Genomic DNA, 106,299 nt, shown 5'->3' with positions numbered 1-106,299 from the left:
GTTTTACCGTGGTCAACGTGGCCGATTGTACCAACGTTTACGTGCGGTTTTACGCGTTCAAACTTTTCTTTTGCCATCTTAAAAAATTCCTAATAAAGAAATTAAAGCCTGACTCACTATTGAGCCAGACAAGCTAAAATTATATAACAGCGCGAGCTGAAATTATTGTATCTGCAACATTTTTAGATGCTTCAGCGTACTTCACAAACTCCATAGAGTATGAGGCACGGCCCTGTGTTGCAGATCGTAAAGCAGTCGCATAACCAAACATTTCAGAAAGAGGAACTTGCGCATTAATTTGCTTAAGTCCACCTAATGCATCTTCCATGCCTTCGATTATGCCGCGGCGACGGTTTAAGTCGCCAACTACATCACCCATATTTGAATCAGGAGTGAGTACTTCAACCTTCATTACTGGCTCTAAAAGTACAGGGTCAGCTTTACGCGCCCCATCTCTCATTGCCAGTGAACCTGCTATTTTAAATGCCATTTCATTCGAATCTACATCATGGAATGAACCATCATATAAAGTCGCTTTAACGCCAAGTAATGGGTAGCCTGCAAGTACACCTTGAGACATTTGCTCTTGGATACCTTTGTCTACCGCAGGAACGAACTCTTTAGGAACAGAACCACCTACGGTTTCGTTAACGAACTCGTAGATTGGTGACTCATCATCCGTAATGTCCATCGGTTCAAGTTTAAGCCAAACGTGACCATATTGACCACGACCACCTGACTGACGTATAAACTTCCCTTCAACCTTAACAGTTGAACGAATAGCTTCTCGGTATGAGACCTGCGGCTTACCAACGTTACATTCAACACTGAATTCACGTTTCATACGGTCGACGATGATATCTAGGTGAAGCTCACCCATGCCAGAGATTATAACCTGGCCTGATTCTTCGTCAGTTTGTACGCGAAAAGAAGGGTCTTCAGCAGCTAGTTTACCTAGCGCGATACCCATCTTATCTTGGTCAGCTATAGTGCGAGGCTCAACCGCAATAGAGATTACTGGTTCAGGGAATTCCATACGCTCAAGCGTAATAATAGAATTCGGATCACACAGTGTTTCACCTGTTGTTACGTCTTTAAGACCAATAGCTGCCGCGATGTCGCCTGCGAAAACTTCTTTGATCTCTTCACGAGAGTTTGAATGCATCTGTACGATACGGCCAAGTCGCTCACGCTTACTTTTTACTGGATTATATACCGTGTCACCCTGTTTAACAGTACCAGAGTAAACACGGAAAAAGGTCAAGGTCCCAACAAACGGGTCTGTTGCAATCTTAAAAGCGAGTGCAGCAAACGGCGCTTTATCATTAGCCGGACGTTCTTCCTCAGTACCATTTTCTAGAATACCTTGGATTTGTTTCACTTGCTCTGGTGACGGCATATACTCAACAACGCCATCAAGCACAGCTTGAACGCCTTTGTTTTTAAATGCGCTCCCACAAGTAACTGGAACAATCTCATTCGCTAATGTTCGTTGGCGTAAAGCATTTTTAATTTCTGCTTCACTTAACTCTTCACCTTCTAAGTATTTATCCATTAGTTCTTCTGTTGCTTCGGCAGCGCTTTCAACTAAGTGAGAGCGCCATTCTTCAGCTAATTCCAGAAGTTCTGCCGGTATTGCCTCATAAGAGAAAGTCATACCCTGGTCCGCTTCGTTCCAGTTAATCACTTTCATTTTTATAAGGTCAATAACACCTTTAAAGTCGTCCTCAGCGCCTACAGGCAACTGAATTGGAACAGGCGTTGCTCCAAGACGAGATTTCACCTGGCTAACCACAGCTAAGAAGTCAGCGCCCGTGCGATCCATTTTATTTACGAAGATCATTCTCGGAACTTCGTATTTGTTCGCTTGACGCCAAACTGTTTCAGTTTGCGGCTGTACACCAGATGAAGCACAAAGAACAACTACCGCACCATCAAGTACACGTAAAGAACGCTCTACTTCAATAGTGAAATCTACGTGTCCTGGAGTATCAATAATATTGATACGATGGGCGTCAAATTGAGCGTCCATCCCTTTCCAAAAACACGTTGTTGCAGCAGAAGTGATTGTGATACCACGCTCTTGTTCCTGCTCCATCCAATCCATAGTTGCAGCGCCATCATGTACTTCACCGATCTTATGAGAAAGACCTGTGTAGAACAGAACACGTTCTGTTGTGGTGGTTTTGCCTGCATCTACGTGAGCAACAATACCTATATTACGATAGCGCTCAAGTGGAGTTGTACGTGCCATATGATCCTCTTAAAGGTTAAAGACAGATTACCAACGGTAATGAGCGAATGCTTTATTCGCTTCAGCCATACGGTGAACGTCTTCACGTTTCTTAACCGCAGTGCCTTTATTATCAGAAGCGTCAACGATTTCTTGAGCTAAACGTAAGCCCATAGATTTTTCGCCACGCTTACGTGCAGCGTCTACTAACCAACGCATACCTAATGCGTTACGACGAACTGGACGTACTTCAACTGGTACTTGATAAGTTGAACCACCAACACGGCGAGATTTAACTTCTACCTGTGGGCGAATGTTATCAAGTGCAGTTTCAAAGATTTCTAGGTGCGACTTGCCTGATTTCTCAGCAGCCACGTCTAGCGCACCATAAACAATTTTTTCAGCAGTAGATTTCTTGCCGTCTAACATCACGATGTTAACGAATTTAGCAAGAAGTTCCGATCCGAACTTAGGATCTGGAAGAATTTTACGTTGACCGATTACGCGTCTTCTAGGCATTTTGTATCTCCGGTTTATTCAGGTTTGCTCTTTCGAGTCAATCACCCAAAACAATAATTATAAATATTTAGTGCTTGGCCTTACTAACGGAAAACAATTAGCCTTTAGGGCGTTTTGCACCGTATTTAGAACGAGCTTGACGACGATCGCTAACGCCTGCACAGTCAAGTGCACCACGAACAGTGTGAAAACGCACACCTGGTAAATCTTTAACACGACCACCACGGATTAGGATTACACTATGCTCTTGAAGGTTATGACCTTCACCGCCAATGTATGAAGTTACTTCGAAACCGTTAGTTAAACGTACACGTGCTACTTTACGTAACGCCGAGTTAGGTTTCTTAGGTGTAGTTGTATATACGCGAGTACATACACCGCGCTTTTGCGGACACGCTTTTAGTGCAGCTGAGTTACTTTTCGTAACCTTGCTACGGCGTGGCTTACGCACTAGCTGGTTAATAGTTGCCATTTAAATAGCTCCTGAAATTAAAATTACTACTGAAAAAAATAAAAAATCCGCCCTTTATTTACGAGCCTGCATTGAGCACACAAGTAAATGGGTGGCGGAATTTTAATGAGCAAAGTTTAACCTGTCAACCTAAACTAACCGTAAGACAGCATATAACTGCCTCACGATCACTTAATCTATTGATTAAGAACAGTTTATTGATTTCCAGACAAATCAGCATTTAGAGCGTCTGTAAGTGCTTGAGTTGCCTCTTCTGCACTTACTGTTTGCTCTTCTACTACTACTTTGCTTTGTTTACGGCGAGCCATACGTTCTTGATGATACGCAAAACCGGTACCGGCTGGGATCAAACGACCCACAATTACGTTTTCTTTCAGACCGCGAAGCTCATCGCTCTTACCATTCACTGCCGCATCTGTAAGAACACGTGTTGTCTCTTGGAAAGACGCTGCAGAGATGAAAGATTCTGTTGCTAGTGATGCTTTTGTGATACCCATTAACTGGATTTCAAACTTAGCTGGTATCTTACCTTGTTTTTCAAGGTCACGGTTTGCGATATTAACGCGCGCCACTTCGATTTGTTCACCGGCTAAGAAGTCAGTATCACCACCGTGTATGATGGTACATTTACGAATCATCTGACGGATAATTGTTTCAATGTGCTTGTCATTGATCTTAACGCCTTGCAAACGGTAAACCTCTTGCACTTCGTTAACGATGTAGTTAGCAACATGAGTCACACCACGTAGGCGTAAGATGTCATGCGGCGATTCAGGACCATCGGCGATAACTTCACCTTTAGACACTTGCTCACCTTCAAACACGTTAAGTTGACGCCACTTAGGAATCATTTCTTCGTAATGATCGCCTTCTGCTGGAGTAATAACTAAACGCTTCTTACCTTTGGTCTCTTTACCGAAGCTAATAGTACCAGTTACTTCAGCTAATATAGCTGGTTCTTTTGGCTTACGAGCTTCAAATAAGTCGGCTACGCGTGGTAGACCACCCGTGATATCACGAGTTTTCGAACCTTCTTGCGGAATACGTGCTAACACGTCACCTGGGTTTGCTGTAACGCCGTCAATAACTTCAATCGTCGTGAATGAAGGAAGACGTGTTTCTTGCAGACCGCGCTCTTCATTTTCAATGATAAGCTTTGGTTCTTTCGTATTTACTTTAGCAAGATCTTTAACAACTATACGGGTTAAACCGGTTAGTTCATCAGTCTGCGTTTCTGTATTTGAATCATCGATATCGCTAAACGATACTTTTGATTTATGCTCAAGAACGATTGGGTGACTATGCGGGTCCCAAGTAGCAACGATGTCGTTACCTTGAACTTCAGCATTATCTTGCACTGTTAATACCGCACCGTAAGGTACTTTATAACGCTCTTTTTCACGACCATAGCTATCAATGATAGTGATCTCAGTAGAACGTGAGGTAATAACAATCTTACCATCTGTATTTAATACATATTTAGCGTTGTGCAGTTTTAATGTACCGTTAGTTTTAACTTGTACGTTGTTTTCTGCTGACGCTCTTGATGCTGCACCACCGATGTGGAATGTACGCATCGTAAGCTGTGTACCCGGCTCACCGATTGACTGCGCCGCGATAACACCGACTGATTCACCCGCGTTAATGATATGACCACGTGCAAGGTCACGACCATAACACTTAGCACATACACCAAAGTCGTTATCACATGTGATAACAGAACGTACGCGAACTTCATCCACTGAGTGCTCTTCTAAAAGATCACACAGTTTTTCATCAAGCATGATATTACGTTCAACAAGTACTGTATTAGTACCTGGAATTACAATATCTTCAGCAACAACACGACCTAGAACACGTTCACGAAGTGCTTCTACAACATCACCACCTTCAATAAGCGGTTTCATTGTTAAGCCATCTTCTGTGCCACAGTCATCTTCATTGATTACCAAATCTTGTGCAACGTCTACTAGACGACGCGTTAGGTAACCCGAGTTAGCTGTTTTAAGTGCTGTATCGGCAAGACCTTTACGCGCACCATGCGTTGAGATGAAGTACTGAAGTACGTTTAGACCTTCACGGAAGTTAGCTGTGATTGGCGTCTCGATGATTGAACCATCTGGACGTGCCATTAGACCACGCATACCCGCCAACTGACGAATCTGTGCAGCACTACCACGAGCACCTGAGTCGGCCATCATAAACACTGAGTTAAATGACGGTTGCTCTACTTCTTCACCTTTAGCATTAATAACTGTGTCTTTCGACAAGTTAGACATCATTTCACGTGATAAGTTTTCGTTTACACGTGACCAGATATCGATAACTTTATTGTACTTTTCACCAGCCGTTACAAGACCTGATTGGAATTGTTGGTTGATTTCAGTAACTTCAGCTTCAGCTGATTCAATTATCTGTGCTTTAACCGGTGGGATAACTAAGTCATCAATACCGATAGAAACACCTGACTTCATTGCGTAATGGAAACCGGTGTACATAACTTGGTCAGCAAAGATAACTGTATCTTTAAGACCTAGACGACGGTAACACTCATTCAATAAGCCAGAAATCTGCTTTTTACCTAGCGGCTGGTTGATTGACGCAAACGGCATGCCTTTAGGTAAAATTAGAGACAAAATTGCACGACCAACAGTTGTATCGATAACAGTGATAGTATCTTCTACTACGCCGTCTTCGTTTTTAACTGATTGGCTAATACGTACTTTCACAATAGCGTGAAGGTCTGCATTGCCACTACGGTATGCTTTTTCTGCTTCTTTTGGATCTTTAAATATCGCGCCTTCGCCTTTAGCGTTAATGCGGTCACGAGTCATGTAATAAAGACCCAATACAACATCCTGTGAAGGAACGATGATTGGCTCACCATTCGCAGGAGATAGAATGTTGTTTGTTGACATCATCAATGCACGAGCTTCAAGCTGCGCTTCGATTGTTAACGGTACGTGTACCGCCATTTGGTCACCATCGAAATCGGCGTTGTAAGCCGCACATACTAATGGATGCAAATGAATCGCTTTACCTTCGATAAGCACAGGCTCAAACGCTTGGATACCCAAACGGTGAAGTGTTGGTGCACGGTTAAGTAATACTGGATGTTCACGAATTACTTCGTCAAGTACATCCCATACTTCCGGAACTTCACGTTCAACCATCTTCTTAGCTGCTTTGATTGTCGTAGCCATGCCGCGACGCTCTAATTTGCCATAGATGAATGGTTTAAATAGCTCTAGTGCCATCTTCTTAGGAAGACCACATTGGTGAAGCTTAAGTGTAGGACCAACTGTGATTACAGAACGGCCTGAATAATCTACACGCTTACCAAGTAAGTTCTGACGGAAACGACCTTGCTTACCCTTGATCATATCAGCAAGAGATTTAAGAGGACGCTTGTTAGAACCTGTAATTGCACGACCACGACGACCGTTATCAAGTAGCGCATCTACCGCTTCTTGTAACATACGTTTTTCGTTACGTACAATAATGTCTGGTGCTGCTAAATCTAGTAGACGCTTAAGACGGTTATTACGGTTAATAACACGGCGGTAAAGGTCGTTTAGATCAGATGTCGCAAAACGACCACCGTCTAATGGTACTAATGGGCGTAGATCTGGTGGCAATACTGGAAGTACTGTCATGATCATCCACTCAGGGTTATTACCTGATTGGTGGAACGATTCCATTAACTTAAGACGTTTAGTGATTTTTTTACGCTTAGTTTCAGAGTTAATTGTTGGTAACTCTTCACGCATCTCAGCAATTAATTGAGCAAGATCGAGTTCACGAAGCAAGTCTAAAACTGCTTCAGCACCCATCTTCGCTTCAAACTCATCACCATGCTCTTCTAGTGAATCTAAGTATTCTTCTTCACCTAATAGCTGACCACGCTCAAGCGTTGTCATACCAGGCTCAGTTACTACGAATGATTCGAAGTAAAGAACACGTTCAATATCACGAAGCGTCATATCTAGCATTAAGCCAATACGTGACGGTAATGATTTTAAAAACCATATATGTGCAACTGGGCTCGCAAGGTCGATATGACCCATACGATCGCGTCGCACTTTAGTGAGTGTTACTTCAACGCCACACTTTTCACAGATCACACCACGGTGTTTAAGGCGTTTATATTTACCACATAAACACTCATAATCTTTCACTGGGCCGAAAATACGGGCACAGAATAAGCCATCGCGCTCAGGCTTGAAAGTACGGTAGTTAATAGTCTCAGGTTTCTTTACTTCACCGTATGACCATGAACGAACCATGTCTGGTGAAGCAAGACCAATGCGAATTGCATCGAATTCTTCGGTCTTATTTTGTTGCTTCAGAAACTTAAGTAAGTCTTTCACCTTAGCTCTCCTGTCGGAGTTAATCTTGAGGACGGATAGTCTCGTCCCTACATTCTATTCAGCCGTAACAGATGCTGCAGCGTTAACTGCAGCATCTAATTGGCTTAATTTTCTTCCAACTCGATGTTGATACCCAGTGAGCGGATTTCTTTCAACAATACGTTGAACGATTCTGGCATACCTGGTTCCATTTTATGGTTACCATCAACGATGTTTTTATACATCTTAGTACGACCGTTCACGTCATCCGATTTCACTGTTAGCATTTCTTGTAGAGTGTAAGCAGCACCGTAAGCTTCAAGTGCCCATACTTCCATCTCACCAAAACGCTGGCCACCGAACTGTGCTTTACCACCCAGCGGCTGCTGAGTAACAAGGCTGTAAGAACCAGTAGAACGTGCATGCATCTTATCGTCAACCAAGTGGTTAAGTTTAAGCATGTACATGTAACCAACAGTTACTTGACGTTCAAACTGATCACCAGTACGGCCATCATAAAGTGTAACCTGACCACTACGAGGATAGCCCGCAAGCTCAAGCATGTCTTTGATTTCGTTTTCTTTCGCGCCATCAAATGCAGGAGTAGCTATTGGTAAACCACCTTTTAAGTTTTCAGCTAGACGACGAATTTCGTCATCAGTGAAGCTAGCAATGTCTACAACTTGGCGAGATTCACCAATTTCGTAAGCTTGCTTGATGAATTCACGTAGCTCATGAAGCTCACGTTGTTCTTTCATCATCTCTTCAATACGTTCACCGATACCACGTGCAGCAAGACCCATATGTGTTTCAAGGATCTGACCGATGTTCATACGCGATGGTACACCTAGTGGATTCAATACGATATCTACCGTACGACCTTTGTCATCGTAAGGCATATCTTCTACTGGTACGATAGTCGAGATAACACCTTTGTTACCGTGACGACCCGCCATTTTATCACCCGGTTGGATACGACGTTTAACAGCTAGGTATACTTTAACAATCTTAAGTACGCCTGGTGCTAGGTCATCACCTTGGGTAATTTTACGACGTTTGTTTTCAAACTTCTTATCGTATTCAGCTTTAAGTTCATCGTACTGTGCAGCTAGTTGCTCAAGCTCAGCTTGCTTGTCTTCTTCAGCAAGGCTTTGCGTAAGTACTTTTTCAGCATTTAGAGATGCAAGTTTATCTTCATCAAAACCAGCAGCTATAAGTAGCTTACGTGCACGGTCTAAAACGCCTGCTTCTAAAATACGGAACTCTTCGTTGAAGTCTTTCTTCGCTTCGCGAAGCTGCATGTCTTCAACTTCTAACGCGCGTTTATCTTTTTCAACACCATCACGGGTGAAAACTTGCACGTCAATTACGGTACCAGTTACAGAATTTGGTACACGTAAAGAGCTGTCTTTAACGTCAGACGCTTTTTCGCCGAAGATAGCACGCAGTAGCTTCTCTTCAGGTGTAAGCTGTGTCTCGCCTTTAGGAGTCACTTTACCTACTAGGATATCGCCGCCTTTAACTTCAGCACCAATATATACAACGCCTGATTCATCAAGCTTGCCTAGCGCAGACTCACCCACATTCGGGATATCTGCAGTGATCTCTTCTGGACCTAATTTAGTATCACGGGCAACACACTGTAGTTCTTGAATATGGATAGTCGTTAGACGATCTTCTTCAACTACGCGCTCTGATAACAAGATTGAATCTTCGAAGTTGTAACCGTTCCATGGCATGAATGCCACGCGAAGGTTTTGACCAAGGGCTAAGTCACCTAAGTCAGTCGAAGGACCATCTGCTAACACGTCACCACGAGTAACCGGTTCGCCAACCATACAAGTTGGCTTTTGGTTAATACATGTATTTTGGTTTGAACGTGTGTATTTGGTTAAGTTGTAGATGTCGATGCCCGCTTCACCAGGAATGCGTTCTTCTTCATGTACATTTACAACGATGCGACTTGCGTCAGCATACATTACTTCACCACCACGTTTAGCAACGATAGTTACACCAGAATCTTTCGCTAGTGTTAACTCAATACCAGTACCTACTAACGGCTTATCCGCTTTCAATGTTGGTACTGCTTGACGTTGCATGTTTGAACCCATCAATGCACGGTTAGCATCATCGTGTTCTAGGAACGGGATAAGTGCTGCCGCTACAGAGATCACCTGTTGTGGTGATACATCCATATACTGCTGGTCCATGCGACCCATAAAGGTAGATTCACCTTTGTGACGACATGGGATAAGTTCATCAACAAACTCATTGGTTTCAGTTAAGTTTGAGTTCGCCTGTGCAATAACAAACTGACCTTCTTCAATGGCTGATAAATAATCAACTTCATCAGTTACAACACCGTCTACCACTTTGCGGTAAGGTGTTTCTAAGAAACCGTAGTCATTTGTACGTGCGTACGTAGACAACGAGTTAATTAGACCGATGTTTGGACCCTCAGGAGTCTCGATTGGACATACGCGACCATAGTGAGTTACGTGAACGTCACGTACTTCAAAGCCTGCGCGTTCACGAGTTAGACCGCCCGGACCTAATGCAGAGATACGACGTTTATGCGTAACTTCTGATAGTGGGTTATTTTGGTCCATAAACTGTGATAACTGAGACGAGCCGAAGAACTCTTTAACAGCTGCCGAAATAGGCTTAGCGTTAATAAGATCTTGTGGCATTATCGCGTCAAGGTCACCTAAGCTTAAACGCTCACGTACAGCACGTTCAACACGTACTAGACCAACACGGAATTGGTTCTCAGCCATTTCGCCAACACTACGTATACGACGGTTGCCTAAGTGGTCGATATCATCAACATCGCCTTGACCGTTACGAATAGCAATTAATACTTTCATAACAGACACGATGTCTTCTTTGCTTAATGTGCCAGGGCCTGTGTCTGTATCGTAACCAACACGGCTATTGAACTTCATACGACCTACAGTAGATAAGTCGTAACGTTCTTCAGAGAAGAACAAGTTCTGGAATAAGGCTTCAGCCGCGTCTTTCGTCGGTGGCTCGCCTGGGCGCATCATGCGATAAATTTCTACTAGTGCTTCTAAACGGCTGCTTGCAGAGTCAATGTTCAAAGTATTTGACATGTAAGCACCGCTGTCCACTTCATTGATATATAACGTATCAATTTTAGTGTAACCAGCTTTAACCAATTCAGCCATTAGCTCTAGAGTTAGCTCGTCATTTGCATTTGCAATAACTTCACCAGTTGACTCATCAACATAGTTTTTAGCTACAATACGGCCAATGATGTACTCATGTGGTACTTCTAATTGCTTAATGCCTTTCTTCTCGATGCTCTTGATGTGGCGAGCCGTAACACGACGACCGCTTTCAACAAATACTTCACCGTCTTCGCTCTTGATATCAAAAGCGGCAGTTTCACCACGTAAACGCGAAGGTACAAGTTCCATAAGAACTTTACCGTTCGTTACTTCAAACGTAGTGTTATCGAAGAACATATCTAGGATTTGTTCGCTAGAATACTCTAGTGCACGTAGGATGATAGACGCCGGTAATTTACGACGGCGGTCAATACGTACATATAAGTTATCTTTTGCATCAAATTCGAAGTCTAACCATGAACCACGGTAAGGTATAACGCGTGCGTTATATAATACTTTACCCGATGAATGGGTTTTACCGCGGTCGTTATCAAAGAATACACCAGGGCTACGGTGTAGCTGAGAAACGATAACACGCTCTGTACCATTGATTACAAAAGTACCGGTATCTGTCATGAGCGGAATTTCGCCCATGTAAACTTCTTGCTCTTTAATGTCTTTAACTGTGCCTGGTGCTTCTTTGTCCATAACAACAAGACGCAGTTTCACGCGAAGTGGAGCAGAATAAGTCACACCGCGAATTTGACATTCTTTTACATCGAAAACTGGCTCACCAATACGATAACTTACGTATTGAAGCTCAGAATTTCCCGAGTAGCTTTTAATAGGGAACACAGAACGGAAGGCAGCTTCCAAACCATGATCGCCATCAGCGTCCGGCACTAAGAATTTTTTAAACGATTCTAACTGTGTAGACAGTAAAAAAGGTATATCCAAAACTTGTGGACGTTTACCAAAATCCTTACGGATACGTTTCTTTTCAGAATAAGAGTAAGCCATGGGGTTCCTCAGCTTGCTGATCTTTGACCCGACCTGTTCTTGTAAGAACAGACTTAACTGGCAGCTATGCCAAGATTTTACAACATTTAACTGTTGTTCTAATTAGATCTCACTTTAACACTAGCAAACTATAAAGCGTTGAAAGTAAAGAAAAAATCAGATTTTATTTGAACTAAAAGAGTGCATCACTCTATAGCGCAAAAAGGCCGGTGATTAAATAATCACCAGCCCTTGCCTGATTTCTCAGGCAGCGAACTTAGCAAAAGCTAAATTACTTAACCTCAACTTCAGCACCAGCTTCAGTAAGATCTTTTGCAAGTGCTTCAGCTTCTTCTTTAGATACACCTTCTTTAACAGGTGTAGGAGCAGCTTCAACAAGAGCTTTCGCTTCTTTAAGGCCAAGGCCAGTTGCGCTACGAACAGCTTTGATTGCAGAAACCTTGTTAGCGCCAGCGCCAGTAAGGATTACGTCAAATTCTGTTTTCTCTTCAGCAGCTTCAGCAGCTGGACCAGCTACCATTGCAGCTGCAGCAGTTACGCCGAATTTTTCTTCCATTGCTTCGATAAGAGCAACAACGTCCATTACTGACATTTCAGCAATTGCGTCAAGGATTTGGTCTTTAGATACAGACATTACAAATTTCCTAATAATTAACGGACATTACGTCCAAATAAATTTTACACCGAAAGTGAGATTAAACAGCTTAAAATTAAGCAGCTTGCTCTTCTTTCTGTACACGTACTGCTTCAATTGTTTTACACAATTTGCCAGCAGACGCTTCTTTCATAGCACTCATTAAGCGTGCAACAGCTTCGTCGTATGTAGGTAATGTAGCAAGCATTGCTGCATCAACAACATTTCCTTCAAAAGCGGCCGTTTTAAGCTCGAATTTCTCATTCTTTTTCGCGAAATCTGAAAAGATACGCGCAGCAGCACCTGGGTGCTCTGATGAGAAAGCGATTAAGCTTGGACCAACAAATGAATCAGAAAGACACTCAAAATCTGTTCCTTCAAGAGCACGTTTTGCTAAAGTGTTACGGACAACTTTCATCCAAACACCATTTGCACGAGCTTCTTTACGAAGGGCAGTGATTGCGCCAACTGTTACACCACGAGAATCTGCAACAACTGCAGATAGAGCACCATTGGCTGCTTCGTTGACTTCAGCAACTATTGCTTTTTTGCCTTGAAGATTTAAAGCCATGGGTGTTACTCCTGGTTTAATGGGGATACCGATTATCGGATTCCCCTGTTCTACTCTTCCCTACCAAACAAGGTAGAGATGCTTTTTACGGCGAGAGCCAGAAGGATTAGGAAAAATCTATCTGGGGTCTACACCGTCTACGTAGGTGAATATTAAGGCCTAAGCCACCTACGGTCTTGGACGGAAGCCCAATTTATCGCTTTGCCAAAGGCTTAGCGAAATTATGGACTTCAACCCGAATTCTTTACTTTGCCAATTAATAAATTAATCAACAAAATGGCGCAAAATTATAGTACAAATTTCACGCCATGTAAACACTAATTAAGCTACAACAGTGCTTAAAGTGTTTTGGTCAACAGAAACGCCTGCGCCCATTGTTGTAGAGATAGTTACTTTCTTCAAGTAAACACCTTTAGCTTGAGAAGGCTTAGCCTTCTTAAGTGCAACAATTAGTGACTCAAGGTTTTGTTGTAATTGCTCAGCAGTGAAATCAACCTTACCAATAGTAGTATGGATGATGCCATTTTTGTCATTACGGTAACGTACTTGACCTGCTTTAGCATTTTTAACTGCTTCTGCAACGTTAGGCGTTACAGTACCAGTTTTAGGGTTTGGCATTAGACCACGTGGGCCTAAGATTTGACCTAGTTGACCAACAACACGCATAGCGTCTGGTGATGCAACAACAACGTCAAAGTTCATCTCACCTTTTTTAACTAGCTCAGCAAGATCTTCCATACCTACTAATTCAGCACCGGCTTCTTTTGCAGCTTCTGCATTAGCGCCTTGTGTGAATACAGCAACACGAACGTCACGACCAGTACCGTTAGGTAGTACAGTAGCACCACGAACGTTTTGATCAGATTTACGAGCATCGATACCAAGGTTAACGGCAACGTCAACACTTTCTACGAATTTAGCTGTCGCTAACTCTTTTAAAAGAGCAACTGCTTCATTGATTTCGTAATCTTTTGTTACTTCCACTTTTTCGCGGATAGTACGCATACGTTTAGTTAATTTAGCCATTTCTTAGTCCTCTACGTTCAAGCCCATCGCACGCGCAGAACCTGCGATAGTGCGAACCGCTGCGTCCATATCGGCAGCTGTAAGGTCAGTTCGTTTTGTCTCAACAATTTCTTCAAGTTGAGCACGAGTTACTGTGCCTACTTTATCAGTGTTAGGACGGCCTGAGCCTGACTTAATACCAGCAGCTTTCTTAAGTAAGTAAGCAGCAGGTGGCGTTTTCATGTCGAACGTAAATGAACGGTCACCGTAAACAGAGATCACTACAGGAACTGGAGCGCCTTTTTCGATAGACTCTGTACGTGCGTTAAACGCTTTACAGAATTCCATGATGTTTACACCGTGTTGACCTAGTGCAGGACCTACTGGAGGACTAGGATTAGCCATACCAGCGGCAACTTGTAGCTTGATTAGAGCTTCAACTTTTTTAGCCATTATAAATACCTCATTTGGTGGGTCTCAGCCTTGTGCGCGCGAGGACGCGTACTCTAACGGCTTCCCAGTTTAAAAATTGGTTTCGTACTTTTTGCACAGTAAAAATAAATTTTACCTTAATACAAAAAGGCCGCTGATTATAAGTTAATCAGCGGCCTTTTTCAAGCTTCATGCCAAAATTTAAATAAAAATTAGCGAAGCTTTTTTAATCAATTACTTATCTTGCTCAACTTGACCGAATTCAAGCTCAACTGGCGTAGAACGACCAAAGATAAGTACAGATACTTTTACGCGGCTCTTTTCGTAGTCAACTTCTTCAACTACACCACTGAAATCTGCAAATGGTCCATCAGTAACGCGAACAACTTCACCTGGTTCAAATAATGTAGCAGGTTTAGGTGCTTCAGCATTTTCTTGAAGGCGATTAAGAATGCGTTCTGCTTCTTTAGGACTGATTGGAGCAGGACGATCAGACGTTCCACCAATAAAGCCCATTACACGTTCAGTGCTGTTCACTAAGTGCCAGCTTGCGTCGTTCATATCCATTTGTACTAATACATAACCTGGAAAGAATTTACGCTCAGATTTACGCTTTTGGCCAGCGCGCATCTCAACAACTTCTTCAGTTGGTACTAGTATCTCACCGAAGCTCGATTCAAGACCTTCGATTTTAATGTGTTCAGTTAACGTTTGAGCTACACGCTTTTCGTAACCAGAAAAGGCTTGTACTACATACCAACGTAACTTAATTTCTTTGTTCTCGTTCTCATCCGACATGGGATCAGATCTCCAATCCAGTTAAAAAGCCTACAGCGCGGAATAAAATGCCATCTAATCCCCAAAGGATAAGTGCCATAATCACTGTTGCAACCATTACAATTAATGTCGTGTGGGTAGTTTCTTGGCGCGTTGGCCAAATAACTTTGCGTACTTCAATTCGAGCTTCTTTAGCGAAAGCAAGAAAGTTACGTCCCTTAAATGTTTGCGAGGCAATTGCTAATCCGGCCGCTATTGCAACAACAACGCCGATAGCACGTAGTAGTACAGATTGATCTGCATACATGTGATTACCAACAACTGCGCCTGCAAGTAGCGCGATTGCTACTAACCACTTTACTGACTCCATCGCACTTGATGGTGTTTCTACATTCGTGCTCATAATATTATTACCTTAACTACAGACACAACAACCCTACACTATGGTAAGGTTAATCCATTAAAATCTAAACTTAAAAACAGACTTAATTTAAACCGGTTTTTAATCTCAGACTACTCAAACTACAAGTAAAACTGGCAGGGGCGGAGAGATTCGAACTCCCAACCATCGGTTTTGGAGACCGCTGTTCTACCAATTGGAACTACGCCCCTGCAAAGTGGATGCCTATTATACTTACGCAGTCCATTAACACAAGCCTAAAAGATACCCACATTGGAAAATCTCGGCATTGCATTAAAAAATCAATCTTAACATTGATTAAAAAGCAGTTTATGATTGTCTAAATTATAGGGACTCATAATTAGATAGGAAATCTGTGAAAGCAATAAAAACAATCATAAGATATAAAATTATTAGCTTTTTATTATTATTTCATATTAGCTCTTATGCCCTGCCATTGTACTTAGATACATATACAAATGAACAAGGTTTATCACAAAATTCAATTACATGTAGTACCACTGATGAAAAAGGATTTCATTGGTTTGCTACCCAAGGTGGCTTAAATCGATTTGATGGGTATGAATTTAAGCACTATAAATTCAATCCTTTACACCCTAGTATTTCGGGGAATTGGATTACAGACTGCCTGAATTTAGGAAATGGCCACATTTGGTTTGCTACAACAAGTAATGGCCTCAACTTATTAAATACTGAAACAGGAAGTTTTAGTGTTTTTAACCAGTATTCAGCCCCTCCTATTACAAACGAACGTATTTCATCAATTTCTTCTAATTCGCCACAAATCATTTGGATTGGTCACGATAAAGGGCAACTTACTCGTTTAGATACATACACAGGTACTACCGAATTATTTTCTTATCAGGGCACGAATCACTTAAATGTTGTTTTTAAGGATGTGCTTTTTGATGATAAAAAAAACCTTTGGTTAGCAAGTAGTATCGGGCTGATTAAGTTCGATACACAAACACATCGGTTCGAACATATACCTAATAGCCCTAAACAGCTCTGGCAATTAAAAAAAGCAACAAATAGCAAATTTATTATAGGAGGTAAGACTGGTCTAAGTGTTTTTGACTCAAACACACTCGCATTTTATAACTTTGAGCAACTCAAAAATGTTTGGGTTACAGATATACTTTTTGATGATGAAAAAAAATTATGGGTAAGCACTTATGGTCATGGTCTTTATTACCAAGCTACAGATAATTTATTAAGTAGCGAGTTTCATCAACTTACTCACTCTCCAGATTTAAAACATGGCTTAGCTAACGATCACCTATTGTCACTTTACCAAGACCCTCAAGGCATTATTTGGATTGGTACAGACGGCTATGGGTTACATCGCTATGATAAAAGGCAGACTCAGTTTGGTCATCAAAAACATCAAAGTAATAACCCAGCTTCTATCTCGAATGACTTTGTAAGAGCAATACTCAAAGACAGTAACAACTTACTTTGGGTGGGCACGCGCGACGGACTTAATAAGCAAACTGACACAGGCTTTAAACGCTATAAAACAGATAAAAATAAAGATATAGGCTTAACTAATAACAATATATTTAGTCTTTATGAAGATGCTAATAAACGCGTATGGATAGGTACATACGGAGGTGGTTTACTGCTTTACAAACCAATTAATGATAGCTTTTCGGCTTTTACTGTGCAAAGCCATCAACTCAGTAGTAACCGTATTTATGCAATAGAAGGTGATCTAAGTGGTAATTTATGGCTTGGCAGTAATGAAGGCTTAACACGATTTAATCCCGATACTTTACAGGTTACAAATTTTAAATACAGCGCAGATAAAAATAGCATCTCAAATAATACTGTTTTTAGTGTTACTTATGACAGCGACAACAACGCTATATGGGCAGGAACCCGCGCAGGGTTAAATAAACTTTCTTTACATGATGAAACATTCACTCATTACAAAAGCGATCTTAAAAAGCCTAATAGTTTAACGCACGACATGGTTACATCCTTGCATTTACAAGATAAAAACACTTTATGGGTAGGTACTTTTGGCGGGCTCAATAAGTTAAATATCCAAACAAACAAAGTAATAAACATTACAGAGTTTGATGGTTTACTTAACGATAATATTTTTGCAATTAAACAAGATACCAGTGGTTACTTGTGGCTAAGCAGCAACCAAGGCCTAACCCGTTACGCTCCTCAAACCCAACAAATGCAGCATTTTTTACCCGCAAACGGTATACAGCATCATTCTTTTATTTTAGGCGCTGCTTTTCAAGCAGATGACGGCGAGCTATTTTTTGGTGGTATTAACGGTTTTAATCAATTTGATCCGTTAAAACTGACTCTAGCAACTCAACCCCCAGAACCTGTTATTACAGACTTACTTATTTATAACCAGTCAGTCGCAACGCAGCAATATATAAAAAACAAGACTCAAACGCCTAAGCTTATAAGCTATACAGACAGACTATTTTTTAAAGAAGAAGATGGTGTTATCGGCTTTAAATTTTCTGCTTTAAACGGTGCAGAGCCCCCTTCTCAATACCAATATGCTTACAAGTTAGCTGGGTTAGATAAGCAGTTTTTATACGCAAGCAAAAACCAGAGGCAAGTTAGCTATTCTCAACTTCCCGCTGGAAGCTATCACTTTATTGTAAAAGTTAAAGATCAATACGGTCAATGGAGTGATGATAAAACAATGGTTGCGCTTACAGTTACTCCACCTTGGTGGAAGAACAATGTTGCCTATGTCACTTACATCATTATCGTATTATTTATAATGTGGTTAATTATAACAGCAAGATATAGGGCTAACGTTGCAGAGCAAGCAAACTTAAAAGAGAAAGAACTTAGCAACTTAAAAACTCAACTATTAGATAATGTTAGCCATGAACTTAAAACACCATTAAGCCTAATATTAGCGCCACTTGAGAGTTTACAAGAAAGCCATAAGGATTCAGACACCCAACAAAAATTAGCTATGATTCAACGTAATAGCTATAAGCTATTAGATCAAATAAACCAACTTTTACAGCTCAGCCAGCGCCCAAGCACTGCAGTGAAACACGTCACACCCTATGCTATAAATCCGGTAGTTGAACAATTAATTGAAGATTTCATCCCTTTATTTAAACAAAAAAATATTACGTTCGAGTTTGAAGATCTAACGCAAAAAACTATTCCCATTAAATTAGAGCTAAATCATACAATTTCTATTATCAGTAACTTATTGAGTAACGCCCAAAAATACACTCCAAACACTGGCAAAGTATTACTTCAGCTATTAACTCAAAAACAAACATTAATCATCACAGTCTCAGATACTGGTGTTGGTATAGATAAAGAGCACCTTGAGACCGTTTTTCAACGATTTACACGCATAGATACGAGTAATCAAAGTGGTAGCGGTATTGGCTTAGCGCTGGTGAAGCAGCTAGTTGAACAATATGGAGGAACTATTGAACTTAAAAGTGAATTAAACAAAGGAAGTTGTTTTACTGTTTCACTCCCAACAACTCAAATAGACGAAACCTCTAACCTTACTGCTCTTGCTGTGTCTAAAAACAATAATTTATGTGCAGTAAAAAGTAATAAGATTCTTATTATTGAAGACAACGATGAAATGCGTGATTTAATAACTTCACTATTTATTAGTAGCTTCACGTGTATAAGTACAGCTAACGGAGAGCTAGGTTTAGCTTTATGTAAAAACGAAATGCCTGACTTGGTAATAAGTGATGTAATGATGCCTGTTATGGATGGCTATCAGTTTATTAAAGCACTGCGCAGCGACACGGCTATTAGCCATATTCCGGTGTTATTACTTTCAGCAAAGGCAGATACGCATAGTAAATTAAAGGGCCTAGACTTACTTGCTGATGACTATTTGAGTAAACCTTTTGAGCCGCAGCTGTTACTCAGCCGCGTTCAAGGATTATTAACGATTAGAGAAGTACTTAATCAACATTTAAAACAACAACTACCTGCTTTATCACAAACAGCCCAGCTCGACCCACAAATGGCGCAAAGTAAAGATTATGCATTTACCGAGCGTGTAAAAACAACAGTAAAAGAGCATTACCAAGACGAAGCATTTAGCGTAGAAGAATTTGCAGCAGCGCTCTACCTTAGCCCTCGCGCTTTACAATTAAAAATGAAAGCCTTGTACAACCTAACACCAAGCGATTACATTCGAAATATTCGTTTGGAATTTGCACAAGAGCTTTTAAAAAATAGTGAGCTTGCAATTGGTCTAGTAGCACAGCAAATTGGCTTTAATTCACAAAGCTACTTTGCCCGGTGCTTTAAAGCAAAATATAATATGTCCCCAAAACAGTTTCGTGAACAATCCAGATAAATTTCGCCTGTGTGACTAAATATTTCGCACCAGTACTATTATTAACCTACTGATTTAACTAAATTAACATGAATTTAAATATTAAAGGAAATGCACTGCATTTCCCTTGAGCATATTAATTAAGGACAGTCATATGTTAAAAGCACCACAAAAACTATTATTAACGGCACTATTAACTACCACTCTGAGCGCTTGTCAAAGCACCTCCACAAATGTTACGTCAGGTCAAAATTCACCAGACATAAACACTGTCGCCCAAGAACAATACAATGGGCCTAAAGCTCGTATTGCTGTTGCACGCTTTACCGACAAATCAAACAACTCAAAATGGTGGCGTAAAGAAATAGGCGACGGTATGGCTGATCAATTAACTACGGCACTCGTATCAACAAATCGCTTTATTGTTTTAGAGCGCCAAGCGCTTGATGCTGTTTTATCAGAACAAGACCTAGCAGCCTCAGGTCGCGTTAGTGCATCATCGGGTGCCGCTTATGGTGAGATTGAAGGCGCTGAAATAGTCGTTATTGCAGCGGTAACTGAATTTGATGATGACAGCTCTGGTGCAAGTGTTGGCAGTGGCGGCTTTATGGGCGATGTATTTAGCTCTGTATCAGCTGGTTTTTCAGGTTCTCATATGGCAATTGACCTACGCCTTATCGACACACGCACATCACGAATTTTAGCAGCAACAAGTGTTGAAGGTGGCAGTAAAGATTTTGACTTTACTGGAGCCGCAACCAACTTTGGTGGCGCACTTGTTGGCGGTAATATTAGTGGATGGTCTGATACCCCTAAAGAAAAAGCCCTTCGTGAAGTTATTATTAAAGCGGTTGAGTTTTTAGAAACTAAAATTCCAGATACCTACTATCGCTATAATAGTAACAACACTTTAGCACCGGGTTACACTGCGCCGCCACCAGCTACTAAACGCGCAAAAACAGCCAGCAAGAGCGCTGTAACAGTTGATGTACCAACCCATAGAATGCCACATTATGAAAAAATGGATTTAGCAATGTCGCGCCTAAGCTTGGTATGTTTGGGCTACCTAAGAAACCAGCCTGATTATGAAGAATTTGAAACACAGGATGTTGAGTATGATCGTAAAACAGTTATTGCACTTCGCGAGTACCAACAAGACAAAAAACTAAAGGTAACGGGCTTAGCTGATGAAACAACTAAAAAGTCACTTGATGATAGTGGTTGTATTGCTAAAACGAACAAATCAAGCCTCGAAAGTATAAGCAACATGTTTAAGTTTAATTAATGGCTTTGGCTTGGGTAGCTAATAAAAAGAGCTACCCAAGTACTCACTATCTAGTTAGCGCCTTTAACAAGTGGTACTCCGTTATTACCTACCGGAATATAAACAGTTGTATGATTAGGTGACTCAGCCATTTTTATTTGTGCATTAATAGCTTCATGTTGAATGTAATTAGCTGTTAGTGTTGCGTTAATGATCTTCTGAGCTTGAGCAATCCCTTTGGCTTCTTCAACCCTAATTTCAGCGTCTTTTTTGGCAATCTCTTTTTGTGTTTCTTTTTCCGATAATAGCTGCTGAGCTGCCAATTTTTTCTCAACTGCATTAGCAACAATATCGGGGTAATTAATATTGCCTACTACAACGTTTGCAAGTTTAAACGGCGTTGTCGATAAATAACTTTGCAGGCGCAGAGTCACTTCCTTCGCAATTTTCTCACGATTTGTTTTAAGCTCGCCACTATCGTATTTTTGTACTGTATCGCGCACATACGTTCTGAAAGTTTCACGTACAAAGCGTTTATACCAATTTTCGGCGCCGTACTGCTCTACCACAGTTTTAACAGTGCCACTCTCAATAGCAATAACAGCATGAAAATCAAATTTAATATTTAAATCATCATTCGCTAAAATTCTAAATGTCTCGGTATATGTATTAGGTCGCATATCGATGTTTACCACTTCATTTCGCAGTAACGACATACCGTAATTAGATGGGCCCTTCATTGTACCTTGATAACCACCTTCACCAAATACACGCGGCTTTTCGAATACGTAGCCTTCTTCACCTGCGGGTGTGCTTGGGTTAGTGCATGCAGTTAATCCAAAACCAACGACTCCTACAACCAATGCACCTTTAAATAGGTTATTAAACAATGTTTGTGTCCCGGAGTTTCTTGCTCTCATCATCTTTCCTTTAATTACTTTTTAATATTGTATAAACGTCACTTAACAAGCTTGAAGCACCAAATCTGAATGTATTTGCTTGCAAATAATCATCCCCCATTATTGCGCGCGTAAGCGTTAAATAATCACTAGCATCAGCCACTGTTTTAACACCACCGGCAGCTTTAAAGCCAACACGTTTATCCGAGTTCTTAATGGCTGTTAGCATAATTTTTGTTGATTCAAGGGTCGCATTAATGGCTACTTTACCCGTACTGGTTTTTACAAAATCAGCACCGCCTTCAATTGCAAGCTTCGTGGCTTGTGTTATGAGCGCTTCGGTTTTTAGCTCGCCGCTTTCTATTATTACTTTTAGCTGGGCACGCGACCCACACACTTTTTTACTTTCGCTTACATAGCTAAGTACTGTTTGAACATCGCCCGCTATTAACTTTTTATAAGGAATAACAAGATCAATTTCGTCAGCGCCGCGCTCTATTGCAATAAGTGTTTCGTTAATTACATCACTCAGTGGCGCATCACCCGTTGGAAAGTTAGTGACCGTTGCAACTTTTACGTGGTTAAGCTCACGTGCTGCGAGTGCTATTTTTGCATCATCAACAAAGTCGCTATAAACACATACAGCGGCAGGTGTGCCCAGCATCGGGTTTATACTATCAACAAGCGCTTGAATGCTTTTGGTGGTATCGCTAGTGTTTAAGCTTGTTAAATCCATCAGTGCGACTGCTAATGCGGCATCTTTTTGGTGTTGAGTCATTAGAGCTCCGTTACTTATGTAATACCAATTTTATTAAAAACATAATCATTTTAGCGTATTAAATAACTCACTAACTACGTTAAAAATTATTTATATAGAACAACTATGTATCATAATTTTAGCCTTGTTATTGAGCTATTTTCTTGTCGCTATAATAGATCACTAATTTAATGCAATTGGTATAAGTACAAAATAGAATATGCTTCCATATTAACAAATTAAACCAAACTCGCTATAGCTCATAACCAAACACTATAAGCTGTATATTTTACTTGTAACTCGGCGCAATCCCTTGTTAACTAACTCTTAGGCCTAAAAAGCCCACCTATTATAACTTTTGGTTATATCAACTTGGTTTTAATTATTTTTTACTTATTGATAGCCGCTATATTCTGCTTATCAGAATAAAGCGTTTTCTTATATTTGAATTTGTTTAGGGGTCTTATTAACGTGCAGTATTTACCTATCTTTACCAAACTCGACAACAAACCAGTATTGGTTGTTGGCGGTGGAGAGGTCGCATTACGCAAATGTCGCGCGTTTTTAAAAGCGAGAGCGAGCGTTACTTTAGTAGCACCTTGGTTTTGCGACGAGCTAAAAGAGCATGCACATAATAATGAAGTAACGCTTATTGATGCTTATTTTGAGGAATCACATCTTGATGGCAAAATGCTAGTTATAGCAGCCACTGACCGTGATGACGTAAACAACAATGTATTTGAGCTGGCAAACGCACGAAATGTATTTGTGAATGTGGTTGATGACCAACCTAAGTGTACGTTTATATTCCCATCCATTGTTGACCGCGACCCAATTACAATTGCTATATCAAGTGCGGGCACAGCGCCGGTACTTGCACGTCGCTTACGCGAAAAACTCGAAACCCTTATTCCGCATCATATTGGGCCACTTGCAACACTTGTAGGCGGCTTTAGAGACAAAGTAAAAAAACGCTTTAAACATTTTTCAGACCGCCGCCAATTTTGGGAAGGCGTGTTCGACTCATCTGTCGTGAGTAAAGTACAAACCGGTGACACTCAAGCCGCACAGCAACAACTAGAGCAAATGTTAGATGCCAAAGCCGAGCCTGAAGGCGAAGTATATGTAGTAGGTGCAGGCCCAGGCGATCCAGAGCTTTTAACACTTAAAGCACTGCAACTTATGCAACAAGCCGATGTGGTTGTATACGACTTTTTAGTGTCTGACGAAATTATGGAATTAGTGCGTCGTGATGCTGACCTTATTTGTGTAGGCAAACGTTTAGGCGATCATAGTGTTGTTCAAGACGACACCAACCAAATGCTGGTCGACCTTGCTAAACAAGGCAAAAAAGTGTGCCGCATTAAAGGTGGCGACCCGTTTATTTATGGTCGTGGTGGCGAAGAAGTACAAGTACTGGCTGCTAACAACGTAAATTATCAAATTGTACCGGGTATTACAGCTGCTGCAGGTTGTAGTGCGTATGCGGGTATTCCGCTAACGCATCGTGACCATGCACAAGCCATTCAATTTGTAACGGGTCACTGTAAAAAAGACGGTCAAGAACTTGATTGGCAATCACTGGCAAAAGCAAATCAAACGCTTGCTATTTACATGGGCGTAATTAAATCGCCGCACATACAAAGCGAGCTTTTAAAACATGGCCGTAAAGCCGACACACCTGTTGCCATTATCGAAAACGGTACACGTAAAAATCAGCGTGTAGTAACAGGCCAATTAGGCGAACTTGCCGACTTAATTGAACGCAACAGCATTATATCGCCTGCGCTACTCATTATTGGTGAAGTAGCCGCCCTGCACTCGCAACTAGCGTGGTTTGGGAAAAACGAACAAACAAGCAGCTTTGCACAGCCACTAACAGATGTATCAAATACATAACCGAATTTTAAATTTGTAACTTTTAATCATTTTAGTAGGACGACTAACAATGGCTTTAACTCACCTTCAGCAACTTGAAGCTGAAAGTATCAAAATCATGCGCGAAGTCGCCGCTGAGTTTGAGAACCCAGTAATGCTTTACTCTATTGGTAAAGATTCGTCGGTACTTTTGCACTTAGCGCGTAAAGCATTTTACCCTGCAAAAATTCCGTTTCCGTTATTACACGTAGACACCAATTGGAAGTTTCGTGAAATGATTGAGTTTCGCGACCGTATAGCTAAAGAATACGGTTTTGACCTACTGGTACACAAAAATCCAGAAGGCATTGAAATGGGTGTAGGCCCGTTTACGCATGGCTCGGGTAAACATACCGATATAATGAAAACCCAAGGCTTAAAGCAGGCACTTAACAAATATGGTTTTGATGCTGCATTTGGTGGCGCACGCCGCGACGAAGAAAAGTCACGCGCAAAAGAACGTGTTTACTCGTTCCGCGACAAACACCACCGTTGGGACCCTAAAAACCAACGTCCTGAGCTTTGGAATACTTATAACAGCCAAGTTAATCCGGGCGAAAGCATTCGTGTTTTCCCGTTGTCTAACTGGACTGAGCTTGATATTTGGCAATACATTTACCAAGAAAACATCGACATGGTACCGCTTTACCTAGCAAAAGAGCGCCCTGTTGTTGATCGCGACGGTACTTTAATTATGGTTGACGATGAGCGTATGCCACTTAACGAAGGTGAAGTACCGCAAATGAAATCTGTACGTTTTCGTACATTAGGCTGCTACCCACTTACCGGTGCAGTTGAGTCTACAGCCAGTACTTTAACCGAAATTATTGAAGAAATGCTGCTATCTACGTCATCTGAACGTGAAGGTCGTGTTATCGACCATGATTCAGCCGGCTCAATGGAGAAGAAAAAACGTGAGGGGTATTTTTAATGTCTAGCCAAAATAACGATACATTTAACGAAGTAAAAGAAATAGGCATAGACGCCTACCTAGCACGCCAACAAGACAAAAGCTTATTACGCATGCTTACGTGTGGCAGCGTAGATGACGGTAAATCAACATTGATTGGCCGCCTACTGCACGACAGCCACCAAATTTATGAAGATCAGCTAGCAGCCCTTCATAAAGATAACGAAAAAGTAGGTAATGCAGGTGAAGATCTTGACCTTGCATTATTAGTTGATGGCCTACAAGCTGAGCGCGAGCAAGGCATTACCATTGACGTAGCGTACCGTTACTTTTCAACGGCTAAGCGTAAATTTATTATTGCCGACACACCTGGGCACGAGCAATACACGCGCAACATGGTAACGGGTGCATCAACAAGCGATGTCGCCATTATTTTGGTTGATGCGCGTTACGGCGTACAAGTACAAACTAAGCGCCATAGCTTTATTTGTGACTCGCTGGGCATTAAGCAGTTTGTTGTTGCCGTTAATAAAATGGATATCGTTGATTTTGACGAAACCGTGTATGAAAAAATTAAGGCTGATTACCTTAAATTTGCTGAGCAACTTAACGTATCAAACATTAAGTTTGTGCCTATGTCGGCGCTTAAAGGCGACAACGTAGTAACACGCTCTGCACATACACCGTATTACACCGACAAGCCGCTACTTGAATTACTAGAAGATTCGCCAGCAGCCGAAACAGATACAGGCTTTGAAGCCCGCCTACCAGTGCAATATGTAGTGCGTCCTAACTTAAACTTTCGTGGTTTTCAGGGCACACTTACATCAGGCAAGATACACGTAGGCGATGCAATAAAAGTATTACCGTCGGGCAAAACATCAAGCATTAAAGAAATTGTTACCTTTGATGGCAACCTAGATAGCGCACAAGCGGGCCAAGCAATTACCGTTACCCTAAATAACGAAATTGATATTAGCCGAGGGGATGTAATAGTACCTGCAAATTCAACGGCCGTTGTGACCAACCAGCTGCAAGCTAAAATTGTGTGGATGCATGAGTCGCCATTAGTATTAGGTAAAAGCTATAACCTAAAACTAGGTAGTAAAAACACCTCAGCTATTGTTACAAAAATTGATTACACAATTGATGTAAACACGCTTGAGCACGGCACTAGCGACTCATTACAGTTAAACGAAATTGCAATTGTGACACTTGAACTAACCGAAACTATTTTGGCAGACGAGTACCACAGCAATCACGAAACAGGCTCGTTTATCCTAATTGATCGCTTATCAAACCTAACGGTTGCTGCGGGCATGATTGAACAAGTACTGCAAAGCCAAGCACAGCAAAGTAACTTTAGCGAATTTGAAGTTGAATTTAACACCTTAGTACGCAAGCACTTTCCGCATTGGCAAGCGCTTGATATTTCTAAGTTATAAGTTGACTTTAGCCTGTTAGGAATTTAAAAGCATGGTAGAACAGCTCGTTTTAACAGGCATTATGCTTACCTTAGTCGGGTGCCTTTTTGGCACCCGTATTAATCCAGCATGGTTATTTGTAAGCGCCATTGGCACCAGCTACTTAGCAGGGCTAATCGATCTTGAAAGCATGTTGATTAATTATGCTAACCCGTCGCTTATCACCTTAGTACTATTGGTGTTAGTGTCGACCGCAATAGAAAAAACCACCCTAATTCAAAAGTTAGCGCAATCGCTATCTAAAGGTAGTTTAGTAAAATCGGTAACAAAATTGGGGTTATCAACCGCCTTTTTATCGTCGTTTACTAACAATACCGCCGTTGTTGCATCGCTTATTACAGCGATAAAAGACAACCCTAATCACTCCCCTTCAAAGCTATTATTACCGCTGTCGTACACTGCTATTTTGGGCGGCACTATTACGCTTATTGGTACATCAACCAACTTAATCGTCAATGGCTTTGCAGTAGATGCGGGCATGGAACCACTGGGCTTTTTTGACTTTACCTTAGTGGGTTTAGGCGCGTTAAGCGTAGGCCTAATTACCATTTTAGTGATGCTTAAATACTTACCCGACAACGGTAAAAGCGACCAAGAAGTCGTGCCTTTTTACCTAGAAGGTAAAGTACAAGCAAATTCAAAATTAATAGGCCAAACCGTTGAAGAAAACGGCCTGCGTGATTTAAAAGACTTATTCCTCGCTGAAATTATTCGCGATGGAAGCCGCATTTGCGCAGTCACCCCGCAGCAAATTATTCAAAAAGATGACGTGCTGCTTTTTGTAGGTGACATAAAATCGGTGCCATTACTTACCCGTTTCGACGGCCTAAAAGTAGTGCACGAGAATCATCAAAAAGACATAGAACACTTAGTCGAAGTAGTTGTAAGTCAGTCTTCAAAATTTATTGGCAAAACCGTAAAAGAAGCCCGTTTTAGGGAGCAATTTCATGCTGCTGTTATTGCCATTCGCCGTGGGCACGACCGCTTACAAGGCGGCCTTGGGCAAGTGCAATTACAAGCTGGCGACTCACTAATACTCGCCCCAGGCAAAAACTTTTACACCTTGCCTAATTTAAAGCGCGAATTTGTGTATATTTCAGGATTTGACTTACAAGCTCACCTTGCACCTAAACAATCAAACATTGTGCTACTAAGCTTTGCCGCAGTACTGGGTTTAAGCATTGTTGGCATAGTGCCGCTGGTTAAAGGCTTATTAGTATTACTGATTGGCTTAATGCTCAGTGGCACCATAAAACTTAACGAAGTAAAACGCCGTTTTCCTATCGAGTTACTCGTAGTTGTAGGCAGCGCCATTGGCCTTGCCAAGTTAATGATAGGCACCGGACTTGCCGGGCAAATATCCAGCGCCCTATTTATGGTACTTGGCGACTTTGGCCCGTACGGCGCATTTATTGCCATATTTTTAATGACCGTATTATTTACCGAGCTTATTACTAATAACGCAGCTGCTGCTTTGTCGTTCCCTGTTGCTTACTCGCTCGCAGTTGGTTTTAATGTAGACCCTCTACCGTTTATTATGGCGGTTGCCTTTGGCGCATCAGCCAGCTTTATATCGCCATTTGGGTATCAAACTAATTTAATGGTTTATAGCGCGGGTAACTATCGCTTAAAAGATTACATAGTAATGGGCTTACCCCTTTCTATTATTTATTCAATCACGGTATTAACCTTGATCCCGCTGGTATTTCCGTTTTAATACCAGCGCTCACAGCATAAGAGACTCTCACTATGGATGAAAATATAGTTTGGCATAACTACGCAACGACAAAAGCACAGCGTAGTGAGCAAAAAAAACATAAGCCCGCTATTTTATGGTTTACCGGTTTTTCGGGCTCTGGTAAAAGCACCGTAGCAAACGCACTAGAAGCAGCGCTTAATCAGCAAGGTACGCACACTTACCTGCTAGATGGCGACAACGTCCGCCACGGTTTATGTAAAGACCTAGGCTTTAGCGACGAAGACCGTATTGAAAACATACGCCGCGTAGGCGAAACTGCAAAACTAATGACCGACGCTGGCTTGTTAGTACTTACTGCGTTTATATCGCCTTTTAGAGCAGAGCGCGACATGGTGCGTAACTTAGTAGACGAAGGCGAATTTATCGAAGTATTTATCGATACCCCACTGGATGTATGCGAAAGCCGCGATCCAAAAGGCTTATACAAAAAAGCCCGTGCTGGGGAGATAAAACACTTCACCGGTATCGATTCAAGCTACGAAGTGCCAAACAATCCAGAAATAATTTTAGATACAAGTAAAAACACCCTAGACCAATCGGTTACACAACTGATAACGTATCTAAAACAAAAGCACATAATATAGGTTAACCCCATGAATCAAACCGAACTGCTAGAAGAAACCCTCATCCTTGCCCGCAAAGCAGGCCAAGCGATAATGGGAATTTACGAAAAGGATTTTAACGTTGAGTACAAAGCCGACGAAAGCCCCGTAACCGACGCCGATTTAGCAGCTCATAAACTGATTGTGGCAGGGCTTCAACAGCTCACACCTGATATTCCAATACTCAGTGAAGAAAACGCCGACATAAGCTGGGATGTACGCCAAACGTGGAAAAGCTACTGGTTAGTAGATCCAATCGACGGCACTAAAGAATTTATTAAAAAGAACGGTGAATTTACCGTAAACATCGCCCTAATTAAAAATGGTATTCCTATTTTAGCCGTAGTTGATGCACCTGCCCTTGGCGTATCGTACTTAGCCGCCGAAGCCATTGGCGCGTTTAAAGATAAAGGCGATGAGCGAATCGAGCTTAAAGTTACCACCAAACCTAACAAAGGGTTAATTCGTGTTGTAGGCAGCCGCTCGCACCCATCACCCGATTTAGCCGAATTTGTAAAACGCTTTGACGATGTTGAAATGGTGTCTAAAGGCAGCTCTCTAAAGCTGTGTTTAGTGGCTGAGGGCAGCGCCGATATTTACCCACGCTTAGGTCCAACCTGCGAATGGGATACAGGTGCAGGCCATGCAATTGCCGAAATAGCCGGTGCAAAAGTGACCCAACTTGATGGCAGCCCGCTTATTTATAACACCAAAGACGAGTATTTAAATCCGTATTTTATTGTGAGTGCGATAGAAGAGTAAGGGTAGTTTTGAGTGGTTAGCTATCGGTTGTCAGCAAGACAAGTGATAGCTTGTGTAATAAGTGTAATCTGGAGTTATTCACTAAGCAGGGAGAGTAACGGTTTCTTTTTAAGTAACTAAAACACTTTACCATCGGCCCTTAAAATTGTTTTCACTGGCCCATTCGCTAAACTCACCTATTAGAATAGAAAATCCAGATTCTTCTATTTCTTGAAAAGATTCAGGTTGTTCCCTAGTTACTCCATACTCCATTGCGCGGCGATAGATTTTACGAACTTTTACCAACAATGACTTCAACTCCTCAAAGTCACTCAGTGTTATATGCTCTGCATTAATTCCAATTGATTTAGCAAACCTAGGAAAATAAATATTAACCTCTTCCTTAGTAAAGTTTGGCGCTGAAAATTTCATTTTTGACCAAAACTCAGTTTCAAATTTTTCACAAAAGAAATCTGATATACCAGAAGACAGCATTACATTCGCGTTATATGGAGTAGAGGAACTAAAGATTATTCCGTATATTTTAAAGGAATCTACCTTTACATCAAAAGTCGCAGATATTGAGGTTAGGTATTTGTGGAAATGATCTCGATGATTTAAATAATTAGAAAAGTTATTTTGATTTATACTTTGCTTAATTGTAATCGCTCGTTGTTCTGAACTATGGAACCTACTAACTGTTACACCAAATATCAGACTTCCAGACGCAATCCAGAGAGGTAGTTTAAATATTGAAATAAAATTAGAATACGCTTCCACTGTCCCTGACAGTTTAAGCCCATCAATTAAGGGATACGCAAAGTACAAAGCTAAGATCAATGGGGATATAGTCGCTAACCAAAACAAAAAGTTTTTATGTAAGGCCTTTTCGCCGTTGATGTAAAAGTAATTAAAAAATTTGATAATTTCACCAATCTCTATTTAGTAATGCAAACGCTTGCCTAACCAGCTTCATCAAGCTTTGCTGCTGTGCTTAGTATGTAAAGAGCAGTTATAAACAATATATCGTTCAGTGTTAGGTCTTGTTTTGAGTTTAGGGCGAAAGTCAAAAAAGAATGTACCGACCCTATTCCTTCTACAACCCTTAACGATTTTGCTGGGCGATAAAAGCAAGCGAGTGCTGATTGAATAAGTCAGGGCGCTCTACGTTACAAACATGGCCACATTGGTGAATAGTTTGCAGTACGCTATTTTTATGACGCTTAACCATTTCTTTAACAGGGCCAAGGAACATATGATCTTCCTTACCCATAATGTACAGAATGGGAATATCGATGTCTTTTTCTTTGAAATATTGCATTAAAGGGTTTACGTCCATAGCCAATTTAAACCATTTTATAAACTCTTTTTGGCACAAGCGTTTTGCTTCACGAACAAACAAAAGTCGAGATTCTTTATGACGCTTTTTCGGCATCATAATAAAAGCAAATAAGCGATACAGCCACATATAAGGCAGGAAGTGTTTAAAAGTATTCCCTAAATAAACCAATGTATTACTGCGAGTATTAAAACGAGTAACCGCTCCACCTAGCACCATGCTAGAAACATATTGCGGCGCAATTTCAGCAATATTTCGAATAATAATTGTGCCCAATGAAATGCCAACAAAGTGTGCGCTGGTGATATTGTTATGATCTAACACATCGATAATGTCTTTAGAGACATTATTAAACGAATAATTATTATCAACAAAGTTTTGTACTAAGTTATTCGATTTACCGTGACCACGAAGATCAAGCAACAATACATTATATTCTTTTTTATAAGCCTTAAGCTGACGAAACCAAATTGCCGAACTACCACCTGCGCCATGGACAAATACAACCCATGTTTTACTGGTTTCGTGTGGAAAAATAGTATGGAAAAGAATGTCTTTGCTCATTGCAGTTAGTGGCCTATTTATTTCGTTTGGCATATTCAATTGTAGGAAGTATAACGGAGTTTAGAAAAAATCTCTTATGAAGTTCTGATCAATGCCTTCTACTTAACAGCTTTTGGGAGCAAATTTTGATTTTAAATGAAAACCAATAAAAATGACCTTCCCCTGTTTTTACGTTATGAAAACCGCCTATCTTGGCTTTGCTGCTCGCGTGACGCTATAGGTGTTGGGTTTCGCTGCGCTCTAACCAACCTACTCTAAAATTATAATGTGCTGTTGTCATTTAAGGCTTTTGTTCACTTTTACACCGCTGTTTAGTATTCATGACACTTACCCTGCAATTGAGCCTAATTAATTAGCCTGCAAGCCCCCTCAAAACATGAAATTTTCAGCTAAAAACTATACCCTTCGGCGCAGTTATTATTTAAATAATGGATGAGCACACACACATGACAACATCTCAAGATGCAACACTTTCAAATGCATCGCCAAACACACACACAAGCACAAGTTCAGACTCAAAAACTAAATGGAACCTGCACGATACGCAGTGGACATTAAGTTTATTTGGTACCGCCGTTGGTGCGGGTATTTTATTTTTACCTATTAACATTGGTATTGGCGGTTTTTGGCCGTTAATTATTATGGCGTGTTTAGCGTTCCCAATGACCTTTTTTGCGCACCGTGGATTAGCGCGCTTTGTACTTTCATCAAAAAATAAAGATGCCGACTTTACCGATGTAGTTGAAGAGCACTTTGGTGTGACTGCGGGCCGGTTAATTTCCTTATTGTACTTTTTATCTATATTCCCAATTTTGCTTATTTACGGTGTGGGTTTAACCAATACTGTTGATAGTTTTATGGTTAATCAAATGGGGATGGAATCAGCTTCTCGCGTGCTACTTTCGGGCGTATTAGTTGCAGGTATGATTAGCTTAATGATGGGCGGCGAGCGCTTAATGCTGCGTGCCTTTGCTATTTTAGTGTATCCGCTTGTGGGTATATTGTTCTTTTTATCACTTTATTTAATCCCAAGCTGGCAGATGCCAGATATGACGGTGCCTGAAATGGGCAGCTTTGGTAAAACATTGTGGTTATCGATTCCTATTATTGTGTTTTCGTTTAGCCACGCAGCGGCTATCTCAAGCTTTGTGAATGTGCAACGCGGTCATTACGGCGAACAAGCTACACGTAAGTCTGAGGCGATTTTAAAGCGCACTAGCTTGCTACTTATTACCTTTGTACTGTTATTTGTATTCTCTTGCGTGCTGTCGCTTACAGGCGAACAAATGGCGGCGGCTAAAGCAGCTAACGTGTCGGTTTTATCCTACCTTGCTAATATCACTGATAACTCGTTTATTGCCACACTAGGGCCGCTTGTTGCCTTTATTGCTATTACATCGTCGTTTTTGGGGCACTTCTTAGGTGCACGCGAAAGCTTTACAGGTTTAGTAACTAAACAAACAGGCTTAAGCGCTGGCGTTACCGATAAAATTGGTGTGTTAATCATGTTTTTAGCTATTTGGTTTTGTGCAGTTAAAAACCCAAGTATTTTAGACATGATGGATCAGTTGTCAGGCCCTATCATTGCGATGATTTTATTCATCATGCCAATGATTGCAGTTTATAAAGTACCTGCACTTAATAAATACCGAAATCGCTTTAGCACGCTATTTATATTAGCGATTGGCTCACTTGCTGTATTTGCACTTTTATACAGTATGCTTAAGTAATAAAACTGTTTATACAAAAGCCCGGCTACTTTTTAGCTGGGCTTTTTTGTGTGCGGTTTATCTCAAATTGTTTTTTTATAGTCGCTCTTCAGGCATGTTATAAATTAACTAGCCTAAAAATAAAACAATTATGCACTTTACTAAACAACTCCTACTTTATGTAAGCTTGCTAACTACGCTTGTTTTAAGCCTCTTTGTTAAAGCCGATGACGCTCCCGCTATTTTATCGATGAAAGAGCGCGCTGCGTTTATAGATAAAATAACTGAGCTTAGAGTTAATACCTTAATGCCCTCATTAATGAAGCAGCACAACACTGATATGTGGCTACTTATAAGTCGTGAATATAACGAAGATCCAATATTAAAAACAATGCTGCCTGCAACATGGCTTTCAGCCAGACGCACCACTATTTTGCTATTTGCACTTAATAAACAAGGTGGAGTTGATGCTTACGCTATTGCGCCTTATAAAATAGGTAACGTATTTAAAAAAGGGTGGGATAAACAAACGCAACCAAGCCAGTGGGAAGCACTCAATACACTTATTGAGCAATATAAACCTCGCAACATTGCGCTTAATACTTCTACCGACTGGGCACATGCCGATGGCCTTGTGCTAGGCGATTACAAAACCTTAATGGCTAACTTGCCCGCCGCTTATCACAATAAAATAATTTCTGCCGAGCCACTTGCTGTAAGCTGGTTAGAGCAACGTATCCCCAAAGAAGTAGAGATGTATAAGCACATTGTTGCTATTGCCCACTCTATTATTGCAGAGGGGTTTTCGGGTAAAACAATTACGGTTGGTGAAACAACTAGCGATGACTTGGTATGGTGGTTTAGAGAGCGCGTAAAAGAGCTAAAACTACAAACATGGTTTCATCCAAGTATTGCTATTCAGCGCGCCGATGCGAAGTCGTTCGATCATGAAGAAAGCTTTACCAATGGCTACGATGATAACGTTATACAAGCCGGTGACTTGCTTCATGTAGATTTTGGGATTACTTATTTACGCTTAAATACCGACACGCAGCAGCATGCGTATGTGCTCAAAGAAAACGAAACGAGTGCGCCTAGTTACTTAGTTGAAGCACTAAAAAGCGGTAATAAACTACAAGACATATTTACCAATCAATTTGCGGTAGGTAAAACCGGTAATGAGGTTTTAGCTGCAGCACGAAAAGCCGCTATTGATCAGGGATTAAAACCCACTATTTATACTCATCCTCTTGGCTATCATGGCCACGCTGCTGGCACTACATTAGGTATGTGGGATTCTCAGCAAGGTGTACCGGGAGATGGTGACTATCCGCTACATTTAAATACAGCTTACTCAATTGAGCTTAACAATGCTGTGTTTATAAAACAGTGGAATAAAGAAATAAGAATAATGCTAGAGGAAGATGCTATTTTTGATAAAAGCGGTGTCTGGTATTTAAATGGCCGACAAACACAGCTATTGCTTGTAAAATAAAGCATAAAAAAATGGCGCTCATTGAGCGCCATTTTTAATTTAATTCGTTGCTATTATTCTGTATCTGGCAGGTTACGGCCATAGAATATTTCTTGCATTTCACGGGTCAGCTTTGAGCGAATTTCGTCTTCTTCGCCCTCAGATAAATCTGCCGTAGAAAGGCCGAATAAATACGTGTTTAGATCGGTTTCTTTTAACATCATTTTGGTATGGAACAGGTTTTCTTGATACACGTTCACGTCCATCATTTGGTACGCTTCTTTTGTATCTTCTGTCATGAAGTTTTGAATCGAGCTAATAGCGTGATCAATGTAGTGCTTAACACCGTTTATGTCGCGGGTAAAACCACGAACGCGGTAGTCAATTGTTACTACGTCTGATTCCAGGCTATGAATTAAGAAGTTTAACGCTTTAAGTGGCGAAATAATGCCACAAGTAGACACTTCAATATCAGCACGGAAAGTACAAATACCATCATCTGGGTGAGCTTCTGGGTATGTGTGTACACAAATGTGGCTTTTATCTAGGTGCGCAACAACTGAATCAGGTAATGGGCCTGGTGCTTCGTCAGCATCGTAATTTTGCTGCTCTTCTACTGGTTCTTCTGAAACCAAAATAGTTACACTTGCGCCTTGCGGTTCATAATCTTGGCGCGCTACATTTAAAATGTTAGCACCAATAATATCAACAACTTCACCTAAAATGTCGGTTAGTCTATCTGCACTGTACTGCTCATCGATATATTCAATATATTCTTTACGTTGTTGCTCGGTCTTTGCGTAACAAATATCATAAATACTAAAGCTTAAACTTTTGGTTAAATTGTTAAAACCATGAAGTTTAAGTTTATCGAAGGGTTTGTTCATAATAAACCAACCTATAAATTAGTGGGTTCTGCACCTGCAGAATGAAAAGTTCGCGGATTTTATACGAATTTTCCTCGAGGAAAAAGCGTTATTTTGCTTGTTCTTGCACAACTTCGTGGCTATGCGTAATTTCTACTGTTTTATCAAGCATTAATGCAACCGAGCAATACTTTTCAGCAGAGAGTGAAACGGCGCGTGCAAGGTGCTTTTCAGACACATTATTGCCTTTAACAACAAAGTGTAAGTTGATTTTGGTAAACACGCGAGGGGCTGTTTCGGCGCGCTCTGCACTTAGTTGTACTTGTACATCTGAAAAATCTTGTTTGGCTTTTTTTAAAATACTAACCACATCAACTGATGAACAACAGCCAACTGACATTAAAACCATTTCCATTGGGCTTGGTGCTGCACTATCGCTGCCGCCATCAAACACAACATTGTGGTTAGAATTAGAACGACCAATAAACGTATCGCCTTCAACCCATTTTACATTTGCTTGCATTGTTATATCTCAAAAAATATTTTCTTGATTGTAAGCAAGTTAGCCGTAGTTGCAAATGAAAATGCAACGCAGGACTATAAAATGACTAAGATTGTTGCGTTAAAGCGCTATCAAAGAGGTTTTTTACTAAACCTGCAAATTCGTCTATAAAGGCATGCTGTTCAACCGTGACAGGCTGTGAGGTGATGCTGCTGAGGACTTCTTCTAAATCGTAAACTATGCCATCAACTTCACGTACAATTTGACTACGCTGCTCTGTGTTGAGGTTTGTGTGCTGCTCGCAAATAAGCATCACATTTTGTGCAATAACGTCTTCGATTAATTCCATTACTGTTGGGGCACCTGGTTTTATTTCGCCTGGCTTCTCAAACAATGCTAAATTTTGAGTTAGATACATGATCAAATCATCGTACCCTTGCCTATCTAAAACCATTTTTGTACCACCTTTGTATAATTAATTATTTTTGATTTAAGCAGAAAGCGCTGTTGATTGCTAGCTTTGCGCGTTAGCAATACAAAAAAAGCAGCCGAAGCTGCTTTTATAATAATTAAGTAGTATTACTACTTAATCTATTTTTAAGCCTGGGCTAAGTGTTGCTGGCATCGCTACTTTTTCAAGCTCTACCGAAGCAACTGGGTATGCACAGTAATCAGCTGCATAATACGCGCTTGCTCTGTGGTTGCCCGATGCACCAATACCACCAAACGGTGCTGCGCTAGATGCGCCAGTAATTGGGCGATTCCAGTTAACAATACCTGCACGAATACGACGTAAGAAGTGGTCGTAATCTGCTGCACTATCACTTAATAAACCAGCCGATAAACCAAAGGTTGTATCGTTTGCTTTATCAATGGCTTGGTCAAAGTCGTCAAAGCGGAATACTTTTAAAAGTGGTCCAAAATGCTCTTCATCTGGGAAGTCACTAATATTTGTACACTCAATAATACCTGGTGTTACAAAGCCGGTATTGGCTGTGTGCTCAAGTTCTACTAATACTTGAGCGCCAAGCTCAACAAGCTCGTTTTGCGCTTTAACCATGCCTGCTGCTGCAGCTGATGAGATCATAGAACCCATAAATGGCTGGTCTGCATCGTCATAGTTACCTACTTTAATCGCTTTAGTTGCTGTGATTAAACGCTCCAGTATCACATCGCCTTTGCTACCAGTTGGTAAAAATAGTTTACGTGCACACGTACAACGCTGGCCACTTGAGATAAACGCTGATTGAATAATATCGTGTACAACGGCTTTAGTGTCTTCAACGTCGGTAATAATAAGTGGGTTGTTGCCACCCATTTCTAACGCTAAAATTTTACCCGGTTGACCCGCAAACTGTTCATGTAAAATATGACCAGTGCGCGAAGAACCCGTAAAGAACAAGCCATCAATACCTTTGTGAGCTGCAAGGGCTTTACCCGTTTCTACTTCACCTTGTACAAGGTTAATTACACCTGCTGGTAAACCTGCTTTTTCCCACAGCTTAAGCGTAAGCTCAGCAACTTTAGGAGTCAGTTCAGACGGTTTAAACACAACTGTGTTACCCGCTAAAAGCGCTGGAACAATATGCCCATTAGGTAAGTGACCCGGAAAGTTATACGGACCAAATACAGCTACAACACCATGTGGCTTATGGCGAATCATCGCACGGCCAAGTGGCATTGCGTTTTCTACGTCGCCAGTGCGCTCTAAAAATGCTTTTTCAGAAATAGCAATTTTACCAACCATAGCACCCGCTTCTGTGCGAGTTTCCCACAGTGGCTTACCTGTTTCTTGTGCGATAGTAATAGCGAGCTCTTCGCTGTTTTCTTTTAATTGCGCTGCGAATGCTTTAATTATTTCTAAACGCTCAGTAAAGCTTTTATCAGCCCATGCATAAAACGCTTCGCGCGCTGCATTTACTGCGGTGTCTACTTGCGCCGCAGTTGCCGATGAAGCCTGCCAAATAACGTCGTTATTTGCAGGGTTTACTGAATTAAATTCTGTGCCTTGGCCTTGTGACCACTGACCATTTATAAATTGTGCAGGATGAGTCATATACTTTCTCCTAAATTAAACTGGGGTTGCGCTAACAATATCGCCAGCTTGCAAATGCAGTGCATCTGCTATTTCTTGCGATAAAATAAGGCTTTTAGCTCGATCGTCAAACGACATTGGCGCAACAGTCGCTCTAAAGTCATTAAGCTTTTCGTTAGCTAGTAACACCATGGTGTCGCCAGTCATTTGGCCTATTTCAACTTTAAAGTTATGCGCATTACGAATAGTCGCAATGTTATCTACTTTGGCTTCAACAGTTGGGCCCGCGTCAAAAATATCTACGTAGCCATTAAACGTAAAGCCTTCGCTTTTTAATAATTCAATTGCTGGGCGTGTATTGTCGTGTACCTTACCTATTACAGCTTGCGCATCTTTACTTAGCAAATTTACGTAAATTGGATATTTAGGCATTAGTTCAGCAATGAAAACCTTCTGGCCAATACCTGTTAGGTAATCGGCTGTTGGAAAATCCATTGAGAAAAAATGCTCTTCTAGCCACTGCCAAAAAGGGCTACTGCCGTTTTCGTCAGACACACCGCGCATTTCTGCAATCACTGTTTGTGCAAAACGCTCTTGATGCTGCTTTATAAACATAAAGCGCGCTTTGGAAAGTAGTTTACCGTTACAATTTTTACGATAACCATCTTTTAAAAACAATGTGCAAAGCTCTGTAGCACCTGTGTAGTCGTTACATAGCGTTAGAATATCAACCGCTTTGTATACGTCTAATGTGCGCGAAGAGTGAATCACTTTACTTAAGTGATAATGATAAAATGCATCATCAAGCCCTACTGCCGCTTCAATTGCAGACGTTCCTACAACTTCACCGGTTTCGCTATCTTCAAGAACAAACAGGTAGCCTTCGTCACCAGGTTGTGACGTTTGTTTAGCAAAAGAGCTTACTGAATGGTCGATCTTTTTTTGCAATAGTTCTTCGTTTAATGGCAAAGACGTAAAACCATGCCCTGATTCGTGGGCAATTTTCAGTAATGCTGAATAATCATTTTGCTGGATTGGGCGAAGGATCATCATGAGTCCGCTTGCTCCCTTATAAATAACGGTAAATAGGAATTGCAGGGCAAGCAGTGCTTGCCCTTAATTGGTTGGCTTAAGTCGCTTATGCGTTTACTACGCTTGCTACTGCTTTTTCAAAGCGTGCCATACCTTCGCGAATGTCCGCTTCAGGAATTACTAAAGATGGAGTGAAACGTATTACGTCTGCACCAGCAACTAATGACATAAGGCCTTGCTCAGTACCCGCCACTAAAAACTCTTTTGCACGACCTTTATATTGCTCGTTCACTACTGCACCAATTAATAAACCTTGGCCACGGATTTCGCTAAATACGTTGTATTTTTCGTTAACCGCAGTCAGTAGTTCATTAAATAATGCTGCTTTAGCTTTTACGCCAGCAAGTACTTCTGGGGTATTTACTGTATCAAATGCAGCTTCTGCAACAGCACACGCAAGCGGGTTGCCGCCATAAGTAGAACCATGAGTACCTACTTTAAGATGCTGTGCAATTTCAGTTGTTGTGATCATAGCGCCAATAGGGAAACCGCCGCCAAGTGCTTTAGCTGAAGTTAAAATATCAGGTACTATGTTTAAGCCTTGGTATGCGTATAAATCGCCAGTACGGCCAACACCTGTTTGAACTTCATCAAAAATAAGCAGTGCGTTATGTTTAGTACATAAATCGCGAACGCCTTGAGCAAACTCGTCAGTTGGCGAAACAATACCGCCTTCACCTTGTAGAGGTTCCATCATTACGGCACATGTTTTGTCGCTAATAAGCGCTTCAAAAGCAGCTAGGTCGTTGTAATCACAATGTACAATGTCGCCAGGCTTAGGACCAAAACCATCTGAATAGGCAGCTTGGCCGCCAACAGTTACGGTAAAGAATGTACGACCGTGGAAACCTTTGTTGAACGCGATAATTTGTGATTTTTCTGCGCCAAACTTATCAAGTGCAAAACGACGCGCTAATTTAAGCGCTGCTTCGTTTGCTTCTGCGCCAGAGTTGGCAAAGTAAACTTTTTCAGCAAATGTCGCATCAACCATTTTTTTAGCTAGGCGAAGTGCCGGCTCATTGGTCATTACATTTGATAGATGCCAGATTTTTTCGCCTTGCTCTTTTAATGCGCCTACTAATGCAGGGTGGCAATGGCCAAGACAGTTAACTGCAATACCACCAGCAAAGTCGATAAACTCTCGACCTTCTTGATCCCATACGCGAGAACCTTCGCCTCGAACAGGAATTACGCTTGAAGGTGCGTAGTTAGGAACCATTACGTGATCAAATAATTCGCGATTGACTGTCATTTTATTTCCTCTTAATTGTGAGCAACACAAAACATCAAAATAGGTGTTTGGTTAATATTTGTAACCAACTTTATAGGCAAGATCAGTAACCTGATAATTGCGCAAAATTGCTTTGTGGTTCAATTTTCAGACGCACATTATTTCAGAATTACTTATATCTGTCTCGTTAAAAACTTTCATGTATCCCTTGAAAATAAAGGGCTAAAGATATTATTTCATAGATAGTGAATAACTATTTGCATAACTATTTATGCTTATTTTTAGGCAACTAACCGCATGAGCACCGAGGCGCGGACGCTTTAATCGGCAAATATGCAATATAACAATAGAGTGAGAATGAATGGTTAGTCGCAAAAAAATTAACAAAAAATTCAGATTTTTAGTCAATTTGAATAGCTAAATTGGTAAAATTACTCGATTGGAGGGTTTTTAGTTCCGTTTTAGTGAACTTAAAGTACGAAAACCAGCTTAGAGTTTCGTCAGGCTCAATAAGTTGATGCTCTTTTAAATTAAGATATTGAGAGTAGCAACGTGCCTTTAGCATTACTTGTGTTAACGGCAGTAATGTATCGCCCTTATCTACCCCATTTACTAGCTGCTGCATTACACCTTTAAACGGTAAATATTTAAAAGCCATTTTGTCTATTACTTTGGCGCTTACTTCTATCGACTTATTGCTAAGTAGAGTGGTTAAAAAGAGCGGGTCTGGCTGTAGCTCTAATAATGCGGTGTGTAAATCTTTTTGGTTTTCATTTCGGGCTAACTGCACTTTACGTTGCCATACTTTCTCAAACGTTTTTAAGTACAAACGCACCAATGCAATTCGCCCTACATCTAAAAGCATACCAAGGGTAAATGCATGAACGTCGTTCACATTACTAATTTGTGCAATTTTTTGCGCAGCAATCGCGTTTGCCATCGCGCTGTCGCGTAGCCGGCGTTTTAATAATGAAAATGGCTCGGTGCTATGTGGCATCCAATGACGCGTAGCAAATGTAGGTATAACTAGCTGTAAGTTATCAAGACCAATATAGCGAAGAGCAAGCGATGGTTTATCTACTTTTACAGACGTGTTTTTACTACGCTGATTACGATAGTAGGGTAAGTTAACGAGCGTGACTAACTCTCTACCCAACCAGCCTATATCATTTACCAATGGCTCTAAGCGCCCTACCGATGCCGACTTTACAGCTAATATATCGAGTATATTGGCAATGCCATCTTCAATGCCTATGGTGCTATGAATTACGCCATCTATATCTTCGAGCTGCTTATATATAGCTGTTTCAATTGTTTTGTGTAGTTGCTCACTCGCTTGAGCGCGATACTTATGATGTGCAGTACTGCTTTGCTGGCGTTTATTCTGTGCGGCCACTTCAACCTGAAGCAAAGTACGTTGCTTCATCGGTTCGCCGTAATCTATATCTAATGTATGAATGAAACCAATTTGCTGATGCGCAAAGCTGTGCCCAAGCAATAAGTCATGAGCCCGTTGGCTTAATATTTTGGCAGTACGCTGTTGCGCTTCAAGTTCAGTCATGACATCCATTAATAAAGTATTAAATGCTCTGTGTATTATAACATTAGAAGCGAGTTAAAAAGTTATCAAGCAGTTCTAAGCCTTGATCAGTTAGAATAGCTTCGGGGTGAAACTGCACACCTTCGATTGCTAATTCTTTATGAAGTAATCCCATAATTTCGTCAAACTCGCCTTGCTCAGTCTGAGTCCATGCGGTTACTTCAAGCTCTTTAGGTAGAGTTTGCGCTTTAACCACTAAAGAATGGTAACGACACACTGTTAATGGGTTAGCTAAACCTTTAAACACACCTTTATTAGTGTGAACTATGGGTGATGTTTTACCGTGCATAACTTTTTTAGCACGAATTACATCTCCCCCTAAAGCTTGCGCGATAGTTTGATGCCCCAAGCAAATCCCTAGAATAGGATATTGTCCTTTTAGTTGCTCAACAACATTTAGTGAAATACCCGCTTCATTAGGGGTACATGGCCCAGGCGATAACACGATGTGCTTCGGGTTCAACTGTTTTATTTGTGCAATGCTTAGCTCGTCATTACGTTTCACTAAAACGTCTTGATCTAAACGCTGAAAATATTGCACTAAGTTGTAAGTAAACGAATCGTAGTTATCGATCATTAACAGCATTACACAACAGACCTTATAAATTATTGACCACTACTTCACACAAGTGGTACTAAGCGCTGCATTCTACCACTATTAATTAGCCAACATAAATTAGCAAAAAGCGTTAAAAATTAACTCTTTTTGCTAAAAGCTCTTTAAAGTCTTTAGTGGGTACTGGTTTACTTAACCCGAATTCTGGTTAAGAGATTTATTAACGTATTAAATCATGGTGATATTTAGATTTATTTTCTCTAGCCAGAGATTCCTTGCACCTTGAGCAATAATATCGAGCTATAAGCTTTTCGCGAGTAGTTAATACCCCTATTTAGGCTGTACACCCCAACAATAAATTATTGACCCCTAAAGTACGTGCGTTTATTGATCGCTCTATTAAATACTTTAGTGAAATGCCTTACTGAGCAAAATAAACAGATTGTTTGTGCTGCATCAAATTAGCGGCTCAATGGTTGAATTATATCTATATAAGCCCCAGTGTATTATATGAAAGGCAGTAATTCACTCATACAACTCACTTACTTGTGAGCTCATTTATATCCTATTAAGGAGCGAATATGTTAGGCGAAGACCACTCATTAACTAATGACTTTCCAGAGTACTTAAGGACAATTGCCGAGTTAAATGAAAGCGATACTGAATTTGCAAAAAAAGCAGATAAGTACGACAAGCTAGATAAAGAAATTAGAGTGTTAGAGCTCAAAGATGCGCCCATAAGCGATGAGCAAATGCATCAGCTAAAACATGAACGTACAGAATTAAAAGATTGGCTATACGAGCGCTTGCAGCAAGAGCAGTAATGCAGCTAAAAAAAAGAGCTCACTGACAAGTGAGCTCTCTAGATCAACCATAAGGATTTTTTCTAAAACTTTACAAAGCAACCCACAGATTTCATAAATACAGTACTTGGGTTAATAACATCTTTGCGTTTCTAGCAAGTGCTACCGGTAACACCGGTAAGTAAAACTGTTTTATTTATGTTGCTTTATCCTAACTTTGTTCTCGCTATATTAGCAGCCCCCCTACCGCTGAAATTAGGTCAATAATCGAATCAGTTTATCTAATCAATTGATAAAGCTAAGCCTATGTTAGTTAAAATAAAAGTATGCTATTTAAAGGCAGGCGAGTTTTTAATCTGAATGTTTTTTATGCTTTTATTTGAATTATCCAGCAATCATAACTATTGTTTTTAAATCACCTTAATAGTAGTATTTATCATATAAATACACTTTTCGAGAATAAACATGAAAGTTTTAGTCACTGGCGGCATGGGTTACATAGGTAGTCACACATGTGTTGCATTGCATGAAGCAGGCATTACACCTGTTATTTATGATAACTTGTCTAATGCTAGTTCGCGGGTACTTGACCAACTCGAAAAGATTACTGGCACTCGGTTTGAGTTTATATTGGGTGACATTCAAGACGAGCAACAATTTAAGCTCGCTCTAAAACACACTAAAGCCGAGGCTGTATTTCACTTTGCAGCACTAAAAGCTGTTGGTGAATCAACTGAGCAGCCACTTCGTTATTATCAAAATAATGTGTCGGGCACATTAAGTATGTTACAAAGCATGCAAGAGGCAGACGTTAACCACATTATATTTAGCTCATCAGCTACTGTGTACGGCGAACCCGACTACCTCCCTATTGACGAAAAGCACCCTATACGCGCAACTAACCCTTATGGTTGGACTAAAGTCATGGTTGAACAAGCCATGCAAGACGTATGTAATGCCAACAGTAAATTTATGGGCATCGCACTGCGTTACTTCAATCCTGTAGGTGCACACCCAAGTGGTTTATTAGGTGAGAGTCCTAATGGCATTCCTAATAACTTAATGCCATTTATTGCTCAAACAGCGGTAGGTAAACGCGACGTGGTTAATATTTTTGGTGACGACTATGACACCGAAGATGGCACGGGCGTACGCGACTATATTCACGTTTTAGATTTAGCTAAAGGCCACGTTGCCGCTTTTATGCAGCATAAAACAGATACCGCCTTTCATGCTTATAACCTAGGCACCGGGCAAGGCTATTCAGTGCTCGATATGATCAAAGCATTTAGCGCATCAGCCAATAAAGATATTCCTTATAAAAGTGCACCGCGCCGAGCAGGCGATATTGCCTGTAATTACGCCGATGCTACAAAAGCGCAAAACACACTTAACTGGCACGCAGAACTAACACTTAGCGACATGACCAACGATACATGGCGCTGGCAAACTAATTACCCAAGTGGGTTGGAGAGTTAACATGGCTTTATTAGAAAGTACTCACAGACGTAAAAACCCGCTAACGGGTCGTTGGGTATTAGTTTCACCACATCGTAATAACCGCCCATGGTTAGGCGCAACAGAAGCCGTTAACGAAAACGTATTACCAAAACACGATGAAAGCTGCCCTCTTTGCCCAAGTAATACCCGTGCAAATGGCGACAGTAACCCAGATTATAAATACACACACGTATTTAGAAATGACTTTGGTGCACTCACACCTAATGCCAGCGAGCAATTACAAAGCTTAGAATCAGACAGCGATTTATTTATTGCCGACGAAGCCAGTGGCGAATGCCGCGTAATTTGTTTTTCGCCAGAGCATAATAAAACACTACCAGAGCTTAGCCAAAACGCATTGCACGAAGTAGTAAAAACCTGGAAACAAAATTACACAGAGCTTGCACAGCAGTACGAATGCGTACAAGTTTTTGAAAATAAAGGCGAGATCATGGGTTGTTCGCAACCTCATCCTCACGGCCAAGTATGGGCTCACTCGCATTTATCAACCGAAATTGAAGCCGAAGACAACCAGCAGCTTAGCTATTATAAAAAGCATGGTACAGCCATGCTTGCCGATTACGCGCAAAAAGAGCAAGCAGATAAAACTCGCGTTGTATTCGAAAACGAACATTGGCTTGTTGTTGTTCCATTTTGGGCTGCATGGCCGTTTGAAACAATGCTGGTAACTAAAGATAATATTCAAAACTTTAGCCAGCTGAATGATGCACAAACTGATTCATTAGCCCACGCATTAAAAGTATTAACAACTAAGTACGACAACGTATTTAATTGCAGCTTCCCATACTCAATGGGATGGCATAATGCACCGGCTAACAGAGGCTCTGATGAGCAACATTGGCGTTTGCATGCACACTTTTACCCGCCGCTACTTCGCTCTGCTACTGTTAAAAAACACATGGTAGGCTACGAAATGCTAGGCGAAAGCCAACGCGACTTAAGCGCAGAAACCGCTGCTTCTATTTTAAAAGCAGCCAGTACAACACACTATAAAGATACAGCAGGACACACAGATGAAGCTTAACGAATTCCAACAACAATTTTTGTCACTGTATGGCGCGCCTGCTCAAGGTATTGCAGCAGCACCGGGCCGTGTAAACCTTATTGGCGAATTTACCGACTACAACGACGGTTTTGTTTTACCGTGTTCGTTAGAATTTCGTACCCAAGTAATATTTAAAGAGCGCGACGACAATATTATCACTGTGCATTCTTTAAATTACCCAGGCGAAAAAGACAGCTTTGGTGTTGATGAAGAAATCACTGAAGGCCAATCGCAATGGGGTAACTACATTCGTGCTGTTACTTATGTTCTTAAAAGAGCAGGCTACACACTACGTGGTGCCGACCTACTAATTGACAGCAACTTACCGCAAGGTAGTGGCTTGTCGTCATCGGCCGCTCTAGAAGTTGCTGTAGGCGGCATGTTTAACCATATTGCACAGCTTGGCTTACCGCCAGAGCAAATTGCGCTGTTTGGCCAAGAAGCCGAAAACGACTTTATGCATTGCCAATGCGGAATTATGGATCAGCTTATTTCAGCTAAAGGCGAAAACGGTCATGCGCTATTAATTGATTGTGAAAACCTAGCAACTAAATCAGTTAAGGTTCCTGATGATTTAAATATTGTTATTGTTAATTCAAACTACCCGCGTAAATTAGTTGATAGCGAATACAACCAGCGCCGTATTGACTGCGAACAAGCAGCTGTAAAAATGGGTGTAGAAACACTTCGCCAAGCAACCATGACTGCCCTGCAAGCAGTAAAAGCGACATTAAGCGAAAACGAATATAAACGTGCACACCACGTAATTAGCGAAAACGACCGTGTAATTGCAGCAACTACTGCACTACAAAATAACGATATGGATGCACTTCGTACGCTAATGGCTGCATCGCACCAATCACTTAAACACGACTTTGAAGTAACCGTACCTGCAACCGATGGCCTAGTAGAAATTTGTAAAGAAGCGATGGGCGATCGCGGCGCAGTACGCATGACAGGTGGCGGCTTTGGTGGCGCAATTGTATGTTTATGTCGTGATGCGGAAGTACCTCTTATTAAAGCAGCGGTAGAAAAGCATTACTTTGAGCGCTTTAACTTAAATGCTGATATTTACGTATGTTCAGCGGGCTCAGGATTACAAATTACGTCTTTTTAAATAAAACTAAGGAATAAGCATGGCAAAGGTTAATTGGGGAATTATTGGGTGTGGCAATATAGCTCACACCTTTGCTAAAAGCATTGCGCATTGTAGTGATGCACAGCTTATTGGCGCGGCATCAACGAGTATGCAGCGCGCTAAAGAATTTGCCACAGCGTACAATATTCAAGGCTATGAGAGCTATCAAGCTCTTATGCAGTGCCCAAATATAGATGCCGTATATATTGCTAATACGCACGATCAACACTTTAAAACTATCGCCCGATGCTTAAAACACAATAAGCACGTGCTAAGCGAAAAGCCAATTACCGTTAATGCTAAGCAGTTGCAAAGCCTCACTGAGCTTGCAAAGCAACAAAACTGCTTTTTAATGGAAGGTGTTTGGATGCGGTTTTTACCAGCCATAGTAAAATTACAACAGCTCCTAAGTGAAGGTGTTATTGGTAATGTGCACAGTGTTAATGCCAACTTTAGTTTACCTGGCAGCTTTGCCGACACTCACCGATTAATGAACCCTATAACAGCGGGTGGCGCCCTACTCGATTTAGGTATTTACCCTATTTCGATTGCTGATGTGGTATTTAATAAAGCCCCTGAACACATCAAATCCTTTGTACATAAAAGCACAACCGGTGTTGATGAGCGAAGCACTGCTATAGTTGATTACGGTAACGGGCAATTTGCATCTCTTGCCAGCGCACTGCAGCAAAATGGCTCAACAGAAGCATGTATTAATGGTGAGCTTGGCTATATTCGAATACCTCAGTTTGTAGGTGCAAAAACGCTAGAGCTACACATAAACGACCAAGACCCTCAGTACTTTAAATACAACTTTAGCGACGATGAAAACTTTAAGTTTGAAATTGCACATGTCACGCAGTGTATATTACAAAAACAAACCCAAAGCAGCGTATTACCACTGGGTACTAGCTTACGAGTTATGAACATAATGGATACCTTACGAGCACAATGGCAGCTGCAATATAGCAATGCCGTCGAGTCGGCTGAACTGACTAATTAAAAAATAAAAATACACAACAAGGACACACAATGACACACACACTCAAGGCGCTTTCAAAAGCCATATTACTTGCTACGTGCAGTTTATCTGTCAGTGTAGCTGTTGCTGAATCTAATAAACCAGAGCAGCTATATCCGCCAATCACTAGCGAAGTACTCCCAGAGCTGGCAGCTAAAGGTAGCTACAATGTAGGTGTGCAAACACTTGATTTAATTAACCCTGCGCAATTTGACCCTGCTACCCAAGGCCAAAAAGATCGTCCTTTAAAAGTAGAGGTGTGGTACCCGGCTACAAATACAGCAAAAGCGCCACTTACCAGCTACACAGATGAAACTCGCTCAGGTAAAGAGTTTACTTTGCAAGCCGATGCAATGCGTGATGTCGCCATTAATAATAAAGAGCACTACCCTGTCATTGTGCTTTCGCACGGTTATACCGGTTACCGTACAATTATGTACTACCTTGGCGAGCATTTAGCATCGCACGGTTACATTATTGTTGCACTTGATCATACCGATTCGACCAATGCCGATGTTGATTTTAAAAACGCACCATTCTCTGGCTTTTTTAGCACGCTAATAAATCGTTCACGCGATCAGCAGTTTGTTATTAATTACTTTAATGAGCAAAACAACTTTGCAAGCAAACAGGTAGATAACAAAAGCGCAGGCGTAATTGGTTACTCAATGGGTGGCTATGGTGCTGTAAATACGATAGGTGGCTGTTACGCTTTTAATGAGCAAACTACGGCTATGTTTACGGGTATGAAAGACCCTGCTCAAATTGAAAAAGTACAGCAATTACTAAACAGCTGCGCTGGTGGGCAATACCAAAACCCAAAAGTAGACCCACGTATAAAAGCGATGGTGGCCTTTGCACCATGGGGCGGACAGCACGCTATATTTGATGCCAAAGCAATGGAAAATATTAAAGTACCTTCGCTTTATGTAGCCGGTAACCTAGATGACATATCAGGCTATGAAGGCATTAAAAACCTTTATGAACAAACAGGCAGCAAAGATAAGTACATGCTTACTTACAAAAATGCACGCCATAATATTGCACCACACCCAGCCCCTGCTATTGCACAAAGCAGCAGTGAGCTAGATATAGGGCATTACTACGAGCCTTCGTGGTCTATGCGCACACTAAACGAAATCAACAAACACTTTGTACTTGCCATGATGGATTGCCACATAAAAGGCATAGCCAGCGAGTGTAAATACTTAGATTTACCACAAAACGGCGACCAAGCTGTTGTTGATGGTAAGCCGCTGCCACAGTGGCGCGGGTTTGATAATCGCTTTTCTACAGGTATGGATTGGCAACAAGCTAAACCTCACACCAAGTAATAATAAGCTTTAAGCGGCTGTTTTAATCTATAGCCGCGTACGCCCTTAAAATAATGCAAAAATAAAACGCCTTTTATATAAAAGAGTTACCAACAAATATTAGCGTGTTTATTTTTTAATCTGCTATTTTAAGAAAAAACCATTGCCATTAACTTCGGTTAAAGGCAATCTAGTCATATATAAGATAAGATAAATAACACAAATATCATGTCCAAATACATACTCTCAATTGATCAAGGAACCACAAGCTCTCGGGCCATCTTGTTTACAAAAGATGCAGACGTTTTTGGTACAGCACAACAAGAATTTTCGCAGCATTTTCCACAAAATGGTTGGGTAGAACACGACCCTAACGATATTTGGCAAACAGTGCTTAGCACTAGCCGCGAAGTCTTAACTAAAAACGATGTAAAGCCTGAAGAAATTATTGCCATTGGTATCACCAACCAACGCGAAACCACTTTAGTGTGGAACAAAAAAACAGGCAAAACAATTTATAACGCAATTGTTTGGCAAGACCGTCGCACTAGTGACTATTGCGAAAGCCTAACAACTGATGAGCTTTGCCAAACAATAAGCGAAAAAACAGGCTTATTGCTCGACCCTTATTTTTCGGCCACTAAAATTCGTTGGATTTTAGATAACGTTGAAGGCGCACGCGAACAAGCTCTTGCAGGTGAGCTCTCCTTCGGTACGGTTGACACCTACCTGCTTTGGCAGCTAACAGGCGGCAAAGAGCACCGCACCGATGCAACCAATGCATCGCGCACCATGTTATTTAATATACATACCCAGCAATGGGATCAAGAGCTTTTAGAGTTATTCGATATTCCAGAATCTATGCTTCCAGAAGTAATGGATTCAGCTGACGAGTTTGGCTCAACCAGTGCTGACATTTTTGGTGCGCCAATTCGTGTTTGTGGTATTGCAGGCGATCAGCAAGCTGCGCTTGTTGGTCACGCATGTTTTGAACAAGGCATGGCAAAAAGCACTTACGGTACAGGCTGTTTTTTAATGCTTAATACTGGCGAAAAAGCACTGACCTCAGAAAATCGCTTACTGACCACTGTTGCCTATAGATTAAACGGCAAACCAACTTACGCCATTGAAGGCAGCATATTTATGGCTGGCGCAACGATGCAGTGGATTGTTGAAGGCTTAAAGCTACTTAGCCATGCTGGCGAAAGTGAATCGATGGTTAAAGATGTACCGCTCGATCATGGTGTATTTTTAGTGCCTTCGTTTACGGGTTTAGGTGCTCCTTATTGGGACCCTAATGCACGTGGCGCTATTTTAGGTCTAACACGCGATTCAGGTATTAGCACTATTGTTGCGGCTGCTCTGCAATCAGTTGGTTACCAGACCAAAGATTTACAAAAAGCGATGGAGCGTGATGGTCTTCGCCCAAGTGTGCTTCGTGTAGATGGCGGTATGGTAAAAAATAACTGGGTTATGACCTTCTTATCAAATATTTTAGGCGCAACAGTTGAGCGCCCAACTGTGACCGAAACCACCTCTTTAGGCGTAGCATATTTAGCTGGCTTACAAACAGGTGTGTACGAGTCAACTGAGCAGTTATCTAAAATGTGGACATGCGACCGTCGTTTTGAGCCAACTATGAGCGCCGACGAACGTAACGATTTATATGCAAAATGGCAACACTGCGTTGCTCAAGTATGTTTAACGAATAAAAACTGTCCGGAGTAAGTACTAAGTGGCTAAGCCAATACTTTAGCCACTTCGCCTTTTTAACTTAGCCAATAGCTAGATTTAAAAGGGATGCTTTACTGCTTTAAATTGAAAATGGATCAGCGTCAAAATTAACGAATAAAAAACTGGGTTTTCTATTGTCAAATGAAAACAGCAGCTTTATGATGCTTATGTATTATTTATATTACAAATAAAAAGGTTAGCTCGGTGGAATTAGCAGATAACGAATATGACTTACTAGTCATCGGTGGCGGTGTAAACGGCACTGGAATAGCAGCTGATGCAGCAGGCAGAGGATTAAAAGTACTCTTGTGCGAACAATCAGACCTTGCCTGTGCAACATCTTCAAACAGTTCTAAGCTGATCCACGGTGGTCTGCGCTACCTTGAGCACTACGAATTTAGATTAGTAAAAGAAGCCTTAGCCGAGCGTGAAGTGCTACTTAAAAACGCACCTCATATTATGTGGCCACTTACTTTTAGATTGCCGCATCAAAAGCATCTACGCCCTGCATGGATGATTCGCATTGGTTTGTTTATGTATGACAACCTAGCAAAGCGCGAAACACTAGCGGGTTCTCGAAGCATCAAGTTTGGCGAAAATAGCGTACTAGAACCTTCTATTACCAAAGGTTTTGAATACTCAGATGGCTGGGTTGATGATTCTCGCTTAGTCGTTTTAAACGCCCTAGCAGCACAGCAAAAAGGCGCCGTTATTACCACGCAAACTAAGTGTGTAAATGCCAAACGCGAGCAAGGTAAGTGGCAGGTAACGCTTGAGCAGCAAAAAAGTAAAGCTAAATACAGCATTTCTGCTAAAGGTATTGTTAACGCTGCGGGCCCTTGGGTTGCTAAATTATTTGATGAAGCGCTAGCAGAAAAGTCGCCACAAAATATTCGCCTTGTGAAAGGCAGCCACATTGTGGTGCCGCGCATTCACGATGAGAAGCAAGCTTACATTTTACAAAATAAAGATCAGCGTATTGTATTTGTTATTCCGTTTGAAGATGACTTCTCACTTGTTGGCACAACCGATGTAGAACACACAGGTGAAGCGCAAGACGTTAAAATTAGTGATGAAGAAATCGATTACTTAATTGATATTACTAACAGTTACTTTAAAAACCATATTAAACGCGAAGATATAGTACATACCTTCTCGGGTGTACGCCCATTACTTGATGACGAATCAGTTAATGCACAAGCCGTTACTCGCGATTATAAATTAGAGCTTTCGAGTGACACCAAGCAAACACCACTATTGAGTGTGTTTGGTGGAAAAATTACTACTTATCGTAAACTCGCCGAAGCTGCAGTTAATAAGCTTGAAGAATTTTACCCACAAATGAGCGAAGCGTGGACTAAGCACAGCTCACTCCCTGGTGGCGATTTTAGCTCTGTAGAAGCTCTTAAATCAGAGCTAAAAGCGAAATATGAATGGCTACCTGAAATAACACTTAAACGCTTTGTGCGCACTTACGGTACTCGCGCTAAAATTATACTAGGTAGTGCAACTGGACTGAGTGATTTAGGCCAAGATTTTGGCCATGGTTTATTTGCAGCAGAAGTAAATTACTTGCTAAATGAAGAGTGGGCAGAAAACGCATACAATATTTTATGGCGTCGTAGTAAATTAGGACTACGTTTTAATGAGGCACAAGTTGCTACGCTTAATGATTATATTGAGCAAAGCAAAGCGGCTAAAATTGCTTAATAACCGCTAAAGTAATTGGCTGTTGTAGTCCTAAAAACTTCCCGTGCAACCCCTTTATAATTGATTATTATAGAGGGGTTTATTTTTTTGACTCTAAATTAAATAAATAATTAAAGCCACTTAGCGTGGCAGTTTTAATATCAAACTCAACACACTTAACACCAATTTGCTTAAGTGCTGTGGTAAAACACATATTAAGTTGCTTTGTACCAATCACCACAACTTGTGTATCACTCAATAATTGCCACTCGCTTGCATGGCGAGCTGCTCGTACATCGCTCCCTATTAATACGCCCGACAAATAGGCTTTTGCTTGTACTGGTGTTAGCTCCTTTGAAAGCTGGCGGGTACGCACACTAAAAATACCATGTGCCAAGTTACCGCTATCACTACCTAAAGTTAGCTCGCAGCCTTGCTCAAATGCTTTAAAGTCAAACTCACCTTCTGCGCAGTCGTTAGGAATTAAAACACTTTGATGACATAACAAATCATATAACTCGCCGGTCATGGCTGTTTTAAAGCAAATGATTTCGCCATTATTTATAAGCACCCATTTGGTATGTGTGCCAGGCAAACATAATAATATTTTACCTTGTTGATACTCTGGATTTTGTTTTAAAAACCCTAAAATTTGCAGCTCTTCGCCGCGCATTACATCAAATAAGCTATTTTGCAGCGTACACTTTGTGCCGGGTAACGCTTTAATAGTATGCCCATTGCAATCAAAACTAACCGCAGCATTAAGTAACCCCTCAGGATTAATTGGGCACTCTAAATAAGGCGTTTCGTGCCAGCCAATACTTGAGGTAATTTGCCCGGCAATATAAACGGGTAAACTACCATATTCTTGCTTCCACACCGCAATGGTGTCAATTAAGGTTTGCTCAAAATTTTGATTCGCCTTAACAACTCCTGGGCCATCACGCTGTGCTAGTAATTTAAGTGTTGATTGCACATGTACTTCGCACAAATAAGCACGTAAATGGCTCGTGCCCCAGTCAACAGCAATAAAAAGAGATGAATTAGCCAAGCTTTAAAGCCTCCCACCGTCGATTTTAATACTCTGCCCGGTGATCATACTGCTTTCATCGGCGGCTAAAAAGAGTGCCAAATTAGCAACATCTTCAGGGGTTACTAATTTTTTAAGCGCCATGGCTTCCATCCACTTAACTTGCTCTTCTTCGGTAAACCAACTTGCTAGTTGACGGTCGGTAGCAACCCATCCAGGTAAAATAGCGTTAACGCGAATACCAAACTCGCCGTAATCGCGAGCCAATGCCTTAGTCATACCTATTAGGCCTGCTTTTGCGGTTACATAGCCTGCCATTTGTGGCTGACCCATAATCGCGTTAATAGAGCTAAAGTTAATGATACTGCCGGCTCCATCGCCTTTCATAAAAGACATAGCAACTTGAGAAGCAAAAAATGCAGGGTTTAAGTTTATTTGTAAGCACTGATCCCAATCTTGCACGGTAACGTCTTCGCTCGCTTGGCGGCGGTCGTTCGCTACATTATTAACTAGTACATTAATGGCACCAAAAGCGGCGCATGCATCCACAAGTGATTGCTGAAGTGCATGAGAGTCAGTTACATCAACTTGCCTATACCATAGTTTTGCATTGGGTAAATCACGAATAAGCGATTGCGCTGCCTTATCATCAATATCTATAAATGCTACTTTTGCATTTTGGTTTACAAAGGACTTAACCATTGCTCTGCCGATGCCTGATGCACCACCAGTAATAAAAATAACTTTACCAGAAAGACTATGATATTGAGCGAGGGTGTTCAAATTCAACTCTCCATACAGCGCATTTTCAATTTCATTTAAACTCTTTATAAACTTATACTTACACTATAAAGAGCCAAACTAAGCTGTTATTGCTGTGTTAAAATATTTAGCTAATTAAAAGTTTATATCATATCCTTGAGTACATTAATATGATATATGATATATAATAAAGCAATATATCAACTCGGAATCCTGCGCAATGAAAAGCCAACCCCGTCAAAATTTAACACAACAATTAACCCACGATTTGGGTTTTGCTATTGTGCGTGGTGTTTACCCTGTAAGCGAAGGCCTGCCTTCTGAAGCCGATTTATGTATAAAATATGATGTAAGTCGCAGCGCCACCCGCGAAGCGGTAAAAATGCTCTCAGCTAAAGGATTAATTTCTTCTCGTCCTAAGCAAGGTATTCGTGTATTACCTGAAAGCAGCTGGAACATGTTTGATACCGACGTACTACGTTGGATTTTAAGCAGTAAGCCATCACTGTCATTATTAAAAGAGTTTACTCAAGTACGTGTCGCGCTTGAACCACAAGCGGCCGCGCTTGCTGCACTAAATGCAACTGCAGAACAACTCGCTGAAATTGATAACGCTTTAGCCCGTATGGCTGAAGCAGACGAAGGCTTAGACGATCCACTAGAAGCTGACATTGCTTTTCATACCAGCATATTAGTTGCCAGTAACAATCGCTTTTTTGTGCAGTTAACTGAGTTTATTAGTACAGCCCTTAGAGTAAGTATTCGTTATACAAACCACATTAAAGGTGTACCGGGCGCAGACGTTGCTAAGCACGCTGATATTTTAGAGACCATAAAGTCACGCGACCCTGAACGCGCTAAAAAAGCAGTAGAAACAATTTTAGAAGAAGCACTGCAGTTAATTGAATCTAAATTAGTTTAATGTTAGTTCAACATATTGTATAAATATTGAGTCCATCGAATTTACTCTTTGCAGTATATTTTATGGACTTTTTTATTACCTATAAGGCTTAATACCAATCCGCAATAATACTTAATCATTTTGCGGGGCTAAACGCGTCGCTACCTGCGTTAAAAAATTCTCATTTAAAACAACTAAATAGCGAATTTTTTGCCTAGCTAGCAACACGTTTTTCCGTCCTCAAAATAGATCATTTAATTAAGCGAATTGATATAAATTACAGGCATTAAAAAATCCGATATCAGTCTCCTGATATCGGATTTTTAATTATTTAAATCAGATTAACAACTCTGGTTATTAACTGAGATAAAACGCCTTTTGCAGGCTAGAATTACAATCCTAATTTCTTCTCAAGATAGTGGATGTTAGTACCACCATTTTGGAAGTTTTCATCTGCAAGAATTCTCTTATGCAAAGGAGTATTAGTTTTAATTCCGTCAATTACTAGCTCGTTAAGTGCATTGCGCGCGCGGGCAATAGCTACGTCACGGTTTTCACCGTAAGTAATTAACTTACCAATCATTGAATCATAATGTGGTGGAACCGTGTAGTCAGCGTAAATATGGCTGTCCCAACGAATACCTAAACCACCTGCTGGATGGAAACGTGTAATTTTACCCGGTGACGGGATAAACGTTTCAGGATCTTCAGCATTAATACGACACTCAATAGCATGACCACGAATAACAACGTCGTCTTGAGTGAATGATAACGGCTGACCCGCTGCAATTTTTAACTGCTCTTTCACTAAATCGATACCAGTAACCATTTCAGTTACAGGGTGTTCAACCTGAATACGTGTATTCATTTCGATGAAGTAAAACTCGCCGTTTTCGTATAAAAACTCAAACGTACCTGCACCGCGGTATCCAATTTCGATACATGCACGTGTACAGCGCTCGCCAATGAATTTACGCGTTTCAGCAGTAATTCCTGGTGCTGGCGCTTCTTCAACTACTTTTTGGTGACGACGTTGCATAGAACAATCACGTTCACCTAAATGCACTGCATTACCTTGGCCGTCTGCTAATACTTGGACTTCGATATGGCGTGGATTTTCAAGGAATTTTTCCATGTAAACCATGCTATTACCAAAGAATTGCTTAGCTTCTTGCTGTGTTAATGCAATTGAATCAATAAGTTCAGATTCGCTGCGAACAACACGCATACCACGACCACCACCGCCACCAGCGGCTTTGATGATTACCGGGTAACCGATACGCTTAGCGATTTGCATGTTACGTTCTTTATCATCTGATACCGGACCGTCTGAGCCTGGTACACATGGAACACCTGCTTTACGCATTGCTGCGATAGCAGACACTTTATCACCCATAAGGCGAATAGTGTCGCCACGAGGACCGATAAATACAAAACCACTTTGCTCAACTTGGTCGGCAAAATCAGCATTTTCTGCAAGGAAACCGTAACCAGGATGAATCGCTACAGCGTCAGTTATTTCAGCCGCAGCAATAATGCGCGGAATATCTAAATAACTTTCAGTTGCTGATGGTCTACCAATACAGATGGTTTCATCTGCAAGCAATACATGCTTAAGATCGCGATCTGCCGTTGAATGCACAGCAACCGTTTTGATCCCAAGCTCTTTGCAGGCGCGCAATATACGAAGTGCAATTTCACCTCGGTTTGCAATGACTACTTTATCTAACATTAGAGTTGGCCTTTTAGGTTACGCTATTATTCAATGATGAATAGAGGTTGATCAAATTCTATTGGCTCGCCATTTTCAGCTAAGATAGCTCTTACTGTACCGGCTTTATCTGATTCAATTTGGTTCATCATTTTCATAGCTTCGATAATACAAAGTGTATCGCCAACTTTAACTTGCTGACCAACTTCTACATATGCTGGAGCTTCAGGAGACGCAGCAGAGTAAAAAGAACCAACCATTGGTGATTTAACTTGATGACCCGTAGGCTCAGCTGGTGCTGCTGCTTCAACAGCTACAGGAGCCGCTGCAACTGGTGCTGCTGGCGCTGGTGCATATTGCTGTGGAGCAAATTGTGGGTAACCTGGGCCTGCACTCATGTTGTTACGGTTAATACGTACTGATTCTTCACCTTCAGTGATTTCTAGCTCAGCAATACCTGATTCTTCTACTAATTCGATAAGCTTCTTTATCTTGCGAATATCCATTACACGACCCGCCTGTAAGTTGTTTGTGTGTTAATTTAAATTAAATTGCGCTTTGCAACCGGTTAACAGCGGCGTTTAATGCTGCGTGATAACCCATTGCACCTAATCCACATATTACGCCTTGTGCCACATCAGAAAAATACGAATGATGACGAAAGGCTTCACGTGCGTGCACATTACTTAAGTGCACCTCAAAAAACGGAATATCAACACTCAGCAGTGCATCACGTAATGCGACGCTAGTATGCGTAAATGCAGCTGGATTGATAATTATGTAATCAACCGCTTGCCAAGCATTGTGAATGCGTTCAATGAGTGCTTGCTCACTATTACTTTGAAAATGCGTTAACTCAACATCTAGACTATCAGCGGCACTTGTTAGTTCGCTCATAATTTCACTTAGCGTTTGAAAACCGTATTTATCCGGTTCACGTTTGCCCAGCATGTTTAAATTTGGACCATTTATAACTAAAAGGTTAAATTTTGCAGCCATAATACGCGATATATCCTATAAGTAATGAGTTAAGCGGTTACTAACTAATTTTTCACTTTTAAGTAAGCAGAAAAAGCAATGTAGCAACAATTTCTCACGTTAACCAACTATTATAGTGATTTCGACGTAAATAGCAGCAAAATACTGGTCTTATCAGTGTCGTGGGTACAAATATAAGGGGAATTGTGAAGGTGCCACTTAGACAATTCAAGTGGCACTATTGCACTATTATTGTGCGCTGGCGCGCACAACTGCTAGGTGTTTAGCAAAGTCCTCAGCATTTAAAAAGCCCGTTACGCGCTGCGTACTAAGCTCTTGTCCTTGAGTATTAAAAAACAAAATACTAGGTAAACCAAACACTGTGTACTCTTCCATTAGCTCAATTGTTTTATTATCACTTTCAGTTAGATCAATTTGAATAAGCTGATAATGGCTAAACTCACTTTGCACTTTGGCATCAGGAAAGGTGTAATGTTCAAACTCTTTACACGCCACACACCAGTCGGCATATAAATCGACCATAACCAGTCGACCTTCATCGTTTGCTTGTGCAACTGCTTCTTTTAGTTCTGCTAAATCAGCAACCTGTTTAAACTCATTATTTTGTGAGCTTACCTGTACTGTTTGTACTTGTACCGGCCAAAAGTAGTTTTTAGTTAACGTAAAGCCTGTAATAACTAATAGAGTTGCAGCAAACCATAATGCAGTTTTTAACTTGCTTTGTGTTTGGCTACTTTGCCAATGATGTAAGTACAGTGCTGTTGCTAATGCAAGCACACCTGCCATTAATAATATAATGTCGGCGCTCACTAGTCGCTCAAGTAATATAAGCGGCACTATTAACATCACAAACCCAAACAAGGTTTTAACTTGCTCCATCCAACCACCTGCTTTAGGCAGCAATTTACCGCCAGATGTACCAAGTAATAACAGTGGTAACCCCATACCTAAACTAAGCACGTATAGTGTTAAACCACCTACTAGGTAATCACCACTTTGCGCTACAAATAAGAGCGCCGCCGACAGTGGCGCCGTAGTACAAGGTGATGCTATTAATCCCGAAAGTACACCCATTAAAAATACGCCAACGTAGTTGCCGCCTTTTTGGTTGTTACTTACTTGGGTTAGCTTGCTCATCATACTGCTTGGCAGTTTAATTTCGTACCAACCAAACATCGACATAGCCAATAATACAAACAACAAACTAAAGCTGATTAACACAAATGGATGCTGTAAATATCCCTGCACTTGCCCACCAAGAGCAGCAACAACTAAACCAAGCGCTGCATAGGTAACTGCCATGCCTTGTATATATACAAACGATAACGCGAAGGCTTTTTTAGTTGAAAGGTTTTGCTGACCCGCAATTAAACTCGACAAAATAGGAAACATAGGAAATACGCACGGCGTAAAAGCAAGGCCTACACCAACAGCAAAAAATATGAGTAAATTAGTTATTAAGCTCTGACTTGCTAATTGCTCAGTAAAAGTAAGCTCTTTTTTGGTGTCATCTAAATTTGTTGTAGGCTCAGTAGTTGGCTCGTTGAGTGCTGCAAACGTATTTGCTGCGATTGCCGTTTCATCGGTAGCGCTATTTTGATCTACATTTTTAATCTGTGCGCCACTAATAACACTAAGTGGAATGCTAATTACCTCTGGCGGATAACAAAGCCCTGCTTTTGCACAGCCCTGATAGCGAACTTTAACAACCGCTCCCTCAGTGATATTACTTAACTTACTAACAACGCTCGCGGTATTAAAAAAGACTTCTGTTTTACCAAAAAATTCATCTTCAATAATTTCGCCACTACCAGAGTCACCTACTTGGATGTTTGCGCCCTTGGCAATGATTTCTATTTTCTTTTTATATAAATAATAGTCTGGCGCTATATCCCAACCTACAAACAAGGTGCTGCCTTGCTGGTCAAAATCAAATACAAACGCTTGGTCTACAGGTAAAAAAGAGTGTTGAGGAGGCCCAAGTAGATCACCAAACACATTATTAGTCGCAGCCTTTGCAGGTACGGTTAATAATGTAACCAACAATAAAAAGAAAAAACGCATTAATTCAGTACCTCGTCCATCCAATTAAAATACGCCAAATTTCCCGTAGAAACTTCTAAAACCTGAATCTCTGGCACTTCGTAGCTATGTAGCTCTTTTATTGTTAGAAACACATCGTTCATTTTGTCTGATTTCGTTTTTATAAGTAGCTTGGCTTCAGTTGCTTCTGCCACTTCGCCTTCCCACATATAAATAGAGCCCATGTTAGGTAAAATATTTACACAAGCAGCCAGCTTTTTTTCTACCAACGCCCTTGCAAGTGTGCGCGCTTCTGCTTCGTCTTTGCAGGTCGTAAAAATCATTTTAAAATGCGTAGTCATTATGAACCTATTCTTATTGGACAGTGTCTAGCCTCATAGTATCTGATAGCCGATACAATGTGTAGACGCTAAAATATCAGTAAAATGACGATACCTATGCCCTAACCTTGAAAAGAGACCTCGTCACCCTCATTTATATTTCATCAACTCTTTTGAGTGTCATTATTTAGAGAGCGCTATGTTTAGATTTTTATTTGTGTTGTTTATTATCATCCCTATTATCGAAATCGCTTTGCTGATTCAAGTAAGCGACGTGATTGGCGGATTTGCAACAATTGCACTTGTGGTTATTACTGCGATTTTAGGTGCCAAAATGGTTAAAACACAGGGTATGGGTGCGCTGCAAAACGTACAAGCGCAAATGGCGCAAGGGCAAATGCCAGCCAAAGAATTATTTACCGGAATATGCGTTGTAATTGCAGGTGTATTACTCCTTACTCCTGGCATTATGACTGACGTATTTGGGCTACTATTATTAACCCCTGCAATTCGTAACAAACTGGCTGCAGGCCTTGCTAGCCAAGCAACTGTTAGAATGAGCGCTGGCATGCAACAAGGGCCATCGCCGTTTGCCGGGCAGCAACATGCTGAACGAGAGCAAGGGCAAATGGAACGACCAACCACTATTGATGGTGAATATGAGAGAAAAGATTAAAAATTTATCGTTTTTTCTCTTGGAATTTTTCACTCTACCCCCATTAATGAATGCAAATTAGAAAAGCTTTTTTCTGTACTGTTCAGAAACTGTTAGGAGAACTAAAAAACATGAACATTCGTCCTTTACAAGATCGCGTAATCGTTAAACGTCTAGAAGAAGAAACAAAATCTGCTGGCGGTATTGTATTAACTGGCTCTGCAGCTGAAAAATCAACTCGCGGAGAAGTTGTAGCCGTAGGTAATGGTCGCGTTTTAGAAAACGGTGACGTGAGAGCGTTAGAAGTTAAAGCCGGTGACACTGTGTTATTTGGCTCATATGTTGAAAAAGTTGAAAAGATCGAAGGTCAAGAGTACCTGATCATGCGTGAAGATAATATTTTAGGCATTGTAGGCTAAACCTACTTTTCGTTTATAAACATTTAAGAATTTAGAGGAATTTAAAACATGGCAGCAAAAGAAGTACTTTTTGCAGGTGACGCACGCGCTAAAATGCTAACTGGCGTAAACATCCTGGCAAACGCAGTAAAAGTTACATTAGGTCCTAAAGGCCGTAACGTTGTACTAGATAAATCATTTGGCTCACCAGTTATCACTAAAGATGGTGTATCTGTTGCAAAAGAAATCGAACTTGAAGACAAGTTTGAAAACATGGGCGCACAAATGGTTAAAGAAGTTGCATCTAAAGCAAATGATGCAGCCGGCGATGGTACAACTACCGCTACAGTACTTGCACAGTCTATTGTTAATGAAGGCCTTAAAGCTGTTGCAGCGGGTATGAACCCAATGGATCTTAAGCGCGGCATCGACAAAGCAGTTATTGCTGCTGTTGCAGAGCTTAAAGCGTTATCTGTTCCTTGTTCTGATACTAAAGCAATTGCACAAGTAGGTACTATTTCAGCTAACTCTGATAAAGAGATTGGCGACATCATTGCACAAGCAATGGAAAAAGTAGGCCGTAACAGTGGTGTTATTACTGTAGAAGAAGGTCAATCACTTGAAAACGAACTAGATGTTGTTGAAGGCATGCAGTTTGACCGTGGTTACTTATCTCCTTACTTTATCAACAGCCCAGAAAAAGGCACCGTTGAACTAGATAACCCATTTATTCTACTTGTAGATAAAAAAATATCTAACATCCGCGAATTATTACCAACATTAGAAGCGGTTGCTAAAGCAAGTAAACCACTACTAATCATCGCAGAAGACCTTGAAGGCGAAGCACTAGCTACATTAGTAGTTAATAACATGCGCGGTATTGTTAAAGTATCAGCTGTTAAAGCACCTGGTTTTGGCGACCGTCGTAAAGCAATGCTACAAGATATCGCTGTATTAACTGGCGGTACTGTTATTTCTGAAGAAATCGGCTTAGAGCTTGAAAAAGCAACAGTTGAAGACCTAGGTACAGCTAAGCGCGTAATTATCACTAAAGATGATACAACAATCATTGATGGTGCGGGTGAAGAAGCGGGTATTACTGGTCGTGTTTCTCAAATTAAAGCACAAATTGAAGAAGCAACATCAGACTACGATAAAGAAAAACTTCAAGAGCGCATGGCTAAACTAGCTGGCGGTGTTGCAGTAATCAAAGTAGGTGCTGCTACTGAAATCGAAATGAAAGAGAAAAAAGACCGCGTTGAAGATGCATTAAATGCAACTCGTGCAGCGGTTGAAGAAGGCGTAGTACCTGGTGGCGGTGTTGCACTTGTACGTGCAGCTAGCAAGCTGGTTGATTTAGTTGGCGACAACGAAGATCAAAACCACGGTATTAAAGTTGCACTTCGTGCGATGGAAGCACCACTTCGTCAAATCGTAACTAACGCTGGCGAAGAAGCATCTGTTGTAATTAACGCAGTTAAAGGCGGCGACGGTAACTTTGGTTACAATGCAGCTACTGGTGAATACAACGACATGATTGAAATGGGTATCCTAGATCCAACTAAAGTAACACGCTCTGCATTACAATTTGCAGGGTCTATTGCGGGTCTAATGATCACTACTGAAGCAATGGTAGCAGAAATCCCGAAAGATGAAGCTGGTGCACCTGATATGGGTGGCATGGGCGGAATGGGTGGTATGGGCGGCATGATGTAATCATCATAAACCATACTAACCATTGATTTATAAGGGTTTATCCACTCTGCGTAGAGACGTATGTAGAGACATGGATAAACCCTTTTGTATATTAAGGTATACACCTGCCCTACTTTACTACTCTGCCTAGTAAATAAAACTATTTCTTCAGACTCTCTTTTAAATTATTTAGATTAGCTCACTACATATATGTTGTGGGTACTAAAGCACTCTTACGATTGCGTCGCTCCATGTTTTTAAAACAACGTTCAGTTGAAAAGCTGAATCTTATGTAATACTTTAATGATTCATGAAAGACAAACACACATCTACACACTTGCAAGGAAGCTAAATGAAATATCTACTTTTACTGAGCATACTGATTTTATCTGGCTGCATGTCAATACCAAGTACTGAGTCTATGGCGACAAGTATGTTTAACATACCTTCCTCTGGATATTCAGAGTTTGATGGAGCTAAGCATATTCGTATGAGCAATATGGGATGTATTAATATTAGATTTGAGCTTTACCAAGACACGCTCAAAGCAGAAAAAGGTATTGTTCTTTTGAAAGCAGGGACGAATACAATTACAAATATAGGTAATGATTCATAACTAAACTTTAGGTTGGATGATGGCGTACATAGCTTCTCAGCCTCAAGCCTCTTAACAGAGCATGAGACCACACAGTTCAAATACGGAATCACAAGTAACTTTTCATATAAAACTTATATTGTCCCAGAAAAGTTTATAAGGAAAATAGCTAATTCAGATACTTTTATAGCTAAAGTAAATCTTTTAAATAACACCTATCTCGAAGGTAAATGCTCAACCTTAACCCTTAAAGAAGCAAGGGAGATGAACCAACACTCAGACATACAGATAACCCAAGAGACACTTGATATATCTAACAAAATAGTAGCAATAACAGGCTTCCGTAAATTTGTAGAGATGATGGATTCAACAAGCTGGTAATTCAGCCAAACTAAAAATTGTATGAAGTATTTAATATAGGCATCTAAAAGCTTCATCTATCACTATTACACTTTGGAGTATCATTGTGATTCTATATGCAACGCTGAGAGGTAAGCTTCAGACACTCATTACTAAGTACGTCTGCGAGGTATAGAACATAAAGGGGGGATGGCAGGGATACTAGATGGTATCTGTGATTGCGTCGTACCATGCCGTTAAAAAAATATGGGTGCTTGGAAATTTCAATTTTTAATTATCAGTGCACCACTTCGCTAGGCAATTACTTAAAGCTAAATCGCGGCATCACTACAGCAACTTAGCTTATATTTATTGAGAGCACCCAGTTAAATTAATAGAAGTAGTCATACTCATGCGTAAACATAACTAGGTCCTTACGGATAACGAACCACTTCTCAGACTTAACTAGAGCACCAAAACCGTTCTTAGCTCTGAAAGAGCAACTAACTAACCAACCATACTGCCCTTTATAGACATCACCGCATTTTTCCATCTCAAGGCTATTAGGATCATTTAAGATACCTTCTAAATAATTGGTTATAACTGGGTAACCTATGAAAGGGTAATTCGAAGGAGGCTCACCTAACGAAGCTATCGCTTCAGCCTTCTCACTTTCACTTAAATACCCTATATACTCTTTGGCAGGTTCGTATACTTCATCTATTTCATCATAAAGTTGCTTTATTTCTGAGTCGCCAGTAACTAAGTACTTCTCTGTACTCAATAAGGCAGCCTTTAAGTCCCTATCAGATACCTTATTTTTAATATCTTGAATTACAGACTCTCTATTATTGTTGAAGAAAGTTATATTTTTCTTATCTTCTTCTTTTTGACGCTGTTTAAACGACGCCATATACTCATCAACTTCTTGACGCCCTTGATAGACATCCGCTACGCCAGATAGAAAAAAAGCAGTTAAACATATTATAACCCTGTGTTTGGTGCTGACTTTTATCTTAGTAGCCCTGTGGGTGATATACCTAACTGGCGGCAGCAAAAATAAACCACATATAAGTGAGAAAACACCAGATAATGGATTTATAGTAAGTGCAACTAGACCTATACATACAAAAAATGTACCTAATAGGCTATTAACGACTAGAAAAAATATTTTCATCTACATTCCTTTGTTTTGATAATGATATATAAGCCTTCAACTATAACTAATCTATGCCTGTGTTATCAACTTAATAGCATTGGATTAGTCAAAACACTGCTCGATCAAAAAAGAAGCTTCATATTATAGACCTGTCGACTTACCGCTATACTCAATTGAGCACAGTCAAAGTGTACGTTCATCATTAATGGCAATTGTGTTCATTTTAAGTTGCTTTAGATTAAGTGTACGTATATTGTAATAACATTTAAGACTTAAAGTGAACACTTTCCAAGGAATAAATATGAGTGGTAAACAAATCGGGTATATTCGTGTTTCGACAATCGAACAAAATACTGAACGACAATTAAATGAAATTCCACTGGATGAAACGTTCACTGATAAGTGTAGTGGTAAAGATACAAACCGACCCGCTTTGAAGGAGCTTATAAAGTTTGTAAGAAAGGACGATACAGTTCATGTGCATGACATAAGCCGAATGGCTCGTAATACCGAAAACCTTCTTATGCTTGTTAAAGAGTTAACAGATAAAGGCGTAAAACTTATATTTCACAAAGAATCACTAACATTCACTGGCGAAGACAATCCGATGCAGCAACTAATGCTGACTATGTTAGGTGGTATTTATCAATTCGAGCGTTCTATGATGCTTGAGCGTCAACGTGAAGGCATAGCGATAGCCAAGCTAAAAGGGAAATATAAAGGTAAACCAGTCAATATCGAATTAAATGAAAATATCCGCACACTTGCCAATACAGGCATTAACAAATCTCAAATAGCTAAACAGCTCAACTGCTCTCGTACAACCGTTTATAAGGCTTTGTCTAACTAGTTTGTGAAGTTACTCCCAATTTACTTAGCTTTACTATCAGGTAATAACTTTCTGTTAAATTAACAGTTGTATAGCTGGCTACTATAAAAATTCAAAATCACCTACTGAAACGATATTGAATATTGATGCAAAACAAACTATTGTATTGATACTGAATTTTAGAGGTGATTATTATGATTTCAGGTATAAATGGCGGTAATTGCATTCTTAGCTCTATGGCTAAAATTAGAGTTGAAAGCAACATGATTAACAAAGCTGAAGTTATTGGCAGTAAAGGTTCATTCCACATTGTTTTTCATGGTTCTGTGGCAGAGTGGAAAGGCGAGCCAATCGTTTTAAGTAGCTCAAGACAACCTTATGAACCAAGAATATTCAAAAGCATCGATGGCGCAATTTCTGAGTTGATTAGAATCGGGTTAACCGAAGCATCCGTAAAAATTACCAATAGCGATAGCTAAACAAAATATAGAGAATTAAAAAATGAATAATAACTCCAGCACAGAAGTATCAAATTTATCGAGTTTTATATGGAACGTTGCCGACAGCTTATGGGGTGATTTCACACATTCAGATTTTGACAGGATTATCCTACCTCTCCTTTTACTTCGCAGATTGGAATGTATTCTAGAGCCAACAAAAGAAACGGTTTTAGCGGAATACGAAAACGAAAAAGATTCAGGTATCGATTTAGATTTATTGCTACCAGAATATTCAGGTTTACCGTTTTTTAATACCAGTACATACACGCTTGAAACATTAGGTAGCACCAACACTAAATCTAACTTAGAACAATACGTCAGTCACTTTTCAGCAAACGTAAGAAAGATATTTGAAGAGTACAACTTCATCAATACTATTGCTGAATTAGATAACGCCAAGTTACTTTATTTTATCGTTAGCAAATTTGCCATTTTAGATTTAACGCGTGAAACAGTATCTGACCGAGTTATGTCTAACACCTACGAGCAATTAATCCGTGACTTTGCCGCATCGGTTAATCAAAAAGCTGGTGAATTTATGTCACCAAGAGATGCGGTTCATTTAACAACACTGCTGGTATTAAACCAAGACACTGAAATATTTACTGAATCAGGTGTTATCAGAACTATTTACGATCCAACTTGTGGTACTGGCGGCTTCCTTTTTGATGCCATTGACGAAATTAAAAATACGGGTTCTACCGCTAAAATTGTGCCATACGGACAAGAATTGAACCCAAAAACCCATGCAATGGCATTAACATCGATGTTGATTCAAGGGTATGACACCGACAACATTAAGCAAGGTAATACGCTTTCTGAAGATCACCTTAGTGGTAATAAATTTCATTATGGCTTTGCTAACCCTCCATTTGGTATTAAATGGGAGAAAGTAAAAAAACAAATAGTCACAGAACATGAAACATTAGGATATGCAGGTCGTTTTGGCGCAGGTTTACCAAGAGTAAGTGATGGTTCGATGCTCTTTTTAATGCATTTAGTGTCTAAAATGGAGTCACCTGAAAATGGTGGTGGGCGCATAGGTATCATTCTTTCAGGTTCACCGCTATTTACTGGTGATGCTGGCTCTGGTGAGTCTGAAATTAGGCGTTGGTTATTAGAAAACGATTATGTTGAAGCAATTTTAGCATTACCAAATGATATGTTTTTTAACACGGGTATTGGCACTTACATATGGATTTTATCGAATAAGAAAGCCAAAGAACGTAAAAATAAAGTTCAGTTAATAAATTTAACCGACACATGGACACCAATGCGTAAATCTGAAGGTAGTAAGCGTAAAGAGATTTCTCGTGAACAGATGAAGAAAATCGTTATTGAATATGATTTGTTCGAAAGTGCCAACTCTAAAAACACCAAAATATTAAAAACTACAGATTTTGCTTACCGGAAAATTGCAATTAAACGTCCATTACGTGCAAAAATTGTTTTATCTGAGGCTAAAATAGCTGAATTACCTGAATTAAAAGCATTTCAAAAACTAAACAGTATTCAACAAAATGCTTGGTTAGAATATTTTAACAATAACCTTGGTGAGAATGAATACGAATATTTATTTGAAGCTATAAAAATTAATAACAACAAAAATGATTTTGGTAAAACAGCAAAAGCATTGGCTACCGCATTTACTAATCACTTTATGATACGTGATGAGAATTGTGATCCAGTATTGGATACCAAAGGCAATGTAGTACCAGATAGCGCACTCAATGATAATGAAACAGTTCCTTTTGATAAAAATATTGAAGATTATTTTAATGAAGAAGTACTGCCACACGTATCAGATGCATTTATAGATTATTCAGTACGGGATTCGAAAGATGGCGAAGTTGGTATTGTTGGTTATGACATTAATTTTAACCGCTATTTCTACGAATATACTCCACCACGATCATTAAATAATATTGATACTGACTTGAAAGCAAGTGAAGCCCGTATTCAAATACTTCTTGAAGAGGTAGCTGAATAATGCATTGTTATCCTGAATATATCGAGTCAAATGAGGGATGGATTGGTAAAGTTCCGATTACATGGAAAAGATCTCGATTTAAGTTTCTAGTGACAGAAAAACCTAAAAAATCCAACATGCAATTACAATGTGGATCTATTAGTTTTGGCAAGGTTGTGTTTAAAAAATCTAATAAGTTAACTGAAGAAACTAAACTTGCGTATCAAGAAGTATTAACTGGTGAGTTCCTAATTAACCCTTTGAACTTAAATTACGATCTTAAAAGCTTGAGAACAGCTTTATCGGATAAAGATGTTATCGTTAGTTCAGGCTATATTGTGCTAAATTCTAATGAAAAAACAGTTCATTCATACTTAAAGTGGCTTTTGTATACTTTTGATATTAGACATATGAAAACGCTAGGGGCTGGTATACGTCAGACAATTACAAGCAAAGATATAGGTAACTGCTATGCATATATACCGACTATTGCTGAACAAACGTGCATAGGTGATTTTTTAGAAACTGAAACCACCCGTATAGACCATCTAATTTCCGAAAAAGAAAACTTCATCAAATTACTTCAAGAAAAACGACAAGCGTTGATTTCTCATTCGGTAACTAAAGGGCTAAATAACAACGTTAAGATGAAAGACTCTGGAGTAGATTATCTTGAATATGTACCTGAACATTGGGTTGTAAAAAAAATAAAATTCAACGTAATAAAGATAGAACAAGGCTGGAGTCCTCAATGCGAAAGTTATCCTGTTTCTGATGATATATCATGGGGAGTGGTGAAGGTAGGTTGTGTAAACAAGGGAGTTTTTAATCCATTGCAGAATAAAAAACTACCAGATGAGTTAGAAGCGAAACCTCAGTTCGCAATAAAAAAAGACGAACTTCTTGTTTCAAGAGCAAATGCAAAAGAATGGGTTGGCAGCGCTGCCGTACCTCAACAAGACTATCCGAACCTTATTTTATGTGACAAAATTTATCGAATAAAATTGAATAAAAAAATTGCAGACCCTAATTTTATTGCGTACTTCCTAGGTACTGAAAGAGCACGTCAACAAATAGAAATTGATGCCTCTGGTACTAGTAGCTCAATGCTGAATATTGGACAAGGAACTATATTGAACATGGAAATTGCCCAACCTAATTTAGAGGAACAACAATATATTGTTGAAAGTTTAAGGATTCGCACAAAAAAAATTGAAAGCCTAGTGAAAGAAGCAAATAAATCCATTGAGTTACTAAAGGAACACCGTATTGCCTTAATCAGCGAAGCAGTAACAGGAAAAATCGATGTCAGGGAGGAGTTATAATGGCAGCACATCATGAGGTTCATTTAGAAACCTATATCACCAAAAAGTTAGTTGAGAATGGCTGGAAAGAAGGCACATCTAATAAATATGATAAAGAACGTGCTTTATATACTGAAGATGTTGCTAAGTGGGTAAAAACGTCTCAGCCTGAAGCATGGGAAAAGCTTGAAAAGCTCAACGGAGCCAGAGCCGAAACAGTACTTGTAGACAGAGTAGCTAAGTCACTTGAAAGCAAAACGCTTGGTACGATGAAGGTATTGCGTGAAGGTATTCAAATAGCAGGTGCAGGTAAAATTTTATTGAGCCAAAAAGCCCCTGAAGACAATCGAAATCCGAAAGAAGTAAAAAAATATAACGCAAATATTTTACGAGTTGTTCGCCAATTAAAGTACTGCCCTACTCGTGAGTGGGAAATTGATTTAGTCTTTTTCATAAACGGTATTCCTGTCGCTACCGTTGAGTTAAAGACTGACTTTACTCAATCTATTGATGATGCGGTTAAACAATACAAAGAAGATAGATTACCTGTCATTAACGGTAGAGCAGAGCCACTATTAACCTTTAAACGTGGTGCTGTTGTTCATTTTGCTATGTCTGATAGTGAAATTAAAATGACCACGAGATTAAGCGGTGAAAGTACCTTTTTCTTACCGTTTAATAAAGGTAACAATGGTTATGCTGGTAATCCAACGAGAGATGATGGTGAATATCCTGTCGCTTATTTTTGGGAAGAAATTTGCAAAAAAGATAGCTGGTTAAGAATATTTCATAGTTTTGTTTATATTGAATCTTCTGAAAAAGTTGATAAACATGGCGTGCCTAAGCTCAAAGAAGTTCAAATTTTCCCACGCTATCACCAGCTCAGAGCAGTAAATAAAATGATTGCTGATGCCAAAGTTAAGGGAGCTGGTCAGCAATATTTATGTGAGCACAGTGCTGGTTCAGGTAAAACAAGTACTATAGCTTGGACAGCCCATGATTTAACTCGGCTTAGAAATGAAGAAGGCAAAGCGCACTTTAATTCAGTGATTGTTGTTACTGATAGAACAGTACTAGATGCGCAACTTCAAGATGCTATTCAACAGATCGATCATCAATTTGGCATGATTGAAGCGATTGATAAAAAGAAAACCAGCAAACCTAAAAGTAAGCAATTAGCCGAAGCTTTGCTAAATGGTACTCCAATCATCATAGTTACCATTCAAACGTTCCCGTTTGCTATGGAATCTATCATTACAGAAAAGTCACTTAAAGATAGAAACTTTGCTGTAATTATTGATGAAGCACACACATCACAAACAGGTAGTACAGCACAAGGGCTAAGAGCTGCATTGTCATTAGACTCTAAAGATAATTTAGATAACATGTCTATTGAAGACCTGCTGTTAGAAGTTCAACGTTCAAGGGTTCGACCTAACAATATTAGTCATTTTGCATTTACTGCGACCCCTAAGCACAGTACGTTTACATTGTTTGGTCGTCCTGAAGACGAAAACGAGCCTGTTTCTGATACAAACAAGCCTCAATCTTTTGATAAATACACTCAACGTCAAGCTATTGAAGAAGGGTTTATTTTAGATGTATTGGAAAATTACACTCCATATAAAACCGCTTTTAAACTTGCGAGTACACTTGAATTAGATGACAAGCGTGTAGATAAAAAAATGGCTCGTAGATCATTAGCTCGATGGCAGTCATTACACCCAACGAATCCATCACAAAAAATTGAGTTTATTGTTAAGCATTTTAAAGAAAATGTGATGCATTTACTTAACGGTGAAGCAAAAGCGATGGTTGTAACAAGTGGCAGACCACAAGCCGTTAAATACAAGATGGCATTTGATGCTTATCTCAAAAAGAATAACCTGCAAGGTATAAAAGCTTTGGTGGCTTTTTCTGGCAAAGTTAAAGGTACTGAGTTAGGTGATGATGATGGTTCTTATGGTATTGATGAAGAGGCGGAATATAGCGAAATTAACATGAACCCTGACATTGGTAACACAGACCTCAGACATGCCTTTGAAGAACCACAATATAAAGTCATGCTGGTCGCTTCTAAGTTCCAAACAGGCTTTAATCAACCTAAATTGGTTGCGATGTACCTAGATAAAAAAATAAGTGGTGTAGAAGCCGTACAGACACTTTCACGATTAAACAGGACGTATCCTGGTAAAGACACAACTTATGTTATCGACTTCGCTAATGAGCCTGAAACCATTCTTCAAGCGTTTAAAGATTATGATGAAGGTGCAACGTTAGCCAATGTTCAAGACACGAATGTAGTTTATGACATGCAAGTTATTCTTGATAACGCTGATATTTACAACTTTCAAGATTTAGAAAAATTCAAAAATGTTAATGTTAGTTTGTTAAAAACAACATCTTCATCAGAGCAAGTTCACCGTAAATTGTACTCTGCAACGCAACGTCCTACGGATGTTTTTAATAGTAAGCTAAAGATATTAACTCAAGCAATAAATGAGTGGGAAGCTAAATACAACGCTGCCCATAAAGCAAATGACGAAAAAGCAATGAAAGTGTTTGACACGCAACGCTCTGAATACACCAAACAACGTGAGGGTTTGATGCGCTTTAAGTCTGACCTTGCTCGTTTTGTTAAGGTTTATAGTTATATTGCTCAATTAATCGAACTGGAAGATCCTAATTTAGAGAACTTCGCTAACTTCGGTAAACTGTTATCTAAAAGACTCAACGGTGTAGCTCAAGATCAAGTGGACTTAACTGCTTTAGTATTAAAAGGTTATAAGATCAGTAAATTAGATCAGCCTGATGAAACTAAAAGCGGAACACTTACTGGCATTAAAGCTAATGAGCATGATGCAACTGATAGAGAAAAAGAGTTCCTTAGTCAGATCGTGGTGCGCATGAATAATCTGTTTGGTGATATTTCAGATGCAACAGGACAACAACATTTTACCTCTCACATCGTTAATATAACTAAAAGTGACGCACGTGTTATCGACCAAGTTGAGAGCAACACCAAAATTCAAGCTTTGCATGGCGACCTACCAAGAACAATTCGAAGCGCGACAGTGGAAGCAATGAAATCTCATGGTGATCTTGCGAGGATATTACTTAAAGATAGCCAAAATATGGAGGCGTTTTCTAGCTTAGTTTACGACATAATAAAGCATGAAAATACTACTACCATTGATTTACAGCTAAACAAGTCTGTTGACGACAATACTTCACCTATCGACTTTCTTCAAAAAGAAATAAATTTTTCAGAAGAAGTTATGCTATTTGATAGCGCTATTGAAGATGAATTTTTGGAAGATCCAAGAAATATTCCTGTATGGTTTGGTACAAATCGTAAACTTAACGAAAATAATGGCGAAGTGTCATTTGGTAGTTGGGACAAAGTTACAACGCATGGAAAATGTTTGGTGAATATACCTGAAGGACACAAACCGGGTTCGATAGGCTCTGCATGGTGGATTCGGCTTTTTAAAGGTGATGACAGACTGAGAGTACTGTCTGTTAAACCAATTGCTAGTGAGAAGTACTGGGATGAATTGAAGAAGTCAATGGAAGAAGAGAATTCAAATGCAGAAAAAGAGGCATTGTTTTTCTTACATGGGTACAACGTCTCTTTCAACGATGCAGCAATACGCACGGCTCAACTTTCCTATGACTTGAAAATATCTCCTGCGATATTCTTTAGTTGGCCTTCAGATGCAGAAATTAGCTCTTACAATGCAGATGAAGCAACCATTGAAGCCTCTTACGAAGCTATTATTCAATTTGTGAAACAACTCGACATAGCTTCTATAGAGACAGGAACGACCCTTCATATTATGGCTCACAGTATGGGTAATAGAGCTATTCTTAAAAGCCTCGAAAAGCTTTCTAGTGATATTAAGAATGGTGAAAGCACGGCTATAGATAAGTTGGTATTTGCTGCCCCAGACGTTGATACAAGAGTATTCATGCAATCGATGGACAAGATTGAAAATATTAAAAGTCATAAAACTCTATATATATCTCAAAGAGATAAGGCTGTTTGGTTGTCTAAGACAATTCACAAAAACCATAGAGCTGGTTTAATGCCCCCAGTAACTGTCTTAGATGGAATAGATACAATAGATTCCACAGCGGTTGACGATACATTTTTGGGACATAGTTATGTTGACTCAGTAAGGGCTTTATTAACTGATTTATCAAGTCTTATTAAAGCTAGTTTGATGCCCAAAGACAGAGTTGGTCTTGAAAAGGCAGAAACTGAAGATGGGGAAGAGTATTGGAGAATTCGGTAACACTTATATCGCATGTTTATAACACGGGTCTAATGCAAATATGATGCTTAATTAGCCTCAGGACAGAAGGTGATGGATTGACAACTGACTGTAACGCTCAAATAAGCCTGAAGGGCACAAAGAAGGGTATCTTTTGCTTTTTGGTTTTTTTATTGTTTAAAATCAACCCTTTAATATTTTTAGGCGGCATGATGTAATAAACATCACCGTTTAAGCACCTCGCTTATATAAAAAACCAGCTTCGGCTGGTTTTTTGCTTTTTGGTATAAAAATCATTGATATTGTTCAATTTATACCCATACCTAAGTTACGTATAACTCAGATTTATATTAAATGGATTTATTAAGTAATAACACAATATTCATCTTCTTTGTTTTTGTTGTCCTTGTGACTGGGTTATTTTCATTCGTAGTTTGGGTTATGCTCAAAATGGTCACGTGGGGTAAAAGTATGTCTAAGGGGGCTTATTTATTTTTAGCATTCTTTCCGCTTATTTCTATTATTCCTATCCCACCACCTACCTACGAGAATGTTCAAAAAGCAAAACAAGAACAAAGAAAACGCAAAGAAGACTCAGGTGATCCACTCGACGACGATGAGGACGAACTCACAAGTTAATTAAAATTACACACTACGGGCATATACCCTGCGTAAACGTTTACTAATCTGATATAAAACACATTTATTTAAGAGTACGGAGTAAACTAAGCATGACTAACGTTCAACAGCATATCGGCAGCATTGCATTAGTTGTTAAGGACTACGACGAGGCCATTGAGTTTTATGCTCAAAAGCTCAACTTTGAGTTAGTAGAGGATACTAACTTAGAAGATGGTAAACGCTGGGTGTTAATTTCACCTCCAAATTCAAACGGGGCTAGTTCAAACGGGGCTAATTCAAACGAAACTAATTCGAGCAGGACTAATCTGCTGCTTGCTAAAGCCACAACGCCCGAACAGATGAGTGCTATTGGTAATCAAACAGGTGGTCGCGTATTTTTATTTTTGCATACCAATGACTTTTGGCGAGATTATAATTTAATGCTTTCTAAAGGCGTTACATTTAACGAAGAACCTCGAGTAGAACCCTATGGCACCGTAGTGGTTTTTGAAGATTTATATGGTACAAAATGGGATCTACTACAGCTTAATAATCAGTGAGATAAAATGCTGTTAAATATAAAAGCAAAATTTTTATTAAGCGCAGGAGTTATCGCATCTGCAGCGGCTGTATGGCATTTACTTTGTATATGGGGTGGCACTAGTTGGTTTATATTTGCTCGCGCTCCAATACAAATAATAGAATCATCACAGCAAGGTACATTCCTTGCGCCTTTAGGTAGTATTGTAATAGCTGGACTCATGTTTGCATGTACTGTATTTGCCTTATCAGCAATTGGTTTAGTGCGTAACATAGTACTTACTAGAACCGCTTTAATTGCTATTGCAACTTTGTGTATCATACGAAGTACGATAATTATCCCCGCATTAATACGAGCCGATACGTGGAATATTATAGCGAGCAGTGTTTGGCTTTATGTGGGTGTATGCTTTTTAGTGGGTGCAATAACGTTCCACAATTTAAAACCGAACACTAATAGTTGAGTGACGCTTAAACTCACGTCTCTTTATTAACTAACTCTCTTACAATTGCGAATAAATCACTGGGTAGCATGCCCCTTTGCCCATCTCGCTCACTTGCGATATCACCGGCTTTAGCGTGCAGTGTTACACCATAGCGTGCTGCTTCATCAATATTTAAACCTTGAGCAAGTAATGCACCAATAATACCGGTAAGTACATCGCCACTGCCGCCAACGGCCAATGCCGGGTTGCCATCTTCACATACCCACGTTTGCTCAGCATTATCTATTAATGTTCCAGCCCCTTTTAATACAAAGGTCGCGTTATAGCGTTTAGCGCAAAGGCGAGCATAATTAAAACGATCAGATTCGATTTCGCTGGTGCTCACACTCAACAGTCGAGAGGCTTCGCCGGGATGTGGAGTAAGTACGCATTGCTCTAACGTGTATGATGAAGCTTTCTTAGCCAGTAAATTAAGGGCATCTGCATCTATAACCAACGGCATTTTATTGTTTTGGCAATATTGCATTACTTCATCGAATGTTTGCTGTGCCCATTCGTCTTGCCCAAGCCCTGGGCCAATAACAACGCAGCTTGCCCACTCTAGTGCTTGATGTAAGTTATTACTGCTTACCATAAGTTCTGGTCTGCCAATGCTAATAGGCGTTATTGAGCTTTCGTGTGTATACACTCTTACCATGCCAGCACCCGTTCTAAGTGCTGCTTCACTACTTAACCTAATCGCACCTGCAGTACCTTGATTGCCACCAACACATAAAAGTTTACCATGGCTTCCTTTGTGACTATTGATTGCTCGCGTGGCTATTCCTTTAAAGCTATTGAAATTGACAAGGGTTCCTGAAGATTGCGCTATACAAGTAAATGCATCGCCAATTGCTAAATCATCAAATACTAACTTACCGCTATATTGTTTACCTGCTGTCGTTGTGAGCCCTTGCTTTATACCCACAAAGGTAACGGTTGAAGTTGCTTGTACAGCGCACCCCAAAGGCTGCCCTGTATTAGCCTCAATGCCTGATGGAATATCAATGCTTATTACGGGCTTACCACTGTTATTTACAGCCTTAATTATATTCGCAAAGTTATCACGCACTGCGCTTTTAAGCCCAGTACCAAGGAGAGCATCAATAACTATATCGTACTCATTAAGGGCATCTTTTGTAAAATGAGAAACTTCCCCACCCGCTTCAATCCATAACTGCTGCGCTTTTGCTGCATCACCGGTTAATACTTTATTAGGCTCAGCTGCGCATACTGTTACCTTTTTACCTGATTGCATAATAAGCCTAGCTACAACGTAACCGTCTCCAGCGTTGTTACCATGGCCAACAATGACTAATGTATGCGGTGCATCAAATAACTGCCATTGCTTATATACAGCCTCGCCTGCACGCTGCATTAGGGTAAATAAATCACAATGACTATTTTTAGCCGCTAAAGCTTCATTGTCTCTTACTTGTTGTGCGGTAAATAAGGTTTTATTAAGCATAAAGGCTCCTTTACTAGGTGATACTTCACCTTATCAAATACTTATATCTAGCGGCTAGTTCTGTTGATAATTTTAAACTGCAATTTTATTTAAAGTCTAACACTCCCACTTCAACTTAGGCATGGCTCACTTGAACACGTCTAACTTGAGCAAGGTGAGCTAATTAAAGTACAATGCAGTTAATTAAAGGCTTGGCTTACTTGTAACCTAGGCCTGTTTATTTTTAGGTAGAGAAAAAAATGGCACAAACTCGCGGTAACTTATTTATTTTGTCAGCCCCTTCTGGTGCTGGTAAATCAAGCTTAATCAATGCGTTATTAAAAAAACACGCTGACATGAAAGTATCTGTATCACATACAACTCGCGCCCCTCGCCCAGGTGAAGAAAATGGCGTGCATTATCACTTTGTATCTACAGACGAATTTAAAGCGCTTATTGCCAAAGATGACTTTTTTGAATGGGCTCAAGTATTCGATAATTACTACGGCACATCAAAGCAGGCTATTGAGTCGCAGCTTGATGCGGGTATTGATGTGTTTTTAGATATTGATTGGCAAGGCGCTCAGCAAGTGCGCAAAATTATGCCAAGCGTACAAACTATTTTTATTCTACCGCCTTCAAAAGAAGAATTAGAGCAACGCTTAAATAACCGTGGCCAAGATTCGGCTGAAGTTATTGCCTCTCGTATGGCAAAAGCACAATCTGAAACATCACATTATAACGAATACGACTTTGTAATTGTTAATGATGACTTTGAGAGCGCACTTGCCGACATAGAAACAATTGTAATGGCTCAGCGCTTAACGCTAAAAACCCAAGAAGATCGTCATCAAGTTTTACTAAATAGTCTGCTTAAATAATTTAAGCCTACTTAAATTAGGCTTAGGCAAGTAAAACTGATAAAAATTGAACACTGGCTATTGGCGAAAGTGGCTCCTTGGAGTAAACTACGCCTTTGCTTTTAAATTATTTTTGGAGTGCTGTGATGGCCCGCGTAACAGTTGAAGATGCAGTAGATGCAGTTGGTAATCGTTTTGACTTAATTTTAGTTGCGGCTCGTCGTGCCCGCCAAATTGCTGTTGGTGGTAAAACTCCACTAGTAGACCCTGAAAACGATAAGCCAACGGTAGTTGCTTTACGTGAAATTGAATTAGGTTTAGTTGATAGCTCTTCAATGGACTTAATTGACCGTGAAGAACAACAACACCAAGAAGCAGCAGAATTAGCTGCTGTTGCTGCCATTGTTGGTGGCAACCAATAATCGACCTCCCGGTCTGATTTAGCCAACGGCGCAGTATTTCCACTATAGCCGTTGGCAATCCTTTCATTTCATCGTATATTCGTAACTTACCTAATTTGCTTCACTAGGGCTGTCTATCTTTCGAGGTTAAATTTGCAGTAGTATGCTTGCATAAATGCCAAACATGAGCTGCCCAAAGGGTTCTGCCTAGGGGCAATTTACTCTTTGTTGCTCGATTTTTACTTAGCCCGCTAGGCTAAAAACCTCGCGCCGCGATTAAATCGCCCTTAGATTGAACAAATTTTAATCCTGAAAGGTCAACAGGCCCTAGAACATTGGAGTGTGAATGTATCTTTTTGAAGGTCTTAAAAAGAAAATTTCAGAATACTTGCCCGCTGCTGATGTAGAGCTGGTTCAAAAATCTTACGTGGTAGCCCGAGAGGCCCATGAAGGACAAACTCGCTCAAGTGGCGAACCTTATATTACTCATCCTGTTGAAGTAACCCAAATTCTTGCAGGCATGCATCTTGACCATGAAACGCTCATGGCCGCGCTAATGCACGATGTAATTGAAGATACTGATTTTAGCCAACAAGATTTAGCCGAAATTTTTGGCGAAACAGTGGCAGAACTCGTTGAAGGTGTAAGTAAGCTCGATAAACTTAGCTTTAAAGATAAAAAAGAATTCCAAGCCGAAAACTACCGTAAAATGATTATGGCAATGACTCAGGATATTCGAGTTATTTTAATCAAGCTTGCTGATAGAACACACAATATGCGTACCTTAGGGGCACTGCGCCCAGATAAGCGCCGCAGAATAGCACGTGAAACGCTTGAAATTTACGCGCCAATAGCAAACCGTTTAGGTATCCACGATATTAAAAATGAGCTTGAAGACTTAGGTTTTCAAGCTTTATATCCTATGCGTCATCGCGCACTTAAATCTGAAGTAGCAAAAGCACGTGGTAATCGCAAAGAAGTTATCACTAATATCCAACACGAAATAGAAGCACGTCTTGAAGAGTCAGGCATTAAAGCGACTGTGTCAGGCCGTGAGAAACATTTATATAGTATTTATAAAAAAATGCTTAATAAGGAACTGCTATTTAACGAAGTTATGGATATTTACGCGTTTAGAATTGCAGTTGATTCTATGGATACGTGTTATCGCGTATTAGGTGTGGCTCATAGTCTTTATAAGCCTATAGAAACACGCTTTAAAGATTATATTGCAGTACCAAAAACTAACGGTTACCAATCGCTTCATACTTCATTAGTTGGCCCACACGGAATACCTGTTGAGATTCAGATTCGTACTCACGATATGGATCAGATGGCCGACAAAGGTGTAGCGGCGCACTGGATGTATAAAAAATCAGGTGATGGTGCAGGTAATACTTCGCAGCAACGTGCTCGCCAATGGATGCAAAGCTTATTAGAGCTTCAGCAAAGTGCGGGTTCATCGTTTGAATTTATTGAAAATGTAAAAACTGAGCTATTCCCAGAAGAAATTTACGTATTTACACCTGATGGTCGTATTGTTGAGCTACCAATGGGCGCTACCGCAGTCGATTTTGCGTATGCAGTTCATACTGATGTAGGCAACACTTGTGTAGGCGCACGCGTTAATCGCAAGCCACATCCTTTAAGTAGGCCGTTAGATACAGGGCAAACCATAGAGATAATAACAAGCTCAGGTGCCCACCCTAATGCAACATGGCTAAACTTTATTGTTACTGGTAAAGCACGTTTGGGTGTTCGTAATTACCTTAGAAGCCAGCATCATGAAGAAGCTATGCTTTTAGGGCGTCGTTTGCTTGATTCCGCATTAGGCGAAAACAAACTAGATAGTATTGCTGATGAAAATATAGCGAGAGTACTTGAAGAACACGAACTCTCCACAGTTTTAGAGTTGTTGGTAGAAATTGGCTCTGGTAACTTAATGAGCATGTTAATTGCCAAGCGCTTATTGCAAAATGACAATGACGATTTAACTGATATAACAAACCAAGCCAAAGCGACCATTATTGGTACTGAAGGCATGTTAGTGAATTACTCTAAGTGCTGCCGACCTGTACCAGGTGATGCCATTACAGCTCACATAAGCCAAGGTAAAGGCCTGACTGTTCACCGCCAAGAGTGTAAAAACATTCGTGGTTGGGAAAATGAGCGCTCTAAATACTTAGTTGTAAAATGGGACGATAGCCCAGAAAAAGAATATATTGCAGCTCTGAGAGTTGAAATTATTAACCATCAAGGCGCGTTAGCTAAGCTAACCAATGTTGTTGCTACAACCCAAGCCAATATTGTAGAAATTGCCACTGATGAAAAAGAAAGTAATTTATACGTGATAGATTTAGGGGTTACCGTTAAAAACCGTATCCACGTTGCCAACATTATGCGCCGCATTCGCGTTATGCCTGATGTGCAAAAAGTCTATCGTAAAAAATAAAATAGGAAACACATGAATAAAGCATTTATCTCTACCGACAAAGCACCTGCAGCTATTGGCACTTACAGCCAAGCAGTTAAAGTAGGTACCGCTGTTTATTTATCTGGTCAAATTCCATTAGTTCCAGAAACGATGGAAATGATTTCAGAAGACTTTAGCGAACAAACGCATCAAGTATTTAAAAATATTACTGCGGTATGCGAAGAAGCAGGCGGAAAAATCCAAGACTTAGTTAAAATCAATATTTACCTAACAGATCTATCTAACTTCGCCACTGTAAATGAAGTAATGAGCCAATACTTTAAACAACCTTACCCAGCGAGAGCTGCATTAGGTGTTCGTGCACTCCCAAAAGGTGCACAAGTTGAAATAGACGGAATAATGGAATTACCTTCTACCAATTAAGTATTACAGGCTATAGAGCTTCTCTATAGCCTTTATTTTCTCGCTCCGCACTTCGTTTTCTCTGACTTCTTGACTCAAATGTAAATTTCTAGCAATCTGTAGTTGTGTTTTAAAAAACAAACTTAACTTAAGTAGTAAAAAAGGATTAACTCGTGTTTAAGCTTGCCAACAATGGAAATGTTTTACTTGATGTAAAAGAACATATTCCTCCCAGCGCTGCATTTATTTTAGAGGCTCTCGAAAAGTCAGCTTTTTGCGACTGTAAAATAGATCATGACGCTATTAATGATTTTTTTAAAAACGAAAACACACAACAAACTTTGGTTGTAGCAACAAAACACAATGCCACTTTAAATGTAACAATTAGCGACGATAAAATGCTGGCTATTGGCGAGCTAACGCTTGCCCAAGGTGGAAAGTTATTAAGCTTAGAAGATGCAAAAAAACAACTCGTTAAAGCAGGTATTGTGCGTGGCTATAAACAAGCATTTTTAGAACAGCTGCTGCAAAAACAATCTGAACACTCTGCAGGATCTGTAGTTAAGGGGATATTAGCTAAAGGTAGGCTCCCAAGCGATGGTTTAGCCACTAAACTAATAACAACGGTAGAAACTTTAAAAGATCGTTTAAAAGCGCCCAAACTCAAAGAAGACGGCAGTGTGGACATGCGCGACTTTGGCAAGCTTGCAAGCGTAGAGCCTGGCTCTGTGCTTATTCGCCAACAACCAGCAACTCCCGGTAAAGAAGGATTTACCGTAATAGGTGACATACTGCCTGCAAAACCCGGAGAAAATAAACAACTAGTAGCTGGCGAAGGCACTGAAATATCAAAAATGAATCCGCTTGAGTTAGTCTCTACTATTGCAGGTGTTCCGGTTGAAATTAATAATGGCATGCGTGTCGACGATATTTTTACCATTTCAGATGTAAATGTAAAAAGCGGCCATATTGACTTTCAAGGCAGTGTTATTGTTACTCGCAATATAGACCCAGGGATGAAAGTAACTGCCAAAGGCGATATTACTATATTTGGCACGGTTGAATCTGGCGAGCTTACCGCAGGCGGAAACATCACTGTTAAACAAGGTATTATTGGCCATCAAAAAGTGGATAGTAAATCACTTTCTTGCAAACTAATTGCGCTGGGTGATATTCATGTATCTCACTCACAGTATTGCTACCTCGATGCGAATAATATTTTTATTGATCGCCAAACAAGCCATTGTGTAATGAAAGCTAAGCGCTTACTGCAAGTAGGCCAACCAGACTTACCTAAGGGTAAAATATTTGGTGGCGAAATACTTGATGCAACAACTCTCATTGCTGGCGAAATAGGGAATGAATCAGGCGCTAAAATGATTATTAACCTAGCGGCTTCGGGCGCCGAAATAACAGCGGATACTGATAATTGCTTTAAAGACTTAGCTAAAACAGATGCACAATTAGATACGCTTCAAGCAGCGCTAGAAAAAACTGATTTAGTGAAGGATGCCGAAAAGAAAAAAATATTAATCACCAAAATTGGCGCTACTCAAAAACATTATTGTGAGCAAGCAGAGCTATTAGAAAAACGTCTTTCAAACTTAGATCACGACTTGCACGATTTACTTAGCGACGCTAATTTAGCGGTAAATTCTGTTTTGCATTCAGGTGTAGAAATTCATATTTTTGATAAAGTGCTAAAAACAATCCGTAATTACCCTCCGTGCAACGTTAAACTTTTGAATAACAAAATTGAAATAGAGTTTAAAACAAGCTAAGAACAGAGTGCTCTATTGAGCACTCAAATTAATTCATATTTTAAAGTAAACCACTTACCTCAACATGTGTTTGCTGCGGCCATACACCCACTTGTACTTGACCAATATGCTGCTTTTGTAGCAATAGCATCGCTAAGCGCGACTGTCCTATTCCACCGCCAATTGTTTGCGGGAATTTACTTTGTAGTAGCGCTTTATGCCAATCAAACTCTAAACGGTCTTCATCTCCAGTTGTACTTAACTGTGCTTTTAAAACTTCAGGGCTTACACGTATACCCATTGATGATATTTCAAATGCATCTTCAAGCACTGGGTTCCATACTAAAATATCGCCATTTAAACCCATGTATTGATCGCATGTTGGTGTAGACCAATCATCGTAATCTGGGGCTCTTACATCATGGATTTTGCCATCTCCAAGCGCGCCACCAATACCAATTAAAAATACAGCACCATATTCTTGTGCAATGGCTTTTTCGCGTTGCTTAGCACTAAAGTCAGGATACATTTTACGTAGTTCTTCACTGTGCACAAACTTAATATCGTCCGGTAAAAAAGGCGTTAAACCATAAGATGCACTTGCAAAAGCTTCCGTCTCTTTTATCCCTTTATAAATAGACTGAACAGTTTGCTTTAGTGTTGCCAGCGAACGCTCTGTCGTTTCGCTAATTACTTTTTCCCAATCCCACTGATCAACATATACAGAATGAATAGGACTTAATGAATCTTCATCTGGGCGCAAGGCCTTCATTTGAGTGTAAATACCCTCACCAATACTAAAGCCATAAGTAGCCAGTGTTTTACGTTTCCACTTAGCCAGTGAATGCACAACTTCGTAGCGGCTATCTCTAATCGCTTTCACATTTACAGCAACTGCGTTTTCATGGCCGCTTAAGTTATCTTGCGTGCCATCGCCCACTTTAGCCAAAATTGGGGCTTGAACCTCAACCAGCCCAAGTTGGGTTTCTAGTTGTTGTGAAAAAAATTGCTTAACTTTACTTATTTGCTGCTGTTGCTGCACATAGTGTGAACTCATAATAATTGGCCTCATTCCCAGTTATTGTTACTTGCTTAATTGATAAAAAGCGCTCTAACTAGCGCCCTTAATGAAGTTAATGTAACGATTTAAAGGATTAATTCAACATCCCATAACAAAAATAGCTTTAATATATAAAAAACACTAATTAAGTGGTATAAAAACCATATATTCGATAATTTTATGAGAAAAATATAATGGAAAATTATTTAATCGATAATCTCGATAAACAGATACTTCATGCGTTAATGGCAAATGCCCGTACTGCGTACGCCGAATTAGCAAAAAGATTTAATGTAAGCGCAGGGACAATTCACGTAAGAATTGAAAAAATGAAGCAAGCAGGGATCATTACAGGCACCCAATTAACGATTAATACTAAACAGCTAGGCTACGATGTGTGTTGCTTTATAGGTATTAATTTAAATAACGCACGTGATTATCCACAAACACTTATAAAGCTAGAAGCATTGGAGGAAGTAGTAGAGGCTTATTACACAACAGGTAACTACAGTATATTTATAAAAGTAATGACAAAATCCATTGATCACTTACAAGATGTGCTGATTAATAAAATACAGGCAATAGAAGCAATCCAATCAACAGAAACACTTATTTCTCTACAAAACCCAATTAGCCGTACGGTAATGCCTTAACTGTAAAAATCTCGTATAATTGCCGAAAAAAGAGGATAACCATGCAGCAAACTCGCTATCAAAGAATCGAAGACGTACTTTCGCGCCGTCAAACAGACTTAACCGTGTGCTTAGAAGACGTGCATAAACACCATAACTTATCGGCAATAGTACGAAGTGCTGATGCGGTTGGTTGCCATCACGTACATGCTGTATGGCCTGAAAAACAAAAATGGCTAACAAACAATACCTCGGGTGGCAGTAAAAACTGGCTAGAGACGCACCTGCATAGAAATATTGATGATGCTGTAGTGGCAATGCGTGAACGCAATCCAGAAATACAGATATTAGCGACTCACCTGTCAGAAGATGCTGTTGATTTTAGAGAAGTAGATTACACCAAGCCAACGGCTATTATTGTTGGACAAGAAAAAACAGGGATATCAGAAAAAGCCCTAGAATATGCCGATCAAAATATTATTATTCCAATGCAAGGCATGGTGCAATCGCTAAATGTTTCGGTTGCTGCTGCGCTAATATTGTTTGAAGCACAGCGTCAACGTGAGCTGGCTGGTTTATATAATAGAGATATGCTGAGCGCCGAAGTTAAGCACCCACTTTACTTTGAAGGTTGCCATCCTATTATTGCAAGGCAGTGTAAACAAAAAAAATTACCCTACCCAGCACTTGATGAAAACGGCGAAATCGTCGCTGATGAGCAATTTTGGCAAGCTTTAAAACATACTTGATGGACTAAAGCTCTGTAAGTACACTTAACTTACTCACAAATAATAAGATTGATACAATTTGTCTAAACCTAGCTTAAATCAATACCCAATTACAGAGCTCAAAGGGGTCGGCCCAAAAATGGCTGAGCGTTTGCTAAAGCTAGGTATTTTAACTGTGCAAGATATGCTTTTTCATTTGCCACTTCGCTACGAAGATCGTACTCGCTTATACGCGATTAGCGAGTTGTCACTGCATAGCCACGTAAGTGTTGAAGCCACAATTGAAACAAGCCAAATAACGTTTGGTAAAAGGCGCATGCTTGTTTGCCAAATCAATGATGGTACTGGCAGGCTAACACTACGATTTTTTAATTTTACCGCTGCACAAAAAAACGCATTTAGCGCTGGTAAAATAATACGTTGTTTTGGTGAAGTGCGCCGTGGCCGTGTTGGCTTTGAAATGAGTCATCCTGAATACAGCATCAGCGATACCTCTAACGAGCAGCCGGTAGCGACAACATTAACGCCCGTTTATTCAACAACCGAAGGCTTAAAGCAACTATCGATTAGAGCTTTAAGCGAACAGGCTATTGATTTACTAAATAAATACTCAGTAGAAGAACTACTGCCTTCACAGTGGCAGCCATCAAATATGCCGCTAAGTGACGCCTTATTATTACTGCACCGCCCACCAAATAATGTTGATGTAGCTGCATTAGAGCAAGGTACTCACCCTGCTCAACAGCGCCTTGTATTTGAGGAGTTACTTGCTCAAAACCTCAGCTTATTAAAAGTGCGAGAGCAAGGGCAACAAGTAAAAGCCGTGGCATTAAATCCGGTAAACACATTAGAAAGCCAATTTTTAGAGCAACTTCCTTTTGCACCCACAAATGCGCAAAGCCGCGTAGTTGCTGAGATTAAAGGTGACATGCAACACGCGTATCCCATGATGCGTTTAGTACAAGGCGATGTAGGCTCTGGTAAAACCCTAGTAGCAGCACTTAGTGCACTAACAGCCATTGCGCAGGGCTTTCAAGTCGCTTTAATGGCTCCTACTGAAATTTTATCAGAGCAACATGGTGTTAATTTTACAACGTGGTTTAATCAACTAGGTATAACAGTTGCTTGGCTTGGCGGTAAAACAAAAGGCAAAGAGCGCGTAGCAACACTTGAAAAAATAGCCTCTGGTGAAGCGCAAATGATTGTAGGTACTCACGCTTTATTTCAAGATGAAGTTAAGTTTAATAACTTAGTTCTTATCGTTATTGATGAACAACACCGCTTTGGTGTCCACCAGCGTTTATCACTGCGTGAAAAAGGTAAGTTTGGTGATTGTTACCCTCATCAACTAGTCATGACCGCAACACCCATTCCACGTACACTCGCCATGACCGCCTATGCCGACTTAGAAACCTCTGTGATTGACGAGCTGCCACCTGGGCGTACGCCAATCACAACAGTGGCACTTCCTGATACTCGCAGAGACGATATTATTGCCCGCGTTAAATTAGCGTGTAACGAGCAAGGCCGCCAAGTTTATTGGGTGTGTACACTTATTGATGAATCTGAAGTACTGCAATGCCAAGCCGCCGAAGACAGTGCACTACAGTTAAAAGAAGCATTACCAGAGCTAAACGTAGGCTTAGTACATGGGCGAATGAAATCAGCTGAAAAACAAGCCATTATGAGCGAGTTTAAGGCAGGTAATATACATGTTTTAGTTGCCACGACGGTTATTGAAGTTGGTGTAGATGTCCCTAATGCGAGCTTAATCATTATAGAAAACCCTGAGCGCTTAGGCTTAGCACAGCTGCATCAGTTACGTGGGCGAGTTGGCCGTGGCGCTACTGCATCGCATTGCGTGCTTTTATACCACGCACCACTGTCTCATACCGCTCAAAAGCGATTAGGTGTACTACGCGATAGTAACGATGGCTTTGTGATAGCAGAGCGCGATTTAGAAATTCGTGGCCCTGGTGAAGTACTTGGTACAAAACAAACAGGGTTAGCCGAGTTTAAAATTGCAGATCTTACCCGCGATAAGCACATACTTAACCAAGTTAGACCGATTGCACAACAAATGCTTAAGCAACACCCAGAGGTTGTTGACCCGCTAATTCAACGTTGGTTGGGTAATAAGCAAAATTACGCGCAAGCGTAACCACTCTATTTTCTATATTTTTGAGTTTACTAAGTTAATTTACTAAATTAGCTTACTAAGGATATAAAAAAGTCAGCTCTAAACAATATAGAGCTGACTTCTGATATCTCAATAGAGCAGCATAAAAGCGATTTTCGCCCTTTACTGCTCTTAGTTAAATTTAAGCTTTATTAAGCTCAAATATAAGCGATGTTTGCGGGAATGAAATTGGCATTTGTAAACCAAACTGCATTAGCGCTTCACCTGTAAATGTTTGACCATTTACCGCAGCAATAGAAGATGGGCGATACTCTTCAAATTTTACCGGCCACACTAAATTAAGTGTGTACTGCGCATCGGCATCTAGGCCAACAAAACGTAATTTATTAGGCGCTGTACGCGGTGTTTCACGAACGCTGTTATACGCAAATAACGCTTTTGTTTTTTGCTCATCGATTAAACCAAAGTTAATTGATAAATCGTCGCTATCTAAGCGGTATAAATCGGCGCTATGAATAAACTCACGATGCTCTTTATGAAGTGCTATTGCCGCTTTAAGTGCATTGTATTCGTGATCGGTCAGTTCACGTGGGTCCATTTCAATGCCCATGTGGCCAAACATTGATACCGCAGCACGCATTTCAATACTTACATTACGCCCTGTGATATGACAATCGCGTGGGCCTACGTGTGCACCCATAACCGACGATGGGAAAAAGAAAGAACATCCACGCTGTATTTCAAGGCGATCTAGCGCATCGTTTGAATCTGACGTCCATACACGATCTGTGTGTGCAAGTACGCCGTAATCTACACGTGCACCACCTGACGAACAGCTTTCTATTTCAAGACCAGGGTGCGCCGCTTTAATACGGTCAATTAAACGATAAAGTGCCAATGTTTGCTGATGCACAGCAGGCTTGCCATCAAAATTACCCGCATGGTTAATATCGCGGTTCATATCCCATTTAATGTACTTAATAGTTGGGTATTCAACTAAAATATCGTCAATCGCTTTGTATAGGTACTCAACAACCTCAGAGCGCGTTAAATCAAGTACTAGCTGATTTCTAAAGCTTAACTGCTCGTTATTTTCTGAGCCTAAAACCCAATCAGGATGCGCGCGGTATAAATCACTATCTGGGTTAACCATTTCTGGTTCAAACCAAATACCAAACTCCATACCTAAGCTATTCACATGTTCTATAACGGGTGATAAACCATCGGGGTAAATTTTGTAATCTACTGTCCAATCACCTAAACCAGCGTTATCGCCACGGCGGCCTTTAAACCAACCATCATCAAGTACAAAACGTTCAATACCTAACGGCGCTACTTTGTCGGCTAGTTGCTTAAGCGTATCTACATCGTGATCAAAGTATATGCCTTCCCATGTGTTGTAATGCACAGGACGTGTTTTTTCACGCTGTGCTTGGCTAAGTAAATTAGCTTTAACAAAACGATGAAAATTACGAGAAAGCGCACTAAAACCTTCACTCGAAAACGAGCCATAAATGCTCGGGCTTTGATATGTTTGACCTTTAGCAAGCATAAGCTCACCAGGAAGTAATAGCTCACCCATTTGTACATAACGACGACCTTCAGCTAAAAGCTCTGCGCGTAGTTTATTATTGCCACTCCAACCTAAATGAAAGCCGTAACATTCGCCGTGTTGCTCGCCTGCATTTTCGTTATGCACTAATAAACCTGGAAATACATCGTGTGATGTTTTGCCTTTACGGTTTTCGCGAACAAAACTGCCTAAAACTAAATCAACCGATTGACGTTGAAATTCATTTGACCAACGACCTTCAAAGCTCACTATTTTGCTTACGCTATCTGGTAGCTGAAATGTTGGTGCTGCGCAAAAGTTCACGCTTAGCGGTAAGTCGCCTAAATTAGTTAATACAGTATGTGCGCTTAGTACATCAGTGTTTTTATCAAGTGTAATGCTGTGCACTACTTCAATACCACGTAGCTTATCTACGCTTACAAATTCAAGTGTTGCGGCTGAAGGCTGACGCACTTCTTGAAGCTCTGGCCCTACTGACCATGCGATTGAGTCGTTTACTAGCTCAAGCCCTGGCGCACCAGTAAAGCCCTCACCTAGTAATGGAGATAGAGAAATAGGCGCTTCTTCAACCACGGCACATTTTACTTCTTGACGCGTAGCAAGCTGAGTTAGCATTGTTTCTGTTGTTTGCTCAGATAGGCATTTACCAAAGTACAGTAACGCCGGTGTTTTGCTCTGGCAGTCGAAAATAACGGTGCTGTTTACACTGTCTAATCGATAAAATGATTTAGTGTCGGCCATGATTTTCCTATCCTCTTGTTCATTGTGTGAGTTATAAATATAACGAAAATTAGTAAGCTACACTATGTACTAAATGTATCTCTTTGCTTGAGCCACAATCTATCAGACAGTGACACTCAATAATAATAGTATATATCATATAAATTAGGTTTTGATAGTCTTTACATCGCAAATAGTCAGATAAACTCACTGGAAGTACCACTGTAATAAAAAGTATTAAACTAACCTTAGCTTTGAAGTTGTCATGTTGCTTTTAATACATATAAAAAAATCGGCCAGAGTTTCCCCATGACCGATTTTGTAAGCTTAAACTATTTATAATCTATTTTTGTACTTGTGCTTGGCCTGCGTCATCAAGTGCCGGTGTTTTACCTGCCCACTGCGCATTCAAACCAAATACCACTTTATTTACTATCAATGCAAAAGCTACACATACGATTAATGTAATTGGCATTAAGTGAATGTAATGAATATCAGTATGTAGTGGTGAGTTTGCAAATGTAAGCATGCCGTACATTACAACACCTAAAATTACTGCAGCAATACCCGCACGTGCATCAACATTTTTAAATAATAAGCCCACTACAAAAATAGAGAATATAGGCATACTTAATAAGCCATTTAATTGCTGTAGTAAGTTAATAATACTGTCTGCTTGCTGGTAAATTGGTACAAGTACCAGTGTTAAGCTTGTGAGTAGTAACGTTACGTAACCACTTAGCTTTACAACACTTGGCTCTTTATTAAAGTACGCTTCGTGAATGTCACACACATATAGTGCTGTAGCTGAATTTAATAAGCTGTTGTAAGTAGAGAGTACTGCTGCTGCCATTGCCGCTGCGAACACACCGGTTAACCATGCTGGCATTACATCACCCACAATTCGACCATAAGCAGCGTCGCCAATATCGCCATAAAGTTTAAACGAAATAATACCCGGTAATACCACAATTGCTGGGACGATTAAAAAGCGAATACCCGCTGCGGCAAATATACCTTTTTGCGCTTCTTTAACATTAGGTGCTGCCATTGCTCGCTGTGTGATTGTTTGGTTAGTACCCCAGTAATACATTTGAATAAAGATCATACCGGTTAAAAGTGTTGGCCACGGAATAGGTGAGTCAGCATCACCTATGAGTGTTAAGCGCTCCTCAGGAATACCGGTAAAGTCATAATCAATCGCATTAAGTGCTAAAAACACGACTAAAACAGCCATGCCTAGTACAAGTATGCCATTGTAGGTATCCGATACAGCAACTGCTCGCAGGCCGCCAAAAAACGCATAAACAGCACCAATAATGGCAAATGCGGTGGCGATATACATTAGCGGAATATCAACCTTAAACATGGTTTGCATAAATAGCGCGCCAGAATAAATAACCGCTGGCATATAAATAAGTGCATTACCTAAAAAGAATAAACCACCAATAACAGCGCGAATATGTTTGTTGTTATAACGCTTTTCTAAAAGCTCTGTGGTAGTTGTACAGTTGTATTTGTAATAAACAGGAATGAACACTTTGGCTAAAATAATCAAACCTATAATTGCTGCAAGCTCCCACCAAACCAGTAAAGCCATTTGGTTACCATTCATACCTACAAGCTGATCAGTACTTAAATTAGTTAATGTGATTGAACCTGCAACAAACATCCAAGTAAGGCCACCGCCCGCTAAAAAATACTCTTTAGTTTGGCTTTGTCCGTTATTGCGATTTTGGCCTCGGCATTTCCAATAAGTAAGGCCACCAATTAAAGCGGTGACAAAAACAAAAACCACCAGCTGTAAAATGTTATCTGACATGTGTGTGTCTCCTGCGCGTTATACGCAATGTCTGTGTAATAAAAAAGTGCACGCTACAGCGCGTGCGCATCTCGACTTAGTTCTAACTTAATCTGCTTTAAAGGCATAAGTTCGGGACGTTGGTTATGCAGCTTTACCAATGCATTTAACTGAAACAGTGAAATAAGCATGCTGTTAAGCACACTCAAGTAACCTTGCTTGTGTAAGTTTGCAACGGTATCGCTATTTAATGTTTGCAGTTTGTCTTCATCAACGGTGCTCAAACCTTGAATAGTTTGGGTTTCGCCTTGTTCAAACTGCAATACAATATCTATGTTTTTAATGAGCCCTAACCGCGCAACTTCTTGGGTAAATTGATACGTTTGATAGTCATTTTTTAAGTCGCTTTCTAACAGTTTTTGCTGTGCACTTAAAAATAAACTCGGGTTACCTTTAGCATCAAATAGTGCCTCACCTTGCTGCGTGTTTACGGCTGAGCTTTGATCATCAATTGCAATAAAATAATCGCTACTATTTGCTTCTCGGGTCATTAAATAAAGAGGCTGGGTTTGCATACATACCGGTGTGTAAAGTGCCTGCCATTGGTTGTTATTAACCAATAAACTTTGACCTGCACTAAAGCTGGTTAACGCTGATACGGTATAACTACCATTTTGTGTATTACGTGCTAAAAAAATAGGTAAGTCGCAGGCTGCTTTTGCTATTTCATTTGCTCTTAAATTAACTAAATGCTGCGTTTTTGCATATTCAACAGCTGCATTGGGGTTAATTTTTAATGTTTGGTGTTTGGTGTTTACTAGTTCACTAATAGCCATAGTTACACATCCTTAAACTGGGTTAGCTGCTAACCACTGCTCTATAAAAGCACGGTGAGGCGGCAAAGTTTGCAACATCTGCTGTGTAAGCTGGCTGTTACGTTCAATTATTTGTTTGGCTTGCACATGTTGTGAATACAAATATGCTTGTTTAGTAAAGTCAGGCTTAAAGCCCATACCGTACAAAACATACTGATAACTGGCAGCAGGGAATAACTCTAATGCGCCATGAAAATCTTGAATTAGCGGGCCACGGCTTCCCCAAAGCAGTAAATCTTCTTGCAGGGTTTGTGGAATAGTGTCGGGCTGTACATGTGCTTGCCAGTAAGGTTCTGGGCGCTTGGTTAGCATGTAATGCAGTTTTAAAAAGTCGATAATACGCTGCCAACGGTAATCCATCTGCTCATTAAAACGCTTAGCTACAATAGGCATTACTTGTGTGTCTGCTGGCATATGCTCTGCTACAAAGCGTGCTGAAATTTCAACAAGCATAATAGCGGTTGCTTCAAGCGGTTCTACAAACCCTGCTGACATACCCACTGCAACACAGTTTTTATGCCAAAACTTCTCACGATATCCTGATTCAAAGTTAATTTTACGGGCAGTTAAACCGTTTGCTGCATCGCCTAAATAGTTTCTTAGGTTTTGCTCTGCTTCATCGTCTGATAAAAACTTGCTTGAATAAACATGCCCTACACCTCGGCGGTGCGTTAAACCTATATCCCAAATCCATCCAGCGTTTTGCGCTGTTGCTATGGTATGGCTGGCCAAGGAGTCGTCGCTTTCATCGTAAGGGACTTGCATAGCCAGTGCGCTGTCGTTAAATAGCACGTAGTCCATTTTTTTAAACGGTACGTTGAGCGCTTGGCCTAATAACAATGATGAAAAACCAGTACAGTCTATAAATAAGTCGGCGTTTATAGTGCGGGTTTGATCTTTTAGAGTAAGCTCATTTATTGCACCATCGTCATCAAGCTTTACCTGATCAACAGTACCAATAATATGCTCTACACCAAGCTTACTTTTACAATGCTGTTTAAGCATTTCGGCAAAAGCGCCGGCATCTAAGTGATAAGCGTAATTACAATTACCTTGATATTCACCTTGCGCTATACCTCTTGGGGCTAAGCTTGCTTCGCAAATATCATGTTGAAAATTAGTTTGCTGTGCAAAGTCTTCAACATTATCTAAATATGGGGCTAAATCTATACGGCCGTAGCCTAGCGGTACAGTAAATGGATGGTAGTAAAAGTCATTATTGCCATGCGTCCAATTTACAAACTTTCCGCCTTGTTTGAAGGTAGCATTACAGGCTTTAAACACATCAACTTCACGCAAGCCTATTTGCTGAAGTGTGTTTTTCATCGTGGGCCAGGTACCTTCACCTACGCCAATAGTTGGAATGTCTGACGATTCAACCAACATCACTTTTAAGCCGTCACCATTTTGACCTTGGTGATACGAAGCTATAATTGCAGCGCTCAGCCATCCTGCTGTACCACCGCCAACTACCGCTACTGTTTTTATTGCTTTATTCATAATGGACTACTCTTTGAGTATTTTTTGATAACGTTTTATACAACAAATGCCCGTTAGGGCATCTTGATTTAATGTGAATTCATTTTAGCCAATTAGGTTAACTAATATACATTACTGCTAAATTAACCTAATTGGTATTAGCACCTTGGTGCTGTAATGAAAACTAAGAGGCGAAAAATACGCCTCCATCATTAATTAAAACGATCCGCGAATACCAAACGCGTAACGTGAGCCATTATCTTCTACTGAATAGATTTGGTTAGCAAAACGACCTGTTTGCACTAACTCTTCTTCAGTGATGTTGATGCCTTCTGCAAAAATAGTGAAGTTTTCGTTAATATCGTAGCTTGCACTAATATCCCACTGGCCGTAAGTTTCTACGTTCACTGGTTCACCGTTAAAGCCGTTATCAACTAAGCGTAAAAAGCCTTCACGGTTGTTAAATGCAACACGTGCTTGCCAGTTTTCTTGCTCATAGAAAAATATTAAGTTTTGTGAATCCCCAAGACCTTCTAGTGCAAATGTTTGTGTAGTATCGTCACCCACACTAATGTCGCTATTCACAACAGTTGCATTAGCAATAAAACCAAAGCCATTTTCAAACATGTGAGTAACACCGACTTCAAAGCCGGTTACAGTTGCAGACTCACCATTTTGAGGACGACTTACAGTGTAAACTTCTGAACTACCAATAAGTTCGTCATCTGTTTGATCTGTACATGTAGTACACGCAAAATCAGGGCCTGAACGATCAGACATTTCGTATGTTTCGGCACCTGTTAGGGTAACAATAAAGTCATCCACTTCTTTACTAAATACTGCAAAGCTAAATAAGTTAGCATCGTTGTAGTACCACTCGTAAGAAATGTCCCAGTTTTCTGATTGGAATGGTTTAAGTGCTGGATTACCACCACTTGCCGTTAAGTTTTGACGACGTGGCTCGTTAAAGTTTGTCGCAGGAGATAGCTGAGACATCGTTGGACGAGTAATACTGTCGTACGCTGCAAAGCGTAAAATCATGTTGTCTTGTAGCTCTAACTTAACATTGAAAGATGGTAATAAGTTTGAGTAGCTAGTGCCTTGCTCGATGTTCGTTGCAGGCCCAAAAACATTCTGAAACAATGTTGCGTCAGATGTTGGTATTACATCGCTAATAAAGCTTTGTATTGCAGCAACTTCAATATCAGTTTCTGAGTAACGTGCGCCCATATTAACAGTTACTGGCATATCAGCTAGGTCAAAACCAAGCGTAAAGTCCATGTATAAGCTAGTGATGTCTTCGTTAATTGTATAACGGTTATTTTGTAGTGTTGGCTCTACAGGGAAACCTTGATCGGCTAGGTAATCAAGCATTTTATCACCGTCGTAGGTGTAGAATGTATCGATTAAGCCTGGGAAGTAGTTACTTGCTTGGTATGCTTCAAAATCAATTGCATCAAGTGGTGCTTGTGTACCATAACCACAGAACTGACATTGACTACCAAAGATTTGAAAGCTTGATTTTTCACGTTCTTGGCGATAAGCACCAAAGTTAATGCGATCAACTGGGCCTTTATCTGGCACATATTCAAAATCGGCTTTTACTTCAGTAATTTCATCTTCATCTGTAAATTGATTACCAATTTCGTTGTAATGAAGTCGCGCGAGGCTTGGATCTGGCAGCGAACCATTTTCAAAACCGTCATGCTGTACAGTAGGAATGCTGCCTGTACCGTCAAAAGTATAGCTGTTAATAATACCCACTACGTTAAAACGATCATTACCTGCACGGTCGTTTTCAGCTGTTGAGCGAGATACATCAAATTTAGCTTTTAATGACTCGTTTACTTGCCAATCTACGTTAATACCAAATGCTTTATTAGTTACATCACGTGAATTACGTGTATGCGATACAAAGTCACTTGCAGGGTCGCCACTTGGCGCGCCTAAGCCAACTTCTTGAGAGAAAGTTAAAAGAGTGCCTGTTTCTGGATCAATCGTTGCACTGCCTACGCGGTCTGGTTCAAACCAAGATGCTAAATCGCGGACTGTTGAGTCAACTTCGAATTTTGAAATCATGCCATCAACAGTAATCGTAACATCGTCAGACGGTGCGTATTGAAGTACTAAACTTGCATTTGTACGCTCGCGGTCTTGCTCATCAACTACTTGGTCCCAGTTACGTGGAATGTAAGCATTTTCAAACAATACACCATCAGTTGGGTTAGAAATTGTTTGGCCACCGCGCCAACCTGCCGTTAAAATTTGGTTATTTTGAAGTTTACGTTGTTGATTAGTGATGGCAAAAAGCACACCTAGCTTGTCATCGTTAAACGTATTACTTATTAAGAATGATGTTGATGGAGATACTTCTTCAGAAAGGCTTTCGTACATACCTTTAACTGAACCTAAAATATGTAAACCACCAAAATCAAAAGGACGTGCTGTAGTTACGTTAACCGTACCGCCAATGCCGCCTTCTTGAAGAGTTGCTGTATTACTTTTATAAATATCAGCACCGGTGATTTGATCCGCGGCCAATACATCAAAGTTAAATTCACGACCTGCGCTATCTGTCGCAATTTGACGACCATTAACAAGTACAGTATTAAATTGTGGACCAAAACCACGAATAGTTACCGCTTGGCCTTCACCACCACTACGGTCAATTGCTACACCTGTAATACGTTGCAGAGATTCTGCTACGTTTAAATCAGGAAATTTACCAAGATCTTCTGCTTTAATCCCGTCTGTAACAACATTAGATGCTTTTTTATCCAACATTGATGAACGTAAGCTGCTGCGGATACCCGTTACTGCGATAACTTCAACATCTTCATTTACTACTGTAGGCGTATTGCCTTCAGCGCCTTGAGCTGCAACGTTTCCGCTTGCCAATATGCCAGTGATAGCAATACTGATCGCGGTTTTCTTGTTGAACGATAACTTATTGTTAATTATCATTTTTTAAAAACTCCTGATTGTGTGTAGTCGTTGTGTCGTTGTGGTAGTGCATATAGTTTCAAATACTATTTATATTATAAATACTTTAAAACAGCAAAAAGTGCAACCTTTTCCTGAATTATAGATAGCATTTAATCACCGTATTTTTGCTTTTAATTTTCTTTAAATTAACATTGAAAGACTGCATTCACTCAGAAAAAGAGTAAATAATAACCTGCTCGTAATCCTCTCCCGGCAATAAATTAGCTTTTGGGAAATTTTCACGATTTGGCGCATCAGGCCAATTTTGCGCTTCAAAGCACAAAGCTTGCCGTGCTTTAAAAGGCGCACCAACAAAGTTAGCAGTATATAGTTGCATACCTGGCTGAGTGCTTTTAAGGGTTAAATTAACCTTCGTGTGTGGCGAAGTTAATGTAGCCATCGTCTTTAAACTGCTGTCATCATTAAAAATATAGCAGTGATCAAAGCCATTTCCAGCTTCTAACTGAGGATGAACAGCGCTTAATGCCGCACCAACTTGAGCTGGCTTGGTAAAATCAAAGCAGGTGCCTGTAACTAAAGCGGATTCATTAAGTGGAATACTGGTTTTATCGATAGGAAGATAGTAATTGGTATTAACTTGAACAAGGTGTTCATTAATTGATTCGCTGCCATCAAGATTAAAGTAACAATGGTTGGTAAAGTTAACGAGCGTTTCTTTATTGGTTAGCGCTTTAAAGTGCAGAGTAAGCTCGCCGTTTTTAGCGCTAATAGTTTGCCAAACCTGCAACTCACCAGGGAAACCTTGTTCGCCGTCGGGAGAGCAATAATAAAGCTCAACTTGACTTTCAGTTTGTTTGGTTACTTGCCAAAGTACTTTATTAAAGCCTTTAACGCCGCCATGCAGGCTATTAGGACCGTTATTTGCTTCCAGTTGATACTGCGTACCAGATAAGTTAAAACGCCCCTTTGCAATGCGATTAGCGTATCGACCTACTGTAGCGCCAAGATAAAATGGGTTTTCAAGATAGTATTGAGGGTCATCGACGCTAAGCGTCATCTCTTGTTTTTTAAATTTAATGCTTTTTATTATTGCGCCAAACGGCAAAATTTCAGCTGTTAAATTTTCACCATCACTGAGCTGAATAACTTGTAAAGGTTGGTCACTGGCAATAGATGTCACACGCATACTCCAATCAAATTACCGAATTAACATTTCCTGTTATAACGGCGCAACAATATATATTATAAATACTATATAACTGAAGCCTGTAACTCAATCTAAATGCGTTAAAATTTCTCGACAAAAATTTACAGTTGCCGTCATATATTTACAATAATTCAGCTCAGCACGAGCTTATATAAAATATAAGCTTCGTAAGGTTAACTGCTTTGGTAAATATGCTCATTAAGCGCCGTTTTTTCGTCAACGCTAAGCGCTTGCTTTGATTTAGCGATAAAATCGTATCTCACCATCACGGCTTTGCCTATTGCGCAGCATTTATCGTGTTGCCATGCTTCTTGCCTCAGCGTAAAAGAACTAGTGCCTATATGCTCTACAGAGGTTTTTACTGTCACTTCGTGGCCATAAAATAATTCGCCTACAAACGACACTTCTACTTTGGCAATTATCAACTTCCAATCATGTGGATTTAAGTCCGGTGTAAAAAACTTAAAAATAGGTCCACGCGCGACTTCAAACCATACAGGGAGTACGGTATTGTTAATGTGTCCGAGTGCATCTGTTTCGCTAAAGCGCGGCATCACTTTTTCAATAAACATAAAAATCCAATAATAATTATATAAAGGTAAACCATGACGGACTTTATACGCGTTATTGATAACGCATTAAGCGATGAGTTTTGCGATGAATTTATTACCACATTCGCGCAAAGCCCGCATGTAAAACAAGGGGTAACATCGGGCGGTGTCGACTTAAAGAAAAAAGACAGCCACGATCTGCATTTAAATAATCACCCCGAATATGCACAACAATTAAAACATATACAACAAACGACTGCACAGCATGTTTTTAAGTATGTTGAAGAACATATTTTTATGATGATTGGGGCGTTTGGATTAAAGGTCTATCACCCAAAAACAGGTGAAGTAGTCGATTTAACTCAAGACAATTTTGAAGAAGTAGGTAAACCGCAACTACCTGTTTTAGTACAGCAAATTTTTAGACTTGGCAATATCCAGGCGCAAAAATACGAAGTAAATAAGGGTGGCTATCCTTACTGGCACAGTGAGGTTTATCCGCAGCTACAACACAATGAAGCTTTGCATCGCGTGTTGTTATTTATGTTTTATTTAAACGATGTAGAAGAAGGAGGTGAAACTGAGTTTTACTATCAAAATCGTAAAATAGCACCTAAAAAAGGCACTATGGTAATAGCCCCAGGCTACTTTACACATACTCATAGAGGTAATAAGCCAGTATCAAACGATAAGTATATTTTAACCTCGTGGGTGCTGTTTAATCGTGCAGAACAAATATATGGTGCGCCAAAAAGTTAGCGCACCAAAGCTTAGATGGTTAACCTAGTAGCTCATCAAATAAATCAAACAGTTGATCAAGCTCTTTAATAGTGTTGTAGTGCATACAACCAATGCGCACTACACCGCCTTTATCAAGCACATCTAACTGCTTGCATAAACCTTGGGCATAAAAGTTACCATCCCACACGCATATATGCTGCTTACCTAAAAATTCCGAAACAGCGCGTGGCTCTAAGCCTTCAAAAATTAAAGCAAAAGTAGGTGTACGCTCATTTAAGCGATCAAAGTCATCAATACCAAACAACTTAATGCGTGGGTAATTAACTAAGCGTGTTAAAAAGTGCTCACTAAGCGCCATTTCATGCTGTTTAGTTTTAGCAAAGGCCACGCTTAACTTTTCGCGGCGTGAATGGCTATCATCAAGCTCGCTTATTGCCGCAATGTAATCAACTGCCGCGATAAAACCCGCCATTGCTTCAAAGCTTTGTGTACCGGTTTCCCAGCGACCTGGCGCTACGTCTTTAGCGGGTTCTACTTTATAAGGTGTAAACCCTTCTAAATGTTCTTTTTTACCGTAAACCATACCTAAATGCGGGCCAAAAAACTTATATGCCGAGCAGGCTAAAAAGTCGCAATCAAGCGCTTGCACGTCAACAAGCTCGTGCGGTGCATAATGTACGGCATCAACATAAACAAGTGCGCCTACAGCGTGAGCAAGCTCTACAATACGTTTAATATTGTTGATTGAACCTGTGGTATTTGACGCATACGTTACCGCTACAAGCCTAGTATTGCTGTTTAATAAGCTTTCAAATTGCACCATATCTAAGCTGCAATCTGCTTCGTTAATAAGCGCTGTATTTACAACAACGCCTTTATCTTCTGCGGCTTGCTGCCACGACGATACATTTGAGAAGTGATCGGCATTGGTTACAATTATTTCATCGCCAGCTTGCCAGTCGCGTGAAATAGCACGGCTAAAACTAAACGTTAGGCTGGTCATGTTTGGACCAAACACAATTTGTTGTGAGCTAGGTGCATTAAGTAAGTCAGCAGCTGCTTGGCGCGCATTCGCCATCAGTTCAACCGTTTTATCACTTGAAAAAAACGCGCCACCTAGGTTTGAGTTGTAGTGCCCTAAATAAGCTGTCATCGCATTAAGCACCGATGTTGGTACCTGCGAGCCGCCTGGGCCGTCTAAAAATATTGGCGATTTACCATCAACGGTCTGCATTAATGCAGGAAACTGCTCACGTAATTGCGTTATGTTCATGCCTAACTCCCTTAAGACGTTAATACAAAACAATCCAGGTAACCTGGTTTGCTAGCATCAATTTTGTTCATAGGTGTTGCGTTATGCCACACTTGACGGTCATTTATTAATGCAAACATCCCGTCTTTTATTTCCATTTTAAAACAAGGCTCAGCTTGCTTGTTTTCGTATACAAGTAGCTCGCCACCTTCTAAATTTTCATGAGAAACACCGCATATACATACATGGTCAAAACCATCTTGATGTACGCCTTCTGGCGCTGCTGGTGTATCACTGTTAATAGCAAGCATACGGAACTGATGAATTTCAATATCACGCTGCTCATCAATACCGGTAAGTTGGCGAAACTCATTTACAATGCTTTTCATGCCTTCTGACTCAAGTAAACTTTGCTCTAGGTTTTCGTAAGTACGCTCTACATTACCTTGAAAAGTATTAATTGAATCGTCTTGAACAAATGCTTTGGCTTGCTGTAGCTTTATTTCACCATTTTGCATTTTAACTACTGAGTAACGACGTTTACGAAAGGCACCATCTGCATAAGGATTAGCAGGCAGGTTATCAAAAGAAGGCTTAACCAAATTAATATTTGCTTGGTTAACAAAACGTAGTTGCAGTAAATTCTGGTTGTTTAATGCTGTCATAAAATCTCGCCTAAAATAATGAGAATATTGATGAGGATTTTAATGCATTTTGATAGGAATTTTTGCGCGATTAATTACTTTAAAAGTAACTTGAGACTAGATTTAATACAATAATATAAAAAAAGAAGCATGAACTATCTAATATTTATTTTAGCCAATAAAAAACCCGCCTAAGCGGGTTTTTAAACAAACTCTAAAAATTATACAGCTTGTTGAATAATCACGTTGTCTGCTTTTTTAGTGTAAGCAGGCATACGGTGGAAGTTCAAGTAACGGTATGTATCTGAAGCCGTTGCATTGATCTTCGCTGCATATTCTTGGTACTCAGCAGCTGTAGGTAGTCTACCTATGATTGCAGCAATTGCAGCAAGCTCAGATGATGCTAAGAATACGTTTGCGCCATTACCTAAACGGTTAGGGAAGTTACGTGTAGAGGTAGACACAACCGTTGCTTTATCTGCAACACGTGCTTGGTTACCCATACATAGTGAACAACCTGGAGTTTCGATACGTGCGCCAACACGACCAAAAATACCGTAGTAACCTTCTTCTGTAAGTTGATCTTTGTCCATCTTAGTAGGTGGAGCAACCCAAAGCTGAGTCGGAAGTTGACCTTTAAAGCCATCAAGCAACTTACCAGCAGCACGGAAGTGACCAATGTTAGTCATACAAGAACCGATGAATACTTCATCAATTTTCTCGCCAGCAACATCAGAAAGAAGACGCGCATCATCTGGGTCATTTGGAGCACAAAGAACTGGCTCTTTAATCTCAGCTAAATCAATTTCAACGATATGCTTGTACTCTGCATCAGCGTCAGCTTCCATTAGTTCTGGGTTAGCTAACCAATCTTGCATTGCAGTAATACGACGTTCAATCGTACGTACATCGCCGTAACCTTCAGAAATCATCCACTTAAGCATAACAATGTTAGACTCAAGGTACTCAGAGATAGACTCTTTAGATAACTTAACAGTACAACCAGCAGCAGAACGCTCTGCAGATGCATCTGATAATTCAAACGCTTGCTCAACAGTAAGGTGCTCAACGCCTTCAATTTCTAGTACGCGACCAGAGAATTCGTTAATTTTACCTTTTTTCTCAACTGTTAATAAACCTTGTTTGATACCGTAGTAAGGGATTGCATGAACAAGGTCACGTAACGTGATACCTGGTTGCATTTCGCCTTTAAAACGAACCAAAATAGATTCTGGCATATCAAGTGGCATAACACCCGTTGCTGCTGCGAATGCAACTGCACCCGAACCTGCTGGGAATGAAATACCTAATGGGAAACGTGTATGTGAATCACCACCGGTACCTACGGTATCTGGTAATAACATACGGTTTAACCACGAGTGAATAATACCATCACCTGGACGAAGTGAAACACCGCCACGGTTCATGATGAAATCAGGAAGCGTATGGTGAGTGCTTACATCGATAGGCTTAGGATAAGCTGATGTATGACAGAATGACTGCATTGTTAAATCTGCAGAGAAACCTAAACATGCTAAATCTTTAAGTTCATCACGTGTCATAGGACCTGTTGTATCTTGCGAACCAACAGTTGTCATTTTAGGCTCACAGTACTGACCTGGGCGAATACCTGCAACGTTACATGCTTTACCAACCATTTTTTGCGCTAGTGTGAAGCCTTTATCAGAAACTTCTGTTGCTGTTGGTACCTTAAATATATCAGTTGCGCCTAAGCCAAGAGATGTACGCGCTTTATCAGTTAAACCACGACCGATAATTAGTGGAATACGACCACCAGCACGAACTTCATCTAAAATCACATCAGATTTAAGTTCAAAAGTAGAAATCACTTTATCAGTACCATGTTGCTTAACAACACCTTCGTACGGATAAATGTCGATTTGCTCACCCATGTTGAGTTCATCAACATTTAATTCGATTGGTAATGCGCCTGAATCTTCCATTGTGTTGAAGAAGATTGGGGCAATTTTATTACCTAAACATACACCGCCAACACGCTTGTTTGGTACGAACGGGATATCATCGCCCATAAACCAAAGTACAGAGTTAGTTGCAGACTTACGAGAAGAACCCGTACCAACAACATCACCTACGTAAGCAAGTGGTAAACCTTTAGTTTTTAATTCTTCAAGCTGAGTAATTGGACCTACTTCGCCCGCTTTATCAGGTGTAATACCGTCACGTTCAATTTTTAGCATTGCTAAAGCATGAAGTGGGATATCTGGACGAGACCATGCATCTGGTGCAGGTGACAAGTCATCAGTATTTGTTTCGCCAGTTACTTTAAATACAGTAACTGAGATCTTTTCAGCAACAGCTGGCTTATTAGTAAACCATTCTGCATTTGCCCAAGATTCGATAATTTGCTTAGCGAATGTGTTACCCGCCTTTGCTTTTTCTTCTACATCGTAGAACGCATCAAACATAAGTAATGTATTTGAAAGGCCTTTAACTACGATTGGTGCAAGTGTTTCGTCATCAAGTAGGTCAATCATTGGTGCGATATTGTAACCGCCCAACATTGTACCTAACAATTCTGCCGCTTTTTCTTTAGAAACAAGTGGAGAATTAGTTTCACCTTTAGCTAAAGCTGCTAAAAATCCCGCTTTAATATAAGCAGCATCATCAACACCTGCTGGTATACGCTGAATGAACAAATCTAAAATGAATTCTTCTTCACCTGCTGGTGGAGTTTTTATTAATTCAATAAGATCAGCAGTTTGCTGAGCATCTAATGGCGCTGGTACGATACCTAACGCGGCACGTTCTTCTACGTGTTTACGATATTCTTGTAGCACAATATTGCCCTCTTGGTGACGTGAAAGTATCCGGTAGCGCTTCAAGCGCAAATAAGTTACCCAATACTTATAGTATTCTAACGCGTAATTATAAAGCTTTTATGGATAGATGAAAATCCATCCAGTTGCGCAACTGATTATACCGATTATAAATACTATGAATAGTGGTTGTAGTAAAAACTATTTTCATGAATACTTATTAAGTAATAATCATTACCATTAACCAATATTAATTTATTACAGCCATAAAAAAACCCAGCACTTGGCTGGGTTTTTATTACAAACTATTTAATTAACGTAAAACTTTAACGTTTTTGATAGTTTTGATATGCGCTTCTACACGACGGTTTTCTGCGTTTGCAGCTTTAGTGTTTGCATCATTTTTAAGACGCTCTTCACCTAAACCAACTGTAGTAATACGGTCTTTAGCAATGCCATCAGAAACTAATTGCTCAGCTACTGCATCAGCACGTTTTTTAGATAACCATTTGTTGTAAGTTGCTTTACCTACAGAAGAAGTGTGACCTTCTAAAAGTACTGTTGTATCTGGGTACTCTTTTAAGAATGCAGATACTTTTTCAATATCGTTTAAGTACTGAGTAGATACTGCTGAAGCATTGTTAGGGAAAGTCACTAATAAGCTTACAGTTACTTCTTTATCTTCATATAAAGTACAACCAGTGCCATCAACTGCATCAGTCATAGGTGTGTTAGCACACTTATCGTCTGCATCAGCAATGTTATCGTTGTCGCTATCTGTAGGAGCTACAGCTACTTCAACAACTTCAGGAGCTGGCTTAACTGGCTCAACTGGTGCTGAATTTTGGCCGAATAAGTAGTTAATACCTATTTTAGCGCCTACATCAGTGTAACCACGGTCAAGACCTTGGTATACAGCTGTTTCTGCATTAACAAATAAGCCATCTGTAATGAAATGTTGGTAACCAACACCTGCATTTAAGAATGTGTTGTCATCTACTACGTCCATTTCTTTAATACCGAAAAGACCGTAGAAAGGACCGCCATTTAAATGGTAAAGAGCATCAATACCGTAACGCTCGCCATCAATACTGTTGCGGTTACCAGCAACTTTATCAAAAGCATTAAAATCCATATCTGCATATTCAAGACGTGCGCTCCAGTAATCACTGAAACGGTAACCAGCTTCAACACCCCAGCCAGTTGATTCATTCACGTCAAGACCAGCTTGAGCACGCATGTTTTTCCAAGATGCGTCATAGTAGTCGC

84 protein-coding genes, 1 tRNA gene and 1 pseudogene (1 of these 86 cut by a window edge) are annotated in these 106,299 nt (G+C 40.2%); 40 read left to right on the top strand and 46 right to left on the bottom strand.

Annotation, left to right across the window (positions count from 1 at the left end; all coding sequences use genetic code 11):
• The 13 genes and pseudogenes from I6E80_RS16145 to I6E80_RS16085 form a co-directional block, all read right to left on the bottom strand.
• Positions 1-77 (bottom strand): annotated as a pseudogene (locus tag I6E80_RS16145) (elongation factor Tu); the annotation flags it as partial.
• Positions 78-139: 62 nt separating this feature from the next.
• The gene (fusA, locus tag I6E80_RS16140; protein WP_024600089.1) at positions 140-2,254 is read right to left on the bottom strand and encodes an elongation factor G; all 2,115 of its coding nucleotides are present in this window, start codon (positions 2,252-2,254) and stop codon (positions 140-142) included.
• Between the two features lie 27 nt (positions 2,255-2,281).
• A complete protein-coding gene (rpsG, locus tag I6E80_RS16135) occupies positions 2,282-2,752 on the bottom strand; it encodes a 30S ribosomal protein S7 (RefSeq protein WP_010555004.1) in 471 nt (156 codons plus the stop codon).
• A gap of 97 nt (positions 2,753-2,849) precedes the next feature.
• Positions 2,850-3,224, bottom strand: a complete 375-nt coding sequence (gene rpsL, locus I6E80_RS16130) for a 30S ribosomal protein S12 (RefSeq protein WP_002958885.1) — start codon at positions 3,222-3,224, stop codon at positions 2,850-2,852.
• 194 nt (positions 3,225-3,418) lie between these two features.
• The gene (rpoC, locus tag I6E80_RS16125) at positions 3,419-7,594 is read right to left on the bottom strand and encodes a DNA-directed RNA polymerase subunit beta' (protein ID WP_024600088.1); all 4,176 of its coding nucleotides are present in this window, start codon (positions 7,592-7,594) and stop codon (positions 3,419-3,421) included.
• Between the two features lie 104 nt (positions 7,595-7,698).
• A complete protein-coding gene (gene rpoB, locus I6E80_RS16120) occupies positions 7,699-11,724 on the bottom strand; it encodes a DNA-directed RNA polymerase subunit beta (protein WP_024600087.1) in 4,026 nt (1,341 codons plus the stop codon).
• A 271-nt stretch (positions 11,725-11,995) separates the two neighbouring features.
• Positions 11,996-12,358 (bottom strand): 50S ribosomal protein L7/L12, encoded by a 363-nt coding sequence (rplL, locus tag I6E80_RS16115; protein ID WP_002958882.1) that lies wholly within the window; start codon positions 12,356-12,358, stop codon positions 11,996-11,998.
• Between the two features lie 76 nt (positions 12,359-12,434).
• The gene (rplJ, locus tag I6E80_RS16110) at positions 12,435-12,929 is read right to left on the bottom strand and encodes a 50S ribosomal protein L10 (RefSeq protein WP_002958881.1); all 495 of its coding nucleotides are present in this window, start codon (positions 12,927-12,929) and stop codon (positions 12,435-12,437) included.
• A 321-nt stretch (positions 12,930-13,250) separates the two neighbouring features.
• Positions 13,251-13,955 carry a 50S ribosomal protein L1 gene (gene rplA, locus I6E80_RS16105; RefSeq protein ID WP_024600086.1) on the bottom strand — a complete coding sequence of 235 codons (705 nt, stop codon included), beginning with the start codon at positions 13,953-13,955 and terminating at the stop codon, positions 13,251-13,253.
• 3 nt (positions 13,956-13,958) lie between these two features.
• Positions 13,959-14,387 (bottom strand): 50S ribosomal protein L11, encoded by a 429-nt coding sequence (rplK, locus tag I6E80_RS16100; protein ID WP_002958879.1) that lies wholly within the window; start codon positions 14,385-14,387, stop codon positions 13,959-13,961.
• Positions 14,388-14,600: 213 nt separating this feature from the next.
• The gene (gene nusG, locus I6E80_RS16095) at positions 14,601-15,164 is read right to left on the bottom strand and encodes a transcription termination/antitermination protein NusG (RefSeq protein WP_024600085.1); all 564 of its coding nucleotides are present in this window, start codon (positions 15,162-15,164) and stop codon (positions 14,601-14,603) included.
• A 4-nt stretch (positions 15,165-15,168) separates the two neighbouring features.
• Positions 15,169-15,546: a preprotein translocase subunit SecE gene (gene secE / locus I6E80_RS16090; protein WP_002958877.1), complete on the bottom strand. Its 378-nt coding sequence runs from the start codon at positions 15,544-15,546 to the stop codon at positions 15,169-15,171.
• 132 nt (positions 15,547-15,678) lie between these two features.
• Positions 15,679-15,755: transfer RNA gene (locus I6E80_RS16085), tRNA-Trp, on the bottom strand.
• Between the two features lie 164 nt (positions 15,756-15,919).
• On the opposite strand from I6E80_RS16085, the gene I6E80_RS16080 reads away from it, so the two are divergent.
• Both I6E80_RS16080 and I6E80_RS16075 read left to right on the top strand, forming a co-directional pair.
• The gene (locus I6E80_RS16080) at positions 15,920-19,903 is read left to right on the top strand and encodes a two-component regulator propeller domain-containing protein (protein WP_197185965.1); all 3,984 of its coding nucleotides are present in this window, start codon (positions 15,920-15,922) and stop codon (positions 19,901-19,903) included.
• Between the two features lie 133 nt (positions 19,904-20,036).
• Complete coding sequence (locus tag I6E80_RS16075) at positions 20,037-21,167, top strand: CsgG/HfaB family protein (protein ID WP_024600083.1); 1,131 nt, start codon at positions 20,037-20,039, stop codon at positions 21,165-21,167.
• 50 nt (positions 21,168-21,217) lie between these two features.
• Here I6E80_RS16075 and I6E80_RS16070 read toward each other — a convergent pair whose 3' ends face one another.
• Both I6E80_RS16070 and deoC read right to left on the bottom strand, forming a co-directional pair.
• On the bottom strand, positions 21,218-22,066 hold the full coding sequence (locus I6E80_RS16070) for an SPFH domain-containing protein (protein WP_024600082.1): 849 nt from the start codon (positions 22,064-22,066) through the stop codon (positions 21,218-21,220).
• 10 nt (positions 22,067-22,076) lie between these two features.
• Entirely contained in the window at positions 22,077-22,823 is a 747-nt protein-coding gene (gene deoC / locus I6E80_RS16065) for a deoxyribose-phosphate aldolase (RefSeq protein WP_197185964.1), read from the bottom strand.
• Positions 22,824-23,273: 450 nt separating this feature from the next.
• On the opposite strand from deoC, the gene cysG reads away from it, so the two are divergent.
• Genes cysG through cysQ form a run of 6 tightly spaced genes read left to right on the top strand, consistent with a single transcriptional unit; the run spans position 23,274 to position 30,236 of the window.
• Positions 23,274-24,701: a siroheme synthase CysG gene (gene cysG, locus I6E80_RS16060; RefSeq protein WP_197185963.1), complete on the top strand. Its 1,428-nt coding sequence runs from the start codon at positions 23,274-23,276 to the stop codon at positions 24,699-24,701.
• 49 nt (positions 24,702-24,750) lie between these two features.
• Positions 24,751-25,650, top strand: a complete 900-nt coding sequence (gene cysD / locus I6E80_RS16055) for a sulfate adenylyltransferase subunit CysD (RefSeq protein ID WP_008133447.1) — start codon at positions 24,751-24,753, stop codon at positions 25,648-25,650.
• Positions 25,650-27,074, top strand: a complete 1,425-nt coding sequence (gene cysN, locus I6E80_RS16050) for a sulfate adenylyltransferase subunit CysN (RefSeq protein ID WP_197185962.1) — start codon at positions 25,650-25,652, stop codon at positions 27,072-27,074. The genes cysD and cysN overlap by 1 nt, the downstream gene beginning before the upstream one ends.
• A 31-nt stretch (positions 27,075-27,105) precedes the next feature.
• Positions 27,106-28,830: an SLC13 family permease gene (locus tag I6E80_RS16045; protein WP_197181516.1), complete on the top strand. Its 1,725-nt coding sequence runs from the start codon at positions 27,106-27,108 to the stop codon at positions 28,828-28,830.
• A 32-nt stretch (positions 28,831-28,862) separates the two neighbouring features.
• Positions 28,863-29,456: an adenylyl-sulfate kinase gene (gene cysC / locus I6E80_RS16040; protein ID WP_002958870.1), complete on the top strand. Its 594-nt coding sequence runs from the start codon at positions 28,863-28,865 to the stop codon at positions 29,454-29,456.
• Positions 29,457-29,465: 9 nt separating this feature from the next.
• Positions 29,466-30,236 carry a 3'(2'),5'-bisphosphate nucleotidase CysQ gene (gene cysQ / locus I6E80_RS16035; RefSeq protein ID WP_197185961.1) on the top strand — a complete coding sequence of 257 codons (771 nt, stop codon included), beginning with the start codon at positions 29,466-29,468 and terminating at the stop codon, positions 30,234-30,236.
• A 126-nt stretch (positions 30,237-30,362) separates the two neighbouring features.
• Here cysQ and I6E80_RS16030 read toward each other — a convergent pair whose 3' ends face one another.
• A complete protein-coding gene (locus I6E80_RS16030; protein ID WP_197185960.1) occupies positions 30,363-30,995 on the bottom strand; it encodes a hypothetical protein in 633 nt (210 codons plus the stop codon).
• A 325-nt stretch (positions 30,996-31,320) separates the two neighbouring features.
• A complete protein-coding gene (locus tag I6E80_RS16025; RefSeq protein WP_197185959.1) occupies positions 31,321-32,118 on the bottom strand; it encodes an alpha/beta fold hydrolase in 798 nt (265 codons plus the stop codon).
• Positions 32,119-32,564: 446 nt separating this feature from the next.
• Between I6E80_RS16025 and I6E80_RS16020 the strand changes: the two genes are divergently transcribed.
• Together I6E80_RS16020 and I6E80_RS16015 are read left to right on the top strand one after the other, a co-directional pair.
• A complete protein-coding gene (locus tag I6E80_RS16020; protein ID WP_197185958.1) occupies positions 32,565-33,848 on the top strand; it encodes an aromatic amino acid transport family protein in 1,284 nt (427 codons plus the stop codon).
• Positions 33,849-33,978: 130 nt separating this feature from the next.
• Positions 33,979-35,322 carry a M24 family metallopeptidase gene (locus tag I6E80_RS16015; protein ID WP_197185957.1) on the top strand — a complete coding sequence of 448 codons (1,344 nt, stop codon included), beginning with the start codon at positions 33,979-33,981 and terminating at the stop codon, positions 35,320-35,322.
• A gap of 53 nt (positions 35,323-35,375) precedes the next feature.
• Here I6E80_RS16015 and speD read toward each other — a convergent pair whose 3' ends face one another.
• The 8 genes from speD to I6E80_RS15975 form a co-directional block, all read right to left on the bottom strand.
• On the bottom strand, positions 35,376-36,188 hold the full coding sequence (speD, locus tag I6E80_RS16010) for an adenosylmethionine decarboxylase (protein ID WP_007376266.1): 813 nt from the start codon (positions 36,186-36,188) through the stop codon (positions 35,376-35,378).
• 88 nt (positions 36,189-36,276) lie between these two features.
• The gene (locus tag I6E80_RS16005; RefSeq protein WP_024600073.1) at positions 36,277-36,690 is read right to left on the bottom strand and encodes an OsmC family protein; all 414 of its coding nucleotides are present in this window, start codon (positions 36,688-36,690) and stop codon (positions 36,277-36,279) included.
• Between the two features lie 85 nt (positions 36,691-36,775).
• Complete coding sequence (locus I6E80_RS16000; protein WP_007580087.1) at positions 36,776-37,123, bottom strand: DUF3802 family protein; 348 nt, start codon at positions 37,121-37,123, stop codon at positions 36,776-36,778.
• A gap of 132 nt (positions 37,124-37,255) precedes the next feature.
• The gene (gene astD / locus I6E80_RS15995) at positions 37,256-38,725 is read right to left on the bottom strand and encodes a succinylglutamate-semialdehyde dehydrogenase (protein ID WP_024600072.1); all 1,470 of its coding nucleotides are present in this window, start codon (positions 38,723-38,725) and stop codon (positions 37,256-37,258) included.
• A 15-nt stretch (positions 38,726-38,740) separates the two neighbouring features.
• Positions 38,741-39,757: an arginine N-succinyltransferase gene (gene astA, locus I6E80_RS15990; RefSeq protein WP_024600071.1), complete on the bottom strand. Its 1,017-nt coding sequence runs from the start codon at positions 39,755-39,757 to the stop codon at positions 38,741-38,743.
• Positions 39,758-39,842: 85 nt separating this feature from the next.
• Positions 39,843-41,048 (bottom strand): aspartate aminotransferase family protein, encoded by a 1,206-nt coding sequence (locus I6E80_RS15985; protein WP_024600070.1) that lies wholly within the window; start codon positions 41,046-41,048, stop codon positions 39,843-39,845.
• A 379-nt stretch (positions 41,049-41,427) separates the two neighbouring features.
• Positions 41,428-42,588, bottom strand: a complete 1,161-nt coding sequence (locus tag I6E80_RS15980) for an HDOD domain-containing protein (RefSeq protein ID WP_197185956.1) — start codon at positions 42,586-42,588, stop codon at positions 41,428-41,430.
• Positions 42,589-42,631: 43 nt separating this feature from the next.
• Positions 42,632-43,213, bottom strand: coding sequence for an aminodeoxychorismate/anthranilate synthase component II (locus I6E80_RS15975; protein WP_101164425.1), 582 nt, complete (start codon positions 43,211-43,213; stop codon positions 42,632-42,634).
• 551 nt (positions 43,214-43,764) lie between these two features.
• Between I6E80_RS15975 and I6E80_RS15970 the strand changes: the two genes are divergently transcribed.
• The 8 genes from I6E80_RS15970 (at position 43,765) to glpD (ending at position 53,468) form a co-directional block, all read left to right on the top strand.
• The gene (locus I6E80_RS15970; RefSeq protein ID WP_024600067.1) at positions 43,765-44,007 is read left to right on the top strand and encodes a YdcH family protein; all 243 of its coding nucleotides are present in this window, start codon (positions 43,765-43,767) and stop codon (positions 44,005-44,007) included.
• A gap of 444 nt (positions 44,008-44,451) precedes the next feature.
• Positions 44,452-45,465 (top strand): UDP-glucose 4-epimerase GalE, encoded by a 1,014-nt coding sequence (gene galE, locus I6E80_RS15965; protein ID WP_197185955.1) that lies wholly within the window; start codon positions 44,452-44,454, stop codon positions 45,463-45,465.
• A gap of 1 nt (position 45,466) precedes the next feature.
• Positions 45,467-46,531, top strand: coding sequence for a UDP-glucose--hexose-1-phosphate uridylyltransferase (locus I6E80_RS15960; RefSeq protein ID WP_197185954.1), 1,065 nt, complete (start codon positions 45,467-45,469; stop codon positions 46,529-46,531).
• Positions 46,521-47,669, top strand: a complete 1,149-nt coding sequence (galK, locus tag I6E80_RS15955) for a galactokinase (protein ID WP_197185953.1) — start codon at positions 46,521-46,523, stop codon at positions 47,667-47,669. The genes I6E80_RS15960 and galK overlap by 11 nt, the downstream gene beginning before the upstream one ends.
• Positions 47,670-47,688: 19 nt before the next feature.
• Positions 47,689-48,693, top strand: coding sequence for a Gfo/Idh/MocA family protein (locus tag I6E80_RS15950; RefSeq protein WP_197185952.1), 1,005 nt, complete (start codon positions 47,689-47,691; stop codon positions 48,691-48,693).
• 29 nt (positions 48,694-48,722) lie between these two features.
• Entirely contained in the window at positions 48,723-50,045 is a 1,323-nt protein-coding gene (locus I6E80_RS15945; protein ID WP_197185951.1) for a dienelactone hydrolase family protein, read from the top strand.
• A 207-nt stretch (positions 50,046-50,252) separates the two neighbouring features.
• A complete protein-coding gene (gene glpK / locus I6E80_RS15940) occupies positions 50,253-51,752 on the top strand; it encodes a glycerol kinase GlpK (RefSeq protein ID WP_197185950.1) in 1,500 nt (499 codons plus the stop codon).
• A gap of 210 nt (positions 51,753-51,962) precedes the next feature.
• Complete coding sequence (gene glpD, locus I6E80_RS15935; protein ID WP_197185949.1) at positions 51,963-53,468, top strand: glycerol-3-phosphate dehydrogenase; 1,506 nt, start codon at positions 51,963-51,965, stop codon at positions 53,466-53,468.
• A 79-nt stretch (positions 53,469-53,547) separates the two neighbouring features.
• Here glpD and I6E80_RS15930 read toward each other — a convergent pair whose 3' ends face one another.
• Together I6E80_RS15930 and I6E80_RS15925 are read right to left on the bottom strand one after the other, a co-directional pair.
• Complete coding sequence (locus I6E80_RS15930) at positions 53,548-54,498, bottom strand: 2-dehydro-3-deoxygalactonokinase (protein ID WP_197185948.1); 951 nt, start codon at positions 54,496-54,498, stop codon at positions 53,548-53,550.
• Between the two features lie 3 nt (positions 54,499-54,501).
• On the bottom strand, positions 54,502-55,260 hold the full coding sequence (locus tag I6E80_RS15925; protein WP_002958845.1) for an SDR family NAD(P)-dependent oxidoreductase: 759 nt from the start codon (positions 55,258-55,260) through the stop codon (positions 54,502-54,504).
• Between the two features lie 199 nt (positions 55,261-55,459).
• Between I6E80_RS15925 and I6E80_RS15920 the strand changes: the two genes are divergently transcribed.
• Complete coding sequence (locus I6E80_RS15920; protein WP_007580047.1) at positions 55,460-56,161, top strand: FadR/GntR family transcriptional regulator; 702 nt, start codon at positions 55,460-55,462, stop codon at positions 56,159-56,161.
• 370 nt (positions 56,162-56,531) lie between these two features.
• On the opposite strand, the gene accC is transcribed toward I6E80_RS15920, so the two are convergent.
• The 5 genes from accC to cutA all read right to left on the bottom strand — a co-directional run bounded on the left by accC (position 56,532) and on the right by cutA (position 61,234).
• Positions 56,532-57,872 carry an acetyl-CoA carboxylase biotin carboxylase subunit gene (gene accC / locus I6E80_RS15915; protein WP_007580045.1) on the bottom strand — a complete coding sequence of 447 codons (1,341 nt, stop codon included), beginning with the start codon at positions 57,870-57,872 and terminating at the stop codon, positions 56,532-56,534.
• A gap of 26 nt (positions 57,873-57,898) precedes the next feature.
• Positions 57,899-58,357 carry an acetyl-CoA carboxylase biotin carboxyl carrier protein gene (gene accB / locus I6E80_RS15910; protein ID WP_007580042.1) on the bottom strand — a complete coding sequence of 153 codons (459 nt, stop codon included), beginning with the start codon at positions 58,355-58,357 and terminating at the stop codon, positions 57,899-57,901.
• Between the two features lie 40 nt (positions 58,358-58,397).
• Complete coding sequence (aroQ, locus tag I6E80_RS15905; RefSeq protein WP_024600056.1) at positions 58,398-58,850, bottom strand: type II 3-dehydroquinate dehydratase; 453 nt, start codon at positions 58,848-58,850, stop codon at positions 58,398-58,400.
• 228 nt (positions 58,851-59,078) lie between these two features.
• Entirely contained in the window at positions 59,079-60,914 is a 1,836-nt protein-coding gene (locus tag I6E80_RS15900) for a protein-disulfide reductase DsbD (RefSeq protein WP_197185947.1), read from the bottom strand.
• Positions 60,914-61,234, bottom strand: coding sequence for a divalent-cation tolerance protein CutA (gene cutA, locus I6E80_RS15895; protein WP_007580036.1), 321 nt, complete (start codon positions 61,232-61,234; stop codon positions 60,914-60,916). The genes I6E80_RS15900 and cutA overlap by 1 nt, the downstream gene beginning before the upstream one ends.
• Positions 61,235-61,412: 178 nt before the next feature.
• Between cutA and I6E80_RS15890 the strand changes: the two genes are divergently transcribed.
• The 4 genes from I6E80_RS15890 to I6E80_RS15875 all read left to right on the top strand — a co-directional run bounded on the left by I6E80_RS15890 (position 61,413) and on the right by I6E80_RS15875 (position 64,577).
• Positions 61,413-61,889, top strand: coding sequence for an FxsA family protein (locus I6E80_RS15890; RefSeq protein WP_007580034.1), 477 nt, complete (start codon positions 61,413-61,415; stop codon positions 61,887-61,889).
• Positions 61,890-61,999: 110 nt separating this feature from the next.
• Positions 62,000-62,287 carry a co-chaperone GroES gene (locus I6E80_RS15885; RefSeq protein WP_007580032.1) on the top strand — a complete coding sequence of 96 codons (288 nt, stop codon included), beginning with the start codon at positions 62,000-62,002 and terminating at the stop codon, positions 62,285-62,287.
• Positions 62,288-62,335: 48 nt separating this feature from the next.
• Positions 62,336-63,982 (top strand): chaperonin GroEL, encoded by a 1,647-nt coding sequence (gene groL, locus I6E80_RS15880; RefSeq protein ID WP_076925777.1) that lies wholly within the window; start codon positions 62,336-62,338, stop codon positions 63,980-63,982.
• A gap of 331 nt (positions 63,983-64,313) precedes the next feature.
• Positions 64,314-64,577 (top strand): hypothetical protein, encoded by a 264-nt coding sequence (locus I6E80_RS15875; RefSeq protein ID WP_197185946.1) that lies wholly within the window; start codon positions 64,314-64,316, stop codon positions 64,575-64,577.
• Between the two features lie 709 nt (positions 64,578-65,286).
• Here the strand turns inward: I6E80_RS15875 and I6E80_RS15870 are convergent.
• Positions 65,287-66,072: a hypothetical protein gene (locus I6E80_RS15870; protein WP_197185945.1), complete on the bottom strand. Its 786-nt coding sequence runs from the start codon at positions 66,070-66,072 to the stop codon at positions 65,287-65,289.
• A 283-nt stretch (positions 66,073-66,355) separates the two neighbouring features.
• Between I6E80_RS15870 and I6E80_RS15865 the strand changes: the two genes are divergently transcribed.
• The 8 genes from I6E80_RS15865 to I6E80_RS15830 all read left to right on the top strand — a co-directional run bounded on the left by I6E80_RS15865 (position 66,356) and on the right by I6E80_RS15830 (position 76,558).
• Positions 66,356-66,904 carry a recombinase family protein gene (locus tag I6E80_RS15865; RefSeq protein WP_197185944.1) on the top strand — a complete coding sequence of 183 codons (549 nt, stop codon included), beginning with the start codon at positions 66,356-66,358 and terminating at the stop codon, positions 66,902-66,904.
• Between the two features lie 173 nt (positions 66,905-67,077).
• Entirely contained in the window at positions 67,078-67,362 is a 285-nt protein-coding gene (locus I6E80_RS15860) for a hypothetical protein (RefSeq protein WP_197185943.1), read from the top strand.
• Positions 67,363-67,384: 22 nt separating this feature from the next.
• Positions 67,385-69,373 (top strand): N-6 DNA methylase, encoded by a 1,989-nt coding sequence (locus tag I6E80_RS15855; RefSeq protein WP_197185942.1) that lies wholly within the window; start codon positions 67,385-67,387, stop codon positions 69,371-69,373.
• Positions 69,373-70,677, top strand: coding sequence for a restriction endonuclease subunit S (locus tag I6E80_RS15850; RefSeq protein WP_197185941.1), 1,305 nt, complete (start codon positions 69,373-69,375; stop codon positions 70,675-70,677). The genes I6E80_RS15855 and I6E80_RS15850 overlap by 1 nt, the downstream gene beginning before the upstream one ends.
• Positions 70,677-74,954, top strand: a complete 4,278-nt coding sequence (locus I6E80_RS15845; protein ID WP_197185940.1) for an alpha/beta hydrolase — start codon at positions 70,677-70,679, stop codon at positions 74,952-74,954. The genes I6E80_RS15850 and I6E80_RS15845 overlap by 1 nt, the downstream gene beginning before the upstream one ends.
• A 450-nt stretch (positions 74,955-75,404) precedes the next feature.
• Positions 75,405-75,572 (top strand): hypothetical protein, encoded by a 168-nt coding sequence (locus I6E80_RS15840; protein WP_171972340.1) that lies wholly within the window; start codon positions 75,405-75,407, stop codon positions 75,570-75,572.
• 92 nt (positions 75,573-75,664) lie between these two features.
• Complete coding sequence (locus I6E80_RS15835) at positions 75,665-76,114, top strand: VOC family protein (RefSeq protein ID WP_197185939.1); 450 nt, start codon at positions 75,665-75,667, stop codon at positions 76,112-76,114.
• Between the two features lie 6 nt (positions 76,115-76,120).
• On the top strand, positions 76,121-76,558 hold the full coding sequence (locus I6E80_RS15830; protein WP_076925779.1) for a hypothetical protein: 438 nt from the start codon (positions 76,121-76,123) through the stop codon (positions 76,556-76,558).
• Between the two features lie 13 nt (positions 76,559-76,571).
• On the opposite strand, the gene I6E80_RS15825 is transcribed toward I6E80_RS15830, so the two are convergent.
• A complete protein-coding gene (locus I6E80_RS15825) occupies positions 76,572-78,047 on the bottom strand; it encodes an NAD(P)H-hydrate dehydratase (RefSeq protein WP_197185938.1) in 1,476 nt (491 codons plus the stop codon).
• Positions 78,048-78,286: 239 nt separating this feature from the next.
• Between I6E80_RS15825 and gmk the strand changes: the two genes are divergently transcribed.
• From gmk to I6E80_RS15800, 5 genes are all read left to right on the top strand, one after another.
• Positions 78,287-78,907: a guanylate kinase gene (gene gmk, locus I6E80_RS15820; protein ID WP_024600051.1), complete on the top strand. Its 621-nt coding sequence runs from the start codon at positions 78,287-78,289 to the stop codon at positions 78,905-78,907.
• Between the two features lie 125 nt (positions 78,908-79,032).
• A complete protein-coding gene (rpoZ, locus tag I6E80_RS15815) occupies positions 79,033-79,308 on the top strand; it encodes a DNA-directed RNA polymerase subunit omega (RefSeq protein ID WP_002958829.1) in 276 nt (91 codons plus the stop codon).
• Between the two features lie 325 nt (positions 79,309-79,633).
• Complete coding sequence (gene spoT / locus I6E80_RS15810) at positions 79,634-81,739, top strand: bifunctional GTP diphosphokinase/guanosine-3',5'-bis pyrophosphate 3'-pyrophosphohydrolase (protein ID WP_024600050.1); 2,106 nt, start codon at positions 79,634-79,636, stop codon at positions 81,737-81,739.
• A gap of 12 nt (positions 81,740-81,751) precedes the next feature.
• On the top strand, positions 81,752-82,144 hold the full coding sequence (locus tag I6E80_RS15805; protein WP_024600049.1) for a RidA family protein: 393 nt from the start codon (positions 81,752-81,754) through the stop codon (positions 82,142-82,144).
• Between the two features lie 152 nt (positions 82,145-82,296).
• Positions 82,297-83,904, top strand: coding sequence for a DUF342 domain-containing protein (locus I6E80_RS15800; protein ID WP_076925781.1), 1,608 nt, complete (start codon positions 82,297-82,299; stop codon positions 83,902-83,904).
• A gap of 40 nt (positions 83,905-83,944) precedes the next feature.
• Here the strand turns inward: I6E80_RS15800 and asnA are convergent, their stop codons facing one another.
• Positions 83,945-84,940, bottom strand: a complete 996-nt coding sequence (gene asnA / locus I6E80_RS15795) for an aspartate--ammonia ligase (RefSeq protein ID WP_197185937.1) — start codon at positions 84,938-84,940, stop codon at positions 83,945-83,947.
• A 197-nt stretch (positions 84,941-85,137) separates the two neighbouring features.
• Between asnA and asnC the strand changes: the two genes are divergently transcribed.
• From asnC to recG, 3 genes are read left to right on the top strand one after another with little or no spacing between them, the layout of a single operon-like run.
• Positions 85,138-85,596, top strand: coding sequence for a transcriptional regulator AsnC (asnC, locus tag I6E80_RS15790; protein ID WP_002958822.1), 459 nt, complete (start codon positions 85,138-85,140; stop codon positions 85,594-85,596).
• 41 nt (positions 85,597-85,637) lie between these two features.
• On the top strand, positions 85,638-86,324 hold the full coding sequence (trmH, locus tag I6E80_RS15785) for a tRNA (guanosine(18)-2'-O)-methyltransferase TrmH (protein WP_076925783.1): 687 nt from the start codon (positions 85,638-85,640) through the stop codon (positions 86,322-86,324).
• A 58-nt stretch (positions 86,325-86,382) separates the two neighbouring features.
• Positions 86,383-88,464 (top strand): ATP-dependent DNA helicase RecG, encoded by a 2,082-nt coding sequence (gene recG / locus I6E80_RS15780; RefSeq protein WP_197185936.1) that lies wholly within the window; start codon positions 86,383-86,385, stop codon positions 88,462-88,464.
• Between the two features lie 160 nt (positions 88,465-88,624).
• On the opposite strand, the gene I6E80_RS15775 is transcribed toward recG, so the two are convergent.
• The 7 genes from I6E80_RS15775 to I6E80_RS15745 form a co-directional block, all read right to left on the bottom strand.
• Positions 88,625-90,757, bottom strand: coding sequence for an alpha-galactosidase (locus tag I6E80_RS15775; RefSeq protein WP_197185935.1), 2,133 nt, complete (start codon positions 90,755-90,757; stop codon positions 88,625-88,627).
• A gap of 322 nt (positions 90,758-91,079) precedes the next feature.
• Positions 91,080-92,558: an SLC5 family protein gene (locus I6E80_RS15770; protein ID WP_007580003.1), complete on the bottom strand. Its 1,479-nt coding sequence runs from the start codon at positions 92,556-92,558 to the stop codon at positions 91,080-91,082.
• 53 nt (positions 92,559-92,611) lie between these two features.
• On the bottom strand, positions 92,612-93,373 hold the full coding sequence (locus tag I6E80_RS15765) for a SapC family protein (RefSeq protein ID WP_010554817.1): 762 nt from the start codon (positions 93,371-93,373) through the stop codon (positions 92,612-92,614).
• 12 nt (positions 93,374-93,385) lie between these two features.
• Positions 93,386-94,912: a tryptophan halogenase family protein gene (locus I6E80_RS15760; protein ID WP_197185934.1), complete on the bottom strand. Its 1,527-nt coding sequence runs from the start codon at positions 94,910-94,912 to the stop codon at positions 93,386-93,388.
• Between the two features lie 195 nt (positions 94,913-95,107).
• Entirely contained in the window at positions 95,108-97,855 is a 2,748-nt protein-coding gene (locus I6E80_RS15755) for a TonB-dependent receptor (protein WP_197185933.1), read from the bottom strand.
• 187 nt (positions 97,856-98,042) lie between these two features.
• A complete protein-coding gene (locus tag I6E80_RS15750) occupies positions 98,043-99,017 on the bottom strand; it encodes an aldose epimerase family protein (protein WP_024600040.1) in 975 nt (324 codons plus the stop codon).
• 200 nt (positions 99,018-99,217) lie between these two features.
• Positions 99,218-99,616, bottom strand: a complete 399-nt coding sequence (locus tag I6E80_RS15745) for a thioesterase family protein (RefSeq protein ID WP_197185932.1) — start codon at positions 99,614-99,616, stop codon at positions 99,218-99,220.
• A 33-nt stretch (positions 99,617-99,649) separates the two neighbouring features.
• On the opposite strand from I6E80_RS15745, the gene I6E80_RS15740 reads away from it, so the two are divergent.
• Positions 99,650-100,354 (top strand): 2OG-Fe(II) oxygenase, encoded by a 705-nt coding sequence (locus tag I6E80_RS15740; protein ID WP_024600038.1) that lies wholly within the window; start codon positions 99,650-99,652, stop codon positions 100,352-100,354.
• A gap of 19 nt (positions 100,355-100,373) precedes the next feature.
• Here the strand turns inward: I6E80_RS15740 and I6E80_RS15735 are convergent, their stop codons facing one another.
• From I6E80_RS15735 to I6E80_RS15720, 4 genes are all read right to left on the bottom strand, one after another.
• A complete protein-coding gene (locus tag I6E80_RS15735; RefSeq protein WP_197185931.1) occupies positions 100,374-101,609 on the bottom strand; it encodes a cysteine desulfurase-like protein in 1,236 nt (411 codons plus the stop codon).
• Positions 101,610-101,620: 11 nt separating this feature from the next.
• Positions 101,621-102,253 carry a 2OG-Fe dioxygenase family protein gene (locus tag I6E80_RS15730; RefSeq protein WP_076925791.1) on the bottom strand — a complete coding sequence of 211 codons (633 nt, stop codon included), beginning with the start codon at positions 102,251-102,253 and terminating at the stop codon, positions 101,621-101,623.
• 200 nt (positions 102,254-102,453) lie between these two features.
• A complete protein-coding gene (gene acnB / locus I6E80_RS15725; protein ID WP_170072847.1) occupies positions 102,454-105,051 on the bottom strand; it encodes a bifunctional aconitate hydratase 2/2-methylisocitrate dehydratase in 2,598 nt (865 codons plus the stop codon).
• A 292-nt stretch (positions 105,052-105,343) separates the two neighbouring features.
• On the bottom strand, positions 105,344-106,299 hold the 3' portion of the coding sequence (locus I6E80_RS15720; protein WP_024600034.1) for an OmpA family protein. 100 nt of this gene lie beyond the right edge of the window; the window shows 956 of its 1,056 coding nt (coding positions 101-1,056); its start codon lies beyond the right edge, outside the window; the stop codon is at positions 105,344-105,346.

Origin of the sequence: Pseudoalteromonas sp. NSLLW218, assembly GCF_015864775.1 — a bacterium.
Classification (GTDB): domain Bacteria; phylum Pseudomonadota; class Gammaproteobacteria; order Enterobacterales; family Alteromonadaceae; genus Pseudoalteromonas.
Note: the sequence above shows the minus strand (reverse complement) of the source record. Positions and strands in the feature narration are given on the sequence as shown.

Coding starts and splice junctions, on each gene's coding strand:
- fusA (WP_024600089.1), bottom strand. CDS start 2,254: ATGGCACGTACAACTCCACTTGAGCGCTATCGTAATATAGGTATTGTT.
- rpsG (WP_010555004.1), bottom strand. CDS start 2,752: ATGCCTAGAAGACGCGTAATCGGTCAACGTAAAATTCTTCCAGATCCT.
- rpsL (WP_002958885.1), bottom strand. CDS start 3,224: ATGGCAACTATTAACCAGCTAGTGCGTAAGCCACGCCGTAGCAAGGTT.
- rpoB (WP_024600087.1), bottom strand. CDS start 11,724: ATGGCTTACTCTTATTCTGAAAAGAAACGTATCCGTAAGGATTTTGGT.
- rplL (WP_002958882.1), bottom strand. CDS start 12,358: ATGTCTGTATCTAAAGACCAAATCCTTGACGCAATTGCTGAAATGTCA.
- rplJ (WP_002958881.1), bottom strand. CDS start 12,929: ATGGCTTTAAATCTTCAAGGCAAAAAAGCAATAGTTGCTGAAGTCAAC.
- rplA (WP_024600086.1), bottom strand. CDS start 13,955: ATGGCTAAATTAACTAAACGTATGCGTACTATCCGCGAAAAAGTGGAA.
- rplK (WP_002958879.1), bottom strand. CDS start 14,387: ATGGCTAAAAAAGTTGAAGCTCTAATCAAGCTACAAGTTGCCGCTGGT.
- nusG (WP_024600085.1), bottom strand. CDS start 15,164: ATGTCGGATGAGAACGAGAACAAAGAAATTAAGTTACGTTGGTATGTA.
- secE (WP_002958877.1), bottom strand. CDS start 15,546: ATGAGCACGAATGTAGAAACACCATCAAGTGCGATGGAGTCAGTAAAG.
- I6E80_RS16075 (WP_024600083.1), top strand. CDS start 20,037: ATGTTAAAAGCACCACAAAAACTATTATTAACGGCACTATTAACTACC.
- I6E80_RS16070 (WP_024600082.1), bottom strand. CDS start 22,066: ATGAGAGCAAGAAACTCCGGGACACAAACATTGTTTAATAACCTATTT.
- deoC (WP_197185964.1), bottom strand. CDS start 22,823: ATGACTCAACACCAAAAAGATGCCGCATTAGCAGTCGCACTGATGGAT.
- cysD (WP_008133447.1), top strand. CDS start 24,751: ATGGCTTTAACTCACCTTCAGCAACTTGAAGCTGAAAGTATCAAAATC.
- cysN (WP_197185962.1), top strand. CDS start 25,650: ATGTCTAGCCAAAATAACGATACATTTAACGAAGTAAAAGAAATAGGC.
- I6E80_RS16045 (WP_197181516.1), top strand. CDS start 27,106: ATGGTAGAACAGCTCGTTTTAACAGGCATTATGCTTACCTTAGTCGGG.
- cysC (WP_002958870.1), top strand. CDS start 28,863: ATGGATGAAAATATAGTTTGGCATAACTACGCAACGACAAAAGCACAG.
- cysQ (WP_197185961.1), top strand. CDS start 29,466: ATGAATCAAACCGAACTGCTAGAAGAAACCCTCATCCTTGCCCGCAAA.
- I6E80_RS16025 (WP_197185959.1), bottom strand. CDS start 32,118: ATGAGCAAAGACATTCTTTTCCATACTATTTTTCCACACGAAACCAGT.
- I6E80_RS16020 (WP_197185958.1), top strand. CDS start 32,565: ATGACAACATCTCAAGATGCAACACTTTCAAATGCATCGCCAAACACA.
- I6E80_RS16015 (WP_197185957.1), top strand. CDS start 33,979: ATGCACTTTACTAAACAACTCCTACTTTATGTAAGCTTGCTAACTACG.
- speD (WP_007376266.1), bottom strand. CDS start 36,188: ATGAACAAACCCTTCGATAAACTTAAACTTCATGGTTTTAACAATTTA.
- I6E80_RS16005 (WP_024600073.1), bottom strand. CDS start 36,690: ATGCAAGCAAATGTAAAATGGGTTGAAGGCGATACGTTTATTGGTCGT.
- I6E80_RS16000 (WP_007580087.1), bottom strand. CDS start 37,123: ATGGTTTTAGATAGGCAAGGGTACGATGATTTGATCATGTATCTAACT.
- astD (WP_024600072.1), bottom strand. CDS start 38,725: ATGACTCATCCTGCACAATTTATAAATGGTCAGTGGTCACAAGGCCAA.
- astA (WP_024600071.1), bottom strand. CDS start 39,757: ATGATGATCCTTCGCCCAATCCAGCAAAATGATTATTCAGCATTACTG.
- I6E80_RS15985 (WP_024600070.1), bottom strand. CDS start 41,048: ATGACAGTCAATCGCGAATTATTTGATCACGTAATGGTTCCTAACTAC.
- I6E80_RS15980 (WP_197185956.1), bottom strand. CDS start 42,588: ATGACTGAACTTGAAGCGCAACAGCGTACTGCCAAAATATTAAGCCAA.
- I6E80_RS15975 (WP_101164425.1), bottom strand. CDS start 43,213: ATGCTGTTAATGATCGATAACTACGATTCGTTTACTTACAACTTAGTG.
- I6E80_RS15970 (WP_024600067.1), top strand. CDS start 43,765: ATGTTAGGCGAAGACCACTCATTAACTAATGACTTTCCAGAGTACTTA.
- galE (WP_197185955.1), top strand. CDS start 44,452: ATGAAAGTTTTAGTCACTGGCGGCATGGGTTACATAGGTAGTCACACA.
- I6E80_RS15960 (WP_197185954.1), top strand. CDS start 45,467: ATGGCTTTATTAGAAAGTACTCACAGACGTAAAAACCCGCTAACGGGT.
- galK (WP_197185953.1), top strand. CDS start 46,521: ATGAAGCTTAACGAATTCCAACAACAATTTTTGTCACTGTATGGCGCG.
- I6E80_RS15950 (WP_197185952.1), top strand. CDS start 47,689: ATGGCAAAGGTTAATTGGGGAATTATTGGGTGTGGCAATATAGCTCAC.
- I6E80_RS15945 (WP_197185951.1), top strand. CDS start 48,723: ATGACACACACACTCAAGGCGCTTTCAAAAGCCATATTACTTGCTACG.
- glpK (WP_197185950.1), top strand. CDS start 50,253: ATGTCCAAATACATACTCTCAATTGATCAAGGAACCACAAGCTCTCGG.
- I6E80_RS15920 (WP_007580047.1), top strand. CDS start 55,460: ATGAAAAGCCAACCCCGTCAAAATTTAACACAACAATTAACCCACGAT.
- accC (WP_007580045.1), bottom strand. CDS start 57,872: ATGTTAGATAAAGTAGTCATTGCAAACCGAGGTGAAATTGCACTTCGT.
- accB (WP_007580042.1), bottom strand. CDS start 58,357: ATGGATATTCGCAAGATAAAGAAGCTTATCGAATTAGTAGAAGAATCA.
- aroQ (WP_024600056.1), bottom strand. CDS start 58,850: ATGGCTGCAAAATTTAACCTTTTAGTTATAAATGGTCCAAATTTAAAC.
- I6E80_RS15900 (WP_197185947.1), bottom strand. CDS start 60,914: ATGCGTTTTTTCTTTTTATTGTTGGTTACATTATTAACCGTACCTGCA.
- cutA (WP_007580036.1), bottom strand. CDS start 61,234: ATGACTACGCATTTTAAAATGATTTTTACGACCTGCAAAGACGAAGCA.
- I6E80_RS15890 (WP_007580034.1), top strand. CDS start 61,413: ATGTTTAGATTTTTATTTGTGTTGTTTATTATCATCCCTATTATCGAA.
- I6E80_RS15885 (WP_007580032.1), top strand. CDS start 62,000: ATGAACATTCGTCCTTTACAAGATCGCGTAATCGTTAAACGTCTAGAA.
- groL (WP_076925777.1), top strand. CDS start 62,336: ATGGCAGCAAAAGAAGTACTTTTTGCAGGTGACGCACGCGCTAAAATG.
- I6E80_RS15875 (WP_197185946.1), top strand. CDS start 64,314: ATGAAATATCTACTTTTACTGAGCATACTGATTTTATCTGGCTGCATG.
- I6E80_RS15870 (WP_197185945.1), bottom strand. CDS start 66,072: ATGAAAATATTTTTTCTAGTCGTTAATAGCCTATTAGGTACATTTTTT.
- I6E80_RS15865 (WP_197185944.1), top strand. CDS start 66,356: ATGAGTGGTAAACAAATCGGGTATATTCGTGTTTCGACAATCGAACAA.
- I6E80_RS15860 (WP_197185943.1), top strand. CDS start 67,078: ATGATTTCAGGTATAAATGGCGGTAATTGCATTCTTAGCTCTATGGCT.
- I6E80_RS15855 (WP_197185942.1), top strand. CDS start 67,385: ATGAATAATAACTCCAGCACAGAAGTATCAAATTTATCGAGTTTTATA.
- I6E80_RS15850 (WP_197185941.1), top strand. CDS start 69,373: ATGCATTGTTATCCTGAATATATCGAGTCAAATGAGGGATGGATTGGT.
- I6E80_RS15845 (WP_197185940.1), top strand. CDS start 70,677: ATGGCAGCACATCATGAGGTTCATTTAGAAACCTATATCACCAAAAAG.
- I6E80_RS15840 (WP_171972340.1), top strand. CDS start 75,405: ATGTCTAAGGGGGCTTATTTATTTTTAGCATTCTTTCCGCTTATTTCT.
- I6E80_RS15835 (WP_197185939.1), top strand. CDS start 75,665: ATGACTAACGTTCAACAGCATATCGGCAGCATTGCATTAGTTGTTAAG.
- I6E80_RS15830 (WP_076925779.1), top strand. CDS start 76,121: ATGCTGTTAAATATAAAAGCAAAATTTTTATTAAGCGCAGGAGTTATC.
- I6E80_RS15825 (WP_197185938.1), bottom strand. CDS start 78,047: ATGCTTAATAAAACCTTATTTACCGCACAACAAGTAAGAGACAATGAA.
- gmk (WP_024600051.1), top strand. CDS start 78,287: ATGGCACAAACTCGCGGTAACTTATTTATTTTGTCAGCCCCTTCTGGT.
- rpoZ (WP_002958829.1), top strand. CDS start 79,033: ATGGCCCGCGTAACAGTTGAAGATGCAGTAGATGCAGTTGGTAATCGT.
- spoT (WP_024600050.1), top strand. CDS start 79,634: ATGTATCTTTTTGAAGGTCTTAAAAAGAAAATTTCAGAATACTTGCCC.
- I6E80_RS15805 (WP_024600049.1), top strand. CDS start 81,752: ATGAATAAAGCATTTATCTCTACCGACAAAGCACCTGCAGCTATTGGC.
- asnA (WP_197185937.1), bottom strand. CDS start 84,940: ATGAGTTCACACTATGTGCAGCAACAGCAGCAAATAAGTAAAGTTAAG.
- asnC (WP_002958822.1), top strand. CDS start 85,138: ATGGAAAATTATTTAATCGATAATCTCGATAAACAGATACTTCATGCG.
- trmH (WP_076925783.1), top strand. CDS start 85,638: ATGCAGCAAACTCGCTATCAAAGAATCGAAGACGTACTTTCGCGCCGT.
- I6E80_RS15775 (WP_197185935.1), bottom strand. CDS start 90,757: ATGGCCGACACTAAATCATTTTATCGATTAGACAGTGTAAACAGCACC.
- I6E80_RS15770 (WP_007580003.1), bottom strand. CDS start 92,558: ATGTCAGATAACATTTTACAGCTGGTGGTTTTTGTTTTTGTCACCGCT.
- I6E80_RS15765 (WP_010554817.1), bottom strand. CDS start 93,373: ATGGCTATTAGTGAACTAGTAAACACCAAACACCAAACATTAAAAATT.
- I6E80_RS15760 (WP_197185934.1), bottom strand. CDS start 94,912: ATGAATAAAGCAATAAAAACAGTAGCGGTAGTTGGCGGTGGTACAGCA.
- I6E80_RS15755 (WP_197185933.1), bottom strand. CDS start 97,855: ATGATAATTAACAATAAGTTATCGTTCAACAAGAAAACCGCGATCAGT.
- I6E80_RS15745 (WP_197185932.1), bottom strand. CDS start 99,616: ATGTTTATTGAAAAAGTGATGCCGCGCTTTAGCGAAACAGATGCACTC.
- I6E80_RS15740 (WP_024600038.1), top strand. CDS start 99,650: ATGACGGACTTTATACGCGTTATTGATAACGCATTAAGCGATGAGTTT.
- I6E80_RS15735 (WP_197185931.1), bottom strand. CDS start 101,609: ATGAACATAACGCAATTACGTGAGCAGTTTCCTGCATTAATGCAGACC.
- I6E80_RS15730 (WP_076925791.1), bottom strand. CDS start 102,253: ATGACAGCATTAAACAACCAGAATTTACTGCAACTACGTTTTGTTAAC.